Origin of the sequence: Sphingobium sp. LB126, assembly GCF_002795205.1 — a bacterium.
Lineage (GTDB): Bacteria > Pseudomonadota > Alphaproteobacteria > Sphingomonadales > Sphingomonadaceae > Sphingobium > Sphingobium chungbukense.
The window spans coordinates 56,739-170,308 of record NZ_NETV01000004.1; the positions used below are offsets into that span (position 1 = coordinate 56,739).

The following is a 113,570-nucleotide window of genomic DNA, read 5'->3' on the forward strand; positions in this document are numbered from 1 at the left end:
TCTTGGCGACGCTCTTCCTCATCACCGTAAGGCGATGCTCGCGCGCTGGCGCTATCTCACCCGATCGCGCACCTTGAGCGACGTGATCCATAGCCTCCTGCGCGGTTCCTTTGCGGACGAGGCCATCGTCCATCCCGACGTGGCGCAATATCTTCCCGCCTTCGCGCACGTCGAACCCGACCGTGTCGGCACTGCCCTCTATTTCGTCATCGGCCGTATGCCGCTCGATGATCTGGCTGCGATCGAGGTCACGGAGGAACTGGTCGATACGCTGCGACTGCTCGCCGGACGCCAGGACAGTTTCCGGCCCGCCGCGCAGATGATCCTGCGTCTGGCAGCCGTCGCAGACACCGAGGGAACGCAACCCATCGTCAGCCTTTTGCGCCAGCTCTTCCAGGTCGCGCTCGCTGGAACACAAGCCGATGATCGGCGGCGGCGCGAAGCGTTGGAGCAGGCACTCGAGGAAGACGATCCGCGCATCCGCCGCGCCGGCGTCGAAGCGCTCGGCGCCATGATCCAGACCTATCTTTCCCGTTCGGAAGATTTCGAGCAGGTCGGCGCCGAACCCTATCAGCCCGAATGGGCACCGCCAGACAACGGCACGATCCATGCCTATTTCAACTGGGCTCTCGACCGCCTGCGCGAGGTCTGGACCAAGGATTCCGCGCTTCGTCCCGCGATCGAGGAACACGTCGCAGGCGACCTGCGCAATCTCATCATGCCCGAGCTGCTCCCCACGATCGAGGCGTTCATCGGCGACGTCGTCGCGGTCTCCGGTCACTATCTCGCCGCGACCAAGAGCATCGGCGATTGGCTCTATTTCGACAGCCCTGAGACGCCGACGAACTTCTCTGGCGCCGTCCGAGGTCTTTATGATGTTACCCTGCCCAAAGACCCCGTCGATCAGGCGCTGCTCTACAGCCGTTTCTGGGTATCGGATATCCACGACCCGGATCGGCGATATGCCCAGGACCATGACAATCCCGACTTCGAATATGGCGCGCGGCGCGCCGCTGCGCTCGCAGCCGGCATCGCCGCAGACCCCGACCAGCGCGCGCGAGCCATTCGGGTCATGTCGAGCCAGGAGCTTAATTCTCCGCATCCCTTCGCACACGCCCTGGCGCAACATCTGCCGGACCCGCTCGATGCCATTGAACAGGCTGTCACCGCGCTCGATTCCAGCGGAAATCGGGCGGGCGCCAACTTCGTCGGTGCCCTCCTGTCAGCACTCGATCGCCGCCTCGCCGACAAGCCGGACGAGGTTGCCAAGCTCGAGGCGATCGCCAAGCAGTCGACGGTACTCACCGCCAACCGAATGTATATTCCGACGTTTCTGCGCGTCACCGACCAGCGTCTCGACAAGCTGACCGACGATGTCCGTCAGCAGCGGGTCACGCCGCCGCAGACCGTCGTCATCTCCTACGGCAAGGGCCTCGCCGAGGTGTCGCCTGACGCGCTCGGACGTTTCATCCACGCCCTGGTTGATCGCGGTGAAGACGGCGGCGCCTGGGCCGCCCTCGAAATCCTCTCCATGGTCACCCACGGCGACAAGGCGCTGGCACCTGAGATGATCGCACTGGTGAAGGTCGCGCTTCTCTCGCCATCGATCGCCGACGGCGCCGAAGGCAACGCATCGAATGCCGATTACAACTATGATCGCATGCTCCGGCTGCTCGATGCCGCCGGCGCGATCGATCGGACGTTTGCGTACGCGTTCGCAGTTCAGATCGAGCAGGCCTGCCGAACCGCCGGCGGGCGCAACGGTCGTAGCTCAGACGCGCTGCGCAGCGCGCTTCCGATCGTGATCCAGCGCGCCCCGACCGAGGTCTGGCCCGTGATCGCGGGCTTTTACGAGATCGCCACCCGCGTCGAGCGGGAGCGTCTGAACGCCATCATCTCGGCGACCAAGCTCTTTGCCTATGACGTCTCGCGCACCGGTCCGGGCGCGCTCTTCGGAACGCCGCTCAACCTCATGCTCGATTGGGTGAAGGTCGACCCGGATGCCCGGATCGCCTTCCTCCTCAGCTTCTTCCCCATCCTCGAACAGAAGGGCGGGACATTCGCCTGGCACCCGGCCTTGCAACAGCTCGCCAAGCTCTATGGCGGCCGCAAGCGTTTCCGCGATGCGCTTCGCCAGCGCATCTATCCCAGTTCCTGGGGCGGATCGCTTAACGCGCATCTTACTAGCTTCAAGGCGCCGCTGGCGGCGTGGGCGAATGACCGAGTTCTCGGCGATTGGGCGAGCGGGATGCTCGACACCGTAGAACGGTCTCTGGCGGACAATTTCTACGGGCGCTGACGCGCCCATACCCCGGAAACGGATCGAGGAGAGGAGGAGCGAGGGAGCGGTTCCAACGAGGGAGGACGTCCATGTCCATCACGTTCCGCATCGCTACCGCTTCCGACGATCAACCCGGTCCTGTCGCTACCATCAATGCGCGCCAGCTCGCTGCCTTCCGCGCCTATCTGCGGGAGGAGGGCGAACGTCTCGGTCTTGCCCTGCTCGATCCCGACAGCGACGAGGACCGCGTGCTCGCGCTCAACTTCGAAGCACGCGTGTGTCCGCTTGCGCTCGCCTCGGTCGCGCGCGTTTTCGACCACGATGCCGCGGTCATCGCGGTGCTTGACGAAGCCCAGTTCCGGGCTCGGCGGATCGCGGTCTGGTGGTACGAAAGTGATCGCGCGATCCGTATGCGCCCATCGCTCACATCCGATCATGGCGATGAGCTCGATCTCGCCGAGAGCGATGCCAATGCGCTGCTCGAAGGCCTCGGGCTCAACCCCGACCTCGTTGGCGAAATCCCGATCGATACGATCCGGGATCGGCTTGCCAATCCGGCGATACGGCACCGCGCGGAAGCCGATGGAATTTCCACCATGCTCGAGCGGCTCGAGCGTCTTCTCGCGATCGCTGATGCCGACGACAGTTTGCGCCTCGAATGGGCATAGCCTCCGCCCGATCGACGGCATGAAGAAGGGCGCGTCACATGCTGGCGCGCCCTTTTCTTGGGCCCATGGCTAAAGCTCATTAGCGTCCCGCGCGCGGCATCCTTGAAATCCGAAAGCTCGCGTCCAATCTCTCCTGGGAGGGTGTGGCCACGCCCTCACTTGGATAGCGAAACAGACCAGCAAAACCAAAAAATCAGAACCAAGACAGCCAAACAGCAAACCGAAAAACAGCCAGCAAAAGCTCAGATCCAAACAGCGAACCCGAAAAAGCCAGCAAACAGCGAACCAGGACAATAGGGGTCGGCCCCTCAAAACACCGGACAAGCGCGTTGCAACGTATTCCCCTTCAATCTGGGGGCGCGTCCCCATCGCTGAAAGTCAGAGCGATGGAATGGCACAATTTCGCAGAGATCCTGTTTGGACTCGCGGCTGTGATCACCGCCCTAAAGCAGGGCGGCAAGAAGAAGTGAAAGAGGGCGGTAGGCGAGAGCCTGCCGCCCTTTCGCGTTTAGCTCCGGGCTCGATCGGCGATCAGGCGGCCGGGGTACTTTCCCGGCCATTCTTCGGCTTCAACAGCGCGTCGATCGCGCAACTGAGATGACTTGACGCCTCGTCCTCGCCGACCGTGGATAAATACTCCAGCGCCTGCCGCATGAGCGCCAGGCCGAGCGCCCGCTGCACGGTCGGCGCATTGGCATTGAGTTCCATAGCATCACCCCGGGCGCGAAGCCTTCAAGGGAGATGTCGGCACGCCCCGACCACATCAACTCCCGCGCACTGGGCGCGGGAGCCGGGGCTGGTAACACGTCGAGACATGCGCCTACGCTTTTAGTGCCGAAGCACCTGGACATATGCGCAGGCACCCCGGCGTGAAAGCTCACCCCGAGTTGCCGTTCTCGACGGGATTACCAGTCCCGGCGCTGCCCGTTCTGCAGCGCACCAGGGGCCTAACACAGGCGCACGATTGAACCAACCCGACGGATAACAACCGCCCGAAAGACGCACCTGCTATGCGCGGGCTGATGGACCTGTCCAGCGGGTCGACCGCCGCCGCGCGGGATCATGCTTTGTTGATCCTTGGGGCGACGTTGGCGCACCCTTCAGAGGATAAAATCTCTCACAGAATTCCGAGGATGTCGTTGAGGGAACCGCCGCGTCAAGGATGAGCGGTGCCCCCAATTTTGCCGTGACCTCCGCTCCGCTTCGCTGCGCTCCAGCCACGACAAAATCGGCACCCCCACTCCCCGCTTCGCGGCGCCGGCTGTGCCGGCGTCCCTGACCCGGCGGTTCCCTCAACGACGGCCATTTCCCTGTCATTCAAGACGACAGGAGCACCACCATGCAGATCATATCGACCGCCGCCCACGCTGACGCCGCTGCCTATCTCGCCGCTCTCGCCTTTGCCGAGCGCCGCGCCCTACACAGCTTCTTCGACCAGCATGTCATCGAGGAGGAACCCGGCCGCTACGTCGCCATCGACGAGGGCGACTATCACGCGCTGCCGACACGGCTCATCGACCGGGTGGTCTACACGGTCCCGGGCCGCATGTCGGATGAGTTCTAAGGGTCAGGGGAGGGGCTACAGCCTCCCCCTTTTTTTGCTGGGAGAGATACGGCCATGGGGGGCATCGAACCCCCCATGGCCGTGCCGCGGCGTTGCCGCGGCAGGTTAGGTCAGGCCGTCAATCGCTTCTCGACTGCCTCGATTCCGAGGGTCTTGAACCGATCCATGAGCGCCGAGAGACGCTTGGCTTCGAGCTTCAACAAGCCCGATCTTTCGATCGTAGCAATTGCCTGTTGCCGCTCTCTCTCTTCGAGCAACTTGCGTCGGCTCTCCAGCTTCCGCGCGTCCTCTTCGAGCGCCAACCGCTCCTGTTCCAACGTCTTTGCCATAGGTGCCTCTTGTGAAGGCTAATCGGGCTATGAACGGACCGACTATAGCGGCAGCTTGAGACGGCCGGAAGAAGAAGAATTGAGACACTGGGCGCATCGGGCCTTGGCCCGATGACGGCTCTATTCGCTAGGCGGCCGACGCCCCTTGCGGGACGCCGCCGACCAAGCTCACGGAGCCAAGGCAAAGCCTTGTCTCCGCCCGTTCGGGTCACGATCCTCGCCTGCCAATGGGGCCTGACGGCCGCCATTGGTCCCGCGCCTCGGAACTGCGTCCGAGCGCGGTGAGGATCCGTCTGCCTCGCTTTCGCGATGCGACCGGCCGCGCCGCGACGACATGAGCGTCGCTTCCGCCTCACGGCGGACCCTGCCTGGCCGGACCTGGCTATAGGCCCCTTCCGACCATCATCAGACAGGCCCGGGACCTGGGATCGGTCTCTTAGGATTAGCACACCCTACGCACCTGAAGGTGCAGGGTTTCCGTTGTTACACAACGGGTTAGCGCGGAAGGAAGGGAGAGTATGTTGTAGTACGGCAATGGCGGCGCATGAAATCGGCGGAAATCGGCTATTTCGGCGTAGTATGCGAGACTACGAGGGGAGGGGGCATGACGATCAACTTGCCCGTGACCGGCCCGAGCGCTATAAATAGAGCCGTTCTTCAGTCCCCACCAGCCTCCCTGCTAGGAGGTTGGTCTTGGCTACCAGTTACAGGCACTACAATATTCGCCTCGAGCGCTCCCAGTGGGACCGCCTCAGCGCGATTGCCGCCGAGCAGAAACTGAGCGTCGCCGACATCATCCGGTCGGCCCTCAACGTCTTCCTTTCATCCTCCGATGTCCTGACCGCCAGCCAGCGCCGGCTCGCCCGGATCAGCGAGTTCCAGCAGCTCGCCCTGGACGTCATCATCCGCGAGCAATATCCCGAACTGCGCGACCGTCTCGTCGCCGAAACCGACAAGCGCCTGGTGCAATATCATGGCGCGTGAGGACATCCGCTCGAACGGGAAAAACATCCCGCTGACCCATCATAGCGCGCGCGGCCGCGTGCAGCGAAACTCGGGCAATTTCACGCGCGGCTCCCAGCTTCTCACCCACGAGATGCTGATGTGGTTCTCAGGGGCCAAGCTGCCGATCTTGGCGTGGTTCTTCGCCTTCCTCCTGGCGTGGTTCATCATCCTCTCGATCCGCCTCGATGAGCACGGATTCCAGCTCGTCTGCATGAAGGTCTATGCGGGCCTCTGGAACTGGGTCGACCTCAATCCGAACAAGCGCGTCAACGTCACGCTGCCGAGCGGCGAGATCTACAAAACCATCATGCCGGCGGTGCCCTATATCCCCGCCGTCCAAAAGGCCTGGGCCACCACGGTCCACGCGTTGATCGGCTCGCTCCTTGTCTCGATCTTCGTCGTGACGCCCCTCGCGATCTGGTTCGTCGACATCTCCCGCAGGCGCGGCAAGACGATCCTTCAGGAACGCCACGAGCGGGGCGCCATGCTGGTCGACTACGCCGTCCTCGTCTCCGAAATCGCCCAGCACAATGCCGCCAAATTCGCCGAAGATGCGCGCCAGTTCTTCCCCCGGCTGAGCCAGGCTGCCGTGCTCCGTCTGCCTTTTTCCGAGCGAAAGGCAGGCGGGATCCATCATCCCTATTCCCTCGCCGGCGTCCCCTATCCGCACCGCCTCGAGCAGTCCCACACGATGCTCATCGGCACGACCGGCGCGGGGAAGACGACGGAACTCAGAAGCCTCGTCACCCAGATGCGCCAGCGCCAGGACAATGCGGTCATCTTCGACCTCACCGGCGCCTATGTCGAAGCCTTCTACGATCCGGCCCGTGATACAATCCTCAACCCCATGGACCAGCGCTGCCCGGCCTGGTCGATCTTCAACGACTGCTCGACCTACAGCCATTTCACATCCGCCGCCGCGGCGCTGATCCCGTCCGATGGTGGCTCTTCCGAACCCTTCTGGGCCCTTGCTGCGCGCACGCTCTTCATCGAGATGTGCGTCCGCTTGGCTGAGCGCGGCCAGACCAGCAATCTCGCTCTTTCCGAAAACCTGATGACGGCCGACCTGAAGCGCGTTCACCGGTTCCTTGCCAACACCATCGCCGACCCGTTGACCGCCCCGGAAGCCGCCCGCATGGCGGAATCGATCCGCGCCGTGTTCAACACCAACGCGCAGGTTCTTCGCTTCCTCCCCGACGAGGGCGAGCAGTTCTCGATCCGCCAGTGGATGACCGTCGACCGGGCGCCCGGATCGATCCTCTTCGTCACCTCCGACTACGACGATCTGGAGATGAACAAGCCGCTGCTGACCTTGTGGATGAACCTCGCCATCACCAGCCTCATGACGCTGCCGCGCACGCGCTCGCTGCGCACCTGGTTCATGTTCGACGAGGTCGGCGCGCTCCACCGGCTGCCCGCGATCGAGAAGGGCCTTCAGACCGCACGCAATTTCGGCGGCGCGATGATCCTGGGGCTCCACAGTTTCCAGAAGCTGGTCGAGGTTTACGGCGAAGAAGGCGCCCGCAATCTCGCTTCGCTCGCACGCACCAAGCTCATCCTTGCGACCAGCGAATTGAAGACCGCCGAGGAGTGCTCGCAATATATCGGCAACCGCGAAGTGCGGCAGATGGATGAGGCCTACAGCTACGGCTACAACAACAACCGCGACGCCTCGACGCTAACTCCGCGCAAGCAGGTGGAGCCTCTCGTCATTGCCGACGACATCACGAACCTGCCCTCGATGCACGGCTTCGTGAAATTCCCGGACGGCTTTCCGGCTGCGCGGATCCTGCTCGAGTGGAAGGACTATCCCGAGGTCGCGCGCGGCTTCATGCCGCGCCCCTCGATGCAGCCCGTTCGCTCCAGGCGCGGCGAGGAAGCATTTAGCGAAGAAGGTGACGAGGCGGGCGGCCGCGACGGTGCCGCGCAGATCATCGACGAGGTGGCCGAGGCGAGCAATGTCGCCAAGGAAATGGCGGCGCGGATCCTCCAGACACCATCCGAGGAAGAGAGCGCCGACCCGGCTCGTGCCACCCAGCGCAATGACGACAAGAACGAGCAATCGACCCCTGCAACCCGGGCGGGCGACAAGGCGCTCGGGAAGGATGGCGAGCAGGCTGCGACGACGCGGGGCGAGGGTGATCGTCGCGATGCCCGCGGCGCCGTCTCACCGGCGCCCCAAGTCGAAGATCAGACCCTCATCGAGCTGCGCCAGGGGTTTGCGGCCGGGCGCGACGGCGACGATCTCGACATGGGGATCTGACCCATGCACTCGATCGCCTCAGTCCGCTCCGCAGCCGGTGCCGCGAACTATTTCGCGAAGGACGATTTCAAGGATAATTACTATACGGCCGACGGCTCGGCCGAGGTCAGCGCCTGGAGCGGGGAAGGGGCGGCCAGTCTCGGGCTCACCGGCGAGGTCGCACGCGACGATTTCGAGAAAACGCTGAGCGGCTTTCTGCCCAGCGGGGAGGGCGTCGCCCAGGTCGAGAACCGCCGCAATGGCATCGATCTCACCTTCTCGGTGCCCAAGTCGGTGTCGGTCATGGCCTATGTTGCCGACGACAAGCGCGTGCTCGCCGCGAACATGAGCGCGGTCCAGAAGACCATGGCCTGGGTCGAGAAGAATCTCGCGGAGGGTCGTAAAGACGTGGAGGGCCGCAAGGTGCCCGTGCGTACCGGCAATCTCGTCTATGCGCTCTTCCAGCACGATACGAGCCGGGCCCTCGATCCGCAGGCCCACGTCCATGCCGTCGTCGCCAATTTGACGCGCATGCCCGACGGCAAATGGCAGGCGCTCCATGCCGACAAGATCTGGAGCAACAACACGACGATCGGTGCCATCTACCACGCGTTCCTGCGCGCGGGGCTCGAGCAGCTTGGCTACCAGGTCGAAATGAAGGGCAAGCACGGCACCTTTGAAATCGCGGGCGTGCCCCAGGCGGTGATCGAGGCCTTCAGTCAGCGGCGTGAGGCCATCCTTGAAAAGGCCGCCGAGCTCGGCATCGTCTCCGCCAAGGGGCGCGACGGCGTCACCACCACGACCCGTGATCCCAAGCTCAATGTCGACGACCGGGGAAGCCTGATCCAGGGCTGGATCGACAAGGCGGTGGCGCTCGGGTTCGACGGCAAGACCATACGCGCTTCAGCCGAGGCGAAGGCGGGCCAGGGCGCTGCGGACAGCCGGCTCGAGCGCGGCTTCCGCGCGGTCACCGACGCGATCGCCGGCGCGCGCGTGCTGATCGGGGGCTTCCTTCATTCGCCCGATCCGTTGGTAGACAGCGGCCTTGCCCGCGCGACGAAATCCCCGGCGGTTGCGCGATCGCAGCTCGCGGTCGCGTCTGCCGTGCGGATCCTCGCCGAGCGAGAGGCGGCGTTTGATGTCAACAAGCTCGCAAAGACCGCGCTGGATCTTGGACTGAAGGGCGTCACGATCGACACGGTCGAGCACCGCATCGGACAGCTTTTCGACAGCCGCCAGCTCATCCCCGGCGCGCCCCGCCTCGAGGACAAGGGCGTCCAGATGGTGACGACGCAGGACGCGTTGCGCATCGAAGTATCGATCCTGAAGGCGGTTGAGGCCGGAGCGGGCAGGGCGGCTCCGGTCCTGCCCGCACAGGAGGCGCCCACGCGCCTGCAGGAGATCACGGAACGACCACTCAATCCCGGCCAACTTGCTGCAGCCACGTTGATCCTTGCCTCCGAGGATCGGACCGTCACCGTCCAGGGCGTCGCCGGCGCTGGCAAGTCGACCATGCTGCAGGCGGTCGCCCGTATCGCCGAAGCCGAAGGCCGCGATATTCTCGGGCTCGCCTTCCAGAACAAGATGGTCGCGGACCTCGCCAAGGGAGCCGGGATCAAGAGCCAGACCATTGCCTCGTTCGTGCTTGCCAATGAGCGCTATGTGAGCGAGCGCGATACGCCAAGGTTCGAGGACGCGCGGGCGCGGTTCGCTGGCGCCATGCTGGTGGTCGACGAGACGTCGATGGTCTCGAGCACCGACATGCTGAAGCTTCACGGCATCGTCGAGGCGCTCGGCATCGACAAGCTCGTGCTTGTCGGCGATCGCCAGCAACTCTCCTCGATCGATGCCGGCAAGTCGTTCGCCATGATCCAGGCGGCCGGCGGCACGATGGCCCGGATGGATGAGAATATCCGCCAACGCACCGATACGCTGCGCACCGTCGCCGCGCTCGCCAATGTCGGCAAGGCGGGTGAAGCGATGAAAGTGCTCGGCGACAAGGTTCATGAAAGCGCGAACCCACCTGACGCGGCCGCGGAGATGTGGCTGGCGCTCTCGGCCGAGGACCGCGCCGCGACCCAGGTATTCGCCTCGGGCCGGGAATCCCGCGCGATCATCAACCAGCGCATTCAGGATGGTCTCGCGGCGGAAGGCAGCGTGCGCGGCGAGGGGGTCCATCTCATCGTCTATGATCGCGTGAATCTGACCCGCGAGGAACTGCGTTATGCGTCGAGTTACCGTCCGGGCTTGACCCTCGACGTCGGGCGCGGCGGCGCTCAAGACGTTGGTCTCGCGCAGGGCCGCTATGACGTGACCAGGGTGCTGCCGTCGGGCAAGGTCGAGCTCAGCGACGGACGGCGCAAGCTGCGCTTCGATCCGCAGCGTCTGTCGCCCACCGAAAAGCGCGATCGGCTCGAACTTACCGAAAAGAAAGACCTCCACATCCGCGAGGGCGATCGCATCCGCTGGACCGCGAACGACAAGCCGCGCGACCTGCACAATGCCGCGCTCGCCCGCATTGTCTCAGCCGATGCGAGCGGGGTCACCTTCGAAACGGCGGGCAATCAGACCATCACGCTGGCCCGCGGCGATTCGATGCTGTCGCGTCTCGACCTCGCCTACGCGCTCAATATGCACATGGCGCAGGGCATCACCACCGACAAGGCGATCACGGTTATGGACAGCCGCGAGCGCAATCTGTCGAACCAGCGCCTGTTCAATGTCGGCGTGACCCGCGTGCGAGACGAGTTGGTCATGCTCGTGGACGACAAGGAGAAGCTGGGGCGTCAGCTCGATCACAATGCCGGAAACAAGACTTCCGCGCTGGAGACGGTCGGCCGCCTCGATATCGACGGGAAGAGGGGCGGCGCCGTACCGCCCAAGTTCGATCCCGGCCCGATCGTCGGGATCAACCTTGCCGACCAGCCCGATATCCTGGCGGATCTTCCCCCGATCCCGGACGGGCCGCTCGGGCCGCCCGTCCAGTCCAAGGGCGACGACCTCAAGGCGCCCCCCGACCTCAAGCCTGAAAAGACCGATCTGCTGCCCCCGCTGCCCGAGCGCAGCCTGGGTCTCGACCTGTGACGATGAACCGCCGGCGCGGTGCCGGCATATGCAAGTAGAGCAACGATGGCGTGGGAATTTGACGAAGGTGGCAAGTTCGGCAGCGAAAAGGCCGCCGAGGACTATGCGCGGCGCAATGGCCTCAGCAACGCGGACTTCCGCACCCGGCGCAACGGCGACCAGGTCGAACTGGAGATCCGCCGCTCCGCGCTGGACGGGCGCCAGCTTCGCGATGGCAATGAAGGCCGCAAAGACGGCTGGTTCTGACCGAGATCAAGGACGGCAATAGCCGTGCTCGGGGAAATATCCAGCCGCGACCTGAACGATCGCGTCGCGGCGGCTCTGCCGCTGCGCTACCCTTCGATTAGGGACATTGAATGCATCGGCTTCTATCTGGCGCACTCCCTTATGTCTGATGCCGACGAGCGCCATCAGACATAGTATTTGAAGGGCTGCTTCTCCTGTCCTTTCGCAGATCCCATCGTCAAAACGTCACCTACCATTCGCGCAAATCGCACCGTCACCGGCAGGCCGTCATTAAAGTTGCAACTGTTGTAGTTGATTTTGGTGAGGCCCATGATGTCCGCAAGGACCGTGCGAATGTCGGGCTTCGCATTTTTGCTCCTCATCACCGTGACATGAAGCGGATTGGGCGTCTCAGGTCCGATGTAGGTGTCGAGCTGCGGCACGTAGCCGGTCGTCCAAAGGTAGGCGGTCTGCTGGTCAAGCAGCAGCGCGGTGCCGCGGAGGACGGGATAGTCGCCGTCGCGGAACAGCTTGGTCTCGCCGCCCGTCGTCCGGATACGCACGCCTACGACGTTGGTGCCCTTTGGTGCCGCCGCGCAGAAGGCATCCCACTCCTCGTCGTTGAAATAGGTCTGGCCATGAATGAATAGCTCCTTCGGAGGCTCACCATGCATCTCGATGTAGGTTTCGAGGACCATGTTCAGGAGGCGCTTCGCAGCGTCTTTCTTGAGATGATATTCGTAGTCGCCGGTCTTCCACGGACCGTTCGCGCCGCGGAAGACGACGCCGTCGCCTTCATTCAAGAACATCTGAGCAGCGCAGCAAGCGTGACCCTCAGGATCTTGGGGCAGGCTTTTATAGACCATACCGATGTAGCAGACACCGGGTCGAACCGTCGCCAAGCGCCAAGGCGGTTTCGGCTGGGTCTTGTAATAGAGACCGGTCGCGAGGTTCCACGCCACCGTGGCGGCGTCCTGCGTCTTGCGCACCGGATACCCGGCTTTGTTCAAGTACGCGTCAGGCGCCAGGGTTGTCTCGCGGACGAGCTGGGTGGGCGCGATCGTCAGGAACTCGGCCTTGATACGCCGATGGAAGTCTGGGACGTCGCTGAAGATATCCTCATTGCTCTGGTCGATAACGCCGGCGGCGGCGAGTAGTGGGAGGCTCTCCTTCACCTTCTGTCGGCGTTTGAAGTCGCCCACCTCCATCGCAACGCCCGCGCGCTTCGAACCAGGCCGGCAGCGCTCGTAGACGATCTCGGGCAGGACAAGGACCCACACGTCGACCGCCTGTTCCTCGTTCCGGAGATGCTTGCGCACCCGATCGATGTAGAGTTTGGCCACCTTGTCGACGGCCTCATGCAGGTTGAGGATGCTGGTCGCCTTGTCGATGTCAGCCAGCGGGATCGAGAGAGTGCTCACCTCGTCCGGTTCGAATGTGATGCCAAACGTCTCTTCTAGACCGGGGAAGTTGGCGAGATGCAGTCGGTCCTGTTTTTCGCCTTTGCCGGGCGGCGGGACCGCAACCACCTGCTGCAACTTGCGCGCCCAGCCACGGAAATGGCTGATGCCGTCTGTCGTGCCAACAACACCGACGCGAATTTCGCGCGTTTTCTTGGCGCGGGCATGCGGCCCATAGAGAAAGAGCCCGTCCTTCGGGTGCGGACTTGGCTGGCCATAAGCAAACTCAAGCTCGGGTTCGTGGAGGTGCTCGACAATCAGCGATGTCTCGGCGAACTTCATGCTGCCACCTCTTCTTCGTCGGCTTCGGGGCGGCCAAGCGTGCTGATATCCGTTTCCTCCTCATCGGCGTCCAGGGCGTCGGGAAGGTCGGTGCTAACAGGCGACGAAAACAAGATGGGGGCAGCTTCCAACACCGCGTCCGCCGTCGCGGAAAGGCGTAGCCTGATGTAAGCGGATTCGCCCGAGATAAGCTCCAGAAATGCCAGCATCCGGCCATACCATTGCTTGTTCCTCCAGCCCTTGCAGATCGTCCGCCTGAGCCGATGCAACTTCTTGGCATCCTCGATCTCGAGGCCCGCCGGCGTGCCATTGTCACCTGCAAAGAGCACCCGCGACTTGAGCTTAAAGTGCCAAAACGGCCAAAAAGCGGGGAGGGCAGTCACGCCAAACTGCCAGATATGGCCCTTCGCGACGTTGCGCAGCATCGACGACCTGCGCGCACCTTGTTTGCCCCATGGAATGCGCTGGCCCGTGGCGGCGAGATCCGGCGAAGCATGAAATCCGACACCTCCCGAATATTGATATTCCAGGAGTCCGCGCTCTTTGCAGAACTCGTACCAAGCCCTCTTCAGCATCACGTTGATGATGTTCTGGGCCGGCTGCTTCTCAAGCCGCAGCTTGTCGTCGCCGTTCTCGACGAACGTCTTGAGGGGTATGCTGCGTTTGAGCTTGAAGCGCCCGACCGATGCAAAGCCGTCGTCGATTTCGTCTTGGTCCGCGAATGACAGGAGGCCGCGGCCCTGCACCGCGATGGGGTAAGCGTGGGTTGCGGCAGCGCGCTTCAGGCGATCGGCATCGATCACGCCAGTCGCCTCGTAAAAATGGATTGCATCCGGCGCTTCAACGACGCGAAGCCAGTTTGACGTCAACCGTTCGGGCTCATTTTTGAGCGGAATCGCACCCCGCCGCCGGAACAGCTCCCAGTTCGGGTCAATCACGGCCCCTTCCGTGCGGCGAGGAGCTTTCTGGCGCTTGAGAGCCTCAGAAAGCGTGCTCAGACCCTCTCCCCATCCGCGAACGAAATCGACTGCGATCGCGTCGCCCAGACCCTTCATCTTGCGGCCCTGCTCAAGCTTTAGCTGGATGATGAAGCGCGTGTCGCCGATCGCCTTCGCAACATCGAGCGCGATGTCCAGGTCGTCCTGTATCGCTTGGTCGTCGGCCGTGGCATTGCGGCAGACGAGCAAGACCTTGGCGGCGCGGTGCTCAATGGCGCGGTTGATTTCGCGCCGCCAGCGATCACCTGGCTGCAATGTCAGGATGTCGGCAAACACCTGGTAGCCCTCCGCTTCGAGTTTCGGCGCGAGCCACAATGCGAACTCGTCATCGGCTGGGGAAGACTTGAGGAGGAATAGCGTGTCTCGAGCCGGAGGCTCTGCTGAAGAGTCAGCGTCGCCCGGCACGGGCAGCAGGTTGGCGAGCGCCGGCGGGATCGGTGCTGGCTTCGGGAGGGCGTCGGCGACCGCCGCGGTGACTGAGGTGGTGCCGGAAATTCGGACAGGGTGCTAAGCTCATCCCGACCTGAAGGAATGGACGGGAATGAAGACGACGAGAAAGCGCTACAGAGCCGAGTTCAAGGCGAAGGTGGCGATGGAAGCGATCCGTGGCGATCTGACGCTGGCGGAACTGGCAGCGAAGCATGGCATCCACCACACGATGATCGGGGCATGGAAGCGCCACGCGATGGATGGGATGGCCAGCCTATTCGATAATGGCGATCAGAGCTCGAAGGCTGCTAGTGAGGCGGAAATCGAGAAGTTGCACGCCAAGATCGGGCAATTGCTGGTGGAACGCGATTTTTTGGCGAAAGCCTCCGGTCGATGAGCGTGGCCTGGAGGCGATCGAAGATCGAGCCGGCACACCAGCACCTGTCGATCGCGATGCAGTGCCGGCTGCTGTCGATCAGCCGGTCGTCCTACTACTACACGCCGGTGCCGGAAACCGACGAGACGCTGGCGCTGATGACGGTGATCGACGAGACGTTCATGGAATGTCCGTGGTACGGCAGCCGTCAGATGGCGCGGCATTTGCGGCGTCTGGGTCATGCGATCGGCCGCCGCCGGGTCCGGCGGCTGATGGCGGTGATGGGGCTGACGGCAATTTACCAGCGTCCTCGCACAAGCGATCCGCATCCCGAGCATCGGATTTATCCCTATCTGCTGCGCAATCTGGAAATCACGCGCCCCAACCAGGTCTGGTGCGCGGACGTGACCTATCTGCCCATGCGCCGGGGTTTCCTCTATCTGGTCGCCATCATGGACTGGGCGAGCCGCAAGGTGCTGGCCTGGCGGCTATCGAACACCATGGACGCGGGCTTTTGCGTCGAGGCCCTGGAGGATGCGCTGGCCCGTTTCGGCAAACCCGAGATCTTTAATACCGATCAGGGCAGCCAGTTCACCAGCAATGCCTTCACCGGTGTGCTGCGCGCAGCCGAGATCAAGATCAGTATGGACGGCCGGGGGCGCTGGATGGACAATGTCTTCATCGAGCGGCTCTGGCGGTCTGTGAAGTATGAATGCGTCTATCTGCACGCCTTCGAGACCGGATCTGAACTGCGTGCCGGCCTTGGCCGATGGTTCGCCTATTATGACAGCCATCGTCCTCATTCACGCCTTGCAGGGAAAACCCCTGCCGAGGCATATGGGCAAATCGGCGCTTCAAATCCTGGGGGGCATGCCCCCCAGGATTTGATCACTCAAATGGCGGCATGAACGACAACCGGGATGAGCTTAATTTAGCCGCCAACCTGTCCAAGAAGGCGAGGCCACCTCAGACGATCGTTTTGAGGACGGCCGTGTTCTGACCCCAAAGCTTCTGGTGCGCCGTCTCGATATCGGGATATTTTCGCAGCAGGGCGTTCAGGTCGCTCGGGCCAAATATGTCGCCGGTGCTTTGGAGCGCGGGCCCGATTGTCGCCACCAGGGTTGCCTTGTTCTTCGGAGTGAGCGGCGCCGACGTGGCGAGGACGTAGCGCGCGGGCTGAAGCGCATCGATACTGGTGCGCTCGCTCTTCATCTTCGAGTTCAGCTTCGAAGCGCCGGACCCGATGTAATGCTTTGCCTGCAGAATGATGTTGCCGTCGGCCGCCGCATGGCGGCCATCCATGCCGTCATCTGGCCCTTCGGGAAACGCCTCAAACCGGACGCCCAACTCCCGCCCGATCAGGTCACGCGCGAGATCCTCGAAATCGGAGTGGGAGAGTGACGAGAAATCATAATCCATTCGAGCTGTTTGTGGGATCAATTGGTACGGGGTCAAGGAACTCGAAGATAAGATCACCCACGGTGTGCCATCCGTGACACTTTACCCAGAAACGCTTGGTAAAGTGTCATTGATGACAATCACTTGGCTGAAGGAGGGGGCTTTCCTGAAACTGCTGCCCGAACGATGAAGGCATGTTAGCTAGGGGGCCTGGGCCAATAACGAGAATCGTCACCTGAATGCCGCACCACATCTTCTACTCCTGGCAGAGCGACACCGATAATCGAATTGGCCGCGGCTTTATCCAGCACGCGTTGGATCGTGCCATCCGCGCTGTGAACGCGGACGCGGACGTCGATCCTGCCGATCGCAATGTGCAGGCCGACCGCGATACGGTCGGGGTATCGGGCATGCCGCCTCTGGCCGAAACGATTTTCGGCAAGATCGACCGCGCTGTCGCCTTTCTCTCCGACCTCACGCATGTCGCGACGCGGGCAAAAGGGCAGCTTTCGCCCAATCCCAATGTCCTGCTCGAGCATGGTTGGGCGCTGAAGTCGCGCGGGTGGGCCAGGATGATCGGCGTGATGAACACGGCCATGGGTCACCCGGACGAGCATCCCCTCCCGTTCGACCTGACCCATTTCAAGCGGCCGATCCTGTTCTACTGCCCGCCGGATGCGACGGACGAGGATCGCCAAGCGGCCCGGCTCGGGCTGCAGAAGGATCTGGAGACCGCGCTTCGCCTGATCCTCGATGACGAGGTCCTGCGCGCGGCGCAGCCGCCGGAACAGCCACATCCTCACGATGTCGAATTGCTCCAGCGGTTCCGGACCCAGATCCCGGAGCGGCTACGCCAGTTCCTGCGCGAGCATAACTTCGGCGAACCCTATCCGCGAAAGGCGCTCGATCCGCTCGGCGATATCGCTGCCACATGGGCCGGGGCTGAGTTCGATTTCGAGGATCAAGTCCTGCAGGAGGCGGGCACGGCGCTGCGTGCGGCCAATAGCTCGCTGATGGAGCTGGTCTACGAACGCACCCATGTCATGGACCGCAATCCGAATATGGCGTGGCCGAGAACCGACTATAACGTGAAGCACGGCACCCAGCAGGGCACGCACGATGCCATCAGGGAATTGAATGCGCGATCTACGACCCTGATCGAAGCGATCGACGCTTTCGAGAAGGCCGGCCGCTCGCGGGTCCGTATCGCGGCGCCGGCGCCGGCAGCGCCGCAGGTCGATCCCCGGTGGGAAGCCGCGAGGCAGGCAGCAGGGGAGCTTGCCGCCGACCGCATGCGGGGCGGGCTCCCTGAGATCGTCGCCGTTCCCAGCATGATCCTCCGCCTCGTTCCTCTTGCCGCGATGGATCGGCCTTCCCTTGACCCGAAGGTCGTGCTGGCCGCCGCATCGCGTTTTCCGCCTGACACGCAGGTCAGGGTCCAGTCGGATTCCGACGAGCGTCAGTGGTGGAGTTTCGGGCTGCCGCTGATCCGCACGGACAACAATCCCGAAACCAGATGGCGGACCCGCTTCGTGCGCCCTGGTGTCATCGAATATGAAGCGACCATTGGTGGTCGTGTCGATGATGCGGACGAGCAAATCCTCGTTGATGGCCGAGCGCTTGAAGGATCGATCGTGGCGCATGTTGAACGGCTAGCCGGCGTCCTCGCGGCGATCGGCCTAGCCGGACCAGGTCTGGTTTCCATCGCCTTGCGCGGCGTTGAGGATGTTGAGCTCACGCGGTCCCGTGGGGGCGGCAGGACGATACGAAAGCCGGAGCTGTTCCTACCCGAGTTGCAGGCGGAGGATCTTTCCGCCGCCATGCAGCCTCAGCTGCGCGACCAGTTCAATATCCTGTGGCAGGCGTCCGGATGGGCCGATGGCTCGCCGTCGTTCGGCTGACGAGCGACACCATGATCCTCAAGCCTCCTCCGCCTGAAACGGGAGACATCGGACTCGCGGGTTTTCGCGCGGCGGCCAAGCTTTACGAGGACACGCTGCGCAACAGGACCTACCGCGAGCTCTACCGAAAGGATCTCGCGAAGTGGCAGAAACTCTATGGGACGCTTGCGGGAAAGCGCGCGCCGGGCTCGGCCGCGGCGACGCACTTTGCGCGGCTGTCGGCGCTCTGTGGTGAGCTGCTCTCGGAATATGGCCCGGAGGCTCCACCGAAGAAGCGACCGTCCAAGGCAGTCGCCCCGGTTTCGCTGACCTACCCCGATTTCCCTGAGGAGATCACCCACCGGATCCACTTCCTGGAAGGACCGGGTATCCGCCGGCAACGCGCCGTTGAGCTGGCTACCTATGCGCCGGCCGTGTCGCGACAAACCTCTCCGCGCGGGCGCGCGCTCATCTCGATCGGGGTGCGCAAGGATCAGGTCCGGTTGTTCGAGCGCATTGTGGAATCGATCGGTGATCTCGCCACGGGCGACTATTCCGTCGCCGGCTTCGATATCGGCTATGTCATGCGGCCCGACGGAATTCCGCAGGGCCAATCCTGGACGTCCAATCCGCTCGATCCGACGTTGCCGATTGCGCGCATTTGGAACGAGAATGAAAAGGCGAGGGGTTACGGCTTTCAGGCCCGACTGCTTGGCCCCCAATGGCGGGGCGTCGACGGCAAGGGTCTTCCCGAAGACTTGCCCGACCTGACCGCAGGACCATGGGATCCAGATCCGCACTGGCAGCGTGTGCTCGAGCTTACGGAGGCTGATCGCCTCGACGAAGCGCTGGCCCTGGTGGAAGCCATTCCCGGCCGTGACCGCGAGCCGTTGTTCGACGAGGTCATCTATCTGCGGTTTCTCACCAAGACGCCGCTGCAGGCCCAGGATATCCGCGTCCTGGCCCGCAAACATGCCGAGAACTCGCTTATCGCCGGGCGACTGCTCGAGGAATTCGATGCTTTCCTCGACCATCTCGACGCCCAGTTCGCCTTGGAACCGCCGGTCCTTGAGGAGATGACCCGGTTGCGACCGGATTTTGGATCGTCGATGATCCCGCCGCTGCCACAGGCTGCCGATTGGGCGACATACCGGCGCCACATGGCGCAATTCTCCAACCCGAGCGGTCAGCGCGGCCGAATCTTCTCGAGGAATATCGGCGTCGCCGACACCGGCGCTTCGGAGTTTTTCGCGAACTCCATGGTGGCGGCCGAGGAAGCGTTTCGCCGGGAGCGTTCCATCCCTGAGATAGGGCGTGGCTGGGTGTCCGAGGTCGCGCTTTTCGATCTGGTTCGCTCGATTTGGCCCTCAGCGGTCCACCAATGGCGGCCGGCGTTCCTCGGTATGCAGTCCATCGACATCCATGTGCCGGAACTGGGCCTCGCAATCGAATATCAGGGACAGCAGCATTATGAACCGATCGCGCTCTTCGGCGGACAAGAAGGCTTCGAGCTTACCTGCGCGCGGGACGCGAAGAAGCGGTTGCTGCTCGCGCGTCACGGCACGCGTTTGCTCGAATGGCGCTTCGACGTGCCTGTAACCAGGGCCGCCTTGGTCAGTCAGCTCGCCGCAATGGCGATCGTCCTTCCAGATTAGAGCGCGAGCGCCTTTTGCCGCGGACCGCTCGTGATCTCTTCGACAACGAAGGTCCGCGCCGGGGGCGTTTCCAGCAGCTCGATTTCGGGGATCGTGTAATCGAGCCACTGCATCCGCTGTCGGCGCAGGATGATCGCGCCATGGCGATCCTGATACCGGCTGACCTCTGGATTGGCGGCGACCGTGATGACCCGGAACGACAACGGCCACTCGGCCAGCGCCGGCTCCCAGACCGCCGCCAGGTAGAAGAAGTTGCCGTCGTCGAGCTTCACTCGATACTGCTTGTCGCCCACGGTCATGTGAAATTCGGACGCCGGCACGAGGCAGCGCTGGTTGGGAAAGGTCTTCCCCTCCGATCGCGCGAACCGATACGACGTGCCGTCGCTAAAGCGGGGATTGGAGCCCCACCGCGCCTCGACCATTTCCACTTCTTGCATATCGTCCGGATTTCGCCGGATGATGGGCAAGAGCTTCTCGAGGGGAGCCTCGGAGTCGAAGGCTGTTGGCGTCGCCATACAAAGAACATATACGGAACGAACTTGAGTCGCAAGGGCGAGCGGAACGGATGATCGATGTGCAATGACTATCGTTTGGAGGTCGACATAGCCTCGATTGTCGAGGATTTCGACGACCTCAAGATCAAGATCAAAATGCCCGAGGGTACGCCGAATGTCGCGGCCCGCGAGGATATCAAGATCAGCGATATCGCGCCGATCGTCCGCAGCGGCGAGGGCAGGGGTGTGGGCGAACTCGTCAATCGACGATGGAGCTGGCCGGGGCACAACGGCAAGCCGGTCTACAATTATCAGTCGGAAGGGCGCGAGTTCTCCTCGCATCGCTGCCTGATCCTTGCCGACGGATTCTACGAGTTTACGCAGCCCGAGGATCCCAAACAGAAGCGCAAGACAAAGTGGCTCTTCACGATGCGAGACCATGATTGGTTCTGCATCGCGGGAATCTGGCGGTCGACGGCGGAGGGCGAGGCCTTCACATTGCTGACCACCGAGCCGGGCGAGGACATCAAGCCCTATCACCGGCGGCAGATAATCCCGCTTCCGCGCGATTCCTGGGCCGACTGGCTCGATCCGTCCGTACCGGCGAACGAGGTGCTGCGCGTCCTTCCGAAGGGTAGCCTCATCCCCACCCAGGTCTATCCGCCGCCGAGCCAGCAACAGGCGCTCTTGTGAGCCAGCGCCGGGAAGCTGCCGGAGATCCGGCTTGAGCGATCCAGATCGTCACCATTTCCTGCCGCAGTTCTATCTGTCCCGATGGGCGAACGGTCAGGGGCAGCTCTCGACCTATTCGCGCCAGCGCGGGAAACTCTTTGTGCGCGAATACGCGCCCAAGTCGATCGGGGCAGAGAAGGGCCTCTACGCCCTGAACGGTGTGGCGCCGGAGCATCGAAACGCGATCGAGCGTGAGTTCATGGGGCCGGAGGTGGATGACCCGGCTTCGCGGGCGCTGCGTATTCTGCTGAGCGAAACCCGGCCGGTCCTGCCGATGGATCTGCGCATGGCGTGGGTTCGTTTCCTAATGTCCTTGCTTGTCCGCCTGCCAAACCTTCTCAGGAAACTAAAGGCCGATGCGTCAGAGATGCTGGCGCAGGAAATCATCAAGCGGCCCGAGGAATATGAAGCGCTGCGGCGGGCTATCGATCCGCCAACCCTCATGGAGTTTTTGCGCGAGCGTGGCATTGATGGCCTGGTCGAGGATTTCGGCACCACCCTCATCCCCGGCCTGGTCGAGCTTCCGCAGATGAAAGCCGACATTGCGCGGATGGACTGGCGCGTCTTTCATTTTCGCGACGGGCCCTACGGACTCGTTACCAGCGACTTCCCGATCTGCATGCTGCCCGGGCTCGCGTCACCGGACTGCCTGATCTCGCTGCCGTTGTCGCCGACGGCGATCTTCCTTGCCAGCTACAGCAGTGATCTCCTGAATCAGCTTGATGCCCTTCAGCCGCCAGCGCTGATCGACAGCGCGAACCGCATATCGATCCAGAGCGCGCAGCAATATGTCTATGCCGACAACAGGCAGTATTATGATCTCGTAGATCGCTTCCTCGAGCCCGTTTCTCGCGGGCCCGAATAGCCTTTCTGACTTTCCGATGCCGCGGCTGCTCGTCGAGCCTTGAACCCTCTCCCATTGTGATAGAAGAAGCCGATGAACCTCGAAGAAGACGCCAACATCTTTTTCCGGATTTCGGCCGATTTCCCGCGAGAGGATGTCGAGGCGATTGCGTCGAGGCTCGCCGGTTCTAACAGCCTCATCCCAGGGTTCATTGCGCCAGCGGCGGGCTTGGTGTCGATCGAAGCTCTTCTCTATGCGGAGCTCATTGACCGGTCGAGCACCGTCGTGCTGGTCGATCGCAATGTAGCGTCGCGGATGGCGAAGATTGCGAAGGAAGGGGTGCGCAGGCCGCTCGATGGTCCCACCCAGGTTGCCGTCGACCTCATGGCCTTGTCTCAATCCATGAATTTGGACCTGGAGCCGGTGATTGCTTTTCGTGAATTGGCGCACGCGCACGGAAACGAAGCCGCGCTTGAGGAACTGCAGTGGTTTCGTTCCGCCGATGTTGGGCAGGCGCATGCTTGGATCGATGTGGCTCTCGGCAGGGCTGACGCCCTTCCGTCGACCGGCCCGGCTGACCGCGAAGAGTATGACCTCGCGCAGCCATTCCATCGTTGGCGCTGCAATTACGTGGTGCTGCTCAAGGCTGCTGAACTCGAACTCTCACCGATGAGTCCGCGCGAGCGTGCCGAGAGGCTCTATCAGTGGATGGCCAGCGATTTCATCATCGCCGGACCCGCAGCGCTCTATAGCTCGATGTTCTTCTCGCCGTTCGCCGCCAAGGCGGGGCTGTTCAAGCAGCTCCGGTCGCCGGATCGGCAGCGAGCGCTAACCGGAATCCGCAATGCCGCCTGGGATGTCACGTATCTGAGTGATCTGTCACGGAGAGCGATGACGGAGCCTTACGAGACCAAACGGTTCCTGCTGGCAACAGCCGACAGAGCGCTCGCTGAGATCGCGCCGCTCCTCTTTATCGACGCCGAGGACATGGCAGGCTTCGAGACAGCGCTCGCTGCGAGAGTGGAGCCATGGTGGCGAGGTGATGCCGCAGCGGTTGCACGCTTCGCGACCGACGCCATGGCAGAGGCAGAAAGCCGGCCGCCTCCGGAAGGTCCCGAGGGTGTAGACGACTATGTTGGCTATCTCATGGGGCTCGGCGAGCAGAAGATTCTCGGCGGCTAGCGGAAGTCGCGCGGCTTGACCTTGATCCCCTCGGTCTGCCGTCCCGGAACGATGCCCGAGCCTAGCCGCAGATCAGGAATGAAGATGTCGCGCGGCTGCCGGCCGAGCGGCGATTCCGGGTCGCGTGGATCAGGGCGCATCGGGCTTTTGACCACGTCGGCACGGCTTAGCCGGTAGATATCGGCGACATCTGCCCGGTTGCCGACGCTCGCGAGCAGCGGCGACAGGTCTTCGAGCCGCTGCGCGATCACATGGATCACCTCGCCCTCGCGCTGGACCTGACCCCGCACACCCATCATCGACGAACCCAGCACGATGCGTCGATGTTTCTCAAAGACATTCGTCCAGACGACGAGGTTGGCGACATTCGTTTCGTCTTCGAGGGTGATGAACATGACCCCTTTCGCCGAGCCCGGCTTCTGTCTGACCAGCACGATCCCGGCGAGATTGATCCAACGGCCGTCCTTCACGGATTGAAGTTCCTCGCATGTGATTATCTTGCGGCTGCGCAGCTCGTCGCGCAGGAAGGCGAGGGGATGGGCACGTAGCGACAGACCGGACGCGCGATAGTCCTCGACGACTTCAGCGCCGGCGCCCATCGGCGCAAGAATGACCGTCGGTTCGATCGCTTCCTCTCGCAGCTTGCCCTCTCGCTCGTCGGCCGCGGCGAACAGCGGCAGCGCCGCGTTGCCGAGTCCCTTCACGCTCCATAGTCCCTGGCGCCGGGTGCTCCCCAGCGATCCAAATCCGTCGGCCTCGCCGATACGGTCGAGAGCGCCCCGGCCTACGCCCGATCGGCGCTGGATTTCTTCGACGCTCTCAAAGGCTTGATCGGCGCGCGCGGTGACGATGGCTGCGGCGTCCTTATTGGCAAGATCAGTCACCATGCGCAGACCCAGACGCACGGCGAGGTAGCGGCCGCCCGTGGGCTCCAGCGTGCAATCCCAGCGGCTGTGGTTCACGTCGATCGGGCGAACCTCAACCCCGTGCTGCCGCGCGTCGCGCACGATCTGAGCGGGCGCATAGAAGCCCATGGGCTGGGCGTTCAGGAGGGCCGCGCAGAATATGTCGGGGTGATGGCACTTCACCCAACTGCTGGCATAGGCGATCAGCGCGAAGCTCGCTGCGTGGCTTTCAGGGAACCCATAGGAGCCGAATCCCTCAATCTGCTTGAAAGTACGCTCCGCGAAATCCTGATCGTAGCCGCGTGAAACCATGCCATCGATCAGCTTGTCCCGAAAATGGGAGACGCCGCCGGTGAGCTTGAAGGTAGCCATTGCCCGGCGGAGGAGGTCGGCTTCGCTCGCGGTGAAGCCGGCGCACTCGATCGCCACGCGCATCGCCTGCTCCTGGAACAGCGGTACGCCCAAGGTCTTCTCGAGCACCCGTCGGAGCTCTTCGGTGGGGTAGGTAACCTCCTCCTCGCCGTTTCGACGCCGGCGGTAAGGGTGGACCATATCGCCCTGAATCGGTCCCGGGCGGACGATCGCCACCTGAATTACCAAATCATAGAAGGTACGCGGCGCCATCAGCGGAATGGAAGCCATCTGCGCGCGACTCTCAATCTGGAAAACGCCCAAAGTGTCTGCTTTGCGGATCATCGCGTAGGTCGCCGGATCCTCTGCCGGTATCGTGGCGAGATCGAGTTTCACCCCTTTGTCGGCCTCTAGGAATTCAAACGCTCTCCGCATGCACGATAACATGCCGAGGGCTAGGACATCGACCTTCATGAACCCCAATAGGTCGATATCGTCCTTGTCCCACTCGATGACTTGTCGGTCCTCCATTGCCGCTGGCTCGATCGGAACGAGCTCGTCGAGCCGATCGCGGGTGAGCACGAACCCGCCTGGGTGCTGCGATAGATGCCGCGGCGTATTGATGAGCTGCCGCGCCAGCTCCAGCGTCAGCGCGAGCCGCCGATCGCTGAGGTCCATGTTGAGCTCTTCGGCATGCTTTTCCTCGACGCCCTCGCGACTCCAGCTCCAGACCGCACCGGAGAGGCCGGCCGTCATGTCCTCGCTGAGACCCAGCGCCTTGCCGACGTCGCGGACCGCGCCGCGTGCACGATAGCGGGTCACGACCGCCGTCAACGCAGACCGCGTCCGGCCATAGGTCTCATAAATCCACTGGATCACTTCCTCGCGGCGCTCATGCTCGAAATCGACATCGATATCGGGCGGCTCGCGCCGCTCGGCCGAAACGAAGCGCTCGAACAGAAGCTCAGATCGGACAGGATCGATCGACGTGATGCCGAGTACGTAGCAAACCGCGCTGTTCGCCGCTGACCCTCGCCCCTGACAAATGATCTCACGCCGCCGCGCCTCGGCGACGATCGAATGGACCGTCAGAAAATACGGTGCGTATTCCAGATCGGCGATTAGCTTCAATTCGTGCTCGAGCTGGGTACGGACCTTGCCCTCGATTCCTTCAGGATAGCGCTCGGGCGCCTTTTCCCAGGTGAGCCGCTCCAGCTCTTCCTGCGGCGTTCGACCAGGAACGCTGATCTCGTCCGGATATTGGTAGCGCAGCTCTTCAAGACTGAACGTGCAGCGTTTTGCTACCTCCAGTGTGCGCGAGACCGGGGTGGCGTCGTTGAGATAACGGCGGAAGAGCCGGTCCATTTCCTCGCCGGTCTTCAGGTGGCGGTCTGCAAATCGTTCGCGCCGATCGCCAAGCTCGTCGATCGTGCATCGCTCTCGGACGCAGGTCACGACATCCTGCAGCATCCGCCGATCTGGCGAATGGTAGAGAACATCATTGGTGGCGACGGTCGGCACGCGGGCGGCGGCCGCCATGTTCGCGAGATCGCGCAGTCGGATCGCGTCCTTCGGCCGGCGGCGAATGGATAGCGCTAGATATAGGCGATCACGGAAGATCCTCCTGGCGCGCGAGAGCGCCCCTTCGGCCACCGTATCCGCGCGGTCCGGAACAAGGATCGCAATGAGACCCTCATGCCACTGCTCGAGGTCGGGCCAGTCAAGGTGGCAGGCACCCTTTCCAGCGCGCTCTTTGCCGATGCTCAGCAAGCGGCACATATGCCCATAGGCGGCGCGATCAGTCGGGTAGACGAGAAAGGCCGTGCCATCCACGAGATCCAGGCGGCAACCGATGATCGAACGTACGCCTGTCGTCTTCTCGGCGTCCCAAGCCCGCACGACGCCCGCCACGGAACTGCGATCGACGATACCGAGCGCGGGCAGTCCCAGCAGAGCCGCGGCAGCAAACAGCTCTTCGGGCGATGACGCGCCGCGCAGGAAGCTGAAATGCGTCGTGACCTGCAGCTCGACATAGCGGGCATCGCTTGTCATGCGAATGCGCCATGGATGAACCAGCGCATGTTGCCGGTGGCATGGCTGGTCCCGTCGCCTAAGCGAAACAGCCAGTAGCGGCCACCCGTTTGGGTCTCGACCTGATAATAGTCGCGGACAGTGAGGGCCTTTTCAGCTTCAATCCCGCTCTCACGCCACCATTCGCCATGGAGGCGTTCCGGGCCGTCCCCCTGGGTCACACGGTATCGTTTGCGCCGCCAGATGAACATGCGCGGAGCATCGTCCGGCAGAAGCGCAATCACTTCGATCGGCTCGGGCCGATGCAGCAACCGAGCGGGGCGGGGCAGGGCATCATCCCATCCCGCATCGGTGATTTTGCTCAGGGCCGGCAGCATGGTCGTGGAGCGCTCTGGCATCGCGCTCGCTTGTGGACTGACCCGGTGAAGGCTGCGTTGGCCGAACCGATTGGCTAGAGCATCGACCAGAGCCGCGAGGTCTGGACCCTGACGCCCGAGGCTATCGAGCCCTTCGCCCTGTGTTGAACCCAGAGCTTCGACGAGCGGGGTGACCAACGTCATGGCTTCGATGCCTTCGCCCGGCTCGATCGTCTCGATTTTGGCGCAGAGCAGCTTGGCGAGATGACGCGCATCACGAGACGCGGCGGCTGTTCCGACCCGGACCGCCTGATTGTGTCCGTCGACCCTATGGAAATAGCAATCGAGCCGGCGTGCGCCCTTGCCGATGTGGCTGAGCTGGTCGACGACATCGGACACGAGGTCGCCAATTACCAAGGCGAAGGCTTCCGGTGTCGCGATAGGCTCCATGAAACCCCGCCGAGCCTTTGGAAGGTGTTCGGGGAAGATCGGATCAATCGGCTCATGGAGCGTCCCCAACGCCTGGTCGAGACGTCGATGCAGCTCACGACCAAACCGCTTGGCAAGCGGTGGCCGCGGCGCGTCGATGAGCTGCTCAATGCGCTCGAACCCCAATTTTCGCAGGGCTTCGACATCACCTCCGGGAAGTCGGAGCGCCGATATCGGCAGAATCGCGATCGCCTTGCGGTGATCTCCGGGCTCGATTGTGACGGGCCGACCCGCAGGGACATGCCGTGCAACGGCGTGAGCACAGCCCGCAGTGTCGGCAACCGCGATTTGCACCGAGAGCCCGGACGCCGCGATGCGACGATGAAGATCCTTTAGGAGCGCCTTCTCCGTCCCGAACAGCGACGCGCAACCCGTGATGTCGAGCCAGAGCCCGTCCGGTGCATCGGGGGACACAAACGGTGAGTAGCGCCGACCTGCCCAGAGCGCGAGACGGCGCAGGCCCTCAAGATCCGCATCGGGCTCCGCGTCGACCACCCGGAGTTCTGGCGCCAGCGAGCGCGCTTTTGTGACTGTCATTCCTGGTTTGATGCCGAGAGCGCGAGCGCCAGCATCGATCGCTGCGATGACGCGGCGACCGTGGTCCGGGATGGCCGTCACCAGCGGCGCATCGCAGGCGATTGTATCGTGCCGCTCAGGCGACGAATTTGCGTTCTTCCTGCGCAGCCGGTCGGTCGACCAGTGCGGCAGGAAGAGCGATACGACCCGTTGCATCGCAGCCCTCCACAATCCAGCTGTGCGGATTTCCGCCGCGCACGCGTTCCAGCTCAACCCGCCAGCGTGGTCGCCCCAGGCTCGGAATGCCGAGATCTTCACTTGGGTGAGCCGTTACTCGCCAACGCGTTGCGGCCGCCGTTCCCTCGACGGCCTGTTCAACCCTGGAAGCGCGCCGGAAGACGAAGGCGGCAACGCCCGAACTTTCTGCTGCAAGCTGCAGGCGCTTGGAGGCAGTAGTCGAATATTTCTCCACCTCCCCGACCACCCCGGCAAGGCCTGGTTGGCGCAAACATTCCTCCATCGCGAGGAGCACGTTGGTATCGCTGCCAGCCTCGACGTGAATTACGCGGTTCGGATGCAGCCCCGCCAGGTGAAGGGCAGGGGCGAAGAGATCGCGCCAGCGGAGGCACCAGAAAACCGGACCCTCTACACGCGCGAGAATTCCGGCAAGGAATACGGTAGCGCTCGCCTCATCAGCCAGATCGGTACTGCCCGCGATCTCGTGAAGCGTGCCGGTGGCTATGCCACCGCCTGGCAGGCGACAATCAATGCTCTCGATCCCGAACGGAATGGCGTCGTGTCGCCCATCAGTGCCCTCGATCTGCGCGATGCGCGCACGTAGATCATCAAGGACGGCTGACTCGCGCATAGCATCACAGAGACTCGGAAGGTGATTAATTCGTTCCCTCTTTGTTCTGACGAGGGCGCACCAGAGTCAAGCGTGATGGAGATCGCCTCTCGCGCCGTCGCCGCAACGACCGGCGAAAAAGGGGCACATTTCCGACGCGAAAAAATTCGTGGTGGTCTCTTGGATAGCGGCCGACGTTGGAATCCGGCAGATTGCTCTGATGAACGATCTTAATGGCAAGTCTATCGCGGAGATGCTCGCGCTCCATGCCGCAATCAACGAGGAACTACGATCGCGCAATGTCTTGCGGTCTGCCAACAATCCGACGGGAGACCTGGCCGAATATCTCTTTTGCACAGCTTTCGGTTGGGAGCAGGAGGCCAATTCGAAGAAGGGCTTCGACGCGGCGGACTCGGACGGCGTCCGCTATCAGATCAAGGGCCGCCGGCTGCACAGGCGCAACAAGTCGCGTCAGATGTCGGCGATCCGGTCGACGGACGGTTTCGATATATTGGCCGGCGTTCTCTTTAACGACGACTTCTGCGTCATTCGCGCGGCGCTGATCCCTGCAAGCGTGGTGTTCGAGCGAACAAGCTTCGTCGATTATACGAAGAGCCATAAATTCTACCTTCGTGATGATGTGTGGGATGCACCAGGCGTGAGCGACGTTACCGAGCGCCTCCGGGCCGTCGAGCAGGCCTAGATACCAAGTGCGGCTGAGCTGCGGTGGCCGCCGCGCGAGCGGCCAAGCGGGCAAGAAGTGTTACAGCAGAAAAAACTGACGAAAGACGCACGAACGGGATTCACATTGCCGCAAGCGATGCTAAGATTCATCTTATGTTCCACCAAGCCGACCTTTTCGATGCCGTTGAAGTCGGCCAGGGAGCGCCTGCCAAGAGCCTGAATTTGCCGGCGCTGATCGAACGGATCGCGGATTTCTCGCCGCGACCGCGCTACGCGTTCATGGTCCTCAACCTCATTGCCAAAGCCGCCGGGGGAAACAGCGGTTCAGCGGGCCCATATGTCGATACCGAGGACGAGGTTCGCGTGCCGCTCCGCGATTGGCTGTGCGATTCACTGGTTCCGATGGCAAAGCGCGATGCGCGCCGCCTGATCATCGTCGAAGAGGTCAAAGCGTCGCTCGCTGCGCAGGACGCCTTGCCAGAGGACCCAGGGGAGGCAGCAAAGGCGATCGACAATGAGGTTCGTGAGCGGGTCCGGCGCTCTGGTCGGTGCAATGTCAGTCGCGCCGTCTCCGATCTCGTCCGCGCCGGTCTGGTCCGGCGACACTATCAGGGCTACCGTGTAGACCACCATAATCGTGGCGCTCAACGTGAGGCGGTGTACACGATCACTGAGGCAGCCGCGCGGGCCCTTTGGTCGCAAAGGGCCTGATACCCCATCCGATGAAGCTCGTTTCACAGATTTGCCGTTTTCAACGATTCGTTGAAATGCGCGTTTCAGTGAAATTATTTGCTATTTCAGCCGAATCGTGGTTTCAGCGGTTCGGTGAAAGACCCAATTGGCATCGAACGACGGGCGGCAGAAGCGCTTGAGGCCTTTCTAGGCTCAATCCCTCAATTCGCCGTCGGCCCAATGACGCTGAGTGGCAAGCCAGGCGAGGCTGATCGAGGCGTAGACATCGTCGCTGAAACCGAATTCGCCGGCCGACCACTCAGACTCGTGGTCGAGGTCAAAAGCAACGGGCAACCCCGGATTGCGCACCAAGTAGCCTACCAGCTCAAACGTTATCTGAATCAGACTGGCCAAGAGGGCGTGCCTATGTTCATCGCGCCCTATTTATCCGAACAGGCGCAGGCGGCATGTCGCGAGGAAGACATCGCCTACCTTGATTTCCAGGGCAACGCGCGCCTCGTTGTCGATACCATCTTCATCGAGCGCAAGGTTGAAGGGAAACCCGATCCCGAACGACGTTCTCTGCGCACCCTATTCAAGCCAAAGTCGACCCGGATCCTGCGCGTATTGCTGAACGAGCCGCATCGGCCTTGGCGCGTGACCGAGCTTGCTGAAGAAGCCAAGGTCAGCCTCGGGCTGGTCAGCACGATCGGCACCGCCCTGCGTGAACGGGAATGGGCCGACCAGAGCGAACAGGGGCTGCGGCTCGTCGATCCTTCCGGTTTGCTGGACGAATGGGCCCGCAACTATGAGCAGCCCAGAGGGGAGGAGGTCCGCCTCTATACCCACCTTCATGGCAAAGCCCTAGCGGAGCGGCTGCGTGATCTAGCAACCGAGCAGGGAAGGGTGGCGCTGGCCTCGTTCAGCGCGGCCGATTGGTACGCGCCCTTCGTTCGCCAGAGCACCAGCTATTTCTACGCGGACGAGAAGGGCCTTGGCGCCTTGCAAACAATCCTAAATCTGACTGCACCCGCAAAGGGTGCGAACATTGTCGTGCGCGTCCCCGATGAGGATGGCGTGCTCGACGACGCGCGGGCCGTCGCACCGGGGATCATCGCGACTAGCCCGGTTCAGACCTATCTCGATCTCATGGCGGGCGGCGAGCGCGGCGTCGAAGGGGCAGAACATCTGAAGGACAAGCTTTTGCGGTGGCCTTCATGAACGACGAACCGCAATCGGCCACAGACTATGACGATCGCACCAGCGCCGCGGTGAAGTCGGTGCTCGTTGAGATTGGCCAGACACTGGGCAGCTTTCGCGGGAAGTTCGCGGTTATCGGCGGCGCCGTGCCTTGGCTGCTGCTCGAGGACAGCGAGATGCGCCACGTCGGCACACTCGACATAGACCTCAGTCTCGACGCACAGGCTCTGGCCGCCGGCGAAGAATATGTCGCTCTTGTCGATGCCCTCCACGGGCAGGGTTACGCCCCCCGCGACACGCTTAGATATTTCCAGATGGTCCGGACGGTGCAGCCGAAGGATGACGCACCTCCGATCGATGTGATCGTTGATTTCCTGCGCCCCTATGACGCCGTCCTGGAGAAGAACCGGCCGCCGCTCACCACTGAATTCGCAACCCAGCGTGCATCCGGCGCGGAGCTTGCCATTCATTTCCATGAGCTCGTCGCGATCGAAGGCGATATGCCCAAGGGCGGGACCAACAAGGTGATGATCGCCGTCGCCTCGATTCCGGCGCTTCTCGCCATGAAGGGCTTCGCGCTCGATGGGCGCTACAAGCAGAAAGACGCCTACGACGTCTATTATTCGATCCGGAATTATCCCGGAGGAATCGAAGCACTCGCGGGCGATTGCCGCCCGCTGTTGGAGCATCGAAGTGGCCGGGATGGCTTCGCGCATGTGGTTGCGAAATTCGACGATCCGGACGGCTATGGTCCTACATGCGTGCGCAACTTCGTAGAGGGCTCGGATATCCTGGACGGCCGAACGCCGGACGAATGGCAGCAGGACGCCTTTGGTCAGGTCGACGCCTGGGCTCGCGCGATGGGACTTAGATGACACACGGATCCGCGGGGCCACAATGAAGCTCATTCACACCGCCGACTGGCAGCTCGGAAAACCATACGGGCGGTTTGAGCCGGAAGTGCGCGCCGCACTTTCCGAGGCGCGCTTCGATGCCATCGATGCGATCGGGAGGGAAGCAGCTCGTCACGGTGCGGCTCATGTTCTGGTCGCGGGTGATGTCTTCGACACCGAGGGACCTGAAGACCGCACGATCGTTCAAGCGATATCCCGCATGGAGCGCCATGCGTGCCGGTGGTGGCTCCTCCCCGGCAATCACGACTTTGCCCGCAATGGCGGTCTCTGGGACCGTGTTCGCCATCGCGCGGGGGGCGGTATCACCGTCTTATCGGAAGCGCAGGCCCACGAAATCGAGCCCGGAATCTGGCTCCTTCCAGCGCCCCTGACGCATCGCCACAACCTTGATGATCCCACCGAGCTTTTCGACACCATGGCGACACCGGGAGGCCGCATCCGCATTGGCCTCGCGCACGGATCGATCCACGACTTCGGCACTCAGGGCGAGACCAAGAACCAGATCGCGCCCGACCGGGCTCGTCGCTCCACGCTCGATTATCTCGCGCTTGGAGATTGGCACGGGACGCTCAATATCGAGGCGCGCACCTGGTATGCGGGCACCCCCGAAACCGATCGCTTCCAACGCGATGAACCTGGTCAGATACTATTGGTCGACATCGGCGAAGGTCGCGATCCGGTGGTGACGCCAATCCGCACGGGGCGCTTCCAGTGGATCAAGCGAAGCTGGACAGTGAACGATCAGGCCGGCTTCGATGCCGAGTGCGACCAATTGTTGGGATCGATCGATCCGCCTTCGACGCTCCTTGAACTATCGCTGGCCGGAATCACGAGCCTTACGGACCGGGTCGGGATGCTGGGCAGACTCGAAAACGATGTCGGGCACCGTGTCCGCTATCTCGACGTTCGCGCAGTCGATCTTGTCGGCCGCCCCAGTGCAGACGATCTTGCTAGCCTCTCGGTTGAGGGCATGCTCGGCGTCGCCGCGGCGAAACTTTCTGCGGCAATTGAAACAGGCGGCCCCGATGGGTTGATTGCAAAGCGCGCCTTGGAGCGTCTCTTCGTCGAGTACAGCCGGGAGGACAGGGCATGAGCCTGTACCTGCGCCGTATCGCCATCGACGGCTTCCGCAAGTTTCGGGAGCCGATGGCGATTGAAGGGCTCACCGACGGTCTCAACGTTGTCATCGAACCCAATGAGACCGGCAAGTCGACAGTGCTCGAGGCGCTTCGCGCGGCATTTTTCGTTCGCCACGGTACGAAGAACCAGCTCGCCCAATCGTTCGCGCCTTATGGGGAAGCCGTCGGTCCGGAAATTCAGGTTTCGTTCGATGCCGATGGCGCACCATGGACGGTGACCAAGCGCTTTCTGCGCGGCGCATCGATCGAGGTCACCGGTCCACAGGGTAGAGCACAGGGCGAGGAAGCGGAAGCCCGCCTACACGCGCTGCTGGGATCGGTGCGCGACACCAGTCAGAAGGGCGACGCCGGCACATACGGCGCGCTTGGACTTCTTTGGGTTGCACAAGCTGAGGCACTCGCGGTCACCGGGCCAGGCCAGATAGTGCGTGACACGGTCCGCTCGACGCTTGAAGCCGAGGTCGGTTCGATCATGGGCGGCCCCGCCTACACGCGCGTCCGAACCCGGATCGACGAGCAATATGGGCGCTACTGGTCCCCAACCGGGCAGAAGCGCGGGCGGCAGAACGAAGCACGAGAGCGCGTTGACCAGGCTGAAGCGGCCGCCCGCGACGCCGCCGAACGTCTGGCTGGACTTGAGAGGACGTTCTCCGAACTCGAAAATGCGCGCTTCAGACTGAAGGTCGTTCACCGCGAGATCGCGGACGACACAGACGTGCAAACGCGGAAGGATCTCACTGCTTCTCTCGAGACGGCGCGCGCAGCTGCGCAAATCCTCGCGACCCGGCGGGCCGAGCATGAGGCCATCAGCGCGAAGACGCGAAACCTTGAAGATCTCCTCGATCGGCATCGCAAGGCGACCGACGAACGCACTAGCGCTGAACTCGCGCTGGGTGTTGCGCGCTCACGCCGCGCCGAAGTCCGCGAAGGCTTGGCCACAGCGCAGCAACGGCTCGTTGAAGCGCGCAGCGCCTTGGAAGCCGCGCGCACCGCTCGCCAGGAAGCTCGAGGTGCCCTCAGCACGGGCGAGGAGCTTTTACGCGCGTCGCGGCGCCGCAGCGCGGTGTCCGCGGCACGCGCGCGTCACGCCGAGCTGATCGACCTCGAGCGGCTTCAGGAAGAGGCCACAGTCCTCACCGCGTCGCTGATACCGGCCAAGGCGATGGATGCGATCGAGGCAAACGAGCGACTCGTAGCTGAGGCGCGCGCGGCGCTCGCCGCAGGTGCGACGCGGATTGCCCTTGTCGGGAACGCTGAGGGCATATCGATCGATGGCGAACCGATGGCGCTCGGCGAGCGAACCCTGTCGGGTGAGACCCGTCTCCGGTTCGGCAATGCCGAGCTGATTATCACGCCGCCGGCCGGGGCGGCGAGCGCTGAGGGAGCGCTCTCCTCGGCGCTGGAGCGACAAAAGTCTGCATTGGGCGAGTTCGGGCTCACGAGCTTGGCGGAGGGGCGCGCTCGCAATGATACCGCGCGAGACGCAGTAGGCGAGTTGCGCACGATCGCGGCGCGCATCTCCGCCGTGACGCCGGCCGATGCCCTTATCGGGCTCGCTGCCGGCCCCGATGCGCTCAAGCTCTTCATCGCTGAAATGAACGACGAGAGTAAGACCGTCGAAGCCGACATCCCCGATATCACACTCCTCACTGCCCGGCTCGAAGCGGCCGACACCGCTCTCGCGAGGGCGGAAGGTGCACAGGAAAGCGCTGTTGAGGCGCTCCGCCGAGCAGAACAAGAGGACGCGCCGCTGGCCAGCGCGGAAGCGGGCGCGGCCAGCACGCTCGCCAACGCTAACAGTCAGATCGAGACGATCGAAGGCCGCCCGGAATTCCCAACCCTGGCGGCAGACGTCGTTCGGGCCCGCGAACAGATGGCTGAAGCAGCCGTGAAGCTTGAGGAGGCCACCCGGGACGCGACTGCGCACGATCCTGCGGCGATCACGCGAAGGATCGAGACAATCGATGCGCGGGTAAAGGCGGCGGGGGAGGCTCGTGCCAAACTCGAGATGGACGTCGCGCGGCTGGAGGGGACTGTCGAGAGCGAGGGCGGGAAGGGGCTCGCCGATCGGGAGGCAGGGGCTCGCGAGGAGGCTGAGGCGGCACGTGCGGCACTACAGCGGATCACCGAGGAAGCCGACACGCTGAAGTTGTTGCGCGATACGCTCGATGAAGCGCGGGATGAGACGTCGGCAAAGTTTGTAGGGCCCGTCGCCAAGCGCGCGAAACGCCATATCGAGCGGCTCTTGCCCGGCTGCGACCTGAGCTTTTCTGAGGACCTCACGCTGGAGGCGATTGTGCGAGGCGGTATCAGCGAAGGGTGCGGCGATCTTTCCCGCGGCACACAGGAGCAGCTGGCGGTCCTGACACGGATCGCCTTTGCCGACATGCTCCTGGAGCAGGGCCGTCCGGTGTCACTGATCTTGGATGACCCGCTTGTCTATGCCGATGACGCGCGGCTCGACCTTATGGTCGAGATCTTGAGCGAGGCGGCAGAGCGGATGCAGGTTATCCTGCTGACTTGTCGGGACAGGGCTTTCAGGCACGTCGCCGCGAACCGTGTGTCTATAGACCGATGACGTGCTGGCTGAAGCCTGCGCACTGCCGGGGATGGCGCGTGACAGCAACAGTTCGGGCAGGCGCTATAAAGACGAGATGTTGGGGGGATTAGAAAATGGGCGTGAAAAAGCATTTTCCTCGCGGATCCGAGTGGCGGCAGTGGGATCTGCATATCCACACTCCTGCTTCTTTTCATTGGAAGGGAGAGCGCTTCTCAGCGAGTGGATGCACAAGCCGGGACAACGAGTTGATCGACGAGATGATAACGGCGATCAATGATACCGCTCCGGCGGTCTACGCCATCCAGGATTATTGGGGTTTCGATGGGTGGTTCGCGCTGAAACGGCGGCTAAGCGAAGGGACGGGTCCCGGACTAGAAAAGACCGTTTTCCCCGGCATCGAGCTACGGCTTGCTGCGCCGATCCAAGGGCGCTTGAACGCGCACGTTCTATTTTCGGATGAAATTCCCGATCAGCATCTCAAAGACTTCCTTTCGGCCCTGAAGCTCGAGATCACCGGCCAGCCGCTCTCTCCTCACGCTCTCATCGCCTACGCCCGGGCGGCCAACGCAGACAAATTGAAGACCCACAGCTTTGAAAAAGCCGAGGTCATGGCGAGCGACGAGACGGCGCTCCGCGCTGGCTACGTGATAGCGGAGCTCAATGTCGACAGCTACAAAGCTGCGGTTCGGGCGGTCCCAGACGGCATGGCTCTAGGTTTCATGCCGTTCGAAACGAACGATGGGCTCGCATCCGTCAAGCATCAGGAACATTACGCTTACGCAATCGGCCTATTTGACAGCTCGCCAATCTTCGAGACCAGAAAGGAAGGCCTCTGGAATGCCTTCGTCGGTCGCAAGTGCCCAGAGAACGAGAGTTTTTTCGATGCCTTCCAGGAATCGATCGGAGGAATCCCTCGGCTGCCAGTTTCAGGCAGCGATGCGCACCAATTACGTGGGACCGCTGGTGACAACAATGCGCGCGGATATGGCGACTTCCCCTCTCAGCGGATCACATGGATCAAGGCCGACCCCACGTGGCGGGGCCTGCAGCAAGCCATCAAAGAGCCGTTCAAGCGATGCCACATAGGCCTTACGCCACCCAAGTTGCAGCGGATCTCTGCGAACAAGACCTTTTACATCGACACTGTGTCCCTCTCGAAGGTCGATGGCAGTTCGTTGGCAGAGACCTGGTTCGACGGTTGCGCAATTCCCTTCAACGCGGATCTCGTGGCGATCATCGGTAACAAAGGCAGCGGAAAGAGTGCCCTAGCGGATGTGCTGGCACTCGTTGGAAACTCGCAAGAACATGCTCATTTTTCGTTTTTAAAAGCGGATCGATTTCGAGGCAAAGCCGGCGAGCCGGCGCGGCAATTTTATGGCAAGTTAGATTGGCTGGCCGGAGAGCCGAGCCAAGCGAATCTAGCTGCCAACCCGGCCCCTGATCGAGTGGAGATGGTCCGTTATGTGCCGCAGGGGCGTTTCGAGGCTCTGTGCAACGAGCATGTGACCGGCAAATCAGAGAACTTCGAACGTGAGCTTCGGTCCGTTATCTTCTCTCACATACCAGCTGAAGACCGTCTGGGCGCACTTGACTTCGACCAGCTCATCGAGGCGCAGGAGAGCACCCTTCGCGCGCGGCTAGATGAAGCCAGAAAGAATCTGGTTACCCTGAACCGTCTCATCGCCGGAACAGAGGACCAACTCCATCCTTCGATTAGAAAGAATATCGAAGAACAAATCCATTTGAAATCCGTTCAACTGGCGGAGCTGGAGCTAAGCAAACCACCTGCGATCGCCGCTCCTGCAGAGACTCTTACGCCTGATCAGGAAACCGCCGCCGCTACGCTGGCAGAGATTTCCACGGCGATCGCTGCGTTGGCCGACGAAGAAAAGGCTATTGGCGAAGCGTTGACGAGACTCTCCGCGCAGCGGAAAGCGGCGCGCGATGTTCTCGAGCGGTTCGCGCTCATTCGGGAGCAGATCGCGGCGGCGGGTACCGAAATCGCCGGGCAGTTGGAACTGCTTGGGTTGCGGCTGCCCGATATCCTGACTTTTGAGATTAACGAAGGAAAGGTGCGCGAGGTAGATTCCGGCGCGGAGCGAGAAATGGGGGCCCTAGCCGCCCGGATTGAGGCGATCAAAAAAGAAAGAGCGGACTATTCCGGCCGCGCCGAACAAGCCACCGAAGCGCTCAACGGACCACAGCGAGCTTACCAAGACCATCTTAACGCCATGAAGACGTGGCAGATGTCCGTAGGCGAAATCGAAGGCGCGCCTGATGTGCCGGACAGCAAGCTGGGGCTGGAAGCACGACTGTCCCAACTGGACCAGCTTCCACGCATACTAGATGAGCGACGCGCGCAACGCACTGTGCTTGCAGCCCAGATTTTCCATATTCTGGCGCTACAACGAGATCAACGCCAGAAACTTTTTGAGCCTCTTCAGAAAGTCATTTCAGAGAACAGCCTGATACGGGACGAATATCGCCTCCAGTTTCGATCCCATCTCGCGGCTTATCACGATCTGGTTTCAGAACGGCTGTTTTCCCTTGTTAAGCAGAGTATTGGAGAGCTGCGCGGCGAAGATGAAAGCCGGGCCGCCATAAGGGCGCGTGTTGAAGCGCAGGATCTTGATACCGAGGCAGGCGCTTTGGCGCTCGCCGACGATCTTCATAAACTGCTGCATGATGCGGCACGTCAGCGGGCGTCAGACCAAGCCGACCTCAACGGGCTAATGCGGAAGGACAGGGCGCCGACGGAAGTGTATGATTTGATATACAGCTTTGAGTATCTTGAGCCCAAATACACTCTATTGTTCCAGGACACGCCAATCGAACAACTCTCGCCGGGGCAGCGCGGGGCACTGCTTCTGATCTTCTACCTTTTGGTCGACAAGAAGCGAAATCCCATCATCCTCGACCAGCCCGAGGAAAATCTCGACAATGAAACGATCGTTAGTCTGCTCGTGCCAGTCCTCAACGCGGCAAAAGAAAACAGGCAGATCATCATGGTGACGCACAACCCAAACTTGGCCGTCGTGTGCGATGCGGAACAGATAATCTTCGCGGAGTTCGACCGGAAAGCTATGTGCAGCATCACATATCTCGCGGGCTCGATCGAAGACCCCGCGCTTAACCAAGCTGTCGTCAATGTTCTCGAGGGCACGAAGCCCGCATTCGATAATCGAGGGAATAAGTACCAATAGCGGCCAGAAGTGATCGGCGCACCGCTCAGTCATGGCCATCGCAAGAAGCGCTATGTCCGATAAACGCGATTCTCGGACATAGGAATTGGCTTCGGGAGAGGGCGCCGCTAGGCTTCACGTGATGGCCCGCGACCTGCTTCCGATCTCGACCAACCTGCCGGCCGACCTGCTCGCCGAGATCGAAGGCGCGCGCGATACGCTTGCCACGGCCAAGGCCGGTTCGACCCAGAAAGCCTATGCCTCGGATTGGGAGCGGTTCTGCGACTTCTGCGACGCGCGCAATGTCGAAGCGCTGCCCGCGCACCCCGACATCGTTGCCCTGTTCGCGCATGTCGAGGCCGACGCCGGCATTGCTCCGGTCACGATCGGCCGACGGATCGCAGCGATCAACCATCATCACAAGGAGGCAGGTCTCGCGTCGCCCAGCGCGCGGGACGCCGCCGGCGTCATCGCCCAGATGATGGCAGGCGTGCGCCGCAAATATTCCCGGAAGAAGGACCAGAAGACGCCGGCGGCGGCGGACGTGCTCACCGCCATGCTCGCGACGATCCAGGGCACAGGCCTGCGGGCAAGGCGCGACCGGGCGATTCTCGCGGTCGGCATGGCAGGCGCGTTCCGCCGCTCCGAGATCGCGGCGATGCAACTCCCCGATCTCGCCTTCGAGACGTCCGGCGTGCGGATCACCATCCCCCGCTCGAAAGGCGATCAGGAGGCTGAAGGCCAGGAGATCGCGATCCCCGAGGGCCGCCGCATCCGGCCCGTGGCTCTTCTCACCGACTGGCTTCAGGCTGCCGATCTGCAGGGTCTAGATCCCTCGACCGGCAAGCCGCGGACTGGCCCCGTGTTCCGTCGGCTGACACGGGGTGACGCGCTCACAGTGGACCCGATCACTGACAAGACCGTGGCCCGTCTTGTCAAAGTCTGCGCGTCGACGGCCGGGCTAGATCCGACCCTTTTCTCCGGACATTCGCTGCGCGCGGGGTTCCTGACCGAGGCGGCCGCCAAGCGTGCGAACCTGTTCAAGATGAAGGACCATTCGCGGCACAAGTCGCTCGACACAGTCGCGGGCTATGTCCGCGATGCGGCGATCTTCGACGATCATGCCGGCGAGGAGTTCTTATGACGCCGAGCGGCGTGGCGCCAGAATGGCAGGCCTACGCCATGCCGGACTATGATGCGGCAATGACGCGGGCATGCGCCGAGCTTCAGCAGCGTATCCTCGCCGACCCCACCTATCGGATGTCCATTCTGACCGACCCGCGTGACCTGCATCGAGCCTTGTTTGCCGAGTTCACGCCGTCCGGTTACACCGAATATGCTGGCACCTATCGGGGCACGGTCGGCACCTCGCTCGAGGGACGGCGCATGGGCGCCCCGCAAATTTTCGATCTCAAGAAGAGCTTCGCATTCGAGGAACCTCAGAAGGTCACTGCCGCGCTCGATTTCATGCTTTCCGAGGTTCGGCGCGAACTGGTCCCGGCACGAGCTGCCACGCCTTATGTTCAGCTCCTGACCTTGACCCACCTCTTCTGCTGGTTTGGGAAGATCCACCCCTTTCTCGACGGCAATGGCCACGTCCAGCGGGCCCTGTTCGCCGCGGCGGCGGCCGAGCTGGAAGTTCCGCTCGCCTCGCGATTCGCTATCCATCCGCGCCCGTTCGACCGGCTTCTGGCTTGGCCGCTGGAGAGGTTCACGATCGCCAAGCCTGATCAGCGCGAGCATTTTCTCGCGATGGTCGCCGAATATCTGAGCTCTTGGTTGGCCGGACCATTTGACCGGCCTGCGAGCGGCATCGCGCCGTAAGCGGCCCGGGCAGCTTCGAAGTTTTAGAGTTCGATCAGCGTATAGCCGCGATCGCCGAGCACAGTCCGGGTCCAGTCCTTGGCGATGGCGACACCCTCCGTGTCCAAGGAGATTGCCGCGTCGGCCCGATCGAACAGCGCGATGCAAAGCTCATCGTTGTCGAACCGCGATCGGTACTGGATACCATCGAGGCTGGTGGTGCTGTAGATTTCCGCTGAGATCCGCTGCGGCAGTTAGCGTCCGCGCTCGTGGTGTAATTTCTGGTGTAGATTGAGATGATCGCATGGGGTGGGGCATGCCCCACCCCATGCGATTTCGATCTCGGTGGCCACCGGGCTCATCGGTAAGGTGGAGTTACCACACTTCACACGCCCACCGAGGAGTTGATCCCGATGACCGACGACAGACTACCGCTTGCCGAGCTGATGGCGAAGACTGGAGATGGAGATTTCCTGCGCACGATCGCCGAGAGCGTATTACAGATCATCATGGAGGCCGACGTCGATGGCCTGGTCGGCGCTAGCCGACACGAGCGCTCCGGCGACCGGACGACCTGGCGGAACGGCTACCGCGACCGCAGCCTCGATACCCGGCTCGGCACGCTCAACCTGAGGATTCCCAAGCTACGGACCGGCGCCTACTTCCCTGGCTTCCTGGAACCCAGGAAGACCGTCGAGAAGGCGCTGGTCGCGGTGATCCAGGAGGCGTGGATCGCCGGCGTCAGCACCCGGCGTGTCGACGAGCTGGTGCAGGCCATGGGCATGACCGGCATCTCCAAATCCTCGGTGTCCAAGCTGTGCAAGGATATCGACGAACGTGTCCATGCCTTCCTTAAGCGGCCGCTCACCGGCGACTGGCCCTACCTCTGGCTCGATGCTACCTACCTCAAGGTGCGCGAGGGCGGGCGGATCGTCAGTGTCGCCGCGATAATAGCCGTTGCCGTCAACACCGAGGGCAAGCGCGAAATCGTTGGCCTTCACATTGGACCCTCCGAAGCCGAGCCATTCTGGTCGAGCTTCCTCAAGGACCTCGCACGCCGCGGACTGACCGGCGTGAAGCTGGTCATCTCCGATGCCCACGAGGGCCTCAAGGCAGCGATCACTCGCGTGCTCAGCGCCACCTGGCAGCGGTGCCGCGTCCACTTCATGCGCAATGCCCTGGCCTACGTGCCCAAGGGCCAGAACACCGTCGTCGCCGCTGCCATCCGCCAGGTCTTCCTCCAGCCCGACCATGCCGCCGCGACACAGGTCTGGCGCCAGGTCGCCGACCAGTTGCGTACCCGCTGGCCAAAGCTCGGCGCCTGCATGGACGATGCCGAGCACGACGTGCTGGCCTACATGACCTTCCCCGAGCAGCACCGCGTCAAATTACATTCCACCAATCCACTGGAACGCCTGAACAAGGAAGTGAAGCGCCGCGCCGATGTCGTCGGCATCTTCCCGAACGAGGATAGCATCATCCGCCTCGTCGGCGCCGTCCTGCTGGAGCAGAATGACGAATACCAGCTCCAGCACCGCTACATGCAGATCGAGGGCATGGCCGCCCTTGCTACACCAATGATCGAGGAGGCACAGCCGCTACAGATTACACCCAAGGCCGCCTGAAAATGCAGCCCGCTGGCCACACCCAATTCTACACCACATTGACGGACGCGACCCTGCGGCACCGCATACGCGCCAGGATTATCCACCGGATCGAAGTCGGCCGAGACTCCGGCGGTGGTCGTTCTAAACCAGCCGAGACCCGGTCCGTGGACCTTCGCCAGCCGGATCGGTCGCGTTGCGGAGAAGCTTGCAGCGCGTCTCCTGGCGACCTGATCCCAAAGGACATCCCGGTCCGTCGGCCTCCTCAGCAAGGTCTCCGCAAAGGGGCCGACGAGCGTCTTGCCCAAATAGAGCACACCGAATTTGCGGTCCGGATCGTCCCAACGCCAGGTCGCGTCCTTGCGGCCATACCATTTGGCCGCGACCGTCGCGGCGTGCACGCGATGAAGCACTCGCCCCGTCGCGATCGTCGCCACGGGTATCCCGCCTTTCGCTCCCATATTGCGTCAATCTTCGAGCGTACGGGCGAAACGCACTAGGCGCTCAACTTCCGCATCGCTGCCCTTCAGCAATGCGATCGGGCTCGTTCCGTCGAGCCCCTCATCGCCGCTGACGAGGAACTGCAGGACGGCCCAGCCCGTTGTATTCGGCGTGGCACCGAGAACCTTTGCAATCCCGGGGAGAATCGCATTGCCGTCGAACTGAAATGCCGGGAAGAGTTGTGTCCCGTTATCCTCGACCATCAGCAGTCGGCGATCCTTGACTGCCTTGTAGACGGCCTGGATCGTCTTGTGCCCCAACAGCGTGCGCACCTTCTCCGCCGTCAGCGCGCCGCCTGCGGCGTCGATCATCCGCCGTTTGAAGGCGATGGCGTTCGTAATTCTTTCCGCGGCTTCCGGATTATCCGTTTCGACCGCCGGGATGCCAAGCGCGAGATGGAAGACAAGGCTCGGCACGTCGACGCTGCTTATCGCCGCCGCCTTTGCCGCCGCCGGCATCATCTTGATGATGCGGTCGGTGCTCGCCACAATGCGGTCGTGGAGGATGCGATCCGCATCAACGAAACCGATATTTGCTGGGCGAACCATTCGATCATTCCTGTTGAGTCAGTTTCATATACTCCAAAACCAACACGATTTCAACTCGTGGATGAATTCGAATCTCTCAGCCCGGACCCACGAAGCAATCGGGCGCTCTCCCGCGATGCGCATTACCGCGTGCTATTTCTCGAGAGCTGCTTCCAGCGCGATGAGACCCGCTGCGTGTCGTTCCGGCTGCGCCTTTCGAAATTTGCGGATGTTTACCAACTTGAATTGAGGAGCGGGCAGCTCTCGAAGCGCTGGCAATGGGAAGGCGTCCCATTCCGGGTCTCCGGCCTCAAAACTCTCTAAGAACCTCCGATCATCAGCGCCGAGGGACCTATGGATCGCCGCCACGAGGCGACCGAACGTATGAACATGATCCTCATAGGCGAACGGCTCGAAGGGCATGCCTTCGAATTGGGCCTTGAACGCTCCGCTCTGGTCCTTTCGGCTCGGGCTGATCAGTTCAGCGATCGGGCGCCCGTGGCTTACAAGCGCCGCGACGAAACCGTGACGAACCTCATCGACGACGCCCTCTACGTCCAGCAGACGCTTCACGTCGAACAGATCGCGCGGATGTTGCCGGTCCAGCGCGGCACAAATCTTGCCGCCAAAGAGCTCGCCGTGCGAGAGACAGCGCGCTTCGACGAAAGCCTCAAATCTCTCCTGCACACGGTCGGAGCAGGGAAGATCGCGGAGAGGAAGGAGATGGCCGCGCAGGGTGGGATTCACTTCGACCTTGATCTGGGTCTTGCCGCGCTGACAGTTGAGCTTGACCTCCATACCTTCTTGGCCCTGGCGTGTCTGGGTCACGCGGGTTGGCGGGAGGCGGCGTTCGATTTCTACCTTGATCCGGGCAAGCGCCTCGCCGATCGCCTGCAGAGAGGCCGCCCGGTCTTGGAGGGGAAGGTAGGTTAGATCGATATCGACCGAGAGCCGCGGGAGGTCCCACTCGAACAGGTTGATCGCCGTGCCGCCTTTCAATGCGAAGGCCGGCTCCGCCATGACCAAAGGCAGGACGTCCAACAGCAGGCGAACCTGGTCACGATATTGGTCAGTTGCCACTCGACACAAGCTCCCTGGGGAGGAGCAGTCTGTATTTCGGGACGTACCGCCCCATTTTCGCAAGGCTGCGATCGCCGGAGCCCAGATCTATCTGGTCCACCTTCACGTGCCGCATGACCGGTAGGTCCGCCCGTTCCGCAAGGTAGAGGAACAGCCGCCGGACCTTCACCGATGTGCAGGCCTCGAGCAGGGACTGCATGAGCTTGGGGCGAAGCGACGTCATGCCCTCCACGATCTGGCAGGCCTCGACGAGATCGAATTCCTTTGGCGCGAGATGCAGCAGCTCCAGTATCGCCCGCTCGGGCGTAGCGGCTGTCAATGGATAGCCTTCCGGGGTTCGGTGCTCGGTGAGCCCGATATCGTTCGGCAGGAGCTTGGTTTGCATATGACGGACCTCCCCCCCCCAATGCTTCTGAAACCATGCCGGCAGAACCACGTGCAGCGGCGAGAAGAGGTAGGCCCTGCTCTCTCCGAAGCGCACATAGTGGTTATTTCCCGTCATCTCGATCGCCGTGAGCGCGCCCACGTGGACCGGCAGTTTCAGCTGGGACTGAACGCTGTAAAGCGCTCCCTGCCAGGTCACGGTTTCCATCGGGCGCTTGAATGCGCCACGACCCAACGAGACGAGCCACTGCGAGGATCTATAGTTCTGCAGGTCCTGTGCTGTCAGACCGAGCGCCTTGAGATGCGGGCTGGTCGCCACCGTGTGTGGCTCCCATGCATCGAGCAACGACCTCAATTTATCAGTTCGACCTACCTTCATGGCATATCTATGGCATAAATTCCAAGGTTGATCAATGCCTCGGAATTTCCCCTCCTAATATGCCAAAGATATAGCTATCGCCTATAATTCAATGCGTGAGGTGAACCATCATGAAGTATCTCCTTCGCGGTCCGCCTGAGAGGTTGGCGCAATGTTCGAAATCCGGGTGGCAAAAGGTTTGGATTCACAGCGAGTTTTGGGGCAAATCATCGATTTCTGCAAACTTTGTTGATTGCCGTTGAGAAGTGACCCGGGATTTCCACCGAGAAGTGACCCGCCTGATGGTTATGTTTCGGATGTCATATGTGGGTCAAGGTGCGGGTTTCTCCTTTCTGGGTCTGGCTTGCTGGGCTGAGCTGTTCTTGAACCGGAAGCTGTCGTTGCCGGTCTCCAGGATGTGGCAGTGATGGGTGAGCCGATCGAGGAGCGCTGTGGTCATCTTCGCGTCGCCGAACACGGTGGCCCACTCGCTGAAGCTCAGGTTGGTGGTGATGATGACGCTGGTGCGCTCGTATAATTTGCTCAGCAGGTGGAAGAGCAGCGCGCCGCCGGAGGCACTGAACGGCAGATAACCCAGTTCGTCCAACACGACGAGGTCCGAGTGGACGAGCCGGTTGGCGATCTGCCCGGCGCGCCCCTGGGCCTTTTCCTGTTCCAGGGCATTGACCAGTTCGACCGTAGAGAAGAAGCGGACCCGCTTTCGATGATGCTCGATCGCCTGAACGCCCAGCGCCGTTGCGAGATGGGTCTTCCCGGTGCCCGGACCTCCAACGAGCACCACATTGTCGGCAACATCGATGAAGTCGCAGCGGTGCAACTGGCGCACCAGCGCTTCGTTGACCTCGCTGCTGGCAAAGTCGAAGCCGGCGAGATCGCGATAGGCGGGGAACCGCGCAACCTTGAGCTGATAGGCAACGGATCGCACCTCGCGTTCGGCCGTCTCGGCTTTCAGCAACTGGGAGAGGATCGGCACGGCCGCCTCGAAGGCGGGCGATCCCTGAGCCATGAGATCGGTCACGGCCTGAGCCATGCCGGGCATTTTCAGGCCGCGCAGCATCACGACGAGGGCACCGGTGGCGGGATCATGACGCATGACGGTTCTCCCGGCGCAGGGCATCGTAGCGCTCGACATTGGCCATTGGCTCGCTGACCAGCCTCAGCGCCTGTGGCGCCGTTACCGGCGGCATCGAGAGCGGTTTTCCATCGAGCAGCCTGTGCAACAGGTTGAGGATATGGGTCTTGGTGGGCACGCCCGCGTCCAGCGCCAGGGCGACAGCGGTCAGCACCGCCTCTTCGTCATGGTGCAAAACCAGGGCGAGGATCTCGACCATTTCCCTGTCGCCGCCGGGATTGCGCAGCAGATGCCGTTGCAGCCGCTGGAAGGCCTCGGGCAGTTCGAGGAACGGCGCGCCGTTGCGCAGGGCGCCGGGTTTGCGCTGAACCACCGCCAGATAGTGACGCCAGTCATAGACGGTGTGCCCCGGCCCATCATGGGATCGGTCGATAATGCGCTGATGCTCGCATATGACTTGCCCTTCGGCGACGACCAGGAAGCGATCGGGATAGACCCGCAGGCTGACGGGCCGATTGGCGAACGACGCCGGCACGCTGTAACGGTTGCGTTCCAGGTGGATCAGGCAGGTTGGCGAGACCCGTTTCCCATGTTCGACAAAGCCATCGAACGGTCTGCCCATCGGCATCAGGCTTTCCACTTCATCGGCCCAGGCATCGGCGACCGAACCCGGTTCGATCCCGTGCGGGATATCCTGCCACAGCTCCTTGCAGCGCTCCTCCAGCCATAGGTTGAGAGCATCCAGGCTTTCCGCCTGCGGCGTGGGTTGCCATAGCCGATGCCGGGCATCCTGGACGTTCTTCTCGATCTGGCCCTTTTCCCAGCCTGCTGCCGGATTACAGAACTCGGCCTCGAACAGATAATGACTGACCATGGTGAGGAAGCGGGTGTTGACGTTCCGCTCCTTGCCGCGCCCGACCTTATCGACGGCGGTGCGCATATTGTCATAGATGCCCCGGCGCGGAACACCACCCAGCACGCGGAACGCATGATTATGGGCATCGAACAGCATCTCGTGGGTCTGGAGCAAATAGGCCCGCACGAGAAAGGCGCGGCTGTAGCTGAGCTTGAAGTGGGCGACCTGCAGCTTGGTGCGCACGCCGCCGATGATCGCCCAATCCTCGCTCCAATCGAACTGGAATGCTTCCCCCGGTGCGAAGGACAGCGGCACGAATGTCCCGCGCCCGCTCATCTGTTGCTCACGACGATAATCATCGCGCCAGTCCCGGGCAAAGGCCGCCACCCGATTGTAGGAGCCATCATAGCCCAGGCTGACCAGATCAGCATGCAACTGCTTCATCGTCCGCTTATGCTTGCGGGTCCGACCCATCTCCCGTCTCAGCCAGGCTGACAGCCGCTCCGCGAACGGGTCCAGTTTGCTTGGGCGATCGGGCACCTTGAACCGCGGCTCGACCGTGTCCGAACGTAGATATTTACGGATCGTATTACGTGACAGCCCGGTACGCCGCGCAATCTCGCGGATCGAAAGATGATCGCGGAAATGCCAGCGCCGGATAACGCTCAATAACGCCATGTCCAACACTCCATGACCCCTCGCTCGTCAAAGCCAGGGGTGAGTTCAACATGGGTCACTTCTCAGTGGAAATTTGGGCCCTTCCCGGGTCACTTCTCAACGGCAATCAACACTCGCATGGAAGATCTGTGCCGCCAGCATGCCCAATCCGCAAAGACTGAGCATCCAGGCGATCTCTTCGCGGCTCAGCGAAACGGCGCTCCGCGTCACCAGGAGATTGACATGCATCGCCGCCAGCCCGCCGCCCGCGACGATCGTCACGAAAAGCAGGATCAACGTCGCGCCGAGCGTCGGCGCGGGCAGGTCTCCGCCATCGTTGCAGGGTGCACACCAGCGCGGCAGACGCACGGCGCAAAGCGCCGCCCCGACGGCACCGATGCCGAGAGCGAGGATCATGAGGGGAGCGCGGGGCAGGATCGCGGCCGAGACCTCCGCCACCAGCGGACCGGCGAGATCGCCCAGAAACACGAAGGCGGTCAGCCAGGTGAAGCGCCGCGCCTGGTCCGCGCGCCCGCTTGCGGCAAAGCTCGCGCAGAGCAATCCCAGCGGTATGATGGCGGCGGCCGCCATCCCCGCCACCAGGCGCAATGCATAAAGCTCAGGCAGCCCGATGAGGCCGATCGGCGCGGTCACCAGCGCGAGGATGACCAGCGCTGCGCGCAACATCGCCCGATAGTCGACCCGGTCCGCGATCCAGCCCCAGAGCGGCGCCGCCAGCAAGGCAGCGAGGGGGTGGACCGCGGTCAGGCTCGCGACATGAAAATCATGAGCGCTTGACGATAGCGCGCCACGAGCCGGGTCGACCAGTGTCGGAAGGAAGGCGAGAATGGCCGTCTGTCCCGCCGACGCCGCAGCCGCCGCGAGCAGCAAGGCGAAAAAAGAGGCCGGCCAGCGACCGTTGGCTTGCGATCCAGCCTTGTCACGCGGCGCGTTCGCGGTCGATCCCTCAAGTCGCCATCCGCGGATCACCACCAGGCGCGCAAGCCGATCACCAACCTGTGTTCGGAAGGCCCTTCCCCGCGCAGGCGACGGAAATCGGCCGTGCCGTCAAATGCGCGCTCCCAGACAAAGCCGATATAGGGCGCGAACTTGCGCGACACTTCGTAGCGCAACCGCCCGCTCAGCTCGACATTGCTGAAACCGCTGCCGAGCTGCCGATCGCTCGACCGCTTCGAATAGATATTGGTCTCTACCTGCGGCGTAAGGATCAACCGATTGGTGAACAGGACCTCATAGGAGGCCTTGGCGCGCGCCGCGAGACGCCCATCGGTTCCTACATAGCCGGTGAGCTGGACGTCGAACCAATAAGGCGCCAGTCCCTCGATGCCTGCGGCCAGCCAGGTGGTCGCACCCTTGCCGAGATCCTGCCTGACCCCGAGCAGCGTGCCCCAGAACGGGTTCTTGCTGTGCCACCACAGCGCCTCGACGCTGCTCTCCGGATCGAGACGTTGGTCGCGGGAGTTCTTGAGCCCCTGGCTGCGCATCCAGAGCTTGTCATTGTCCTGACCCTTGGTGACGAGCACGGTCCAGCCCACGCCCTGACCCTCGTTGCCGCTGGTGAACTCGAGCTCATCGACAAGTATCTTGGGGATCGAGAGCTTGTCGGCCATCTCATAGCCCGGCAGCGTCGAGTTGCGGTAGCCGTCGGCATAATCGTCCGAGTTGCGCGCGTCCGGCGGGGCCTTGCCGCCCTGCATCGAGCCCATGTCCATCGTGGCGCCGTTACCGGACGCCTTCGTTTCGGTCATATCCATGCCCGGCATGTCCATGCCCGCATGGTCCTGAGAGCCTTGCGCGGAGTGGGTGGGATGAGCGGGAGTGGCCGTTTGGGCAGGGGTGGTGGCGGGCGACGGGGGCGAGGCATCCTGCGCGAGGGCGGGAGCCGTGATCGCCGGCGCCAGGAAGAGGGCAGCGCCAAGAGCAATGCCGCGCGAGGGGAAAATCCGGATCATGCGACCACCACCTCCCGGAACATGCCGGCCGCCATGTGATAGAGCAGATGGCAGTGAAAGGCCCATCGGCCCAAGGCGTCGGCGGTAACGCGGAAGCTCACCCGCTGGGCGGGCTGGACCACGACCGTATGCTTGCGGACCTGGAAGGCACCGTCCGGACCTTCGACATCGCTCCACATGCCGTGCAGATGCATCGGATGCGCCATCATCGTGTCGTTGACGAAGGTGACGCGCAGCCGCTCGTTCGGCCTGAAATGGAGCGGCCGGGAATCGTTGAGCTTGATGCCGTCGAGCGACCAGATGAACCGTTCCATATTGCCCGTCAGATGCAGCTCGATATCGCGCTCGGGCTCGCGCGGGTCGGGATCGCCGCCCGGCGTGCGCAGATCGGCCAGCGTCAGCACGCGCCAGCCGCGCCCGCGCAGCCCGGCGCCGGGATCGTCGAGATTGGTGCGCGGATAGTCGACGCGCATGTCGGTATTGGCGCCATATTCGGTGCGGGCGTGCCGTGCCCTGGCCGGCATCTCGGTCATGCCGTGCCCGGTATGCGCGTCGCCTCCCATTGCGCCCATCGACGCCATCGCGCCCATCATGTCGACTGGCTCGAGCCAGGTCCGGGCATCGAGCGGCGGCACGGCTGCGACCATGCCCGGGGCCGGTGCGATCGTGCCGCGGGCATAGCCGCTCCTATCGATCGCCTGCGCGAAGATGGTGCGGGCGCCGCCCTCGGGCATGGTGAACTCGACGTCATAGGTCTCGCCCGGGCCGATCCGGAATTCCTCGACCGTGACCGGCTCGACCGGCTGCCCGTCGGTCGATACGACCGTCAGCTCGACCCCGGGGATCCGCACGTCGAAGAACGTCGCCGTCCCCGCGCCGACGAAGCGCAGGCGCACGCGCTCGCCGGGCGCGGCGATACCGGTCCAGTTGCCGGCGGGCGGCGCGCCGTTCATCAGATAGGTGTAGGTCGCGGCAGAGACATCGCTGTAGTCGGTCGGGTTCATCCTCGAGCTGTTCCACATCCGCCGCCGCTCGAGCGCCTTGCCAAGGCCCATGGTGCCGACATCCTTGAGGAAATCGCCAGCGGTCGGCTGCGCAAAATTATAGTAGCTGCTCTGCTTCTTGAGATTGAGGAAGATTTGCAGCGGCGGCTCGTCCGACCAGTCGCTGAGCACGACGCAATAGTCGCGATCGGGCGCCCGCGCCGTCGGCGCCTGTTTCGGCTCCACGACGATCGCTCCATAGAGTCCCGTCTGCTCGGCGAGCGTGTGAGCGTGATACCAGTAGGTTCCGCTCTGGCGGACCTCGAAGCGATAGGTGAAGGTCTCGCCCGGCGCGATGCCGGCAAAGCTGATGCCGGGCACGCCGTCCATCTCCGCCGGCACGATGATGCCGTGCCAATGGATGCTCGACATCTCCTTGAGGCCGTTGCGCACCCGCAGCGTGACCGTGTCGCCTTCGCGCAGGCGCAAGACCGGCGCGGGCACGCTGCCGTTCACGGCGGTCGCGATACGGCGCTTGCCGGTGAAGTTGACCGGTAGCTCGGCGATCTCGAGGTCGAACTCGGTCCCGCTCAGCTCAGCGGGCGAGACTGGGCCGGATCGCGCGAGAAGCGCCGGGGCGAAACCGGCGACCGCGCCGCCGATCGCCAGCCCTTGGACGAAACGGCGCCGCGCAATCGGGCGGGCGTTCAGGTCGAACATGGATCGTGCATCTTTCTGGAACAGGGTTTGCCGGCGGCGCCAGGCGCGCCGGATTGTGCCATCTCGCCGACCGTCAGGGTGCGCTGGCGAAGGGGCATGATCTTCACCCGCGAATTGGGGCAAGACCGTAGCGGCCCCGGCTTCACGGTGCGCGAGCAGAACCTTGTTCCAGTGAGCATTGTCGTGTTTGCATGGGCGATCTCCAAGAGCCTGCGCCGCGGTCACCGACTTGCGACCCGGGTGGCGCTGGCCCTTCCATGCGATGTCATCACGTCGAGCAGTATACGTATGTTACGAAGCGGGCGCTTGGCTGACGCCCCGCCGCGCAGCTGGTCGGTCGGCTCTGCGCCCTCGCTGTCCTGATTCTCCTTTCGAACCCCATGCCCATTGAGGGACCAGCTCGATGAGCGTGGATGCCTGGTCAACCGCCTGGTATTTGGTCGGCCCTAGTCAGTCCCAGGCCGTCGAGGTTCAGGGCGACAAAATCCCAGTCGATCGCATTGCGCAGGATCTTGTCCGCATAGTCGGGTCGCGCATTGCGATAGTCGACATAATAAGCGTGCTCCCAGACATCGAAGATGAAGAGGGGCGCCGCGCCATACGCGACAGGGGTGTCGGCATCGTGATAGGAGGTTACCTCGAGCTTGCCGTCCTTGAGGTTGAGCGCAGCCCATCCGCTGCCGAAATGACCGACGGCCTCAGCCTTGAGCGTGTCGATCAGCCCGTCCACCGATCCGAAGGCCTGGGTGATGAGATCGAGCAGCGGGCCGGTCGGCTGCTTCTTTTGCGGGCTGAGACCGCGCCAGTAGAAACTGTGGTTCCAGATCTGGCCGACCTGATTGAACAGCCCCCTGGGCCATTGACAGCAGTGAGCTCGATCAATTCCACGAGCGACTTGCCCTGCAGCGCGGGATCGGCGGCGACCAGTTCGTTCGCCTTGACGACATAGGCGTTGTGATGCTTGCCGTGATGATAGTCGAACGTCTCAGGTGAGATCAGGTCACCAAATGCATCCTTAGGATATGGCAGGGGCGGAAGGGTGAAGCTCATTTCTGGTCTCCTTGGTGTCTTAAAGATGGCGCTCGAAAAGCGGGTCAGTGCTGCAGCGCCTCCGTGGCATCCCTGAACGGAAGGGAGTCCTGCACTGTCGCGGCAGATGCATCCCCAGACCGGGCCGGCTCTTGCACAGGGCCCTGTGCGCTTTGGATGCCCTGCCATCCCCCGCCCAGCTTCTCGGCATCATTCGAACGCATATGGGCGAAGGCGCCCTCGAGACGATTATCGACGTGCGCGAGGCTGAGACCCGCACGCGCTACCAGAGCGAACTTGCAGGCAAGCAGGACCTTGCCGACAGGGTGGCCGCCCTCGCCGCGCTACGCACCGAGGAAGGCTATATGGCCGAGTGGCGCGAGGAACCCGATGGATCTTTCGTCCTCATTGAAAATCATTGCCCGATCTGCGCCGCAGCCGCGGCCTGCGTCGGTTTCTGCCGCGCCGAGCTCGAGGTTTTTCGCTCGGCTCTTGGGCCCGGCGTTTCCATTGCAAGGGCTGAGCATATCATCAGCGGCGGGCGTCGATGCACCTACATCATCAGGGCCAATCCACAATGACGCACGCTCTTCGCACCCATCGGGTTCGCCGGAAGCGATCGCCGCGGCCATGCACGCGCGCAAGTTCAGCCAAACAGCCGCGCCATGGCCAGGCAGTCTGAGCCGGAACGACTGCCGGCAGAGCAGCTGACGGTCGGCGATATCGCGCGGCGGAGCGGCGTCGCGGTTTCGACCCTTCATTTCTATGAGGCAAAAGGCCTGATCGAAAGCACGCGCACGAGTGGAAACCAGCGGCGATACGACCGCACGGTCTTGCGTCGGATTGCGATCATCCGCCTGGGCCAGCGGGCCGGGCTATCGCTCGCCTTCATCAAGCAGCATCTGGGCAAGCTGCCCCACGGACCGGTCGATCAAAGCGCCTGGCGAGACCTTCGTGAAGCGTGGCGCGCCGACCTCGATCAGCGCATTGTCAGCCTGGTTCAACTGCGTGATCAGCTTGACCATTGCATCGGCTGTGGATGCCTTTCGCTGGCCGAGTGCCAGATACGCAATCCCCAAGATATTTTAGCTGGCGAAGGCTGCGGGCCGTGCCTCCTGGAGGCGGACAGATAACAAGCGGTCCCACGCATCACGAGCGATGGGGCCCGCCCATCCATCGGCCCAGCCGACGTTCGACGACCGGGTAAGACCCCGGTCGTGCCGTCGCCGGGCCGGATGAAGGCAAACACCCCTCGCCCTGCCCATAGGCAATCTGACCCTATGCGCGGCAGCGCCAGGAGCCGGTAAGATCCGCGGCTGTGCGGTTCCCACAGCCGCGAGGGCGCGCCAGGCTGGTTCAGCCTTGCATGAAGAGGCGCCCCCTGGATCTTACCGCTCCATATCGATGACGATCCTGCCCTCGATATCGCCATGGTGCATGCGCGCGAAGACGTCGTTGATGTTCTCGAGCTTGTCCGCATGGACCGTGGCCTTGACCTTGCCCTCGCCGGCGAACGCCAGTGCCTCGAGCAGATCGAGCCGCGTGCCGACGATCGAGCCGCGCACGGTAATGCCGTTCAGCACGGTGTCGAAGATCGACAGCGGGAAGTCGCCCGGCGGCAGGCCGTTGAGCGCGACCGTGCCGCCGCGCCGGACCATGCCGAGCGCCTGCTGGAACGCCTTGGGCGAAACGGCGGTGACGAGCGCCCCGTGCGCGCCGCCAATGGCTTTCTTGAGCGCTGCCGAAGGGTCCTCATTGCGCGCGTTGACCGTCAGTGTGGCGCCAAGGCGTGTAGCGAGGTCGAGCTTGCTATCGTCGATGTCGACCGCGGCCACATTGAGACCCATGGCACGGGCATATTGCACCGCCATGTGGCCGAGCCCACCGATCCCTGAGACGACCACCCACTCGCCGGGTCGGGCCTCGGTGGCCTTCAATCCCTTGTAGACGGTGACGCCCGCGCAGAGGATCGGCGCAATGTCGAGGAAGTCGACATTGTCGGGAAGGTGACCAACATAGTCGGGATCAGCGAGCACATATTCGGCAAAGCTGCCATTGACCGAATAGCCGGTGTTCTGCTGTTCGTGGCAGAGCGTCTCCCAGCCACCCAGGCAATGCACGCAGTGCCCGCAGGCGGTGTAGAGCCAGGGCACACCGACCCGGTCGCCTTCCTTCACATGGGTGACGCCCGCACCGACGGCGGCGACATGCCCGACGCCTTCATGGCCCGGAATGAAGGGCGGGTTGGGCTTGACCGGCCAGTCTCCTTCTGCCGCGTGCAGGTCGGTGTGGCACACGCCGGTTGCCGCAATCTTGACCAGGATCTGTCCGGGGCCGACCGTCGGGATCGGCGCCTCCTCGATGACCAGGGGCCTGCCGAATTCGCGGACGACCGCCGCCTTCATGGTTTTCGCCATGTCCGTTTCTCCTTTTGAGCGAGGGGTCAGAACAGGCCGAGCGCGTGCTCGTCGTAGGAGACGAGCAGGTTCTTGGTCTGCTGATAATGGTCGAGCATCATCCGGTGGTTTTCACGCCCGAAGCCCGACGCCTTGTATCCGCCGAAGGCGGCATGGGCGGGGTACTGATGATAGCAGTTGGTCCAGACCCGCCCGGCCTCGATCGCGCGGCCGAGCCGGTAGGCGGTGTTGCCGCTCCGGGTCCAGACGCCCGCGCCAAGACCGTAGGCGGTGTCGTTGGCAAGTGCGATCGCCTCCTCGACCGTCTTGAAGGTGGTGACCGACAGGACGGGACCGAAGATCTCCTCCTGGAAGATGCGCATGTGGTTCTGACCCACGAACACGGTCGGCTGCACGAAATACCCCTGGTCGAGGGCACCCCCCGGCAGCGCCCTGGCGCCACCGACCAGACACTGCGCGCCCTCGGCCTTGCCGATATCGATATAGCCCAGGATCTTGTGGAGCTGGTCCTCCGACGCCTGCGCGCCGACCTGGACCGAGGGGTCGAGCGGATCGCCCTGGCGGATCGCGGCGACGCGTGCCACGGCGCGCTCGATGAAGCGGTCGAAGATCGACTCATGGATCAGCGCGCGCGACGGGCAGGTGCAGACCTCGCCCTTGTTGAACGCGAACAAAGTGAAGCCTTCGAGCGCCTTGTCGAAGAAGGCATCGTCCTCGTCGAGCACGTCCGCCATGAAGATGTTGGGCGACTTGCCGCCAAGCTCCATCGTCTGGGGGATCAGATGGTCGGCAGCCGCGTGCATGATCTGCTTGCCGGTGACGGTCTCGCCGGTGAACGAGACCTTGGCGATGCGCGGATTGGCGGCGATCGCCTGGCCGACGGTCCGTCCCGGGCCGGTGACGACATTGAGCACGCCGGGCGGCAGGATGTCGGCGGTGAGCTCGGCGAACATCAGCAAGGTGAGCGGCGTCTGGGATGCGGGCTTGATGACGGTGCAGTTGCCCGCCGCCAGCGCCGGGGCGATCTTCCACGCCGCCATCAGCAGCGGGAAGTTCCACGGGATGATCTGGCCGACGACGCCGAGCGGCTCGCGGAAATGATAGGCGATGGTGTCCGCATCGATCGTCGAGATGCCGCCTTCCTCCGCCCGGATGCAGCCGGCGAAGTAGCGGAAATGGTCGATCGCGAGCGGAACGTCGGCAGCACGCGTCTCGCGGATCGGCTTGCCGTTGTCGATCGTCTCGGCAAGCGCCAGCAGCTCCAGATTATCCTCGAGCCGGTCGGCGACGCGATTGAGAATCCTGGCGCGCTCGGCGGGCGCGATCCTTGCCCATTGATCCTTGGCGGCGTGCGCCGCATCGAGCGCGCGCTCGACATCTTCCGGCGTCGACAGCGCAAACTCGGCGATCTGGGCGCCATTGATCGGGCTCGTGTCCGCGAAATACTCGCCGCTCGCTGGAGCGCTCCATCGACCACCGATGAAATTATCATAGCGGTGTCGGAAGGACGCCGCAGCATTGATGGTCCCGATCGCCTTCTCGAACATCGCCTGTCTCCATCTTTACCGATGCCTGATGAAGTAGACCTTCTGATGAGACGGCCTATAAGTAAGTTCCGCAGACAAAAATCAGGCAGATTTTTTACGAAGCGCCAGGCTGGACACGCAAAAGAAACCGATGATTTTCTCATCAGCTTATAGATTATCTAGTCGCCTAAGCAGGCCATGGCTCTCGCCATTCAATCGCGGCGCAGAGGTCACTGAAGTCGATCCGGCCATGCTTGGTCGGACCTCTTAATCGTAAGCGCGGACCCGCAGCTCGGTGCCAACTCCTGGAGCTTTACGCATCGCGGGCTCCTCTCTCTCGCGGTGGACGCCTGCTTCTCGTTATGAAATCCTAGAAACTTGGAACACCTCTTGAAGAACAGGCCCGCCGCGGGGGCAGCGGCGGGCCCTCAGCCACAGGGGTCTGTTCTCGGGGCTGGAAACCTCACATGTCGCTCATCGGCTTGTCGGCCATAGGCGTGGCCGGCTTCTTCTTGGCGGCCGGCTTTGCCTTTTTCATCGGCATCTTGCAGCAGCCGCTCTTGGGCTTGCCAGCCATGCCCGAACCGCTCCCCTGCGACGAGCCACCAGACATTCCGGCCATGCCCGCAGCGCCCTGCTGGCCTTGCGGCTTCTGCATGCCGGCTTGGTGATCCTGCATCATCTGGTCGTGCATCTGCTGCCCTCCATGATCCATCCCCTGCTGATGGGCATGGGCAGTGGATGGCTTCGGCTGCGCAGGGGCGTGCTGGGGCGCGGCGGGTGCCGATTGCGCCAGACCCGCGCCAGCGAAGTTCAGGGTCGCCAGGCAGCCGATCGCGCCGACTAAAAGTTTCGTCTTTCGCATTGTGGTTCTCCGCATGATGTGTCCTTGCCCGATCGCCGTTTGCGACCGCGACCATACCGACCCCTCATGCGGGCTTGGCCCTTTGGTCTGAATACGTAAGTTACGAATCCGCACTGGATCAGGACTGGCAGGCCCGTGATCTTGCGGGCGAAACCATGGTCCAAGGGTCCAGCGGATTCACGACTGCATCGCATTAAAGCTCGCGCAGACCTTTATTCTGAAACGCAATTGGCCCGCCGGGGAAACGGCGGACCAACGTTGCGGCCCGGTCAAACGATACCAACGCCTTGTATGGCGAGGCTTTGATCAACCGACCTCTGATGGGCTTTTGGTTCAGCACCCCCCGCTCGGCCGATGCGACATGTCAGAAGCCCCCTCTCGGCTCCCCGATTCCCGCATGGCCATCCGGTGGCCTCGCATCATCTCACCGTGCATCTGGTCCTTGCCGTGCCGCATGCCCTCCACATGGGCCGTGCCGGACTGAGCCGGCGCAGGCTTGGCCTTGAGCGTCTCCTCGAGATCCGGCATGTCCGACGGCATGCCATCGGCGAGAACAGGCCCGGCGCCGAGGGCAAGGAGGCCGAGGGCTGCGAGCGAAGTGATAACTACCGTTTTCTTGCGCACTATCGATTCCTTCAAGTCTGGTTTCCGTTCGACCGGCTTCAGATCCGGTCGTTTCTCGCTCCTCCGGGAGCTTGCCCTTGAGATGGTATCGGTCCTGACCCGGCAGTATACGTAATATGCGAAGCGGGTGGTCAGCCGGTCATGTCCGCCATCATTCGGCAGCTCGCCGCGCATTTCTTGCAGGTGGCCGAGCAACGCGCGATCCGCTGGTCCTCGCTATGACGCCCGCATTCCTCGGCGCAGCGCTCGCAAGCATCGGCGCAGGCGCGGCACAGGATGGTATGGAGGGGGGATTCGCGCAGCATCGAGTTGGCGGTCGCCTGGCACAGTTCCGCACAGTCGTTCAGCATGGCGATCAGCGACGCCGTGGCTGACGCGCCGCCTTGCTTGGTCAGCCAGGCGGCGGTCTCCAGGCACATGCGGTGAGAAGCCACGCAATCGTCGATGCAGTCCGTCATCGACATCGCCATCCCGTCCATTCGATGCTGCTGCCCCGCCGCCGGCACAGCCAGCGTTCCAGCGGCGGCGAGGCCGGCGCCGGCCATCAGCAATTCGCGTCTCTCGATCATCATGCACCTCCCATCTGCTATCCCTTGAGCGCTGTGCCGCATCCGGCGGCCTCAGCCGTCGCAGGCGACCCATCCGACGCCGCACGCGCCTTCTCCCGCGCCATCCGCGTTTCCTCCCAGGGCCAGTGGCCGTTGATCTCGACCCCGAGCGAGATGCTCAGGAAGGTCCGCACCAGCACAAGCCCGGCCAGAACGATGAGATCGTCGAGCGTCGGGTTGATCACCAGCGACTTGACGATGTCGCCGGCGACCAGAAATTCCAGGCCGAGCAGGATGCTGCGGCCGAGCGCCGAGCGGAACGCGCTATAGGCCTCGGTCCGGTCGCCCGCCCTCGCCCGCCGCGCAAACAGAAAGGTTGCGAGTCCCGCGCCGACCAGGATGGTCAGCGTGCCCGCCAGTTCCAGGCCGATCACGGCGAGCCGGAAGAAGGCGCTCAGCCAGTCGGCCTCAATGGTGATCATACCAGCCTCGCTTGCGGATATTGTTGAAGCTGTCGGTGGCGTGACAGGCATAGCATTGGTCGACGCGCGCCTTCGATCCGGCTGCGCGCTGCGAGACCATGCTGAAATGCTCCATGAAGTGACTGGGCGGCGCCTTGTGGCACTCGGCGCACTGCGTCGAATTGACCGATGGATGGCGGTAATTGGCGATCTTCCAGCTGTCGGTCTTGTGGCAGCTCGCGCAGTCGGTGCCGAAAAGGCCCTGGTGCGGATCGCGGAACGCATGGCAGCTTGCGCAATTGAGCGCGGTCTCGGGGGTCAGGCTTCGAGTGTTTGTCGACATGCCCGCCAAAGGCTGCCGCCACTTTGCCATGTCGAGCAACGCGGCGTGATCCATGCGGATGATGCCGCGCTCTCCCTCATGTTCGACGTGGCAGGAGGTGCACTGCGTCGCTTTCGCGTGGAACTGAGTCGACTGCTTCGTCCCGAAATCCGTGCCTGCATGGCAGGTGAGACAGGTTCGGGTTTCGACGCCCTTGCCCGGCGTGTGGCAGGCCGTGCATTGGCCGGCGAAGGACTGGTGCGCGCTCGAGAGCGGGCCGGGCGAGACGAGCTGCGCCACCAGGCCGGCATCCCTCGGCGCGTCCGATCGCATCCGGATCGCGACCGCGGCGACCATCACCAGCAGGGCTGCGATGAAGACGGCGTAGGAAAGACGCTGCCAGCTCATAGCCAGCGCAGCCCGTAATAGATCGCCGCGCCGACGTGGAGCGCGAGCAGCGCGAAGATGAGACAGCCGAGCAGGATGTGCAGGAACCGCCACCGCGCGAACAGGGTGTTGGTCGCCTCTTCGGCGCGGATCGCGAATTCGGTATCGGCCAGCGCCGCAGCGATCCCCGCCTTGTCCTGGGGGTGCTGGCCCGCGGGCGCATCCCCGGCGACGAACAGATAGCGCCTCCAGCCCGACAGCGGCGCGGCTGCGGTATCGGCCTGCGCCGGCGCCGCCGGCTCCTCAAGGAAGGCGGCGCGAAGCGAGGCCAGTTCCGACCTGCGTCCGCGCAGCGCCCGACCAAGCTGGGCAAGCAGGTAGCGGCCGATGAAGCCGGTGATGACCGTCATCAGCAGGAGGACGGTCAGAAGCAGTCCGACCGGGCTTTCGAGCTTGTGCGCAGCGTGGACCAGACCCAGGATCGGCGCCAGCACGCCGGCATAGATGTGGATGGCGAGCAGGGTCGGCTTGCTGACGACCCGGGAGAGCGCCTTGTCGACCCAGGCGATGTGCTTGGCCGCGACATAGGGAAGCGTCAGCAGCATCAGCACGAGCGCTGCGATCCCGATGATCCCGCCAGCGAGGCTGCCCGGAAAGCGCGGTGACACATGCACCAGATAGCCGAACGGGAACAGCAGCAGGAACGCGACCAGGAGACCGACGGCGATGTCGCTGCGTTCGCGCATCAGGCTTCGACCACGAGCGGCGTGCCCGTCCCCTTCGCCTGGCACGCGAGCACATAGCCTTGCGCCTTGTCGGCGGGCGCGAGGCCGGACTCGACCTCCATCGTCACCTCGCCCTGCAGCAGCTTGACGACACAGGCGCCGCATGTGCCCGCACGGCAGGCATAGGGGATCTCGACGCCCGCGCCCTCGGCCGCCTCCAGCACGGTCTCGTCCGCGGGCAAGGCAGCCGACACCCCCGACACGGAGAAGGTCACCGTGCTCGGCGCCACCTCAGTGCTCGGGGCCGGCTTATCCGCTGGCGCGGGCGCGGGCTTGACCTCGAGATCCTCGGGGTCGGCAGGCAGCGAGGCCGGACCGAACGCCTCGGTGTGCAGCTGCGCTTCGGGGACGCCGAGCTCCGCCAGCACGCCGCGCATCGCCGCCATCATCGCCGGCGGGCCGCACATATGGATCCGCCGGCTCGCGATCTCCGGCACCGCGGCCAGGATCATCTCGCGGGTGATCGGCCCTTCGGGGCCCATCCAGACGGTGCCGGGCGCGCGCTGCATCGCGGCGACGACATGGAGGTTGGGAAAACGGCGTTCGAGCCGCTCGAGCTCGTCGCGGAACACGAATTCTTCGGTGGACCGTGCGCCGTAGAAGAAGAAGATATCGCCCTTCCACGCGGTGTCGGTGAGATAGCGCAGCACCGACATCATCGGTGTGATGCCTACCCCGCCCGCGATCAGCACGATGCTCTCGGCATCCGTTCCCGTGAAGGTGAAGGCGCCGAACGGTCCGCTGACCTTCAGCAGATCATCTGCGACGATCTTGTCGTGCAGGTGCCGCGAGACCACGCCCTGCTCCTCGCGCTTGACCGTCAGCTCGACATAGGCCCGCTGGGTCGGGGAGGAGGCGATCGTGTACGAGCGACGCGCGGTCTTGCCCGGCTCGGGCACCACCTCGACCTGCAGGAACTGTCCCGGCAGGAAGTCGAACGGCAGCCGATCGGCAGCCGGGTCCGCGAGCCGGAAGGTCAGCACGGTCGGCGTTTCTCGCACGATCTGTACCACACGCAGCTGCCCCGCCCAGCTTTTGGGCTTGCGCAGCGAAGCCCCCGCGGGCGCGGCCGCATTGCTCGGCGCGAGCCCAGCGCTATCGGCAACGGGTGCAGGCGCGGGCGCGGGCGCAACCCTGGTAGCGGGAGGGGCAGCCTTCGGCTCCGGCTTTTCCAATGCCTTGCCGGTGGCGACACCGCCGGCGATCGCCGCGATACGCCGCAGGCGGAAGATCTGCAGCGCGATCAGCGTGGCGCTCACCAGCCCCAGGAACAGCATGAGAAGGAGGTGCGAAGGCGAGATGCCGAACCAGTGATCGGCATGGCCGGGCGCGGCCTGGTCGATGTCGAGCTGATCGCGCAGCCAGGCAAGCCCGACCTCCCGGGGCGGCTGCAAGCCTCCGATCGCGCCCTGCGCGGCGGTGCCGGACCGGAACAGGTCGGTTCCCTCGCGCAGGCGGCGCGCCGCATCGAGCCGGGCCGAGACCGTGGTCGCACGCGCGCCGTCGGCCGAGGCGGCGTTGATCATCGCCAAGCCCATGCTTACCCGTTCCCCGGCCTGCGCAGCGACCCGCTGCCGGGCCGCTTCGTCGAGCGCGGGAAAGGCGAGCAACTGCGAAAAAAATGCGGTGCGGCGGGAATCGTGCCCATGTTCATTCTCGCCTTCGCCGTTGATCATGCGCTCCATCATGGAGTTCATCATCGAGGCCATATCGGAGGTGCCGACCTCGGGCTTTGCGGACATTGCGCCATCGGCCATCCCCGCACCGCCCGAAGTATCCCCATGATGTGCCGAATGGTCTTCGCCCTCCTGAGCGTGCACGCTCGCAGAGGGAAGGCTGAAAGCGAGCAACAACCCCAGACCCGAAAGGCGAAGGCTGGTCCAAACGCACATGTCGACCCCCTTCGCGCCCTTACATGTCCTTCATCGGCATCGCCGAATCCGCAGGCGCAGGCTCGGTCTTCGGAGCGCTGCTGTTCATGCCTCCCTGGCGCATCGCATCATGGTCCATGGCCTGCTGGTGATGCCGCTCCATCTCCTGTTCATTGGCCATGGCGTCCGAATGATCCATGCCGGCGGGATTTACGCTATCAGCGCCAGCCGCGGGTGCGGCGCTGTTGGCCGCAGCCGGCACCGTCTGATCGGTCTTGCGCTCACAGCCCGAAAGCGCCGCCATCGAGAGCAGGCTAACGCTGATTAACGACAGTATGGCTTTTCGATTTCCGACCATTGCTTCTTCCTTTCGTACTGGAGGAATCTCCGGGTGGCCGTGAGCCACCCGGAGCAGAAATCATTGGGCTTGGCGAAGAATCTTGCGGCACTGATCGTGCGACAGGTTCATGGGATTACGACCCTGCTGTTTCATCTCGCCATGGTCATGACGTGTCTGGAGACCCATATCGCCCTCCATGGCCCTACAGCTTTCGACCTGTGCGGAGGTAGGCGGCGTCGTCGCACAGGCGCCCAGAAGCAATGCTGGAACAATCCCAGCCACTATATGTATTCGTGTCATGATAAATCCCCTTTTAATAATGGTGTTTGTTCTTCCTGCGAGGTTTGCTCTTATATCTTTCGGTGATCAGTTCTCCGCCTTTCCGTGAGGAACGTGAGAATAGGGCAATCGGAAACAGGAACTTCGCCCGGGCACTCATCGGCAAGCAATCGAAGCATGTCGCGAATATCGGACAGGCGCTTGAGCCGGACTTCGGCGTCCGTAATCTTGGCGAGCGTGATATCGAGCACGGCCTGCGCATGCGCGGTGTCCGATGCCCTGAGCGCCAGCAGCTGCCGGGCCTGATCGAGGGTGAAGCCAAGCTCCTGCGCCGAGCGGATGAAGTTGACGCGCTCGAGGTCGGTCGCGTCGTAGAGCCTGTAGCCCGCTGCCGTGCGCGCGGGCTCGCGCAGCAGGCCCATTCGCTCATAATAGCGGATCGTATCCCGCCCCACGCCTGCGGCCGCGGCCAGTTCGCCGATCTTGAAATTGCCCATGTCATCCGCTCGATCATGCCGGTTGGACCATGGTCCAGGGTCAAGCGGTTTCGCTTTGACCCCGAACGGTCTCCTCGTCGCCGGCGGCCCGCTGCCCCGACGCGTCGCATCAGGGCAGCCCGTGCCGCCGGGCCACCGGCTTGTCAGTTCTTGCGAAGCTCGACGATGTCGTGCTTGGCAGGCGTGCCGTCGGCGACGGACACGTGCGCGAAGTGATCGTCAAAGATATGGTCGATCGTTACATGGCCGACGAGCTGGCGGTGATAGGTCGGCGCCACGCCCTTGGACGGACCCGGATGGGTCACGACGCGATAGACCTCGAGCTTCTGGCCGACCTCGGCGCCGTCGGCCTTGCCAATGCACACGACGGTGCCGTTGTTGCCCGTGTCGACGATCGAACCGCGCATGAAGAAGCTGTGCCCGATGCTCTGGGCCATAGTGGGGACGGCAGCAAGCATCGAAATGCCGGCAAGCGCGACCATGAGAGTTTTCCTGACCATATTCACCTCCTTGGATGCCACCGCCCGGACCTACCGAGGGGAAGAGCGTCTCTTCAGGCTTGGGACTACGGTCCCGGGTCCAGCCTCGATATACGTAGAGGCCGCAGCCGAACTTCTTCCTGGAGCGAGGTCTTTATTTAGGCGATGCTGGTGGAATCGGCGGCAAGCGCCTGGTAATCCGGCAGGCACGAGACTTTTGTTGGCTGCGACCACAAATCCCGCTAGATATCGAGGCCCGTGAAACGTCTGCTCGCCCTTCTGCTCGTCATCGGAGCGCTGTCCGGTCTCTTCGGAGCCCAGATGGCGGCCGCGCACAGCGTGCCGCAGGCGGCAGACGCGCCGCTGGCCAAGGGCATGGATGCGGACTGCATGGCGATGATGGCCAAGCAGCGGCCTGCGCCCCGCGAGAAGCCTTGCAAGGGCCTGACGCTCGATTGCATCGCCGCGATGGGATGCGTGATCCCGCTGGTCGCGACCGACCTCGCGGGCAGCGTTGAAACCCCGCGCCTGTCCGACGCCCCGTCCTTCTGGACGACCCATAGCATCTTGACGGGCAAGTCTTTCGCGCCCGACCCGGATCCCCCCACCAGCCTTGCCTGATTGAAGCCTGATGCCCGGCGCCTGCGCGTATGTGCGCAGCCCTGGCCGTTTCAATTTTTCGACAAGGATATTCCCGATGAACCGGTTCATTCCGGCTGCCGCAAAGGCAGCCGACAGGTTGCGGCGTCGCGCTCCGCACGATCGACGACACCGTCATCGCGCCGACGTGCAGGTTGGCGCATGCCTCCTACACCATGGCCTCTACAGCTCCGGGCGCGTCGGCGACCGGCAAGGCTCGCGAGCCGCATAGCGGGGACTCAGCGGGCCTGCTTCGACGGTGCCCCGTCCCGAGCTCGCCGAACCTTGCCTTCAAGGAGGACATGTCGATGGCCATCACGCCAAGGCGCGCTGTGCGACGCCTGTTGCTGTCGCTCGGTGCGACGCTCGCAACCGCCTGGGCGGTGCCGGTGTCAGCCGACCCGCTCACCTACGAGCAGGCGCTGGTGCGCGCGGCCGCCAATGCGCCGAGCCTCAAGGCGCGGGCTGCCGCGACCGCCGGCGCGCGCTCCTCGGCGATCGCGGCCGATCGCCTGCCCGATCCGACGCTCGACCTGGGCCTGCAGAACTTCCCGGTGAGCGGCCCCAATGCCGGCAGCTTCACGCGCGACGATTTCACCATGGCGACGATCGGGTTCAGCCAGACCTTCCCCAATCTCGCCAAGCGCCATGCACGCGCCGCGCGCGCCGCGGCCGATATCGGTGTCGCCGAGGCGGGGGAGCTGGTCGAAGGCCGCAACGTGCGGCTCGAGACCGCCCTCGCCTGGGTCGATCTCTATTATGGCGAACGCCGGCTCCGGCAGCTCGACCTGCTTGATGCCAGTCTCGACGACCTGCAGAAGACCGTGACCGCACGCCTGGCGTCGGGCAGCGCGCGCCCGAGCCAGGCGCTCGAGCCCGACCAGCTCCGCGCCGCCATCGCCGATCGCCGCGCCGAGATGGCTGCGGTGGTGGCGCAGGCCCGGGCCCGGCTCGCGCGCTATACCGGCGACCCCGACCCGCAGGTAACGGGCGACCCGCCGATGCTCGATGTCAATCCGGTTCGGCTGCGGGCCGGCATCGATGCACTTCCCGCCCTGCGCGCGCAGGATGCACGGATCGCGGTTGCCGAGGCGGACGTGCGGCTCGCGCGCGCCGACAAGCGCCCCGACTGGAAGGTCGGCGTCACCTATGGCCGGCGCGATCCGATGTACGGCGACATGGCCTCGGTCGGCGTGTCGATCGACCTGCCGCTGTTCGCCGGCAAGCGCCAGAATCCCAGGATCGCTGCAAGCGAGAGCCTCGTGCAAGGGGGTCGGTTCGACCGCGAGGCGATCCGCCGCGAGCTGGTGGCGCAGCTCGACGCCGACCTTGCCGATCATGCCATGCATCTCTCCCGGTTGCGCAATGCCCGCGAGACGCTGGTGCCCCTCGCCAGGCACCGCGCCGAGCTCGATCGCGACAGCTATGGCGCTGGCAAGCTCGACCTTGGCGCCGCGCTGCTCACGACGCTCGGGCTCGCGGAGGCCGAGGTCGAGGCGCTCAACCGCGAAGCCGACGTCGCGCGCGACGCGGTCCGCATCACGATCACCTATGGGGAGGAGCGGCCATGACGCTCGATAAATCCGCGCTGCGCTGGGGCGCATCGATCCTGGCTGTCGCGCTGCTGGCCGGCGGCACAGGCTATTGGGCAGGCCATCGCCAGGCGCCGCCATCCGAGGCAGCCACGCCCGCCGGGGCAGGCAACGTCCTTTACTGGTACGATCCGATGTTTCCCAACCAGAAGTTCGACAAGCCCGGCAAGTCGCCCTTCATGGATATGCAGCTGGTGCCGCGATACGCGGACGGAGGAAGCGCCGGCGCGGCCCCAACGGTCGCGGTCGATCCCGCCGCGCGGCAGAGCCTGGGATTGCGGATCGTCGCGGCGAAGATGGGCAGCCTTGCCTCGGCCCTCGAGGTCACCGGCACGATCGACTTCAACCAGCGTGACGTCGCCATCATCCAGGCGCGTTCGGGCGGGTTCGTGAGCCGTGTCTATGCGCGCGCGCCCGGGGACGTGGTCCGCGCGGGCGCGCCGATCGCGGACCTGCTGCTGCCCGAATGGGGCGGCGCGCAGACCGAATATCTGAGCGTCAGGCGGCTCGGCAAGCCCGATCTCACCGCGGCCGCGCGCCAGCGACTGCGGCTGATGGGCATGTCCGACGGCCTCATCGCCAGCGTCGAGCGGAGCGGACGCCCGAACGGCGTGGCGACGATCACGACGCCGATCTCCGGCACGATCCAGACGCTCGACGCCCGTGCCGGCGTGACGCTCGCCATGGGCCAGACGCTCGCCCAGGTAAGCGGGCTCGGCACCGTCTGGCTCAACGCCGCGGTACCCGAAGCGCGCGCGGGCGATGTCCGGGTCGGCCAGAATGCCAGCGCCACGCTGGCGAGCTTCCCCGGCGAGAGCTTCGCCGGCCGGGTGATCGCGATCCTGCCGACCACGCAGGCCGACAGCCGCACGCTCACCGTGCGGATCGAGCTGCCCAACCGGAACGGGCGGTTGCGGCCGGGCATGTTCGCCACCGTCGCGCTTGGCGGCGATGCCAAGCCGGCGCTGCTGGTGCCGAGCGAGGCGGTGATCCGCACGGGCAAGCGCACGCTCGTCATGCTGGCCGCAGGCGACGGGCGCTATCATCCCGCCGAGGTCCGCATCGGCCGCGAGGCGGGCGGCGAGACCGAGATCCTTGCCGGCCTGTCGCCCGGCGAGAAAGTCGTCGCCTCGGGGCAGTTCCTGATCGATTCCGAGGCGAGCCTGTCGGGAATCGAGGCGCGGCCGATCGGCGGCGGTGCGGCATCGGCGACCATCGCCGCGCCGGCGTCGAAAGCCACGCTGTACGAGACGACGGGCCAGATCGAGCGGATCACGGCCAATTCGGTGACGCTCAGCCACGAACCGGTCCCCGCGCTCGACTGGCCCGCGATGACGATGACCTTCGCGCTCGCCGATCCGGGCATCGCGCGCGGCTTCAAGGCGGGTGACCGGGTTCGGTTCGGGTTCGACCGGCCCCCGACGGGACCGACGCTGCGGCATATGGCGAAGGTGGCGGGCCGATGATCGCCCATCTCATCCGCTGGTCGGTCAAGAACCGTTTCTTCGTTCTGATCGGGATGCTGGCGCTGGTCGGCGCGGGCCTATGGGCGGTGCGCTCGACCCCGATCGATGCCCTCCCCGATCTGTCGGACGTGCAGGTCGTGATCCGCACCAGCTATCCCGGCCAGGCGCCGCAGATCGTCGAGAACCAGGTCACCTATCCGCTCACCACCACCATGCTGTCGGTGCCAGGCGCCAAGACCGTGCGCGGCTACAGCTTCTTCGGCGACAGCTTCGTCTATGTGATCTTCGAGGATGGCACCGATCTCTATTGGGCGCGCAGCCGCGTGCTCGAATATCTGAACCAGGTGCAGGGGCGCCTGCCGGCGAGCGCGCGCAGCGCGCTCGGGCCCGACGCGACCGGGGTTGGCTGGGTCTATGAATATGCACTGGTCGACAAGACCGGCCGGCATGACCTGTCGCAGCTGCGCGGGCTGCAGGACTGGTTCCTGCGCTATGAGCTCAAGACCGTGACCGGTGTCGCCGAGGTCGCCAGCATCGGCGGCATGGTCAAGCAGTATCAGATACTGCTCGATCCGGTGAAGCTGGCCGCATACGGGGTGACCCATGCCCAGGCGGTCGAGGCGATCCGGCAGGCCAATCAGGAAGCGGGCGGCTCGGTGCTCGAGCTGGCCGAAGCCGAATATATGGTGCGCGCCTCAGGCTATCTGAAGACGCTCGACGATTTCCGCGCGATCCCGCTGAAGACGGCGGCCGGCGGCGTGCCGGTTCGCCTCGGCGACGTCGCCACGATCCAGATCGGCCCCGAGATGCGGCGGGGCATCGCCGAGCTGAACGGCGAAGGCGAGGTCGCAGGCGGGGTCGTGATCCTGCGCTCGGGCAAGAATGCGAGGCTGACGATCGCGGCGGTCAAGGAGAAGCTCGCAGACCTCAAGAAGAGCCTGCCGCCGGGCGTCGAGGTGGTGACGGTCTATGACCGCTCGCAGCTGATCGACCGCGCTGTCGAGAACCTGACGCACAAGCTGGTCGAGGAGTTCGTCGTCGTGGCCCTGGTCTGTGCGCTCTTCCTCTGGCATGTCCGCTCGGCGCTGGTCGCGATCCTCACCCTTCCCCTGGGCGTGCTCGCCGCCTTCGTCGTGATGCGCTACCAGGGCGTCAACGCCAACATCATGTCGCTCGGCGGAATCGCCATCGCGATCGGTGCGATGGTCGATGCGGCCGTGGTCATGATCGAGAATGCCCACAAGAAGATCGAGCGCTGGGAGCAGGATCATCCGGGCACGCATCTCGACCGCGAGACGCGCTGGATCGTCGTCACCGAGGCGGCGGCCGAGGTCGGGCCGGCGCTGTTCTTCAGCCTGCTGATCATCACGCTGTCGTTCATCCCCGTGTTCACGCTGGAGGCGCAGGAAGGCCGGCTGTTCGCGCCGCTCGCCTTCACCAAGACCTATGCGATGGCGGCGGCCGCGATCCTGTCGGTGACCCTGGTGCCGATCCTGATGGGCTGGCTGATCCGGGGGCGGATCCCGGCCGAGCAGGCCAATCCGGTCAATCGCTGGCTGACCGACATCTACCGGCCCGCGATCGACTGGACGATGCAGCGGCCCAAGACCGTGCTGCTGATCGCGGCTTTGGTGTTCGCGACCACCGCCTGGCCGCTCAGCCGGCTCGGCGGCGAATTCATGCCCAACCTCGACGAGGGCGACCTGCTCTACATGCCCTCGGCCCTGCCCGGTCTCTCGGCCGCCAAGGCGAGCGAGCTGCTCCAGCAGACCGACCGGCTGATCAGGACGGTGCCCGAAGTCGAAAGCGTGTTCGGCAAGGCGGGGCGCGCCGAGACCGCGACCGACCCCGCCCCGCTCGAGATGTTCGAGACGACCATCCAGTTCAAGCCCCGCGACCAGTGGCGACCCGGCATGACGCCCGAACGCCTTGTCGACGAGCTCGATCGCCGGGTGAAGCTTCCGGGTCTCGCCAATATCTGGGTGCCGCCGATCCGCAACCGCATCGACATGCTCGCGACCGGCATCAAGAGCCCGATCGGGGTCAAGGTGTCGGGCAGTGATCTCGCCGAGCTCGACCGCATCGCCCATGATGTCGAGACGGCGGCCAGGAGCGTGCCGGGCGTCAGCTCGGCGCTCGCCGAGCGGCTGACCGGCGGACGCTATGTCGATGTCGACGTGGACCGCGCCGCCGCCGCGCGCTTCGGGCTCAACATCGCCGACGTCCAGGCCATCGTCTCCGGCGCGATCGGCGGCGAGACGATCGGCGAGACGGTGGAGGGCCTCGCCCGCTATCCGATCAGCGTGCGCTATCCGCGCGAATTGCGCGACAGCCTCGAAGGACTGCGGGCGCTACCGATCCTGACGCCCGCGGGCCAGCAGATCACGCTCGGCACCGTGGCAAACGTCACAATCGCCGAGGGCCCGCCGATGCTCAAGACCGAGAATGCCCGGCCCTCGACCTGGGTCTATGTCGATGTGCGCGGGCGCGATCTCGCCTCGGTGGTTGGCGACCTGCAGCGCGCGGTCGCGAAACAGGTCAGGCTCTCGCCGGGCGTCAGCATCGCTTACTCTGGCCAGTTCGAATATCTCGAGCGCGCGGTCGACCGCTTGAAGCTGGTCGTGCCCGCGACGCTGCTGATCATCTTCGTGCTGCTGTACCTCATCTTCGGCCGCTTCGACGAGGCGGCATTGATCATGGGCACGCTGCCGTTCGCGCTGACCGGCGGCATCTGGACGCTCTATCTGCTCGGGTTCAACCAGTCAGTCGCGACCGGGGTCGGGTTCATCGCGCTAGCCGGCGTCTCCGCCGAGTTCGGGGTGGTGATGCTGATCTATCTCAAGAATGCGCTGGCCGAGCGCACGGCTAATCCGGACGCCGCCGAGGTGAAGGCCGCGGTGCGCGAAGGCGCGCTGCTGCGCGTCCGGCCCAAGGCGATGACGGTCGCGGTGATCCTCGCCGGCCTGCTGCCGATCCTGCTGGGATCGGGCGCGGGCTCGGAGGTGATGAGCCGGATCGCGGCGCCGATGATCGGCGGCATGCTGAGCGCGCCGCTGCTGTCGATGTTCGTCCTGCCCGCCGCCTATCTGCTGCTGCGCCGGCCGAAGACCGACCCCATCCATCAACCCGCTTCATCATGAAGGAGACGATTATGAGACATGCACGACTGACCCTCGCCCTCGGCCTTGCCGTCCTGACCGCCGCGTGCGGCAAGAAGGGCGAGACCCCGGTTACAACCGAAACCAACCAGGCGGCGCCTGCCGCGACCATGAGCGGCGACATGGGCAACATGTCGATGGCGCCCGACGCGAACGCCGCAATCAAGGCCAAGGGCCATGGCACCGTCACCGCGATCGACAAGACGGCGGGCACGATCACGCTCAACCACGGCCCGATCCCCGAAGCCAAGTGGCCGGCGATGACGATGGCGTTCAAGGCGGCGCCCGCGATCACCGATGCGGTCAAGGTCGGCGACAAGGTCGATTTCGACCTCTCGCTCAAGGGCAGCGATGGCGAGGTCACCGCGATCACAAAGCAATGATCCGCTAAGTTCGACCAAAAGAAGCTGGTTGCGTCGCCGCTCCGGGGCGGCGACGCCCCTGCCGGCCGTCTGCCTGGCCGTGCGCCCGGTCTACGGATGCGATCGGCAACGCCCAACGCCAGCCGCGTTTCCCTGCGCGATCACAGGCAGTTTGAGCAAGCTTCGCGGATCGCACATTGAACGTGCAAGCCGCCCTTGCCCGCGATAGCCTGAGCGGCAAGGAGCCAGTTCAGGATGACCGAGCCAGTATGACCTTGTTACCCACGACACATCATGATCTCTTGAGCGAGCTTGTCCGTCGTTGGCGAGACGATCCGGGCGCCACCTATCGCTCCTGGTTTCTTTGGGACGAACGCCTGAAAAACTTCCGCTCCATCCGTCGGGGGCTGCAGCAGGTGGTCGTGGAAATCGAAAGTGGGCGGTTCGGCGTCGCCTATCGCGGCTCGTCACTGGAAACGGTTGTCCACTCGATCGCCGAACAGCGGCAGATCTTCAAGGGCGCCGACCATGCCTGGCTGTGGAAGCCCAAGCTGCGCATTCCCGACATTTACGAAAGCCCGGACAATCAGCGGGCGTTCGGTCGCCTGCTCGACAATTGCTCGTGCTGCGACACCGCCGAGGAGATCATCAGCCACATCCGCAGCATAGATGCGCTCAAGATCAAGGGGCTGGGTCCGGCGGCGGCCAACCTGCTCTATTTCCTTCACCCGACGCTGGTGCCGCCCTTCAATACCGCGATCGTCAAGGGCTACAACGCCGTCACCGGCGCCAAGGTGAAGCTTGGCTCATGGGATCATTTTCTCGCCATGCGCGCCGGTATCCTCGATCTCAACGACCGTTACCGCGAGCTGCTCTCGAACGATCTCGGCGCGATCGGCGGACTGCTGTTCGACATCGGCTCGGGCCGCTATCCGGCGCCGCCGCTGGATGACGATGCCTCCTTACGCTGTGACTGGCTTGGCCGGTTGGAACAGGCGCGAGCCGAGGCCGCTCGGCTCGACAAGACCATGGCAGCGCAAGGCGAAACCGACCGTACGCATACGGAAATCCAGGCCTGGCTGCGCGACCTCGGCCATGCGCTCGGTTACGATGTCTGGATCGCCGCCAATGACCGGGGCCGGCTTCATGCGGACGCGCCGCTCGGGGCGGGATGCCTGGAGCATCTCCCGGAAGCCATCGCCACTTCACCTGGCGCGGATTCGATCCGTCTGATCGACGTTCTGTGGTTGGAAAAGGGTGGCAACGGCGTCGCCGCGGCCTTCGAGGTTGAACATTCGACCTCGATCTACTCAGGGATCGTCCGCATGCTCGATCTGGCGCTGTCGGGAAGCGATCTGCACGCTGCCGCCGGGCTGTTCCTGGTCGCACCAAATTCGCGCGAGCAGGATGTTCGCGCGCAACTCCGTCGTCCGGCGTTCAGCCGCATCGCGGATCTCGACTTCGCCTATCTCCCGTATGGCGAGCTGGAAAAGAACAAGGAGGCCATCGCCCGGTTCGGGTCCGGTCTGAAGGCGATCAAGGCAATCTCCAGCCCCTTGCCCTGACGCAGACCACCGTACGGCGGCGACCAAAAGCCAATGGCCATTCCCTTGTGCTTCCGGCAAATAACTGCGGGTGAGAGCGAAGGCCCTACGGTTGGCGCTAACAGTGTCCAACAGGCGTCGGCTTTCACCTGATTGTCGGCCATCAAGCCGAGATAAAACATCGCATTATCTACAGGTAGAGGCCGAGAAACGACGCGCCGGGGACCGGATTGAAGGAAATCGGCTCGGCAGCAACAAAACCGAGAGCCTCATATAGCTTGCGCGCGGGAACGGACTTCGCCTGCACGTCGAGCCTCATTTCGCTATATCCCACCGCGCGAGCTTCTTCGATCAGACGTTCAGCGAGAGCGCGACCAAGATGCTGTCCCTGAGCATGGGGGCGAACATAAAGTCGTTTCATTTCGCATATTTCAGGAGTGACTTGCCGCATTGCGACGCAGCCCTCTAATTCTCCATCCCGATCCGCGAGCAACACGCATCCTTTCGGTAAAGCATATTTACCCGGCAGAGTCGCAAACTCGGCATCGTTGTTTTGATAATTAAGATTTACCGGAGAATTGGCGATAAATTCACGCCAGATGCCTAGCACCGCCGCTTTATCGGCAGGGAAAACTGCGTGTCGGATGACCGTCATAGCATGAAGGTCTTGCCGAAGATCATGGCTGCGATGAGGCACGTTTTTGAGAGCATTGTGGTGATGCAAAACCAACGTCGAAAATCACATGAATCGCGCCGCCCCAGGCCGGGGGCGGTCCTCTGCTACTGGATCAGCGGCGATGCCGCCTGACGGAAACACTCTCAGCGAGGTTGTCGCGCACTTCTGCGATCCGACAGTGGCTTTTGGACATCGTGAGGGATCGGGGACCGCGCAAAGCCGTGCGCGGCGGGATCACAATGGAATTGCGCCGCCCCTCTGACGGGACCATGTGATTATCGTCCGTTAAGCGCTCTTTTGGCCGACAGGGGCGGAAAACAGTCAATCGTTGCCTAGCGCACGTAAAATGTACTTTTGTGTAGTCACCCCCCTCGAGCCGCTCGCGCAGCGTGGCGATCGTCATACCGGCGTCCCCTCGGCCTTGGCGGCACTGCGCCGGTTCCATAGGAAGCCGGCAACCAGCAGCACGGCCATGACGAGCTGCGCCACGATTGTCTCCCGCGTCGGGTAGATCCCCAACAGCTCACTTCGGGGGAGCCCCGGCCACGGCGTGACGGGGAGATAGCCGGCTTCTTGCAGCGCGGCGCTCCCCTTGCCGATCAGGACCACGGCCAGCACTGCGATCAGCGCCGAGCTGTAGGCGAAGAACTTGCCGATCGGCAGCGTGCGGCTGTAGCGCATCATCACGAAGGCGATGACACCGAGTAGCGCAACCGCCGTGAGCGCGCCCGCTATGACCGCGCCGCCATTCCCCTGTCCCCAAATGGCGGCATAGAACAGGATCGTCTCGAAAACCTCGCGATAGACGACGACGAAGGAAAGCAGGAACAGGAACCATGCCGATCGGCGGCTGAGCGCCTTGCTCAGCTTGTCGCGGATATAGCGTTGCCACGCATCGGCATTGCTCTTGCCGTGCATCCAGATTCCGACCCACAGCAGCACGATCGCGGCGAACACCCCGCCGAATCCTTCGGAAAGTTCTCTGCTCGCACCGCTGATTTCGATGATCCACGTTGCCGCCGCCCAAGTGACGGCCCCGGCGACGAGGGCAGCGACCCAACCACCATGCACATAGGGCAGCATGTCGCGTCGTTCGGCTTTGCTCAGGAAGGCGATCATGGCGACTACGATCAACAGGGCTTCCAGCCCTTCGCGCGCCAGGATCGTGAACGCGGCCACGAAGCTTGACGTGGCCGACGCCTCGCTTGGCGCGAGCGCCGTTTCGGCATCGGCAAACAGGCCGTCGAGCGTGGCGACGCGATCCTTGACCGTCGCGACCGGCTCCCCCTTGGCGATCCCGGCGCGCAGATCGGCCATCGCGCCCTCAATGCGGACCATCAGCGCATTGTCGCGCGCCGACAGCACGGCCTCGACCGGCTCGAATCCGTCGAGATAGGCCGAAAGCGCCAGATCGGTCGCGGCCTTGCGCTCACCCCGGCCATAGGCGGCCAGGGCGTCGTCAAGCCGGGTGCGGGCCAGCGCCAGCGTGCCCGCCGCTTCCGCCGCGATCGTCGCTTCGGGATGGTGGCGCAGATAGGCCATGAGCTGGCGGGCCTTGTCGTCGCCCACTTGCGCGCCCAGCGCGGCCGGCGTCGTGCCGACCAGCTTTTCCAGATCGAGGCGCTTGCGAAGATCGGCATCGCCATCCCACAGCGCCTTTCCGGCGTTCGCCTCGCTCTCCGGATAGGCGAACGAACCGGCATAGAAGGCCAGCGCCCAGCGGTCTTGCGCGGGCAGTTCGGCGAAGCTCACCATGCTCGTGCCGTCGAGTCCCTGTTCGATCACCTGATAGAGCGCGAATATACTGCGCTCGCGCGCCCGTGCTTCATCGGCGAAAGCGATGGGCGCGGGATCGAGGCCACGCGCTTGCAGGCCGTCGCCGTGGCCGGTTCCACCGTGGCAGCTCGCGCAGTGTTGCGCGTAAAGCGCCTTCCCGCGCGCTACGTCGGGCGCGCTCGCTGGCGCGAGCGGAAGCGGATAGGCTTTGATGAGATCGGCCGCGAGACCGCGCGCAGCAGTCGCAATGGCGGGCGGCGGCGCTTTTGCGGCGATGATCCGTTGCAGGTTGCTGGCCTGACGTTCGAGGCCAGCAACCTGCAACGACGCCGGCAGCTCCCCGATCAGCTTGGCGGCCGTCGCGGAGAACTCTTGCATTTCGGCATATTCGCCAGCGTTGGCGATTTTCCCGTCCGCGACCGCTTCGGGATAATCGACCGCGATATAGTCGAGAAGCCGCCACGCTGTTTGTGCGGGTGCGGTTTGAGCCACCGCAGGCGTGGCAAGCGACATGAAGCTAAGGGCGGCGATGGCCAGCAACCCGAGCGTTAGCGGGCAATGTGTATCGCGATTGCGGCGCATTAGCGAGGATAAGCTGCAAAGCAGTCTGTTGAGCCACGAAACGACGCCGCTTGCTGGCCCGTGCGTGGCGATCCGATGATTATCCATCCGAACGCCTCGTTTGCGCCGTCCGCTGGGAACGGCTATATTTCAAATGAACTTGAACTGTTGGGCGACAGATGGACGAAAATCAAGCACTCGCTGCCTTCGCCGGCATTTCCAACCAAACCCGCCTCCGGATCGTCCGGTTCCTTGTGGTGGCGGGTGCGGACGGACGGTCTGCCGGAGCGATCGGCGAGGCGCTGGGCGACACGTCCCCATCGCGCCTGTCGTTTCATCTCAATCAGCTTCAGCAATCCGGCTTGATCGAAAGCCGGCGCGAGGGCCGGTCGATTATCTACAGTGCCATTTTAACCGCGTTGTCCGATCTTGTGGCGTTCCTCATGCACGATTGCTGCGAAGGGATTGCCCTGTCTGCGACCAGGCCATTGCATTGTTCGCCAAATGCACCGGGCGGCCTACGCCTGTGGCGGCGCTGGCCGAGCAAAGATAGATGATCCGAGCGTTTCCTTTTTCTCGATCACTTGCAGTAGAGCGATAGTAGTAAAGGCAAACAGGTGGTGCCGCCATGTCGGCGCCTATGGGTAGCCCGCTTCCTTTTGGTGGCGGACGGCCAGGATCGCCACCGTCTCGCCATCGAGGCGATAGAGGGCGACATAGCCGCTGTTGCCGAAGTCGATCAGCTTTTCCCGATAGTCGGGGTCCATGTCTTCCATCGGACGGCCGATACGCGGTGATGCCGCCAGAATCCTGACCCCGGCCCGGATCGTCGCAACCGCGCGGGTCGCGGCCTCCGCATCCTTGGGCAAGAGCCAGCGATAGAGCCGCTGAACATCGGCCAGCGCATTCGGTGTCCAGATCAGACGTGGCACTTAGGCGGCTCCGCATCCTCGCCCGCTTCGAGCTTCGCCAACCAGGCATCGGCCTCCTCAAGCGTCAGATGCAAACCCGTCTGCTGATATTCGTCCCATGCCCGTAAGGCGTCCTGCCGGAACGCCTCGCGCTTTTCCTCGCGTTCGACATACTGTGCGATGGCTTCGCGCATGATCCAATGCGAGCTGCGCCGCCGAACTTCGGCAAGGTGCTGGACGCGCCCCTTGAGGGCATCATCGAGCTTGATTGATGTTGCCGCTGCCATAACGCGACCTCCGTAGCAAAAGGTATTACCTTGCGCTAAGGTAGCCTTTCTGGCCAGCGCCGTCCATCCCAGCGCATACGGCCGCGCCGAAATTGTGACGCCCCCATAAAGTAATAACGCGGATTTTTAAGGCTTCAGCCGGTGTCATGACCGTTACAGGCCGGTGCACTTATGATCGCGAGGCGGGCGCGTGCGGATCACCGCACAATCCTTTTACGCGCCCGCCCCGCAAATCCCTCAGGCAAAATGGGGCTTTATTGCGTCACCGCGAAGCCGGCTTTCTCGATGGCCTGCTTGAGATGCTGTACATCGGCCGTCGAGCTTACCGAAACGGTCTTGCTCGCCAAATCGACGTTGACGACGGCATTGGCATCGACGCGTTGAAGTGCGTTTGTCACACCGCGCGCGCAGCCCCCGCAGGTCATTCCCTGGACTTTGAAATCGATCATCTTCGTTCTCCCATGAGGTGGATGAAGCAGATGTAGGGCTTGACACTATGTCAGGGTCAAGGGTGAATTTAGCTGTTGACCTTGACACGATGTGAGGGACCATAAGGCCGTCGACTCAGGAGTGGAGACGACCATGGATGCCTCGGCGCAGCTGCCAATGCAGACACAGGCGAGAAGCGACGCAAGGCTGTCGCTGGCCATCGATGGCATGACCTGCGCGACGTGTGTCGGGCGAGTGGAGCGCGCCATCGCCGGGGTGCCGGGCGTTGCCAGCGTCTCGGTCAATCTCGCGACGGAGCGCGCGAATGTCGAGTTCGTCGATGGACGATCCGATGTCGCTGCCGTAGCCGATGCGGTTCTTGCGGCGGGCTACACCCCGGTGACGCAAATGACCGAGCTGACGATCATCGGCATGACCTGCGCCTCGTGCGTCGGCCGGCTCGAGAAGGCGCTGCTGAAAGTGCCCGGCGTCCGCTCCGCGAGTGTCAACCTGGCGGCCGAGACGGCGCGGATCGAAATGGTGGGTGACGTCCCCGCTTATGTCCTGGTCGAGGCTGTCGAAAGCGCTGGCTACACCGCATCGGCGCGCACCGGATCGGCGGAGGCGGAACGAGGCGCCGAGGACGCCCGCCGCGACGCAGCCGCAACAAGAGAGCTCCGCCATGTGCTGATCGCCGCGGCGCTGTCGCTGCCGCTGGTCGTTCCGATGCTGCTGGCCCCGTCCGTTATCGAGGTGGCAGTGCCGGGCTGGATCCAGCTGCTGCTCGCGACGCCCGTGCAGTTCTGGCTGGGCGCGCGCTTCTATCGCGCGGGTTGGAAGGCCGCGCGCGCCCGAACCGGCAACATGGACCTGCTGGTCGCGATCGGCACATCGGCCGCCTATGGGCTCAGCCTCTACCAGCTGCTGTTCGCACCGATGCACGGCATGGACGCGCACTATTACTTCGAGGCTTCGGCCGTCGTCATCACCCTTATCCTGCTCGGCAAGTGGCTCGAAGGCCGCGCCAAGCGCCAGACCGGAGAGGCGATCCGCGCGCTGATGGCGCTGCGACCCGACCAGGCGCGCGTCGTCGGCGCCGACGGCAGCGAACGAGAGGTTGCCCTGGCGGAGGTGCGCTCGGGTGACCGCGTCCGCGTCCGGCCCGGGGAGCGCATCCCTGTCGATGGACGACTGATCGAGGGAGCGACCCATGTCGATGAGTCCATGCTCACCGGAGAAAGCCTTCCGGTCGCCAAGGTCGCTGGGGACCCAGTGACCGGCGGATCGATCAACGCCGACGGCCTCATTCTGGTAGAGACGACGGCGGTGGGGGCTGAGACCACCCTCGCCCGCATCGTGCGCCTGGTCGAAAGCGCGCAAGGTGCCAAGGCACCGATCCAGCGTTTGGTCGACAAAGTCAGCGCCGTGTTCGTCCCAATCGTCCTCGTCATAGCCGCGCTTACCCTCGCCGGATGGCTGATCGCCGGTGCGGGAGTGGAAGTCGCGATCCTGAATGCGGTCGCGGTGCTCGTCATCGCCTGCCCGTGCGCGCTCGGGTTGGCCACGCCGACCGCGATTATGGCCGGCACCGGCGTTGCCGCGCGGGCCGGTGTCCTCATCAAGGATGCCGAGGCGCTGGAGACCGCGCACCGCATCAACGTCGTCGCGTTCGACAAGACCGGCACGCTGACCGAAGGCAAGCCGTCGCTGCTGGCTGGACTGCCCGCTGACGGGGTCGAACGGACCGAACTGATCGAGCTCGCCGCGGCGCTTCAGGCCGGAAGCGAGCATCCGCTCGCGCGGGCCGTCTTGGCGTGGGCCAGCTCGGAAGATATCAAACCCGCCCGCGCCGACGGCATGCGCGGCCTGCCAGGTCGCGGCGTCGCTGCAGCCGTCAACGGCCGCGACCTGATCCTCGGCAGCACGCGCTTGATGGAAGACGAAGGGATCGCGATGACGCCGCTGGCTACTGAGGCCGCCAGGCTGGAAGCCGAGGGACGGACGGTCTCCTGGGTCGCGGAGCGCGCGCCCGAACGCCGCCTCCTCGGCCTTCTGGCGTTCGGCGACGAGGTGAAGGCTTCCGCCGCGGCTGCCGTGGCGGCGCTGCATGGCCGCGGCATACGCAGCGTGATGCTTACCGGAGACAATGCGGGAAGCGCCCGCGCAGCGGCCGGCAAGCTCGGCATCGACGACTTCGTCGCCAATGTCCTGCCGGAAGGAAAGTCGGATGCAGTGGCGGCGTTGCGGGCCGAGGACCGCACGGTCGCCATGGTCGGCGACGGCGTCAACGACGCTCCTGCCCTGGCTGCAGCGGACGTCGGCATCGCCATGTCGACCGGCACTGATGTCGCCATGCACGCAGCGGGCATCACGCTGATGCGGGGCGATCCACGCCTTGTGGCGGACGCGATCGACATCTCGAAGCGGACCTATGCCAAGATCCGTCAGGGGCTGTTCTGGGCGTTCATCTACAATCTGGTCGGCATTCCGTTGGCAGCGCTCGGATATCTGAGCCCGGTGATCGCGGGCGCGGCGATGGCGCTGTCGAGCGTCAGTGTCGTCGCCAATGCTCTGACGCTTCGCCGTTGGCGTCCAACGGCGGCTTGAGGAGGCGACAAGTGAACATAGGACAGGCCGCGAGCTCTTCGGGGGTCAGCCAGCGGATGATCCGCCATTATGAGGCGATCGGCCTCATCCCCAAGGCCGCGCGGCGTGATTCCGGCTACCGCGATTATGACGAACGCGAGGTGCACATGCTACGCTTCATCGGGCGCGCCCGCGATCTCGGCTTCCCAATTTCCGAGATCGGCCAGCTCGTCGCGCTGTGGCAGGACGGCGACCGGGCGAGTGGTGAGGTCAAGGCCCTCGCGCTTGCACGAGCCGCGGAGATGGAGCGCAAGGAGCAAGAGCTCCGCGCGATGCGCAAGTCGCTAGAAGATCTGGCGCGTCGCTGCGCGGGCGGAGATCGGCCGGATTGCCCGATCCTGGACGATCTTGGGATCGGAGTGGAACATGTGAGTCTCCGTTGTGCGAAAGAAAAGGGTTGACCTTGGACGATGGTCCGAGCCGCAAGGACGATGAAGTCCCGACCCCGGCGAGGGAAAGCGCCAAGAACCGCGTATATACAAGGGGAGGGGGGCGCATATGGAAGGAAAGACAATGCATCAGATCGAACCCGATATGAAGGCGTGCATGGACGCCTGCCACGAATGCCACATCACCTGCCTTCACATGGCGATGAATCACTGCCTGGAGGCAGGCGGCCGGCACGCAGAGCCCCAGCACATGAAGCTGATGCTGGACTGTGCTCAGATTTGCAGCGTCGCGATCGACTTCATGGCGCGCAAGTCCGAGCACCACCGGCATATCTGCCGCGAGTGCGCCGAGATTTGCCGGGCGTGCGCGTCGAGCTGCGAAGGGCTGGACGGCATGGAGGATTGCGTCGCCGCGTGTCGCAAGTGCGCCGACGCTTGCGACAAGATGGCCGCGTAATGGCCCAAGGGCGGCGCTTTTCCCGCCGCCCTCCCGTTACATTGCGAATCAAGGCGCGTGAGGCGGTGCGATGCCCGGTCAGGGTTGCGGCAACGCTTTACAGAGGCGCGTTGTCTGCCCTGCCGCTAGTAGGCTAGCGGCCCGCCTGCCCGCGGCTTGGCGCGGCGGTTCCAGGCAAACCCGATCACGATCGCGGCAAGCATCAGGAGTTGTGCCAGCACCGACTGCAATGTCGGGAACAGGCCCAACATCGAGATACGTGGCACGCTGGCGAGCGGCATTATGTCGATGATCCCCGCCTCTTGGAGGGCAGCGACTCCCTTACCGGCCAGCACGACCGTCAGAGCGGCCATCAGCCACGAGCTGTAGCGGAAGAACTGCGTAATCGGCAGCGTCCGGCTGTAGCGGAGCATTGCCCAGGCGATGACGGCGAGAAGGCTGATCGCTGCGCCGGCCCCGGCCAGCAGCATCGCGGTGTTACCCTGTGTCGAAAGCGCGGCGTAGAAAAGGATCGTCTCGAATACCTCCCGATAAACCACCAGGAATGCGAGCCCGAACAGGAACCATCCCGACCCGCCCGATAGCGCCCGTGACATTTTCTCACGGATATAGCGTTGCCATTGATCGGCTTGCGCCTTGCCGTGCATCCAGATTCCGACCGAGAGCAGAACCACGGCCGCGAACAGCGAGCCGAACCCTTCCGTCAACTCCCGGCTCGCGCCGCTTATACCGATCGCATAGGTGGCGACCGCCCAGGTAATCCCGCCGGCTACTAGCGCCCCGATCCAACCGCTATGGACATAGCGCAAGGCTTCTGGCCGTTCCGCCTTGCGGAGGAACGCGATCATGGCGACCACGATCAAAAGAGCTTCTAGCCCCTCGCGCAGCAGGATCGTGAAGGCCCCCAAGAAGGTGGACGCCTGCGTCGCGGCGTCGGGCGCGAGCGCCGCCTCGGCATCATCGAACAAGCCGCCCAGCACTGCCACTCGTTCGGCCACATCATCGGCCGACGTGCTGCTCTCCACAGCGGCGCGATATTCTCCCATCGCGCCTTCGATCCGGGACATGATTGCCGGGTCGCGCGCCGAGAGCGTCGGTTCGATCGGCTCAAACCCGTCGAGATAGGCGGACAGCGCCAGTTCCTTTGCGCCGCGCCGGTCGCCGCGCTGGAACGCGGCGAGGCTTTGCGCAAGCTTGGCGCGCGCCACGGCGAGCGGGCTTGGGGCTTGTTGCATCACCTGATCGGGGTGGCGGCGCAGATAGGCGAGCACTGCGTCGGCTTCCGCCTGCCCGATGCTGCCCGCAAGCGCGGCGGGGGTGAGCGCGACCAGGGTTTTCAGATCGGGAATTTGTGCCCGCAAGCTCGCGTCCGACTTCCACAGGCGTTCGCCTTCGACCGCTTGCGCATCGGTCGAGGCAAAGCTACCGGCGCGGAACGCCAGCGCCCAGCGTTGATCGTTCGGCAGATCGGCGAAGCTCTGCATCGCGGTCCCGTCGATGCCTTGGCTTATCACCTGATAGAGCGCGAACACGCTGCGCTGGCGCGCCCGTTCGGCGTCGGTGAACGCGATCGGCGGCGGGTCGAGTCTGGCAGCGTCAGGCCCATGTCCGTCGCCGGTGAGGCCGTGGCAGGACGAGCAGCTTTGGACGTATAGCCTTGTTCCCATGGCGGGGTCGGGTGCCTTGGCGGGAGCGAGCGGCACCGGATAGGCCTTGAGCAGATCGGCGGCGAGGCCATGCGCGAGTGTCGCGACCTCTCGGGACGATCCCTTGCGGCCGATCACGGCTTCGAGCTGCGAAGCGCTTTGGATTAGAGATTGCCGCTCAGGCGTCGCGGGAAGTGCGCGGAGGCGCGTCGACACCCCAGCGGCGAACTCCGTCATCTCCGCGTATTCGGACGCGCTTATGACCGCGCCGTTGGCGACCGCACCGCCATAATCGACCGCCATATAGTCGAGCAGACGCCAAGCAGTTTGAACATCGCGGGTATCAGCCATCGCCGCAGCGGGGATCAACAGCAGCATAAGCGACGCGACCAGCGCGACCAGAGGTGACGGCATATGGGTGATCGATTCCAAGCTTCACTCGTCGCGGACTATGCGAACAACTCTCATTAGCAGTATTGGGCAGCGTGCGCGACCACCAATGGCAGGATGATGAACATCGCCGCCGGAGAGCTGGCGGGCGATCGTCTCCGGCGACAAGATCGTGACCGCGAACCCGGAGACGATCGGGGGGGTAGAAAAGCGGCAGCGAAGGCGCGTGACGGTGTGCGATGCACGATCAAGGTTTTCGATGAGGCTAAGCAGTGATTGAAGATACTTTCAGATCACGTACTTGTCCCAGCTTGCATAATGCTCGGCGCTGCGCTTTCCCCTTGGAAAGCTGAGGCCGACGAGCGCAATGCCGGCTACGACCGAGGCCACGGCCCCAAGGTGACCAACGCCGTCGAGGAGGAAAGGCGCGGCCACAAGCCAGGCTCCGAACGCGACGTTGATCAGCCGCAGCGCGCGGGCAACTTCTGCGGTGGCGATGATCGCGACCGTGATGACCAGCGCACCCACAACGTGATCGCTGTTCGCCATACCGCCTTCCGTGCCGAACAGTATTCGGGTCAGCATCAGCAGGACGCCGATGACGATGCTCGCAGTCAGCGTCCATGGCAGGGTCAGTCCCTTCTTTGCGTCCGCCCAGAAGGTGCTTGGCGAGGCCATCGCGTCCGACGCGTCCACCGCTCCCGCCTCTATCGCGTCACCCTGGAAGAAGGTGCGGATCAGCGGTTTGCCTTGCCGGCGCGCCCAGAGAAGGAACTGACCCATCGCAATCACCTCGTCGAGCGCGAAGGGGATCATGATCAGCATGGCGAGCGCGGCGATCAGCGCCAGCGTGCTCCATGTGCCGATGACGATGGGCTGACTGATGATGAAATAGATGCTGATGACGCCGAGCGGGATGACAAGGATGCCGAAGAAGGTCACCATCCACGGCATCGTCCGCCAGCGGTCGCGGGTGCCCATGACCGCCATCAGAATTTCGAGCACGTAGCTGATCGTGCCGAGACCTCCATCCGGGATCGGCCATGCTTTCGACATGTCCGAGGTGATGATCTCCTCCGTGCCGTTGCGTGGATCGGTCAGCGATCCAGCGAAGAACGGCTCCCAGGCTGTATCGATGTGCCCGAGCTGGTAGGCCGTTAGGATGCGGGACGTGAGAAGGCCGATCAGGCCCATGGCGACGATCGGGAGCCGCTGCGCGTCCGTGGACGGCGAATAGGTCCAGCCAGGCGGGATGTTCTTGGGGTCCATCATGCCGGCCATGCTCATGCCCGGCATCATTGGTACCAGCACCGACAGGGCGATCACCGCCGAGCCGATGAGCAGGTTGTTGTTGTACTGAGCGGCGCTCGGGCTCCAAAAAATCAGGGGGGCGAAGAACAGCCAGATGCCGACGAACGCCACCGCCCATTGCGCCCAGGTTTTCGTCCTGGGCGACAGCGACAGCGCGCCAAACAGCGCGATCGCCAGACCGCTGACGAAGTCGCTGATCGATAGAGCGTTGGCCCGCCATTCGACTGAAGGCAGGCCGCGATCGACCGTGACGAAGCGTGCCGCCGCGCCGACGCTCTCCGTGGTCACCGAGTCGTAGATGAGCGGACTCGAGGCGAGCCACAGACCTAGACCGATGTTGGCGTAAAGCGCCCAGCGCGCGCGGCGCTCGTCCCGGTCCATCATGGCCATATGGTCGCCATGCCCGGCGTGGCCGGCCTTCGCCGCGGCGCCGGGTTCATGCCCCATCTTGCTATGGTCCATCTTGCTATGGTCCATGCCGCCGTGACCCATACCGGCCATTCCGGCGACTGCTCCAGCTTGGTGGTGGCCCGACTCCGCAGGTTTGGAAACTGGATTGTCGTTCCAGGCGACCAGGTTCTCGTTGAGCTTGTTGTTCCGATACCAGGCCCGCGGATGGCGCTTCAATGCGGCAACGATCGTCGGCAGCGTGTCGCGAAGATTGTGCTTCGGCTCCCACCCGAGCAGCGATCGTGCACGCGAGATGTCCAGAATGTAGTGATCGTTGCTGCTGTCGATCATCCACGGCTGGATGAAGTCTTCGCTGCCAAGCGCCTCGTTTTGCAGGATGATCCCGGCCTTTGCGAGCGGCTGCGGGATGCGGATCGTCCTCCAGCCCTCGCCGTGGAGCGTCTCGCCGACGATGTCCTGGATTTCGGCATAGCCGGGCGCGTCGGGCTCGCCGATGAGCAGCGGCAGCTCAGCCGGAAGATCGCGCCGCCGGTCGACGAGACGGAGCACGGCATCGGCCAAGTCGTCGCGGTGCACCGATGACTGCGCCGCGCACAGCATCCCCGGATAGAAATGCGAGACCAGACGGTGCTCGTAGATCTGTGATATCTGCTGCGCGAGAAACGCCGAGCGACCGTCGTCGTCGTAAACTCCGGCGGCGCGCAGGTAGACGACGGGGATCTTCCCGTGGTGCTCGTGCAGCAGTGCTTCGGTATCGACTTTGGACTGCGGATACGCCCAGGACGCGCCGATCGGCGAGTCCTCGTTGATGCGCTCGTCGGGTGTGGGGGTCGGCTTATGAACGAGCATCGTGCTGGCGAAGACGAATTGTCTGACTTCGAACGATTGCAGCCCGTCAATCAGCCGGCGGGTGCCCTGCACGGTGACCTTGTCGTAGAGCGGATTGGGGTCACCCGTGATATCATAATAGGCGGCGAGGTGGATCACCGAGGCGATGCGGTTGCCGTACCGTGCGCGCACCTCGTCAAGCGCAACTCGGACCGCTTCGTCTGACCCGAGGTCTATGTCGATCGCCGCCGCGGGCGGCGGTGGGTCGGGAGGGCCGGCGCGATCAAGGCCGACGACCGTGTAGCGCTCGCCGAGCTGGGCAATCAGCGCTGCGGCGATAAAACCGCTCGCACCCGTGATGAGGACGACTTCGCCACCCTGGCCGCTGCCGGCTTCACTGCGTTTGCCATCGGTCATGACTTTGCCACCCTTGTTCATTCATCTCTGAAAACACTGACAGGCCCACCCGGACCAACCCTCTCGCACGCCCAGCTTTGCAGCGCGACGCGGCCTTCCCGCAAGCGCCTGTGGGCGACTTAGGGCGTCGGACACGTAAGCTCAGTCCAAGCGGGGGGTGTCTTGGGAGGCGAGGGTTAAGCCGCGTAAGTGGGTAAAAGAAGGTGGAAGGCCTGAGCGGCGCTTGCGTGGACGGTTGGTCCATAGCGCTTACATGCCCGACGCGGGTGGCGCGAGGGTGCCTAGCCATGCCACGAGCGCCAGGATGCCGATCACGCAGGCTGTCTCGACCGCAAGGCTGACCCGCAGCGCCGTAAGCGCCCCGCCATGGTCGTTCATGGCAATCGAGCGCTCGAAGGCCGGCGTGAGGCGGAACCGATTGAGCGAAGCGAGCCCCAGCATCGCTGCGAACAAAACCAGCTTGGCGAGCAGCAGCAGGCCGTAGAGCGTCGTCCCCAAGGCCGCGAAATTGGCTGGGCCGACGAGCAGCCAGCTGTTGATCAAGCCGGTGACCACCAGGGTAACAACCACGAGCGTGCCGACGGCGCCGAACCCATGCAGGGCGCGATGGGTCAGCCGAAGGTGCGCGGCATCGATCTCCTCGGTGCGACGCGTCAACAGGAGAAGCAATCCGAACAGCGCGCCGACCCATATACCGCCTCCCAAGAGGTGGAGGATGTCCGCACCGAGGTGAAGCCATCCGGTGCTTCCCTCGTCCATGGCGCCGTGCCCGTTCCACGCGAGTGTCGCCAATGCCGCGGCGGCGGCAATCATGGCGATAGCCAGCCACGATGCTCTGCCTCGCGCCAGCAGGGCTGCACCGACGGCGATGACCAGCGCCACCATACGCACCTTCCAGGCGGTGCCAACCGGTGGCCCCCCGAGCAGCGCGGCCACCGCTGCCTGGTCGATCGGCCAGAATGCAGAACCGGCCATCGCCGAGGCCATAAGGATCAGGCCAACGGCTGAGAGCAGCAACCCGAGCGCTGCGCTTGCCGAAAGCCAAGGCCGCAGAGCGATGGCATCATCGCGCTCGCCAAGACGAAGACCATAGAGGCTGAAGGCCGACAGGCCGAACAGCGCCGCCAGGACCAGGTATAACGCCAAGCGGATGGCGACGGTCGGCCAGTCGAGCATTCGCTCACTTCACCGTGAAGTTGTAGCTGCCGGTGATTTTGTGTGTATCGCTAGAGACGACCTGCCAGCCGACGCTGTAGCGCCCACGCGGGAGGCGCTGCTTCGGGGTGATGGTGAGCGTCCGGCCATCGGCGCCGACTGCGGCGCTGCTGGGCATTTTCATGGCCGCCATGCCCGGCATCGCTGCCATGGTAAGGTCGGCCTTGGAGAAAGCCGGCACGAGTTTCTCGCTGAACTGAAGGCTGATCTTCTCGGGGGTCGCGACGGCCGCGTTGGCGGCGGGGCTGGCGGACACCAGCTTCGGATGCGCGTTCGCCACGCCGCCTGCGAAGAACAGGGCGGCGGCGGCAGTCGTGATGAACAAGCGGCGCATTTAGGATAATCTCCATTTCAATTGGGCTCACCTGTTATTACGCAGCCGGGCGGGTCACCCCTCACGATCTTTTTTTCCGTGCCGACGCTCGAACTCTCGATGAGGGGTCGGCGGCGTCGGCGCGTATTCAGAAGGAGCATGGAGCGCTTTTTCACTGCGTCTCCCCTTAAACGAGCTGTGGCCGCGGGCCTGACAGGCGAATGCGCGGGGTAATGATGAGGTTGCGGTTGACCGATCAGGGCTGGACTGGAGATCCTGAGGAGGTCATCGACTGTCTGATAGTGGGCGGCGGTCCAGCGGGCCTCATGACCGCGATCTATCTGTCGCGGTTTCTCAGGAGCTGCGTCGTCTACGATGCGGCGGCAGGGCGCGCCGCGTCCATCCCGCGCTCGCACAACCTGCCAGGATTTCCCGGCGGCATTTCCGGCGTCGCGTTTCTTGCCCGCCTGCAGGCTCAGCTGCGCGAATATGGCGGGACGATCCAGAGAGGTGAGATCGACGCAATCGTCGCGTCAGGCGACCACTTCTCGGCAAGCTGCGAACTGAACGTCCTGTATGCGCGGACCGTTGTCCTTGCGACGGGCGTCGTCAATCGGCGTCCCGAGATGCCTGATGCGATGCATGACATCGGCGTGGCGCGTGGGCTTCTCCGCTATTGTCCGATCTGCGATGGTTATGAGGCCCGGCGGATGAACGTGGCGGTGCTCGGCGGCAGTGGTCACGGCGCTGAAGAAGCCGAATTCCTGAGGGCTTATGGAGCCAAGGTCACGCTTCTGGCGGAACACTCGCTCGATCTTGGGCCGACCGAACTTGCCAAGCTGGACCAGCAGGGCATTGATGTCGCCCCCTCGCCTGTCGAGCAGTTGCGTCTTGGCGACTGTGTCGAGGTGAGGCTGGCCAATGGCCTGGAGCTACAATTCGACACGCTTTACCCCGCGCTCGGCTCGTCGCCTCGGACGCGGCTTGCCTCTTTGCTCGGAGCACAGCTCAGCGAATCGGGGTGCGTGCTGACCAATGCCCATCAACAAACCTCGGTTAAGGGTCTCTACGCAGTCGGCGACGCCGTGGAAGGGCTCGATCAGATCAGCGTCGCAGCCGGACAAGCGGCGATCGCTGCGACCGCAATTCATAACATGTTGCGCGACCGCGACAGTGGATTGTCGTCCGCCATCGCCGGGCTGTATCCCGCTCGGAGCGTACCGCCGACGTAGTGGGAGCCACTGGCGGTGCACCGAGCGAAAGCCGCCAACAAAGCGCTGATCGCCGGCTCGCTTGTCATCTTCTTCGGCTGCTTCGCGCTTATTCGTATCCACACGACGATCGGCGACACGGCCTTCCTCCGTTCGATGATCCCGCACCACGATCCCGAGGCTTGCGCGGGAGTGCATCGAGACAGTGTGCTATTACCAGCGTCGGGGGTTGCTCGACACGCCCTAGCGGGGCCGGGCTCGCCGGCGGCATCCGACGCTATGCTTGAAAAGGCCTACGGCACGAAGGTCGGCGCTGCCGCATTTTGTCGCATTCTCCTTCGCAGCGCGCCAACACGCGACCGGCTACTAAGCGTCGGGGCCCCTCAGAACGCCAAGTGGTTTATTCCGCCGTGCATGAAGGTTCCGCCGAGGAACCCCTGGATTGAGATCGCGAGTGTCATCAGGCCAAGCACCGCCCAGTACAACGACCGCGACCGCTCGGGACCCTTGCGGTGGCGCGCTGCCATCCAAGCCAGCGCGACGCCGAAGACCGCGATCGATGTCCCGAGCCAGCGATGCGTCATCAGGATAGGGTTGCGGTCGGTCAGGTAGAACCCGCCTGCGAACCAGCCCAGGAACGCCGCCACGATCGCTCCCAGCGCGCCGACGACCAGCATTATGTGTGCGACATGCTGATAATCCCGGTTGCGGCGCCACAACCCGAACAGCTCCACCCCGAACGCACCGATGAACAGGGCGATGGGAAAATGAATGACCATGGTATGCACCCGCCCCAGCCAGCTCACAAGCCGTTCGCCGAAAGTCTTGTTCTTGTTGGCGGTCTCCTCGTGCATGCCGCCCATGTCCATGTCGTCGCCGGCGATGTCGCGGCCGCCCATGTTCATGTCCACGGTCGACATAGAGCCCATGCCCATGTGGCCGTCGCCAGCGTCCGCCCCATCTGCTTTCTGCGTCTCGGCTGCGCTGCTAGCGGCCGGCCCGGGACCGGCCCCGAGCGCATCGTGATCTTCGTGCGCCGATGCCGACGTGCTTACCGAGATTGCAACCGCAAGGAGTAGAGCGAAAGCCCCGCCTCGTTTACCGCCCATCACCCAACCCCTTGAACCGTGTTGTTTCAATCCAGTTTACGCACGCCGCGCCTTCTTCCCTCACCTGCCCAGCTTCCTTTGTGAAACTTTCCGTCTGCTCTTCAAGACGGACTGGACGCCACAGCTACGCTGGCTGCGGCGACCGCGTCATGCCACTCCGCCAAAAAACATCGGCCGATCAGCTGCCGTGGCGGGCGAACAAGCGGCGTCCGCCGGTGCCGAAGGCGACCACGTCATAGGCCTGCGCCTTGACGCCCGGCACTTCCATTCCAGGCGAGCCGAGCGGCATACCGCCGACCGCGAGGCCCCGCACGCCCTTGGGCCGGGTCGCGAGAGCCCGCTTCATGTCGGCGATCGGCACGTGGCCCTCGAAAGCCATGCCATCGGCGATCGCGGTGTGGCAGGACGAGAGGTCCGCGGGAACGCCCGCGCGCTTCTGCAGCGCCGGGCGGTTAGAATCATCGACGACGCGCACCTGACGGCCGAGCTGCTGCTGCACCTGCGCCGCCCACTTGGCGCAACAGCCGCAGCCGGGGTCGCGGTGCATAACGATCGGGGTAGCCGCGCTGGCGGCAACCGGAACCAACAAGGCTGCGGCAGTAAGCGCAAATCGCAACGCTGACTTCATGGAAAAATCTCCTTGGTCGTTCCTCCCGTCTCCTCGCTGGGGGCGGGAGGAACGAGGCTTATTACTGAGGACGCTTGCCCATCGATCGAAGCATCGCCTGGAGCTCACCGATGCTGTTGTTCTGCTCGGCAATCGATTTCTGAGCCATTTGCCGGGTCTTCGCATCTGGCGCCTGGCGGAGAACGATCTGCGACATGGCGATCGCACCGCGGTGATGCTCGATCATCTTGCGGACCCACGTCTCGCTCGCATTAGCGCCCTTGGCCTTCATCATCTTTTCATGCATCGCCATTTCGGCGGGCATGAAAGGCGTGTTCATGCCAGGCATGTTGTCGTGGTTCATGCCTTGCATTTTCGAGTGGTCCATGCCCTGCATCTGCTGCTGAGCCAAAGCGGGGCTCGCCGACATCGCGGCCAGAGCCAGAAGTGTTACTGCCTTGAACATCGTTTTCTCCTTCTTGACCTCAGCCAACCCGACAAGACTAAGGCCTGTGGACATTTAGGGGATTCCTTTTTCCGCGCGGATCGGATTCAAGACTGGCGAAGGGAGCGCCATCTTGGATCGACACGGATTAAGCGACGAGCAGTGGGAGCGGGTTCGCCCCGTGCTTCCCGGTAAAGTTGGGGACCGAGGCCGTTCGGCTGCAGACAATCGTAGATTTCTCGAAGCGGTCTTGTGGATTGCTGGGACCGGAGCGCCATGGAGAGATTTGCCGGAGAGCTTTGGCAACTGGAACTCCAGTTTCCGTCGTTTTCGTCGGTGGGCGGTGAAAGGGGTCTTCGACCTTCTGTTTGAGCAGTTATCGGGCGACCGTGACTTCGAATACGCCATGATCGACGGCACGATCGTCCGGGTCCACCAGCAGGGCGCCGGCGCAAGGGGGGGACTCATCGTCAGGCGATCGGACGGTCGCGCGGCGGTCTGACCACGAAGATCGTGGCGCTGGTAGATGCGCTGGGAAACCTGGCCCGTTTCGTTCTGCTTCCGGGCCAAAGTCACGACCTCGTCGGGGTGAGACCGCTGATCCAGGACGTCGAATTCGATATGTTCCTCGGCGACAAGGCGTTCGACGCTGATTGGTTGCGTACCGAACTGAACGAAAGGGGCGCTGTAGTGGTGATCCCTCCCAAATCGAACCGGAAGCAGAAGATCGACTGCGACTTCCATGCCTATCGCTGGAGGCATCTCGTCGAGAACTTCTTCTGCAGCCTCAAAACATTCCGGCGCATCGCTACCCGATACGAGAAAACTGATCAGAGCTACCGCGCCATGATCAACCTTGCGGCCCTGAAGATCGCTATGCGCTAAATGTCCACACGCCTTAGTCGGCCTCAAAACCATGTGCGAATGCCCAGAACGAGGCTGGTGGATATCGCATCCTCGCCATCCTCGCGTGCAAAACGAGCAGAACGGCCCACTCTGCGCTCGTACGAAACACCTATATAGGGGGCGAACTCTCGCTTCACCTCGTAGCGCAGCCGCAAGCCAAGCTCGATATCCGACAAGCCCGAACCGATCCGGTCTGCCGGAACGTCCTGCGCCGCAAACTCAGCTTCGACACGAGGCTGGAGAATCAGCCGCTGGGTGATGCGCTGATCGTAATAGCCTTCAACGCGGCCCAGCACGTCTCCCTTGCTAGACAAGAACAGTGCGCCCTCGACATCGAAGAAACCCGGAGCCAGGCTCTCAAAACCGACTGTCGCGTAAACACGCGAGGGATTAGGCTTGAAGTCGTACCGGATCCCTGCCTGAAAATCGGTATAGGGTCCGATTGCCCGTGCGTAGAGCGCCTGCAGCTCCGCCCTTTCCAAGCTTCTCCCAAAGTTCCCTTCGCCCTCGGTTTTAAGAACCAGACGATTAACGTCGCCACCGTACCAGGCGCTGCCATCCCAACGATAAGCATCGCGACCATCCCGGATCTGGACTTCAGCCAGGTTGAATATGACCTGCGAGAAATTCTGCCCGCCGTGCATCGACCGCAGATGCTGCTGCGAATGCGCCATGGCAGCGGCAGAGTAGACCTGGTCCGCGGCACGATCCGTCGGAATGGGGGGCGGCGGAGCGGTGCCGGCCTGCAGGTTGGTGCCGATCATCGCCGCGCCCGTGCCTGAGGGCATGCTTCCCATGTCGTGTCCCGGCATGCCTTGCATCGCGCCCGAACTCTGGCCCATTCCCGGCATCGATCCATGGTCCATGCCTTGCCTGGTGCTTGGCTGGCCGGAGGCGGCACCGCCGGAGGCACTTGGCATGGCCGACATGTCGTGCGCGGTATTGGGGTTGGGGTTGGCTCCAGGCGTATTCATGCCCGGCATGGTCGTCATGTCATGACCGGCGTGAGGATCGGCAACGATCGTTGCAGGGGCCGGAGGCTTGGCGGGCTGATTCGCAGCGGGCTTGGCCCCCGATCCCGTTTTCGCGGGCGGTGTCGATCTAGCGGCGGGCTTTGGGGACGCTTTGCGCGCGACGGGCTTGGTCGCTGCGGGCTTCTTGGCGGCCGGCTTTTTAGCGGCCGGCTTTTTCACCGCTGGCGTATTTGACGGCGGCATCTTCATGCCCGGCATATTGGAATGGTCCATCTGCGCGGCCACCGGACTTGCGAGGCCAAGTGCCGCGCCGCCAGCGATCAAGAGGAACTTAGGCTGCATCGCGGTTCTCCTCGCCCATCGGGCGAACCGTCACGACACGCATCATCCCCGCGGTCATGTGATAAAGATTGTGGCAGTGGAACGCCCAGTCGCCGGGCGCATCGGCCGTTACGTCGAATGTCATCTTACCGCCGGGCGCCACATTCACCGTGTGCTTGCGAGGCGCGAAGTCGCCATGTCCGGTCACCAGCTCGAAGAAGTGGCCGTGCAAATGAATTGGGTGCGGCATCATCGTGTCATTGACCAGGGTGACGCGCGCGCGCTCGTCCTTGCGGAACGGGATGGGGTCGGCAGGGTCGCTCATCTTCTGGCCGTCAAAGCCCCACATGTAGCGCTCCATATTGCCCGTCAGGTGGATCTCCAACTGACGCGACGGGGCGCGAACGTCCGGGTTGCGGTCGAGCGCGACAAGATCGCGATAAGTGAGCACGCGATGATCCGCGTCCTCCAGCCCCTGCGGCGGCTCGCCCGTGCGGTCCTTCGGCATCGGCGAGATGGTCTGCACTCCCGGCCCCATCTTGACGCCGGGCGCGTTCTTGGGGTTGCGCATGTTCATGTCCATGCTGCCGCCTGACCCGTGATCCATCCCGGCCATGCCGCCGCTGCTCATCTGACCATGGTCCATGCCCGCCATCCCGGCAGCGCCCGCCGCCATTTGGCTATGGTCCATCCCTGGCATAGCGCCGCTCATCTGGTCGCCCCCCATCCCAGCCATGCCGGCCATCGCAGCGCCTACCGCCTTCGTTCCGTGATCGGTGGGCTCTTTCCACCCGGTGAGCTTCCACAGGTTGCGCGAGGCATTCTGCATCAACGTGGGATCCGGCCCGCGCTTTGCGACCGGGTTCTCGTCCGCCATACCGGACATCCCCTCCATCCCGCTCATGTCCATGCCCATGTCGGTCATGGTCAGCAACGTGCGCGGGCGGAGCGGCGGGACCGGGGCGATCATGCCCTCGCGCGGGGCCAGTGTCGCGCGCCCCATGCCGGATCGGTCGATCGCCTCGGAAACGAAGCTGTAGGCGCGGTCCTCGGGCGTCACGATCACGTCGAAGGTTTCCGCGACGCCGATCTGGAATTCGTCCACGGTTACCGGCCGGACGTTCTGGCCGTCGGCCTGCACCACCGTCATCGGCAAGTCAGGGATGCGCACGTTGAAGTTGGTTTGCGCCGCAGCATTGACGATGCGCAGCCGAACCCGCTCGCCCGGTCGGAAGAGGCCCGTCCAGTTGTCGTAAGGGCCAAAGCCATTGACGAGGAAGGTGTAGGTCGACCCCGTAACATCCGCAATATCGGCCGGGTCCATGCGCATCTTGCCCCATTCCATCCGATCCTTGAGGCGCATCTCGCGGCCGGCGAGCAGCCCGCTCAGCGTCGGGCGCTGATAGTTGAAATAGGCGCCGCCCATCTGCTTGAGCTTGCGGAAAATTTCCTCGCCCGTCATTTCGCTATGGTCGGAGAGGACGATCACATGCTCGCGGTCGAACGCGATCGGGTCGGCACCGGCCGGATCAATCACGATGGGTCCGTAGAGCCCTGCCTGCTCCTGTTCGCCCGAATGGCTGTGATACCAGTAGGTGCCCGACTGCAAGATCGGGAATTCGTATACGAAGGTCGAACGCGCCTTGATGCCAGGGAAGCTGATGCCGGGCACGCCGTCCATTTGGAACGGCAGAATGAGCCCGTGCCAGTGAATCGAGCTATCCTCGTCGAGATTGTTGGTCACTGCGAGACGGACGTTCTGGCCCTCCTGGAGGCGGACGAGCGGTGCGGGCACGGTGCCGTTGACGCCGATTGCCGGCGTCGTGATCCCGTCCATGACGAGCTTCATCCTGTCGATCGTCAGCGCGATGTTTGTGCCCGACACGGTCGGCAGGGGCCTGGCGATGCCGCGCGACACAGGTTGCGCCCAAGCCGGCAGGTAGGCCGACATGGCCAGCGTGCCGCCAAGCATGGCGGTTCCGCGCATTACGTCGCGCCGGTTTAGATTGCGGCTCATGCCTTTCCTTCGCTCCAGTTCAATGCTTGCGGCCGGCGGGGGGGGGGGGGGCCGCCGACCTTATCTTTCATTACGCGCAAATAGGCCCATCCCCTCACGCGAAGTCGAGAATTTTCGATAATCTTTCACGCGCACGCCGGAGCCGCGTCTCCACGGCCTTTCCGCTGATCCCCAGCGCGGCGGCGGTTTCCGCCTGGGACAAGCCCTCCACGGTCCGCAGCAAAAGCGTCTCCTTGAGCGTGGCCGGCAGCTCGGACACCGCGCGCGAAAGCCGCGCAAGCTCTGCGCGATCGAAGGTGATGGCGTCGGCACCCGGCGCCTCGTCCCGCTCACTCTCCATGGTGTCGGGCGGCAGCGAAGAGGCGAACGATAGTATCTGGCGTATGCGCCGCCGCCTGTGCCAGTCGCGGCTCTTGTTGATCGCCACGCGGGTCAGCCACGCAGCGAGCGGCCGATCTCCGTCATACTTTCGCAAGTTCTGAAAGGCGGCCACGAAGCATTCCTGAGTGAGGTCAAGCGCCTCTTCGGCGTCGCCGATATGCGAGCGGATCAGGCGGTAGACCGGTCTTTGGTGCCGCCGCATGATCTCAGCGAACGCAGCCTGACGTCCGGCGAGCGTCAAGGCGGCGAGTTCGCCGTCCGTGCAGGCCGCGAGATCAAGGCTCACCGCGCGTCTGCGGTCAGCGCCTTCACCACCGCGCGGTCAAACGTCCTCGCCTGGTCGGGCCGCAGGATCTGCCGCATCGCGAACATATGGTTCAACGTCTCCTTCTGGAGCTCACCCATCGCGCCGTGCGAACGATCGACGGCGGCCGCGACCTGCGGCCCGTTACCATGTTCGGCCTCGATGGCGGCGGCGAGCCGGGCGTTGTCGGCTCTGAGTTCCAGCTCCAAGGCACGCCTTCGAACGGTGAAGTGAGACTCCAGCATCTGGAGCTTGGTCTGTTGAGCTTCGTCCAGCTCGAGCCCGTCGTGGAGCAAGCTGTGAAGCTCAACGCCCGGGCTTGGCGGGGAGGGGAATAACTCACGTCCAGCCCACACGCCTGCGACCGCCGCCACGAACGCGACGATGGCGATCAGCATCGTCCTCCGGGCGCCGCTCGTCACTGGAACGCGAGTAAGGTCGAAGGCGCTAGCGGCATGGCAGGCCCGAAGGGTGTTAGCGTCGGCACCTGCGCAGTCGTCGCTGCGGACGACAATCCGCCGCCCACCACTCCCAAGGCGACTGCGCCTAGCGCTGCCAGCATGCCGGATCGCAGCGTAACTCCGCCGCCCGCGCGCCGCTCCGCCGCGATCAACCGCATGACATCGCCTTCCAGTTCAGCAAGCCGTGGATGAAGCGGTTGCTCGGCAAGGCGGCGCAACGCGCTGTCTAAATTCATGTCCATGTTCATTCCTCCGCCGTCCTCACATCCATTACGCACGGCCGGTGAACACCCCTCGAGTCCGAAGCGAGCGAATGTCACACACCCCCCGGACGCGGCTGCGCACTCTTCCATTGCGTCCAATCGCTCGCAGCTCGCTAGACAGGCCGGGCACACGCGTCCCGCTGTTCGAATTCCCTGTTTTATGGGAGGTCAAAATCGGTCGGATGACACGCAGACCGGCAATCGATGCGGTTCCGCGGCCTCGCCGTCGCAGAACCCCCGTTCAGAACGATGAGGGCGGCCCAATCGGGCGGCCACGCCTTGATATCAACCCACCCCCAAGGCCGGCCTGAGGCCAGTGAACGGGCTGGGGCGACGGCGCGATGTTTGCTATTTCCGATGACGTTAGCGTTCAAATTGCGCGGGCACGGATGAGCGCGTCACCGAGTCGAGCCTGGTAGCTCGTTGAGGGGACGGCACTTACCCTGCGAAAAGCGCCCGAGCAATCCTTGACGCCCCACATTTCAAATGCCCTGACCGCCGTCTTTTCCTCCAGCTGGAGCTAGAGTTCGGCCTGACGGTGAGGGTCGCGTCGTTCGTCTTTCCCGGCGTTCTGGCGGCATTCGCCGTCGTGCTCAGCCTGGGTTTGTCCCGAAGACTCTGGAAAGCCCGTCCGGTGCCCGCCACCGGATCAGGTACATAAGCCGGACCGCGGAGCCGACTTTAAGCCCGCAGGACAGCGAGAGGGAAACGGCTTAGGATATGGGGGAAAGGGGCAAAAGGGTGCCGCGGACGGCTCCGCGCGCCTGGTAAGCTTCGACTTCCGAGCTGAGACGAGTTCCCGGCGTAAGGTGCTTCCGTCCCGTCTTCACGCGAGCTGCCGAGACTATTCAAACCCGGTTCAGCACGTTCGGCGCACACATCTCTCCAGCCCGATCGGCCACTCGCGGTACGACGAGCGTAGTTGTGGAGAAGGAACATGTTCAAGCTCGCGATCGCCGGATTGGCACTCATCGTAGCCGCACCGGCCCTCGCCGAACCGCCGGCCCATGCCGGCCAATCCAACGGCCATGGGTATCAGAACCAGAGCTACTACAGCCAAGGCTATGGCTATGTTGAACCGCAGGGTCACGGCCGAAGTTACGGCTCTTACCAAGGCCAAGGGCATAGCAGTTACGGTAACGGTTATTCCAATTACGGCAACTGATCTGCCCCCCGCTGAGTGGCCCAGAGACTATGATAGTTTGGACCACGAAAGGGACGATGAATGCCGAGCAAGAAGCACAAGCCGGAAGAAATTATCGGCAAGCTGCGTGAAGTTGAGATTGTTCTGGCGCAGGGAGCCTCGACAGCAGAGGCGTGCCGCCGGATCGCAGTCAGCGAGCAGACATACTATCGCTGGCGCAAGGAATATGGTGGCCTGAAGACCGACCAGGCGAGGCGGATGAAGGATCTGGAGAAAGAGAACCAGCGGCTACGCCGGGCGATTTCGGATCTGACGTTGGACAAGCTGATCTTGCAGGAAGCTGCCAAGGGAAACTTCTGAGCCCCGCGCGGCGGCGGCGCTGCATCGATCAGTTGGGACGAGATTTGCCGATCCGGGTGTCCGAGCGACGGATATGCCGGGTGCTGGGGCAGCATCGATCGACACAGCGCAAGGTGCCGCGTGGGGCAGATGACGAACAGGCGCTCACGGAGGACATCGTCGCGCTGGCGAAGCAATATGGCCGCTATGGCTACCGCCGAGTGACGGCGTTGCTATGCCATGCGGGGTGGACGGTGAACCACAAACGGGTCGAGCGGATATGGCGACGCGAAGGACTGAAGGTCCCGCTGCGTCAGCCCAAACGGGGACGCCTGTGGCTCAACGACGGATCATGTATCCGCTTGCGGCCTGAGTATCCCGGGCATGTGTGGGCCTACGACTTCGTCGAAGGGCGCACGCACGATGGCCGCAAGTTCCGGATTCTGACGATCATCGACGAGGCCAGCAGGGAATGCCTGGCACTCATCGTTGCCCGGCAGCTCAAACACGAGGATGTGCTGGCGGCGCTGGCTGACCTGTTCATCTCGCGTGGGCCACCAGCGCATATACGATCCGATAATGGTAGCGAGTTTATCGCGACCGCCGTCCAGAAATGGTTGGGGCAGATCGGCGTGAAGACGCTCTATATCACCCCGGGATCACCATGGGAGAATGGCTATAACGAAAGCTTCAATGGGTCGCTTCGCGACGAACTGCTCAACGGCGAGATCTTCTACAGCCTCGCTGAGGCCAAGGTGCTGATCGAGGCATGGCGGCGGCATTACAACACCGTTCGCCCTCACAGCAGCCTGGGCTACCGACCGCCGGCACCGGAAACGGCGACACCGCCATATCCGGCCTCCGGTTCCGCTTCGCTCCACCTCCGTCCGGATATGGCGGCGATGGGCTTAATCCACTAACAAACCAATCGGGCCACTCGGTGGGGGCAGATCAATCCCTGCTCTGGTCACGTCGATCGATGTCGTGCCACCGAGATTGATCGAGAGCTCCGGCAGCTTCGCGCGCAACGTGGCCTGCAACGCGGTCCTCTTCTTTCGGTCAGGATCCCACGCTTCCTTTTCCTTCAGCGGCGCTGCCTGCCCCAGGCCCGAAAAGGTGATCTGGCTGCCCCGGTCCTCGATCCGTTCGCCCCAGATACGTTCGTCGGCGAGACCGGCATCGGTCAGCGCCTGATCGAAGGCCGTGCGGATCTTCGCCTTCTCCGCGTCGTCGAACAGTTCGGCATAGACCGCGCGCCAAGCGCCATTGATGAACCGATAGAGTTTCGTGCCTGTGGTCGGCATCAACCAGAGACGGTCGAGCGCGACGCCGGCAGGAAGGCGCGAGGCGATCTGCTTTTCGAACTGCGGCCAGTCCCCGCCCGAGATCACCGCCACATCCGTGATGGCGAGCAATCGGGCGAGGATTGCGGCCATATCCTCCGATAACGGCCGCTTGCTCTCGGCAAGCGTGCCGTCGAGGTCGAAGGCGATCAGCCACTTCATGCCGCCTTCCCTGCCGGATCGCGGTAGGCGAGCAGCCTGAGCGCATTGATGACGACGAGCAGCGTCGATCCCTCATGAACCGCCACCGCTGGCCCAATGCCGAGGCCGAGGATGGTAGCAGGCACCAGGAAGGCGACGACACCCAGGCTGACGAAGACGTTCTGCCGGATGATTCCACGGGTATGGCGGCTAAGACCGACTGCGAATGGCAGGTGCGCCAGATCGTCGGCCATCAGCGCCACGTCGGCTGTCTCCAGCGCAACGTCCGACCCCGCCGCGCCCATCGCGATGCCGACCGTGGCGCTTGCCATCGCCGGCGCATCGTTCACGCCGTCGCCCACCATCGCGACCTTGTCTTCGCCGGCGAGCTTCTTGATCGCGGCAACCTTGTCTTCGGGCATGAGGTCGCCCCACGCTTCGTCGATCCCGACTTCGTCGGCGATCGCTTCGGCGACTTTCTGGTGATCGCCGGAGATCATTATCATCCGCGACACGCCCATCTCGTGCAGCCGACGCAACGCGGTCTTGGCAGCTTCGCGAGGCGTGTCCATCAGGCCGATCGCGCCCAGGTCGCGGTCCCCCTTGCGGACCACCATTGTCGTGCGGCCGTTCTCGCGCAGCTTCGCGATTGCGTCCTGCGCGCCCTGCCCCAGCGCCGGAATGCCCTCACTTCCGAACATCTCGGCCTTGCCGATCCACACCGTCTCGCCATCCACGCTCGCGGTGACGCCCCGACCGGTCAGGCTCTTGAGGTCGCCGGCAGTCGGCACGGCACGATCGTTCAGACGTTCGCGGCCGTCCTTGACGATCGCTTGGGCCAGGGGATGGTCGCTCAACGCTTCGACGGCGACAGCCAGCGCCAGCAACTCGCCTTCATCGGCGCCATCGACGGGCACGACATCAGTGATGCGCGGACGACCTTCGGTCAGCGTGCCCGTCTTGTCGAAAGCGATCGCTTTGAGCGACCCGAGGTTTTCGAGCGGTGCACCGCCCTTCACGAGCACGCCGCCCCGCGCTGCACGGGCAACGCCCGACAGGACCGCGCTCGGCGTTGCGATCGCGAGCGCGCACGGGCTTGCCGCCACCAGCACCGCCATCGCGCGATAGAAGCTGTCGCGGAACGGCTCGTCGACGACCACCCATGCGAACAGCAGGAGCACTGACAGGACCAGGACGGCGGGCACGAAGATCCGTTCGAACCGGTCGGTGAAGCGCTGCGTCGGCGACTTCTGCGTCTCCGCTTCGCTCACCATCTTCACGACCTTGGCAAGCGCGCTTTCATTGGAACGGCGTGTCACCTCGATCTCGATCGCGCCGCCGCCGTTGATCGTACCAGCAAAAACCCGGCTTTCCGCGTCGACTGCATCGGGCTTGGCGCGTGCCGCTGCGGCATCTGCGACCGGCACCTTGTCGACCGGGATGCTTTCACCCGTGACCGGGGCCTGGTTGATCGCGCTGGTGCCCTTGATGACGAAGCCGTCGGCAGGCAGGCGCTCGTTCGGGCGGACGATGGCAATGTCCCCGACGACCATCTGCTCGACCGGGATTTCGCTGGTCTGCCCGCCGCGTCGCACGGTCGCGGTTTCGGGCGCGAGCTTCGCCAGCGCCTCGATCGCCTTCTTGGCGCGGCCCATTGCATAATGCTCAAGCGCATGGCCGAGGCTGAACAGGAACAGCAGCAGCGCACCTTCGGCCCATGCGCCCAGCGCAGCGGCGCCGGCCGCAGCAACCAACATCAGCGTGTCGATCTCGAACTTCTTCATCCGGAGGTTGTCGATCGCCTCGCGCAGCGTGAAGAATCCGCCGAAGAAATAGGCTGCGATATAGCAGGCGGTCGGCAGCCATTCGGGCGCGCCAGCGACCAGCCTCTCGATCGCGTAGCCGATCCCCAGCAGCGCGCCACAGGCGAGCGCGAAGATCAGCTCGGTATTGGGGCCGAGAAATTCGGCGTGGCTATGGTCGTGGCCATCGCCGGGGCCGTGCTTCTCTTCGCCCGCGCCGTGGCCCCCGGGGCCGTGGTCGTGGCCGGCATGTTCATCGGCAGCGACCCGCTTGCCCACCCTCACCTTCAGCTTGCGAAGCGCAGCGCGCACCTCCTCTTCGGTGGTTTCGCGGCGATCATATTCGACCCGGACAGACCCGCTGGTGCTGGCGCTTGCCTGGACCACGCCGGGCAAGGCGCACAGCGCATCGCTGACCGTGCGCGCCCGACGTTCGTGGTTGATCCCCGTCACCTGCCAGATCGCATGGCCGTAGCGCTCGGTGATTTCGGCACCTGCGGCGCGCACCATTTCGCGCAACCGTGGCAGCGGCAGCTTGGCGGCATCGAAATGGATGCACAGCGCCGCTGGCGTGTTGCCGTCGAGACAGATCACATGCGCCCGCTCGACACCTTCGCGCTTTGACAGGGTTGATACGAGACGGTCCAGGCAGGCATCGGCCGCGTCAGGAAGGTCCGGCAACAACACTGGAATGTCGAGTTCGAGCTTGTCGTTCATGACGACCTCCTTTCGCTTTTCTTGGTTTCGGCGCGCGCGTCGCGCAGGATTTCGACACCGCCCTTGATGGCGATGATGGCGGTGGCGAAGCCGACCAGCAGGTCCGGCCAATTGGTACCCAACCACAGCACCAGCACGCCGGCGATCAGGATGCCGCCGTTGGAAATGAAGTCGTTGAAGCTGAAGGTGGTTGCGGCCCGGAGATTGACGTCCGGATCCTTGAGGCGCTGGAGCAGCCGCAGGCAGAGGTAATTCACGACGCCGGCGATCGCGGACATGACCATCATGGTAGGTCCGATGGGCTCGCTGCCCTGCACGTAGCGCCGTCCGACATCGATCAAGATGCCGCCCGCGAAGATCAGCAGCATGACGCCCGAAGCGACCGCGGCGCGTGTCTTCCATGTCTGGCCCCGGGTGAGCGCCACAAGGCTCAGCGCATACACAGCCGTATCGGACAGGTTGTCGACGCCGTTGGCGATCAGCGCGCTCGAGTCCGCGAAGAAGCCGGAAACGAAGAAGCCCGCAGCGATCGCCGCGTTCAGCAGCAGGACGATCCACAGTGTGCGGCGCTCCTGCCCGCCATTGTTGTCGTTGCCCGGGATCATCCCATCATCTCCTCAAGTGTCAGCAGGGCCAGGAAGCCGACGAAAAACATCGAGCTGATGAGCGGGGTGTCGGGTTTCTCGTGCGCCTCGACCAGCAACTCCTCCGTGACGAGGTAGAGCAGCGCCATCAGCCCGAAGCTGAGGAAGCCGGCGATCATCACCGGCGACAGCGCGGCGACCGGCACGGCAGCGAGCGCGCCGATCGGCAGCAGCAGGGCCAATGCCGAGACGATCACGATGATGCGCAAGCGCGAGCGATAGGTTTCCGCCAGCTCGTCGGTCAGCGTCAGTCCCAGAAATAACACTTCCAGAGTGAGCGCGATCGTCAGCAGGAGACCTGCCTTCTCGCCCGCCACGAAAGCGAGGCCGAGCACCAGGCCGTCGACCAGAATGTCGATGCCGATCGCGGCGAGTAGCGCCATCGGCCCCTTGAAGCGGGCCTCAAGAGCCTTGAGCCCCAGCATGGTCGCGACGCCCGCCGCCCCGCCGATCAACGTCGCGCTGGGCGATGCCTCATGCTTGACCTGCGGCAGGATTTCGGTCGCTGCCGCCGCGAACACGACGCCGGCAGCGAGATGCTGTAGGCCCGCCACGAGGCCAGGTTTCAACTTGGTGCGGCTCGCGACAATCGCGCCGAGCACGACCGCCAGCACAGGCGCAAGCGTATAGAGCAGTGCCTGCATTTCCTAGGACTCCTCCGGGGTTCGGTGGCAGACGCGGATCTTCCCGCGTCGCGTGAACGCGATCGATCCGCCCGCCACGACAGCCCGCGAATGGTCGCCGCGAAACTCGTCACCGGTTCGCTGCGCGCGCAGGATCTCGGTCCTGCCCTTCGGCAGCCAGGTGACGGCCATTTTCAAGCCGTCATCGATGAAGTCGACATCGGCGCGTGTGCCGTCGTCGCAGTACATGATGCGCTGCGCGATTAGTTTCGACGTCAGATGCTTTTCATGCGCCGGCTCGGTAGGCTGGGTCGGCGCTGGATTACACGCCCCTATAACCGCCCCGGAGACGAGAACGACGCCGAGGCGCGCGATCGCCAGACCGGCCCGATTCAGGCCGCACAAGGTTGTCACATTTGAAATCGACGTGTCAGACATCGGTCTCTTCCGACGAAGCGCCCTGTGGCGTTCGAAGGCAGGGCAGTTCATCGCGTGCCTTCCTGCTCGCAGATCCGGGTACGGCCATCGCCTTCCACGATGGTGAGCTGCGACCCCTTGAAGGTCGCGGTGGCTGTTTCGCCGACATATTGCAGGCCCTGCGCTGGCGCGGTCAGCATCATCGGCGGTCCCCCGTTGGAGCGCCGCAAATCGATCTGCAGGCCGTTGTCCTTGTAATCGACGAACAGCGGTTCCCCGTCGGAACAGCGATATCTATGCCGCCCCATTTCCCCGGTCGCCACGGCGCTGTCGGACGAATGGATCTGCTGCTCCGTTGGCGGGGCTGGCGGCTTTCTTTCCGAGCACGCCGCGAGCCCGACAACGAGGATGACGGCGGGCAGCACCCGCTTACAGTGCATCATCATCGCGCCTTCCTCCTGTAGCGGAAGGGGACGCGCTGACGATTGATAGCCCGGGCAGGCTGACCTACCCGCCAGCGGAGATAGGTTGCGAGGCGATCGTCAGATTCGACCATCAGGGATCGCAGGCGGCGCAACATCATCGCCGCGAACGGCAGGGAGAGCGCCCCGCGCAGCGTGCAGCTATGCGTTAGCCTGGTGCCGCCATCGTCCCCCGCCAGCTCGTACCGCTCTTCGAGCGTGAACAGATAGGGGATGCCGCAGGACCAAGCGAAGGCGTGCGGTTTATCGAATCGATCAATCCGTGCTGGCGTCCGAATTGGCCGGGTGATGCCCTGGATCGCAAAGGTGCATTCTGTGTCGCCGAGCCGGGACGGATCATCGAGAAATACGAGCGGACTCCACGCCCGGCGATGATCCGGATCGGTGAGTGCCGACCAGATGCGCAGTGGCCCGCCGTGAAGCATCGAGCTGGTTATGGTGCGAGGCATATCCCCATCTCCCAGAGATGGGCGGGGCGATCGCGGATCGCCCCGCCCATCCATCAGGCCAAGTTGTTCACGAAGGTCTGACCGTGGTCGTCCCCTTCATGCTCCTCATTGTAGTGCTCGGGTTTCTCGATCACTTTCTGCCCGAACCGGGCATAGAGTGTCGGCAGCACGAACAGCGTAAGAAGCGTCGCCGAGATCAGACCGCCGATGACGACCGTCGCCAAAGGCTTTTGAACCTCTGCGCCGGCGCCTTCGCCCAGCGCCATCGGCACGAAGCCGAGGCTGGCGACTAGCGCGGTCATGATGACGGGTCGCAGACGCTGCATCGCGCCAACATGCGCGGCTTCCTCGCGGCTCATCCCTGATCGGATCAGATCTTGGATCGAGCTGACCATGACGAGGCCGTTGAGGACCGCGATGCCCGAGAGGGCGATGAAGCCCACTGCCGCCGAGATCGAGAAGTCCATGCCCCGCAGGAACAGCAACAGGACGCCGCCCACCAGCGCGAAAGGCACGCCGGTGAACACGATCGCGGCGTCGCGGACCGATCCCAACGCCCCGTAGAGGAGCAGCAGGATCAAGATGAAGCAAGCCGGAATGACCAGCTTCAGCCGTTCGCTTGCCGATTGGAGGTTCTCGAACTGGCCGCCCCATTCGAGATAGGTGCCGGCAGGCAGCCGGAGTTGGCTGCCGATCGCCGCCTGCGCATCCGCCACGACGGATCCGACGTCGCGGCCACGCACGTTGGCTTGCACCACCACGCGCCGCTTGCCGTTCTCGCGGCTGATCTGGTTCGGACCATCGACCACCTTGATCTCGGCGACGCTGGACAGCGGTACATAGCCGCCGCCTGCCACCGGCACCTGCACCTGTTGGAGCAGGCCGATGTCGGCACGCTGCGCCTCCGACAGGCGGATCACCACGGGGAAGCGACGGTCGCCCTCGAAGATCTGGCCCGATGTTCGCCCGCCGATCGTCGCAGTCACGGTGTCCTGCACATCCTGAGCCGTAACGCCCAACCGCGCCATCGCGTCGCGGTTGACGCGAATGTCGAGCATGGGAAGACCGGTCGTCTGCTCCACCTTCACGTCCGCTGCGCCTTGCGTTCTGCGCAGCACCGCCGCGATTTGCTCGGCCGTCCGGTTCATCTGGTTGAAGTCGTCCCCGAACACCTTCACCGCGATGTCGCCGCGCACGCCGGCGATCAGCTCGTTGAAGCGCATCTGGATGGGCTGGGTGATCTCGTAGGCATTTCCCGGAATCTTCGCGAGATTACCCTCGATCCGGCTGACCAGCTCCTCCTTGGGAAGCTCAGGATCCGGCCAATCCTTGCGCGGCTTCAGGATGACGAACATGTCGGTCGCGTTCGGCGGCATCGGGTCGGCCGCCAGCTCGGCGGTGCCCGTCTTGGAATAGACGAATTGCACCTCCGGCTGCTTCGACATCATCCGCTCGATCGGCACCTGCATCGCCTGGCTCTGCTGGACCGACGTTGCCGGAATGCGGAGCGACTGGATCAGCAAATCGCCTTCGTCGAGCTGCGGCAGGAACACCGAGCCGAGCGTAGTGAAAGCAAGCGCCGCCACCACAAGGCTTCCCACACCCGCACCGATCGTCAGCGTCGGGCGCTTCATGGCCCGGTCGAGACCGGGTTCGTAGCGCTTCTTCAGCCACGTGATGATGCGGCCGTCCTTCTCCTCGACCTTCTTCGACAGCCAGATCGCAATCATCGCCGGCACGAAGGTGAGAGAAAGGATGAAGGCGAAGGCGAGCGCGATGATGACGGTCAGCGCCATCGGTCCGAACGTTTTACCCTCCACGCCGGTCAGCGTGAGCAGCGGTACGTAGACGAGGATGATGATTGCCTGCCCGTACACAGAGGGACGGATCATCTCACGCGCAGCGGCTGCCACGGTCGCGAGCCGTTCCTTGACGCTGAGCAATCGGCCTTCATGATGCTGTTGCTCGGCAAGCCGGCGCAGCGCGTTTTCGACAATGATGACGGCGCCGTCGACGATCAGACCGAAGTCCAAAGCCCCAAGGCTCATCAGATTGGCCGAGACCCCAGCGCGCAGCATACCAAAGCCTGTCAGCATCATGGTGATCGGGATGACCAACGCCGCGATCAGGGCCGCACGGAAGTTGCCGAGCAGCAGGAAGAGCACGACGATGACCAGCACCGCGCCTTCGGACAGGTTTTTCGCGACCGTCTTGATCGTCGAATTGACCAGCTCGGTGCGGTTCAGCACCGGCTGAATTACGACGTCAGGAGGCAGCGAAGCGTTGATCGTCTTCAGTTTCTCAGCGACCGCGGTCGACACGATGCGGCTGTTCTCGCCGATCCGCATGATCGCCGTGCCGACGACGACTTCGGTACCGTTCTCCGATGCCGAACCCATGCGGATCGCCTGACCCGTCTTCACAGTCGCAACTTGTTCGACCGTGATCGGCACGCCGTTACGTGTCGCGATCACGGTCCTGGCCAACTCGCTGGCATTGCGAACGAGCGCATCCGAGCGAACAGCCAGACCTTCGCCATTGCGATTGACGAAGCCACCGCCGACGCTGGTGTTATTGCGCTCCAGCGCATTTCCCAGGTCCGTCAGCGTGATGCCGAGCGAGGCCAGCTTCTGCACGTCGGGCACGACGAGGAACTGCTTGGCGTAACCGCCAATCGAGTCGACACCGGCGAGGCCCGGTGTGGTCTTCAGAAGCGGCGTCACGATCCAGTCCTGCGCGGTGCGCAGGTAGGTCGCCTTGTCCTCTTCGGTCGTCAGTCGCTCGCCCTCTGGCGTGATGTAGCTGCCATCGGGCTGTTGGCCCGGTTCACCGGGCTTGTGCTTGTCGTCCTCGCGATGATCGAGACGAACGGTGTACATGTACACCTCGCCCAGGCCTGTCGCGATCGGACCCATTTCAGGGTTCACGCCGTCGGGCAGATTCTCTTGCACGCCCCGCAGACGCTCGCCCACCTGCTGGCGGGCGAAATAGATGTCCGTCGCGTCCGAAAAGACCGCCGTGATCTGCGCGAAGCCGTTGCGGCTCAACGAGCGCGTATATTCCAGGCCGGGGGTGCCGGCGAGCGCGGTTTCGATTGGAAACGACACCTGCTTCTCGACCAGCTCGGGCGAGAGGGCAGGCGCGCGGACGTTGATCTGGACCTGATTGTTGGTGATGTCCGGCACCGCGTCGATCGGTAGCCGGTAGAGGGAAAAGGCGCCGATGGCGGCGACGATGACGGTGAGGAGCAGGACTAGCCAGCGCTTCTCGACCGCCCAGGTTACGATACGGGCGATCATGGCTTAATCCTCGTGGCTCGCTTCGCCCTTGCCGATCTCGGCCTTGAGCGTGAAACTTCCGGTGGTGGCGATCTGTTCGTTGCCGGTCAGGCCCGACCGGACGATCACCGTGTCGCCCGACGCATCGCCGAGCTGGACCGGGGTCGCCTTGAAGCCGGTGGGCGTGCGCACGAACACGACCGACTTGCCCTCGAAACTCTGGACCGCCGTCGTCGGCACGCGGACCGCCCCGCTCCCGCCGCTGCCCGTGAGCTGCACGGCTGCCGTCACAGGCTCGCCGACCCGCCATTCGCCACCGCGATTGTCGAGGGTGGCGAGCGCAGGCACGAGCCGCGTCTGCGGATCAAGCGCCGGCGACACGAAGGTCACGCGGGCGGTCGCCTGACGGCCTGCCGCCTTCACCAGCACCGTATTGCCGGGACGCACCCGGCCCGCATCCTCGGGCTTGAGATTAAGCGCGATCGACACCTGGCTCAGGTTGGCGATGCGATAGAGTTCGGCATCCGCCGCGACCGTTTGTCCCAGCGTCACGGGGCGCGCAATGATCTGGCCCGAGATCGGCGCGGCAATGCCGAGCCGGTTGAGCCCGCCGCCGCCGACACCCGCCGCCGAAACCATGCTCTGCGCCTGCGTCAGGGCGATCCGCGCCTCCGTCGCCGCTGTGCGGGCGGCGATCAGATCCTGTTCAGGGGAGACTCTCTGCGCGAACAGCCGCTGTTCGCGCGCGAGGTTCGAATTAGCGAGCTGAAGCCGCGCCCGCGCCGCCTCGACCTCGCCCTTGATCTGCGCCGCCTCGCGGCTTTCGATGACCGCAATGGTCTGGCCGCGTCCGACCGATTGGCCGAGGTTACGGGTGAGCGCGACCACGCGTCCCGCAATTGCGGCCGAGACGACCTGCGTTCCCTGTGGGTCGCCCTCGATGATCGCGGGCAGCTCGATCGTCCCGGCCCCGCCGATGATCGGCCGTCCGACCTGGACGCCCGCTGTGGCGATCTGGTCGGCACCCAATGTGACGACGCCTTCACCGGCATGACCGCCTTCAGCACCGCCCTTTTCCGTGCCCGCTGCCGTCTCATTGGCAGCTGCGCCTTCGGCAGTTGCCTCGTTTCCGCCATCCTTGCCGCCGCAGGCAGCCAAGAGCAGGGCGAGCGACGCCGCGCCCGCGAGATAAAAGCTCTTCATCACTGATTCCCCCCATTGGGCGCACGAGCGGTCAGTCGCTCCACTTGCGCGCGGGCATTCTGGTAATTGGCAAGCGCGTCGATCGCGGCGACCCGCGTTTCGGCGAGCGTGCGTTCAGCATCGAGCAATTCGAGCTGGCCGAACTTGCCCTCGCGATAGCCGATCCGCGCGATGCGGGCGGCCTCCTGTGCAGCCGCCAGCGCCGGCCCCGACGCCGCACGAGCCGTCGTTGCGGCATTGGCCGCCTGCGCCTGCGCGTCCGTGATCGCCTGTTCGATGTCGAGCGCGGTCACGCGGCGCTGCGCATCCGCCTGGGTCCGCTGCGCGGTCGCCTGCGCAATCGCGGCGCGACCATTGTTGAACACCGGGATCGGGATCGACACGCTGAACACCGCCGCCATGTCGTTGGTCGCTTCCAGGCGGCGGATCGACGGCCCGACGTTCAGGTCAGGCACGCGATTGGCGCGCGCGAGCCGCACGCCGGCTTCGGCAATGGAGAAATCCGCGTTGGCTGCCGCCAGCGCGAGTGTGCCGGTCGTGTTGACCGGTGCCAACGGCCCATAGACGTTCACATCGGGAAGGCGATCGAGCAGCGTGTCATCGAGCAGGCCGTCGATCGGCCGTCCGATCCGACGCGCCAGATTGGCGCGGGCCGCCTCGGCCAAGCGAAGCTGCCGCTCCACATTGGCGTCGGCATTGATACGCGCGACATCCGCGCGCTGTTGCTCGAGTGGCGATGCCCGCCCTGCCTGCACGCGAACGCTCGCGGCCCGCAGCGCATCGCTGGCGATCCGGGCCTGATCGCGGGCTGTCATTACCCGGCGATCGGCCGCGACCGCTTCGACATAGAGCTGCGTTACCTGAAGCCGGACATCCGCCGCGATGATCGCGGCCTGGATCTCGGCCCGGGACAATTGCGCATTGGCGACCGCGACGCGGGCGCCGCGCTTGCCGCCTAGCTCGATCGGGATCGCAAAGCCGACCGTGGTTTCCGCGCTGCGGACCCCCCGATACGGCCCGGAGCCGATGACATTCTCGACTTGGCCTTGAACCACCGGATTGGGCCGCAAGCCGGCGACTGTGCGACCTGCACGGGCCGCGTCGATTCCAGCTGTCGCCGCTTCCGCAGCAGGGGCCGAACCGCCCGCTGCACTGACCGCTTGGTCAAGCGTGTAGACCGGCGCATCCTGCGCAACAGGCGCGGACGGTCCGACCTGCGCCTGCGCCATCGTGGCGCAAGACGCTGCGGCCAGCATGGCCGCGAGGATACGATTCATGAAAATAGGACTCCTGACGATGATCGACAGGGGCGCGCCAACGCACGCCCAAATCGGACGTCAGGCTTGGGGGGCCTCAAATGGACCATGCCGGTGCGGCCGTCGAGCGACGCAGAGGCGGAGATTGTCGGCTTGGGCACTGTGAGGACGGGGGTATATTCCATCGTCGTGCGCGCAGGCGCGCCGACGTCGTGTCCGTGACAATAATTGTGATGATGCGGGACATTCTTGTCCGAGTCCGATGGCACCTGATCGATGTCACCGGCGGTATGGACCGTGAACTCAACGCCCGCGATGCTTCCCCCCGCCAGATCGGCGGCATGGGCCATGCCGGAGAAGCTGGTCAGGACCAGCATCAGGCATGTCAGGAAAGGCAAAAAGGCTCGCACTAGCTTGCCTCTATCACGGAAGGGTTTTCATGTCATTGCACTAATTCGAACCAAGGGTCACTGAGCCGGAACCCGAGCGGGATCGGTCGCGCCCGTTCCAGGCGAACCCGACCGCAATGGCGACCGCCATCAGGAGTTGCGCCAGCACCGATTGCCAAGTGGGAAACACGCCGAGCATCGACAGCCGTGGCACGTCCGCGAGCGGTGCGATGTTGATAAGGCCGGATTCCTGGAGCGCGGCGACGCCTTTACCCGCCAGCACGACGGTCAGGACCGCCATGAGCCAGGAGCTATAGCGGAAGAACTGCGCGATCGGCAGCTTGCGACTGTAGCGAAGCATGGCCCAAGCGATCAGGCTGAGCAGTCCAATCGCCGACCCGGCCCCCGCGAGAAGCATCCCGTTGTCACCTTGCGCCGAAAGCGCGGCATAGAACAGGATCGTCTCGAAGACCTCGCGATAAACTACGACGAACGCCAGCCCGAACAGGAACCAGCCCGACCCGCCCGAGAGCGCCCGCGACATCTTCTCGCGAATATAGCGCTGCCACTGATCGGCCTGCGCCTTGCCGTGCATCCAAATCCCGACCGAGAGCAGCACGACCGCGGCGAACAGCGAGCCAAACCCTTCCGTCAGCTCCCGGCTCGCACCGCTGATCCCGATCGCATAGGTGGCGACCGCCCAGGTGATCCCGCCCGCGATGATCGCGCTGACCCAGCCGCCATGCACGTACCGCAGCGCCTCGCCGCGCTCGGCTTTACGCAGGAACGCGATCATGGCGACAACGATGAGCAGGGCTTCGAGCCCTTCACGCAGCAGGATCGTGAACGCGCCCAGGAACGTGGACGCTTCGGTGGCGGCATCAGGCGCGAGCGCCGCTTCCGCATCGTCGAAAAGGCCGCCCAGTACTGCGACCTTCTCCGCGAGATCATCGGGCGACGCGCCCCGGTCGATCGAGGCGCGGAACTCCCCCATCGCGCCCTCGATTCGACCCATCAGCGTCGCGTCGCGCGCGGTGAGTGTTGGCTCGATCGGCTCGAACCCATCGAGATAGGCCGACAGCGCCAGCTCTTTCGCCATGCGCGCATCGCCGCGCCGCGCAGCCGCCACGCTTTCGGCGAGTTTGGCGCGGGCGACCGCGAGCGAGCCGGGAGCCTGTTGTATCACCTGTTCGGGATGACGACGCAGGAACGCGAGCACTGGGTCAGCCTTGGCGTCGCCGATCGCCGCGCCGAGCGCGGCCGGGGTGAGCGCGACCAGGGTTTTCAGGTCCGGAATGCGCCGGCGAAGGGTCGGGTCGGATTTCCAAAGCCGCTCGCCTTCGCGCGCCTGCGCATCCGTGAAGGCGAAGCTCCCGGCTCGGAATGCTAACGCCCAGCGCTGATCGTTGGGCAGATCGGCGAAGCTCTGCATCGCGGTCCCGTCGATGCCTTGCGTCACCACCTGATAGAGCGCGAACACGCTGCGCTGGCGCGCGCGCTCGGCATCGGTGAAAGCAATCGGGGGCGTAGCGAGCTTGGCGGCGTCAGGGCCACGGCCGTTGCCCGTCATCCCGTGGCAGGACGCGCAGGATTGTCGGAACAGTGCATCGCTGGAGACGAGGTTCGGAGCCTTATCGGGCGCGAGCGGCACCGGGTAGGCGCGCAACAGATCGGCCGCGAGCCCGTGCGCCAATGTTGCCACCTGTTCAGTCGGTCCCTTTTCCGCGATCACCGCCTGGAGGTTGGCAGCCCGCTGGATGAGGGCTTGACGCTCCGGCTTCGCCGGCAGGCCCTGAAGCCGTGTCGAGACCGACGCGGCGAACTCCGTCATCTCGGCATATTCCGACGTGCTCTTGATCCGACCGTTGGCGACCGCGCCGCCATAATCGACGGCCATATAGTCGAGCAGCCGCCATGCGGTTTGCACGTCGCCGGGTTCGGCGATTGCCGCAGCAGGGATCAGCAGCGCCGCGAGCGCGGAGAGCAGCCGCAACGAGAGCATTGCCCGGATCAACGCGAGCAGACGCACTACCGCTCTCCCAATTCGCGCCGAGCGCCAGTGACGATTTCATAAGCGGAGTGGAGGAACAGGAGGGCGATGAGGCCGGCGACGGCGAGGTCCGGCCAGGCGCTTCCTGTCCACGCCACCAGACCGGCCGCGGCGATCACCGCCACGTTGGCGAGCGCGTCGTTGCGGCTGAACAGCCAGATCGCGCGAACATTGGCGTCCCCTTCCCGGAAACGCGCAAGCACCAAGGCGGACACGACATTGATCGCGAGCGCGACAACGCCGATTGTGCCCATCAGTTCGGCATCGGGCGCGGTTGCGTTCAGGGCGCGCCAAATCGCGAAACCGATTACGCCCACGCCAAGCGCACCGAGAAACAACCCCTGCGTCAGCGCGACCTTTGCCCTCGCCCGTGCGGACCAGGCAAGCGCGAGAAGACCGATAAGGCTGATCGACCCGTCCCCGAGAAAATCGAGGGAATCCGCTTTCAGCGCTTGGCTATCGGCGATGAACCCGCCGAACAGCTCGGCGACTCCGAAGCCGAGGTTGAGCACCACGACGGTCAGCAGCGCACGGCGATAGGCCGGATCGGTTTGCGCGCGCGCGGGCTCCCCGTGGCACCCGCAGCTTTCGGTAGAAGCATTCATGCGGCCTTCCTTACCACCTCCAGTCGCTGTAGAAGCAAGCGAAATGTGCGACACGTTCGCATAAGCAAGGATGGCATGATGAAGCCGGTGATGATTGGGCAGCTCGCCAGCGAGACCTCGACGAAGGTGACGACGATCCGCTTTTATGAGTCGATCGGGTTGCTCCGATCCGCCCCTCGCACGGCGTCGGGTCGCAGAACCTACGATGCCAGTGACATTGAGCGTTTGCACTTCATCCGCAACGGTCGCCGGCTTGGCTTCTCCGTCGACGAGATCCGTTCGTTGATGGGGCTGGCGCAGAACCCGGACCAGGATTGTGGTG

At 63.8% G+C, this 113,570-nt stretch carries 101 protein-coding genes and 5 pseudogenes (2 of these 106 cut by a window edge); 43 read left to right on the plus strand and 63 right to left on the minus strand.

The annotated features are described in order from the left end of the window. Together CAF53_RS24510 and CAF53_RS24515 are read left to right on the plus strand one after the other, a co-directional pair. Positions 1-2,299 carry the 3' portion of an AIR synthase related protein gene (locus tag CAF53_RS24510; RefSeq protein WP_100239897.1) on the plus strand. Its footprint begins 1,520 nt before the window's first position, so 2,299 of the gene's 3,819 nt are visible here — the last part of the coding sequence; the start codon falls outside the window, past its left edge; the stop codon is at positions 2,297-2,299. A 71-nt stretch (positions 2,300-2,370) separates the two neighbouring features. Continuing rightward, a complete protein-coding gene (locus CAF53_RS24515) occupies positions 2,371-2,949 on the plus strand; it encodes a hypothetical protein (protein WP_100239898.1) in 579 nt (192 codons plus the stop codon). A 531-nt stretch (positions 2,950-3,480) separates the two neighbouring features. Here the strand turns inward: CAF53_RS24515 and CAF53_RS27300 are convergent. Beyond that, a complete protein-coding gene (locus tag CAF53_RS27300) occupies positions 3,481-3,657 on the minus strand; it encodes a hypothetical protein (protein ID WP_157801368.1) in 177 nt (58 codons plus the stop codon). 631 nt (positions 3,658-4,288) lie between these two features. On the opposite strand from CAF53_RS27300, the gene CAF53_RS24520 reads away from it, so the two are divergent. Next, positions 4,289-4,513, plus strand: coding sequence for a hypothetical protein (locus CAF53_RS24520; protein ID WP_100239899.1), 225 nt, complete (start codon positions 4,289-4,291; stop codon positions 4,511-4,513). 110 nt (positions 4,514-4,623) lie between these two features. Here CAF53_RS24520 and CAF53_RS24525 read toward each other — a convergent pair whose 3' ends face one another. Then, positions 4,624-4,842 (minus strand): hypothetical protein, encoded by a 219-nt coding sequence (locus CAF53_RS24525; RefSeq protein WP_100239900.1) that lies wholly within the window; start codon positions 4,840-4,842, stop codon positions 4,624-4,626. 693 nt (positions 4,843-5,535) lie between these two features. On the opposite strand from CAF53_RS24525, the gene CAF53_RS24530 reads away from it, so the two are divergent. The 4 genes from CAF53_RS24530 to CAF53_RS24545 are packed head-to-tail and all read left to right on the plus strand — an operon-like array spanning position 5,536 to position 11,419. Then, the gene (locus CAF53_RS24530; protein ID WP_062769721.1) at positions 5,536-5,826 is read left to right on the plus strand and encodes a hypothetical protein; all 291 of its coding nucleotides are present in this window, start codon (positions 5,536-5,538) and stop codon (positions 5,824-5,826) included. Beyond that, entirely contained in the window at positions 5,816-8,110 is a 2,295-nt protein-coding gene (locus tag CAF53_RS24535; RefSeq protein ID WP_100239901.1) for a type IV secretion system DNA-binding domain-containing protein, read from the plus strand. Before CAF53_RS24530 ends, CAF53_RS24535 begins: the two co-directional genes overlap by 11 nt. A gap of 3 nt (positions 8,111-8,113) precedes the next feature. Next, positions 8,114-11,173 carry a MobF family relaxase gene (mobF, locus tag CAF53_RS24540; protein ID WP_100239902.1) on the plus strand — a complete coding sequence of 1,020 codons (3,060 nt, stop codon included), beginning with the start codon at positions 8,114-8,116 and terminating at the stop codon, positions 11,171-11,173. Between the two features lie 45 nt (positions 11,174-11,218). Then, a complete protein-coding gene (locus CAF53_RS24545) occupies positions 11,219-11,419 on the plus strand; it encodes a hypothetical protein (RefSeq protein WP_100239903.1) in 201 nt (66 codons plus the stop codon). Positions 11,420-11,583: 164 nt separating this feature from the next. Here the strand turns inward: CAF53_RS24545 and CAF53_RS24550 are convergent, their stop codons facing one another. Continuing rightward, a complete protein-coding gene (locus CAF53_RS24550; protein WP_100239904.1) occupies positions 11,584-13,140 on the minus strand; it encodes a hypothetical protein in 1,557 nt (518 codons plus the stop codon). Continuing rightward, positions 13,137-14,543 (minus strand): toll/interleukin-1 receptor domain-containing protein, encoded by a 1,407-nt coding sequence (locus CAF53_RS24555; RefSeq protein ID WP_277949225.1) that lies wholly within the window; start codon positions 14,541-14,543, stop codon positions 13,137-13,139. Before CAF53_RS24555 ends, CAF53_RS24550 begins: the two co-directional genes overlap by 4 nt. Positions 14,544-14,679: 136 nt before the next feature. Here CAF53_RS24555 and CAF53_RS24560 point away from each other — a divergent pair. Beyond that, positions 14,680-15,851 (plus strand): IS3 family transposase gene (locus CAF53_RS24560; RefSeq protein WP_100239906.1). Its coding sequence is split into 2 segments (ribosomal slippage): positions 14,680-14,944 and positions 14,944-15,851, totalling 1,173 coding nucleotides; the frame shifts between segments, so codons are not numbered across the junction. A gap of 58 nt (positions 15,852-15,909) precedes the next feature. Here CAF53_RS24560 and CAF53_RS24565 read toward each other — a convergent pair. Next, complete coding sequence (locus CAF53_RS24565) at positions 15,910-16,362, minus strand: restriction endonuclease (RefSeq protein ID WP_157801369.1); 453 nt, start codon at positions 16,360-16,362, stop codon at positions 15,910-15,912. A gap of 218 nt (positions 16,363-16,580) precedes the next feature. Between CAF53_RS24565 and CAF53_RS24570 the strand changes: the two genes are divergently transcribed. Then, on the plus strand, positions 16,581-18,242 hold the full coding sequence (locus CAF53_RS24570; protein WP_100239907.1) for a hypothetical protein: 1,662 nt from the start codon (positions 16,581-16,583) through the stop codon (positions 18,240-18,242). After that, a complete protein-coding gene (locus tag CAF53_RS24575) occupies positions 18,212-19,876 on the plus strand; it encodes a hypothetical protein (RefSeq protein ID WP_100239908.1) in 1,665 nt (554 codons plus the stop codon). The genes CAF53_RS24570 and CAF53_RS24575 overlap by 31 nt, the downstream gene beginning before the upstream one ends. On the opposite strand, the gene CAF53_RS24580 is transcribed toward CAF53_RS24575, so the two are convergent. Further along, the gene (locus CAF53_RS24580; protein WP_100239909.1) at positions 19,873-20,391 is read right to left on the minus strand and encodes an SOS response-associated peptidase family protein; all 519 of its coding nucleotides are present in this window, start codon (positions 20,389-20,391) and stop codon (positions 19,873-19,875) included. The two genes, CAF53_RS24575 and CAF53_RS24580, sit on opposite strands and share 4 nt — an antisense overlap. Before the next feature lie 57 nt (positions 20,392-20,448). On the opposite strand from CAF53_RS24580, the gene CAF53_RS24585 reads away from it, so the two are divergent. The 3 genes from CAF53_RS24585 to CAF53_RS24595 all read left to right on the plus strand — a co-directional run bounded on the left by CAF53_RS24585 (position 20,449) and on the right by CAF53_RS24595 (position 23,128). Continuing rightward, a complete protein-coding gene (locus CAF53_RS24585) occupies positions 20,449-21,063 on the plus strand; it encodes an SOS response-associated peptidase (RefSeq protein WP_100239910.1) in 615 nt (204 codons plus the stop codon). Positions 21,064-21,094: 31 nt separating this feature from the next. Then, the gene (locus CAF53_RS24590; RefSeq protein WP_100239911.1) at positions 21,095-21,967 is read left to right on the plus strand and encodes a DUF4238 domain-containing protein; all 873 of its coding nucleotides are present in this window, start codon (positions 21,095-21,097) and stop codon (positions 21,965-21,967) included. A 72-nt stretch (positions 21,968-22,039) separates the two neighbouring features. Beyond that, positions 22,040-23,128: a hypothetical protein gene (locus CAF53_RS24595; protein WP_100239912.1), complete on the plus strand. Its 1,089-nt coding sequence runs from the start codon at positions 22,040-22,042 to the stop codon at positions 23,126-23,128. On the opposite strand, the gene CAF53_RS24600 is transcribed toward CAF53_RS24595, so the two are convergent. Genes CAF53_RS24600 through CAF53_RS24610 form a run of 3 tightly spaced genes read right to left on the minus strand, consistent with a single transcriptional unit; the run spans position 23,125 to position 28,644 of the window. Continuing rightward, positions 23,125-26,436, minus strand: coding sequence for an error-prone DNA polymerase (locus CAF53_RS24600; RefSeq protein WP_010124808.1), 3,312 nt, complete (start codon positions 26,434-26,436; stop codon positions 23,125-23,127). The two genes, CAF53_RS24595 and CAF53_RS24600, sit on opposite strands and share 4 nt — an antisense overlap. After that, positions 26,433-27,992 (minus strand): DUF6504 family protein, encoded by a 1,560-nt coding sequence (locus CAF53_RS24605; RefSeq protein WP_029624425.1) that lies wholly within the window; start codon positions 27,990-27,992, stop codon positions 26,433-26,435. The genes CAF53_RS24600 and CAF53_RS24605 overlap by 4 nt, the downstream gene beginning before the upstream one ends. Beyond that, positions 27,913-28,644, minus strand: a complete 732-nt coding sequence (locus tag CAF53_RS24610; protein WP_010124803.1) for a hypothetical protein — start codon at positions 28,642-28,644, stop codon at positions 27,913-27,915. Before CAF53_RS24610 ends, CAF53_RS24605 begins: the two co-directional genes overlap by 80 nt. Positions 28,645-28,843: 199 nt before the next feature. Between CAF53_RS24610 and CAF53_RS24615 the strand changes: the two genes are divergently transcribed. Beyond that, complete coding sequence (locus tag CAF53_RS24615) at positions 28,844-29,326, plus strand: hypothetical protein (RefSeq protein WP_010124801.1); 483 nt, start codon at positions 28,844-28,846, stop codon at positions 29,324-29,326. A 134-nt stretch (positions 29,327-29,460) separates the two neighbouring features. Then, positions 29,461-30,018: a hypothetical protein gene (locus CAF53_RS24620; RefSeq protein WP_010124799.1), complete on the plus strand. Its 558-nt coding sequence runs from the start codon at positions 29,461-29,463 to the stop codon at positions 30,016-30,018. A gap of 174 nt (positions 30,019-30,192) precedes the next feature. Here CAF53_RS24620 and CAF53_RS28480 read toward each other — a convergent pair whose 3' ends face one another. Continuing rightward, entirely contained in the window at positions 30,193-30,393 is a 201-nt protein-coding gene (locus tag CAF53_RS28480; RefSeq protein ID WP_010124797.1) for a hypothetical protein, read from the minus strand. 12 nt (positions 30,394-30,405) lie between these two features. Here CAF53_RS28480 and CAF53_RS24625 point away from each other — a divergent pair, with 12 nt between their 5' ends. The 7 genes from CAF53_RS24625 to CAF53_RS24655 all read left to right on the plus strand — a co-directional run bounded on the left by CAF53_RS24625 (position 30,406) and on the right by CAF53_RS24655 (position 40,798). Then, the gene (locus tag CAF53_RS24625; RefSeq protein ID WP_237364578.1) at positions 30,406-31,200 is read left to right on the plus strand and encodes a type IV toxin-antitoxin system AbiEi family antitoxin; all 795 of its coding nucleotides are present in this window, start codon (positions 30,406-30,408) and stop codon (positions 31,198-31,200) included. Continuing rightward, positions 31,197-32,054 (plus strand): nucleotidyl transferase AbiEii/AbiGii toxin family protein, encoded by an 858-nt coding sequence (locus CAF53_RS24630; RefSeq protein WP_010124793.1) that lies wholly within the window; start codon positions 31,197-31,199, stop codon positions 32,052-32,054. Before CAF53_RS24625 ends, CAF53_RS24630 begins: the two co-directional genes overlap by 4 nt. Before the next feature lie 22 nt (positions 32,055-32,076). After that, positions 32,077-33,186 carry a metallophosphoesterase gene (locus CAF53_RS24635; protein WP_100239914.1) on the plus strand — a complete coding sequence of 370 codons (1,110 nt, stop codon included), beginning with the start codon at positions 32,077-32,079 and terminating at the stop codon, positions 33,184-33,186. Beyond that, on the plus strand, positions 33,183-35,810 hold the full coding sequence (locus CAF53_RS24640) for an AAA family ATPase (protein WP_100239915.1): 2,628 nt from the start codon (positions 33,183-33,185) through the stop codon (positions 35,808-35,810). The genes CAF53_RS24635 and CAF53_RS24640 overlap by 4 nt, the downstream gene beginning before the upstream one ends. A gap of 95 nt (positions 35,811-35,905) precedes the next feature. Continuing rightward, complete coding sequence (locus CAF53_RS24645) at positions 35,906-38,995, plus strand: TrlF family AAA-like ATPase (protein ID WP_242443640.1); 3,090 nt, start codon at positions 35,906-35,908, stop codon at positions 38,993-38,995. A gap of 121 nt (positions 38,996-39,116) precedes the next feature. Further along, the gene (locus CAF53_RS24650; protein ID WP_100239917.1) at positions 39,117-40,118 is read left to right on the plus strand and encodes a site-specific integrase; all 1,002 of its coding nucleotides are present in this window, start codon (positions 39,117-39,119) and stop codon (positions 40,116-40,118) included. Beyond that, positions 40,115-40,798: a Fic family protein gene (locus CAF53_RS24655; RefSeq protein ID WP_237364580.1), complete on the plus strand. Its 684-nt coding sequence runs from the start codon at positions 40,115-40,117 to the stop codon at positions 40,796-40,798. The genes CAF53_RS24650 and CAF53_RS24655 overlap by 4 nt, the downstream gene beginning before the upstream one ends. A gap of 23 nt (positions 40,799-40,821) precedes the next feature. Here CAF53_RS24655 and CAF53_RS24660 read toward each other — a convergent pair whose 3' ends face one another. After that, positions 40,822-41,031, minus strand: coding sequence for an RES family NAD+ phosphorylase (locus CAF53_RS24660; protein WP_100239918.1), 210 nt, complete (start codon positions 41,029-41,031; stop codon positions 40,822-40,824). 159 nt (positions 41,032-41,190) lie between these two features. Here CAF53_RS24660 and CAF53_RS24665 point away from each other — a divergent pair, with 159 nt between their 5' ends. Next, positions 41,191-42,402, plus strand: coding sequence for an IS256 family transposase (locus tag CAF53_RS24665; protein ID WP_011950834.1), 1,212 nt, complete (start codon positions 41,191-41,193; stop codon positions 42,400-42,402). Here CAF53_RS24665 and CAF53_RS24670 read toward each other — a convergent pair. From CAF53_RS24670 to CAF53_RS24710, 9 genes and pseudogenes are all read right to left on the minus strand, one after another. After that, complete coding sequence (locus tag CAF53_RS24670; protein ID WP_242443641.1) at positions 42,315-42,818, minus strand: hypothetical protein; 504 nt, start codon at positions 42,816-42,818, stop codon at positions 42,315-42,317. The two genes, CAF53_RS24665 and CAF53_RS24670, sit on opposite strands and share 88 nt — an antisense overlap. 30 nt (positions 42,819-42,848) lie before the next feature. Beyond that, entirely contained in the window at positions 42,849-43,370 is a 522-nt protein-coding gene (locus tag CAF53_RS24675; RefSeq protein WP_242443642.1) for a hypothetical protein, read from the minus strand. Positions 43,371-43,562: 192 nt separating this feature from the next. Next, on the minus strand, positions 43,563-44,489 hold the full coding sequence (locus CAF53_RS24680) for a nucleotidyl transferase AbiEii/AbiGii toxin family protein (protein WP_100239920.1): 927 nt from the start codon (positions 44,487-44,489) through the stop codon (positions 43,563-43,565). After that, the gene (locus CAF53_RS24685; RefSeq protein WP_100239921.1) at positions 44,479-45,252 is read right to left on the minus strand and encodes a type IV toxin-antitoxin system AbiEi family antitoxin; all 774 of its coding nucleotides are present in this window, start codon (positions 45,250-45,252) and stop codon (positions 44,479-44,481) included. The genes CAF53_RS24680 and CAF53_RS24685 overlap by 11 nt, the downstream gene beginning before the upstream one ends. 310 nt (positions 45,253-45,562) lie before the next feature. Beyond that, positions 45,563-46,345 (minus strand): IS21-like element helper ATPase IstB, encoded by a 783-nt coding sequence (gene istB / locus CAF53_RS24690; protein WP_100239418.1) that lies wholly within the window; start codon positions 46,343-46,345, stop codon positions 45,563-45,565. Further along, on the minus strand, positions 46,335-47,858 hold the full coding sequence (istA, locus tag CAF53_RS24695) for an IS21 family transposase (RefSeq protein ID WP_100239417.1): 1,524 nt from the start codon (positions 47,856-47,858) through the stop codon (positions 46,335-46,337). Before istA ends, istB begins: the two co-directional genes overlap by 11 nt. A gap of 105 nt (positions 47,859-47,963) precedes the next feature. Beyond that, positions 47,964-48,830, minus strand: a pseudogene (locus CAF53_RS24700) (MFS transporter); the annotation flags it as partial. Next, entirely contained in the window at positions 48,824-49,810 is a 987-nt protein-coding gene (locus tag CAF53_RS24705) for a copper resistance protein B (protein ID WP_197707571.1), read from the minus strand. The pseudogene CAF53_RS24700 and the gene CAF53_RS24705, both read right to left, overlap by 7 nt. Further along, positions 49,807-51,513, minus strand: coding sequence for a copper resistance system multicopper oxidase (locus CAF53_RS24710; RefSeq protein WP_100239922.1), 1,707 nt, complete (start codon positions 51,511-51,513; stop codon positions 49,807-49,809). Before CAF53_RS24710 ends, CAF53_RS24705 begins: the two co-directional genes overlap by 4 nt. Positions 51,514-51,609: 96 nt before the next feature. On the opposite strand from CAF53_RS24710, the gene CAF53_RS27305 reads away from it, so the two are divergent. Next, positions 51,610-51,876 carry a hypothetical protein gene (locus CAF53_RS27305; protein WP_157801370.1) on the plus strand — a complete coding sequence of 89 codons (267 nt, stop codon included), beginning with the start codon at positions 51,610-51,612 and terminating at the stop codon, positions 51,874-51,876. A gap of 58 nt (positions 51,877-51,934) precedes the next feature. On the opposite strand, the pseudogene CAF53_RS24715 reads toward CAF53_RS27305, so the two are convergent. After that, positions 51,935-52,563 (minus strand): annotated as a pseudogene (locus CAF53_RS24715) (superoxide dismutase). Positions 52,564-52,766: 203 nt separating this feature from the next. Between CAF53_RS24715 and CAF53_RS24720 the strand changes: the two are divergent. Together CAF53_RS24720 and soxR are read left to right on the plus strand one after the other, a co-directional pair. Beyond that, positions 52,767-53,123, plus strand: coding sequence for a hypothetical protein (locus tag CAF53_RS24720; RefSeq protein WP_197707572.1), 357 nt, complete (start codon positions 52,767-52,769; stop codon positions 53,121-53,123). Positions 53,124-53,207: 84 nt separating this feature from the next. Then, the gene (gene soxR / locus CAF53_RS24725) at positions 53,208-53,675 is read left to right on the plus strand and encodes a redox-sensitive transcriptional activator SoxR (RefSeq protein ID WP_100239923.1); all 468 of its coding nucleotides are present in this window, start codon (positions 53,208-53,210) and stop codon (positions 53,673-53,675) included. 255 nt (positions 53,676-53,930) lie between these two features. Here the strand turns inward: soxR and adhP are convergent, their stop codons facing one another. From adhP to CAF53_RS28485, 3 genes are all read right to left on the minus strand, one after another. Continuing rightward, complete coding sequence (gene adhP, locus CAF53_RS24730) at positions 53,931-54,959, minus strand: alcohol dehydrogenase AdhP (protein ID WP_100239924.1); 1,029 nt, start codon at positions 54,957-54,959, stop codon at positions 53,931-53,933. Between the two features lie 26 nt (positions 54,960-54,985). Continuing rightward, positions 54,986-56,506, minus strand: a complete 1,521-nt coding sequence (locus tag CAF53_RS24735) for an aldehyde dehydrogenase family protein (protein WP_004212675.1) — start codon at positions 56,504-56,506, stop codon at positions 54,986-54,988. 442 nt (positions 56,507-56,948) lie between these two features. Beyond that, positions 56,949-57,179: a hypothetical protein gene (locus CAF53_RS28485; protein ID WP_242443645.1), complete on the minus strand. Its 231-nt coding sequence runs from the start codon at positions 57,177-57,179 to the stop codon at positions 56,949-56,951. 12 nt (positions 57,180-57,191) lie between these two features. On the opposite strand from CAF53_RS28485, the gene CAF53_RS28490 reads away from it, so the two are divergent. Then, on the plus strand, positions 57,192-57,332 hold the full coding sequence (locus CAF53_RS28490) for a hypothetical protein (RefSeq protein WP_242443646.1): 141 nt from the start codon (positions 57,192-57,194) through the stop codon (positions 57,330-57,332). Between the two features lie 351 nt (positions 57,333-57,683). Here CAF53_RS28490 and CAF53_RS24750 read toward each other — a convergent pair whose 3' ends face one another. From CAF53_RS24750 to CAF53_RS24795, 9 genes are all read right to left on the minus strand, one after another. Continuing rightward, on the minus strand, positions 57,684-57,974 hold the full coding sequence (locus CAF53_RS24750; RefSeq protein WP_100239947.1) for a hypothetical protein: 291 nt from the start codon (positions 57,972-57,974) through the stop codon (positions 57,684-57,686). A gap of 131 nt (positions 57,975-58,105) precedes the next feature. Beyond that, a complete protein-coding gene (locus CAF53_RS24755; protein ID WP_100239926.1) occupies positions 58,106-58,546 on the minus strand; it encodes a four-helix bundle copper-binding protein in 441 nt (146 codons plus the stop codon). Between the two features lie 14 nt (positions 58,547-58,560). Beyond that, positions 58,561-59,004: a DUF1622 domain-containing protein gene (locus tag CAF53_RS24760; protein ID WP_007406411.1), complete on the minus strand. Its 444-nt coding sequence runs from the start codon at positions 59,002-59,004 to the stop codon at positions 58,561-58,563. After that, a complete protein-coding gene (locus CAF53_RS24765) occupies positions 58,991-59,713 on the minus strand; it encodes a hypothetical protein (RefSeq protein WP_007406380.1) in 723 nt (240 codons plus the stop codon). Before CAF53_RS24765 ends, CAF53_RS24760 begins: the two co-directional genes overlap by 14 nt. Further along, a complete protein-coding gene (locus CAF53_RS24770) occupies positions 59,710-60,438 on the minus strand; it encodes a hypothetical protein (protein WP_100239927.1) in 729 nt (242 codons plus the stop codon). Before CAF53_RS24770 ends, CAF53_RS24765 begins: the two co-directional genes overlap by 4 nt. Continuing rightward, the gene (locus CAF53_RS24775) at positions 60,438-62,369 is read right to left on the minus strand and encodes a 2Fe-2S iron-sulfur cluster-binding protein (RefSeq protein WP_100239928.1); all 1,932 of its coding nucleotides are present in this window, start codon (positions 62,367-62,369) and stop codon (positions 60,438-60,440) included. The genes CAF53_RS24770 and CAF53_RS24775 overlap by 1 nt, the downstream gene beginning before the upstream one ends. 19 nt (positions 62,370-62,388) lie before the next feature. After that, a complete protein-coding gene (locus CAF53_RS24780; RefSeq protein ID WP_030541633.1) occupies positions 62,389-62,706 on the minus strand; it encodes a hypothetical protein in 318 nt (105 codons plus the stop codon). A 332-nt stretch (positions 62,707-63,038) separates the two neighbouring features. Continuing rightward, complete coding sequence (locus CAF53_RS24790) at positions 63,039-63,464, minus strand: heavy metal-responsive transcriptional regulator (RefSeq protein WP_030541634.1); 426 nt, start codon at positions 63,462-63,464, stop codon at positions 63,039-63,041. A gap of 143 nt (positions 63,465-63,607) precedes the next feature. Continuing rightward, on the minus strand, positions 63,608-63,964 hold the full coding sequence (locus CAF53_RS24795; RefSeq protein ID WP_197707574.1) for a hypothetical protein: 357 nt from the start codon (positions 63,962-63,964) through the stop codon (positions 63,608-63,610). Between the two features lie 237 nt (positions 63,965-64,201). Between CAF53_RS24795 and CAF53_RS24800 the strand changes: the two genes are divergently transcribed. From CAF53_RS24800 to CAF53_RS24825, 6 genes are all read left to right on the plus strand, one after another. Then, positions 64,202-64,564, plus strand: a complete 363-nt coding sequence (locus tag CAF53_RS24800) for a hypothetical protein (RefSeq protein ID WP_100239930.1) — start codon at positions 64,202-64,204, stop codon at positions 64,562-64,564. 326 nt (positions 64,565-64,890) lie between these two features. Further along, positions 64,891-66,153 (plus strand): TolC family protein, encoded by a 1,263-nt coding sequence (locus CAF53_RS24805; RefSeq protein WP_100239948.1) that lies wholly within the window; start codon positions 64,891-64,893, stop codon positions 66,151-66,153. Then, complete coding sequence (locus CAF53_RS24810) at positions 66,150-67,640, plus strand: efflux RND transporter periplasmic adaptor subunit (RefSeq protein WP_100239931.1); 1,491 nt, start codon at positions 66,150-66,152, stop codon at positions 67,638-67,640. Before CAF53_RS24805 ends, CAF53_RS24810 begins: the two co-directional genes overlap by 4 nt. Continuing rightward, the gene (locus CAF53_RS24815; protein ID WP_100239932.1) at positions 67,637-70,780 is read left to right on the plus strand and encodes an efflux RND transporter permease subunit; all 3,144 of its coding nucleotides are present in this window, start codon (positions 67,637-67,639) and stop codon (positions 70,778-70,780) included. Before CAF53_RS24810 ends, CAF53_RS24815 begins: the two co-directional genes overlap by 4 nt. An 11-nt stretch (positions 70,781-70,791) precedes the next feature. Beyond that, positions 70,792-71,181, plus strand: a complete 390-nt coding sequence (locus CAF53_RS24820) for a copper-binding protein (protein ID WP_021245555.1) — start codon at positions 70,792-70,794, stop codon at positions 71,179-71,181. 248 nt (positions 71,182-71,429) lie between these two features. Beyond that, entirely contained in the window at positions 71,430-72,725 is a 1,296-nt protein-coding gene (locus CAF53_RS24825) for a hypothetical protein (RefSeq protein WP_021245554.1), read from the plus strand. 169 nt (positions 72,726-72,894) lie between these two features. Here CAF53_RS24825 and CAF53_RS24830 read toward each other — a convergent pair whose 3' ends face one another. Further along, on the minus strand, positions 72,895-73,359 hold the full coding sequence (locus CAF53_RS24830) for a GNAT family N-acetyltransferase (RefSeq protein ID WP_100239933.1): 465 nt from the start codon (positions 73,357-73,359) through the stop codon (positions 72,895-72,897). A gap of 420 nt (positions 73,360-73,779) precedes the next feature. After that, positions 73,780-75,738, minus strand: a complete 1,959-nt coding sequence (locus CAF53_RS24835; RefSeq protein ID WP_241231350.1) for a cytochrome c/FTR1 family iron permease — start codon at positions 75,736-75,738, stop codon at positions 73,780-73,782. A gap of 158 nt (positions 75,739-75,896) precedes the next feature. Here CAF53_RS24835 and CAF53_RS24840 point away from each other — a divergent pair, with 158 nt between their 5' ends. Beyond that, positions 75,897-76,274 carry a metalloregulator ArsR/SmtB family transcription factor gene (locus CAF53_RS24840; protein WP_100239935.1) on the plus strand — a complete coding sequence of 126 codons (378 nt, stop codon included), beginning with the start codon at positions 75,897-75,899 and terminating at the stop codon, positions 76,272-76,274. Between the two features lie 81 nt (positions 76,275-76,355). Here the strand turns inward: CAF53_RS24840 and CAF53_RS24845 are convergent, their stop codons facing one another. The 3 genes from CAF53_RS24845 to CAF53_RS24855 all read right to left on the minus strand — a co-directional run bounded on the left by CAF53_RS24845 (position 76,356) and on the right by CAF53_RS24855 (position 77,364). Next, entirely contained in the window at positions 76,356-76,649 is a 294-nt protein-coding gene (locus CAF53_RS24845) for a type II toxin-antitoxin system RelE/ParE family toxin (protein WP_100239936.1), read from the minus strand. After that, positions 76,637-76,915: a CopG family ribbon-helix-helix protein gene (locus CAF53_RS24850; protein ID WP_100239937.1), complete on the minus strand. Its 279-nt coding sequence runs from the start codon at positions 76,913-76,915 to the stop codon at positions 76,637-76,639. Before CAF53_RS24850 ends, CAF53_RS24845 begins: the two co-directional genes overlap by 13 nt. A gap of 254 nt (positions 76,916-77,169) precedes the next feature. Beyond that, a complete protein-coding gene (locus CAF53_RS24855) occupies positions 77,170-77,364 on the minus strand; it encodes a heavy-metal-associated domain-containing protein (protein ID WP_086486003.1) in 195 nt (64 codons plus the stop codon). A 133-nt stretch (positions 77,365-77,497) separates the two neighbouring features. On the opposite strand from CAF53_RS24855, the gene CAF53_RS24860 reads away from it, so the two are divergent. The 3 genes from CAF53_RS24860 to CAF53_RS24870 all read left to right on the plus strand — a co-directional run bounded on the left by CAF53_RS24860 (position 77,498) and on the right by CAF53_RS24870 (position 80,836). Further along, positions 77,498-79,951, plus strand: a complete 2,454-nt coding sequence (locus tag CAF53_RS24860; RefSeq protein ID WP_277949226.1) for a heavy metal translocating P-type ATPase — start codon at positions 77,498-77,500, stop codon at positions 79,949-79,951. An 11-nt stretch (positions 79,952-79,962) separates the two neighbouring features. Beyond that, positions 79,963-80,391 carry a Cu(I)-responsive transcriptional regulator gene (cueR, locus tag CAF53_RS24865; RefSeq protein WP_086486002.1) on the plus strand — a complete coding sequence of 143 codons (429 nt, stop codon included), beginning with the start codon at positions 79,963-79,965 and terminating at the stop codon, positions 80,389-80,391. Positions 80,392-80,503: 112 nt separating this feature from the next. Continuing rightward, complete coding sequence (locus CAF53_RS24870) at positions 80,504-80,836, plus strand: four-helix bundle copper-binding protein (protein ID WP_007407020.1); 333 nt, start codon at positions 80,504-80,506, stop codon at positions 80,834-80,836. A 125-nt stretch (positions 80,837-80,961) separates the two neighbouring features. Here the strand turns inward: CAF53_RS24870 and CAF53_RS24875 are convergent, their stop codons facing one another. The 4 genes from CAF53_RS24875 to copC form a co-directional block, all read right to left on the minus strand. Further along, positions 80,962-82,896 (minus strand): cytochrome c/FTR1 family iron permease, encoded by a 1,935-nt coding sequence (locus tag CAF53_RS24875; protein ID WP_100239950.1) that lies wholly within the window; start codon positions 82,894-82,896, stop codon positions 80,962-80,964. 264 nt (positions 82,897-83,160) lie between these two features. After that, the gene (locus CAF53_RS24880; protein ID WP_242443649.1) at positions 83,161-85,860 is read right to left on the minus strand and encodes a vitamin K epoxide reductase family protein; all 2,700 of its coding nucleotides are present in this window, start codon (positions 85,858-85,860) and stop codon (positions 83,161-83,163) included. 228 nt (positions 85,861-86,088) lie between these two features. Continuing rightward, entirely contained in the window at positions 86,089-87,015 is a 927-nt protein-coding gene (gene copD, locus CAF53_RS24885; protein WP_100239938.1) for a copper homeostasis membrane protein CopD, read from the minus strand. Between the two features lie 4 nt (positions 87,016-87,019). Continuing rightward, positions 87,020-87,388 carry a copper homeostasis periplasmic binding protein CopC gene (copC, locus tag CAF53_RS24890; protein WP_004212955.1) on the minus strand — a complete coding sequence of 123 codons (369 nt, stop codon included), beginning with the start codon at positions 87,386-87,388 and terminating at the stop codon, positions 87,020-87,022. A 227-nt stretch (positions 87,389-87,615) separates the two neighbouring features. On the opposite strand from copC, the gene CAF53_RS24895 reads away from it, so the two are divergent. Continuing rightward, on the plus strand, positions 87,616-88,599 hold the full coding sequence (locus CAF53_RS24895; protein WP_004212954.1) for an NAD(P)/FAD-dependent oxidoreductase: 984 nt from the start codon (positions 87,616-87,618) through the stop codon (positions 88,597-88,599). A gap of 24 nt (positions 88,600-88,623) precedes the next feature. Next, positions 88,624-88,749 (plus strand): annotated as a pseudogene (locus CAF53_RS28495) (DUF305 domain-containing protein); the annotation flags it as partial. A 212-nt stretch (positions 88,750-88,961) separates the two neighbouring features. Here the strand turns inward: CAF53_RS28495 and CAF53_RS24905 are convergent. The 3 genes from CAF53_RS24905 to CAF53_RS24915 form a co-directional block, all read right to left on the minus strand. Further along, positions 88,962-89,498, minus strand: coding sequence for a DUF2231 domain-containing protein (locus CAF53_RS24905; protein WP_030541569.1), 537 nt, complete (start codon positions 89,496-89,498; stop codon positions 88,962-88,964). 367 nt (positions 89,499-89,865) lie between these two features. Beyond that, positions 89,866-90,315: a DUF411 domain-containing protein gene (locus CAF53_RS24910; RefSeq protein ID WP_004212951.1), complete on the minus strand. Its 450-nt coding sequence runs from the start codon at positions 90,313-90,315 to the stop codon at positions 89,866-89,868. A gap of 61 nt (positions 90,316-90,376) precedes the next feature. Then, positions 90,377-90,760, minus strand: coding sequence for a DUF305 domain-containing protein (locus CAF53_RS24915; protein ID WP_004212949.1), 384 nt, complete (start codon positions 90,758-90,760; stop codon positions 90,377-90,379). Positions 90,761-90,872: 112 nt separating this feature from the next. On the opposite strand from CAF53_RS24915, the gene CAF53_RS24920 reads away from it, so the two are divergent. Further along, positions 90,873-91,624, plus strand: a protein-coding gene (locus CAF53_RS24920; RefSeq protein ID WP_100236949.1) for an IS5 family transposase whose coding sequence is annotated in 2 segments (ribosomal slippage) — positions 90,873-91,194 and positions 91,194-91,624 — 753 coding nt in all. Because the reading frame shifts where the segments join, the coding sequence is not laid out codon by codon here. Between the two features lie 23 nt (positions 91,625-91,647). Here the strand turns inward: CAF53_RS24920 and CAF53_RS24925 are convergent. The 5 genes from CAF53_RS24925 to CAF53_RS24945 all read right to left on the minus strand — a co-directional run bounded on the left by CAF53_RS24925 (position 91,648) and on the right by CAF53_RS24945 (position 96,345). Next, positions 91,648-92,961 carry a copper resistance protein B gene (locus CAF53_RS24925; protein WP_007407010.1) on the minus strand — a complete coding sequence of 438 codons (1,314 nt, stop codon included), beginning with the start codon at positions 92,959-92,961 and terminating at the stop codon, positions 91,648-91,650. Beyond that, positions 92,951-94,957: a copper resistance system multicopper oxidase gene (locus CAF53_RS24930; protein ID WP_030541566.1), complete on the minus strand. Its 2,007-nt coding sequence runs from the start codon at positions 94,955-94,957 to the stop codon at positions 92,951-92,953. The genes CAF53_RS24925 and CAF53_RS24930 overlap by 11 nt, the downstream gene beginning before the upstream one ends. Before the next feature lie 94 nt (positions 94,958-95,051). After that, the gene (locus CAF53_RS24935; RefSeq protein ID WP_004212943.1) at positions 95,052-95,624 is read right to left on the minus strand and encodes an RNA polymerase sigma factor; all 573 of its coding nucleotides are present in this window, start codon (positions 95,622-95,624) and stop codon (positions 95,052-95,054) included. Further along, complete coding sequence (locus tag CAF53_RS24940) at positions 95,621-96,040, minus strand: periplasmic heavy metal sensor (RefSeq protein ID WP_030541565.1); 420 nt, start codon at positions 96,038-96,040, stop codon at positions 95,621-95,623. The genes CAF53_RS24935 and CAF53_RS24940 overlap by 4 nt, the downstream gene beginning before the upstream one ends. A gap of 20 nt (positions 96,041-96,060) precedes the next feature. Further along, positions 96,061-96,345: a hypothetical protein gene (locus CAF53_RS24945; RefSeq protein WP_030541564.1), complete on the minus strand. Its 285-nt coding sequence runs from the start codon at positions 96,343-96,345 to the stop codon at positions 96,061-96,063. Between the two features lie 958 nt (positions 96,346-97,303). On the opposite strand from CAF53_RS24945, the gene CAF53_RS24950 reads away from it, so the two are divergent. Continuing rightward, positions 97,304-97,531 (plus strand): hypothetical protein, encoded by a 228-nt coding sequence (locus tag CAF53_RS24950; RefSeq protein ID WP_100239939.1) that lies wholly within the window; start codon positions 97,304-97,306, stop codon positions 97,529-97,531. Positions 97,532-97,591: 60 nt separating this feature from the next. Beyond that, positions 97,592-98,769, plus strand: a protein-coding gene (locus CAF53_RS24955; RefSeq protein WP_100239940.1) for an IS3 family transposase whose coding sequence is annotated in 2 segments (ribosomal slippage) — positions 97,592-97,856 and positions 97,856-98,769 — 1,179 coding nt in all. Because the reading frame shifts where the segments join, the coding sequence is not laid out codon by codon here. A 30-nt stretch (positions 98,770-98,799) separates the two neighbouring features. Here the strand turns inward: CAF53_RS24955 and CAF53_RS24960 are convergent. The 13 genes and pseudogenes from CAF53_RS24960 to CAF53_RS25020 form a co-directional block, all read right to left on the minus strand. After that, a pseudogene (locus CAF53_RS24960) lies at positions 98,800-99,354 on the minus strand (HAD-IIB family hydrolase); the annotation flags it as partial. Next, positions 99,351-101,852 carry a heavy metal translocating P-type ATPase gene (locus CAF53_RS24965; protein ID WP_004212886.1) on the minus strand — a complete coding sequence of 834 codons (2,502 nt, stop codon included), beginning with the start codon at positions 101,850-101,852 and terminating at the stop codon, positions 99,351-99,353. The pseudogene CAF53_RS24960 and the gene CAF53_RS24965, both read right to left, overlap by 4 nt. Beyond that, the gene (locus CAF53_RS24970) at positions 101,849-102,457 is read right to left on the minus strand and encodes a cation transporter (RefSeq protein ID WP_004212885.1); all 609 of its coding nucleotides are present in this window, start codon (positions 102,455-102,457) and stop codon (positions 101,849-101,851) included. The genes CAF53_RS24965 and CAF53_RS24970 overlap by 4 nt, the downstream gene beginning before the upstream one ends. Continuing rightward, positions 102,454-103,140 carry a hypothetical protein gene (locus CAF53_RS24975; RefSeq protein WP_004212882.1) on the minus strand — a complete coding sequence of 229 codons (687 nt, stop codon included), beginning with the start codon at positions 103,138-103,140 and terminating at the stop codon, positions 102,454-102,456. The genes CAF53_RS24970 and CAF53_RS24975 overlap by 4 nt, the downstream gene beginning before the upstream one ends. A gap of 3 nt (positions 103,141-103,143) precedes the next feature. Beyond that, complete coding sequence (locus tag CAF53_RS24980; RefSeq protein ID WP_004212881.1) at positions 103,144-103,557, minus strand: hypothetical protein; 414 nt, start codon at positions 103,555-103,557, stop codon at positions 103,144-103,146. Positions 103,558-103,604: 47 nt separating this feature from the next. After that, a complete protein-coding gene (locus CAF53_RS24985; RefSeq protein ID WP_009824022.1) occupies positions 103,605-103,982 on the minus strand; it encodes a hypothetical protein in 378 nt (125 codons plus the stop codon). Then, the gene (locus CAF53_RS24990; protein ID WP_004212879.1) at positions 103,979-104,467 is read right to left on the minus strand and encodes an SRPBCC domain-containing protein; all 489 of its coding nucleotides are present in this window, start codon (positions 104,465-104,467) and stop codon (positions 103,979-103,981) included. The genes CAF53_RS24985 and CAF53_RS24990 overlap by 4 nt, the downstream gene beginning before the upstream one ends. A 53-nt stretch (positions 104,468-104,520) precedes the next feature. Next, the gene (locus tag CAF53_RS24995) at positions 104,521-107,766 is read right to left on the minus strand and encodes a CusA/CzcA family heavy metal efflux RND transporter (protein ID WP_004212878.1); all 3,246 of its coding nucleotides are present in this window, start codon (positions 107,764-107,766) and stop codon (positions 104,521-104,523) included. 3 nt (positions 107,767-107,769) lie between these two features. After that, positions 107,770-108,948 carry an efflux RND transporter periplasmic adaptor subunit gene (locus CAF53_RS25000; RefSeq protein WP_004212877.1) on the minus strand — a complete coding sequence of 393 codons (1,179 nt, stop codon included), beginning with the start codon at positions 108,946-108,948 and terminating at the stop codon, positions 107,770-107,772. Next, entirely contained in the window at positions 108,948-110,225 is a 1,278-nt protein-coding gene (locus CAF53_RS25005; RefSeq protein ID WP_013039111.1) for a TolC family protein, read from the minus strand. The genes CAF53_RS25000 and CAF53_RS25005 overlap by 1 nt, the downstream gene beginning before the upstream one ends. 65 nt (positions 110,226-110,290) lie before the next feature. Then, positions 110,291-110,581, minus strand: a pseudogene (locus CAF53_RS29260) (hypothetical protein); the annotation flags it as partial. Between the two features lie 73 nt (positions 110,582-110,654). Continuing rightward, entirely contained in the window at positions 110,655-112,622 is a 1,968-nt protein-coding gene (locus CAF53_RS25015) for a cytochrome c/FTR1 family iron permease (RefSeq protein ID WP_100239941.1), read from the minus strand. Then, positions 112,622-113,248 carry a cation transporter gene (locus tag CAF53_RS25020; RefSeq protein ID WP_004212870.1) on the minus strand — a complete coding sequence of 209 codons (627 nt, stop codon included), beginning with the start codon at positions 113,246-113,248 and terminating at the stop codon, positions 112,622-112,624. The genes CAF53_RS25015 and CAF53_RS25020 overlap by 1 nt, the downstream gene beginning before the upstream one ends. Positions 113,249-113,323: 75 nt before the next feature. On the opposite strand from CAF53_RS25020, the gene CAF53_RS25025 reads away from it, so the two are divergent. Beyond that, positions 113,324-113,570, plus strand: the 5' portion of a protein-coding gene (locus CAF53_RS25025) for a helix-turn-helix domain-containing protein (RefSeq protein ID WP_007406847.1). 173 nt of this gene lie beyond the right edge of the window; the window shows 247 of its 420 coding nt (coding positions 1-247); its start codon is at positions 113,324-113,326; its stop codon lies beyond the right edge, outside the window.

What these genes read in the sequence shown, in the direction of transcription:
- CAF53_RS24770 (WP_100239927.1), bottom strand. Translation starts at nt 60,438, where the DNA reads ATGCGCGAACGCAGCGACATCGCCGTCGGTCTCCTGGTCGCGTTCCTG.
- CAF53_RS24520 (WP_100239899.1), top strand. Translation starts at nt 4,289, where the DNA reads ATGCAGATCATATCGACCGCCGCCCACGCTGACGCCGCTGCCTATCTC.
- CAF53_RS24835 (WP_241231350.1), bottom strand. Translation starts at nt 75,738, where the DNA reads ATGCGCCGCAATCGCGATACACATTGCCCGCTAACGCTCGGGTTGCTG.
- CAF53_RS24545 (WP_100239903.1), top strand. Translation starts at nt 11,219, where the DNA reads ATGGCGTGGGAATTTGACGAAGGTGGCAAGTTCGGCAGCGAAAAGGCC.
- CAF53_RS24860 (WP_277949226.1), top strand. Translation starts at nt 77,498, where the DNA reads ATGGATGCCTCGGCGCAGCTGCCAATGCAGACACAGGCGAGAAGCGAC.
- CAF53_RS24840 (WP_100239935.1), top strand. Translation starts at nt 75,897, where the DNA reads ATGGACGAAAATCAAGCACTCGCTGCCTTCGCCGGCATTTCCAACCAA.
- CAF53_RS24970 (WP_004212885.1), bottom strand. Translation starts at nt 102,457, where the DNA reads ATGATCCCGGGCAACGACAACAATGGCGGGCAGGAGCGCCGCACACTG.
- mobF (WP_100239902.1), top strand. Translation starts at nt 8,114, where the DNA reads ATGCACTCGATCGCCTCAGTCCGCTCCGCAGCCGGTGCCGCGAACTAT.
- CAF53_RS24925 (WP_007407010.1), bottom strand. Translation starts at nt 92,961, where the DNA reads ATGCAGCCTAAGTTCCTCTTGATCGCTGGCGGCGCGGCACTTGGCCTC.
- CAF53_RS28485 (WP_242443645.1), bottom strand. Translation starts at nt 57,179, where the DNA reads ATGCACGACCAGATGATGCAGGATCACCAAGCCGGCATGCAGAAGCCG.
- CAF53_RS28490 (WP_242443646.1), top strand. Translation starts at nt 57,192, where the DNA reads ATGATCCATCCCCTGCTGATGGGCATGGGCAGTGGATGGCTTCGGCTG.
- CAF53_RS24965 (WP_004212886.1), bottom strand. Translation starts at nt 101,852, where the DNA reads ATGAACGACAAGCTCGAACTCGACATTCCAGTGTTGTTGCCGGACCTT.
- CAF53_RS24775 (WP_100239928.1), bottom strand. Translation starts at nt 62,369, where the DNA reads ATGTGCGTTTGGACCAGCCTTCGCCTTTCGGGTCTGGGGTTGTTGCTC.
- copC (WP_004212955.1), bottom strand. Translation starts at nt 87,388, where the DNA reads ATGCGCCGCTTGTTCATCACGACTGCCGCCGCCGCCCTGTTCTTCGCA.
- CAF53_RS24905 (WP_030541569.1), bottom strand. Translation starts at nt 89,498, where the DNA reads ATGTCGACCGTGGACATGAACATGGGCGGCCGCGACATCGCCGGCGAC.
- CAF53_RS24650 (WP_100239917.1), top strand. Translation starts at nt 39,117, where the DNA reads ATGGCCCGCGACCTGCTTCCGATCTCGACCAACCTGCCGGCCGACCTG.
- CAF53_RS24780 (WP_030541633.1), bottom strand. Translation starts at nt 62,706, where the DNA reads ATGGTCGGAAATCGAAAAGCCATACTGTCGTTAATCAGCGTTAGCCTG.
- CAF53_RS24620 (WP_010124799.1), top strand. Translation starts at nt 29,461, where the DNA reads ATGTTCCACCAAGCCGACCTTTTCGATGCCGTTGAAGTCGGCCAGGGA.
- CAF53_RS24990 (WP_004212879.1), bottom strand. Translation starts at nt 104,467, where the DNA reads ATGCCTCGCACCATAACCAGCTCGATGCTTCACGGCGGGCCACTGCGC.
- CAF53_RS24625 (WP_237364578.1), top strand. Translation starts at nt 30,406, where the DNA reads ATGTTCATCGCGCCCTATTTATCCGAACAGGCGCAGGCGGCATGTCGC.
- CAF53_RS27300 (WP_157801368.1), bottom strand. Translation starts at nt 3,657, where the DNA reads ATGGAACTCAATGCCAATGCGCCGACCGTGCAGCGGGCGCTCGGCCTG.
- CAF53_RS24605 (WP_029624425.1), bottom strand. Translation starts at nt 27,992, where the DNA reads ATGCAACGGGTCGTATCGCTCTTCCTGCCGCACTGGTCGACCGACCGG.
- CAF53_RS24915 (WP_004212949.1), bottom strand. Translation starts at nt 90,760, where the DNA reads ATGTTCAAGGCAGTAACACTTCTGGCTCTGGCCGCGATGTCGGCGAGC.
- CAF53_RS24515 (WP_100239898.1), top strand. Translation starts at nt 2,371, where the DNA reads ATGTCCATCACGTTCCGCATCGCTACCGCTTCCGACGATCAACCCGGT.
- CAF53_RS24910 (WP_004212951.1), bottom strand. Translation starts at nt 90,315, where the DNA reads ATGAAGTCAGCGTTGCGATTTGCGCTTACTGCCGCAGCCTTGTTGGTT.
- CAF53_RS24665 (WP_011950834.1), top strand. Translation starts at nt 41,191, where the DNA reads ATGACCGACGACAGACTACCGCTTGCCGAGCTGATGGCGAAGACTGGA.
- CAF53_RS24975 (WP_004212882.1), bottom strand. Translation starts at nt 103,140, where the DNA reads ATGCAGGCACTGCTCTATACGCTTGCGCCTGTGCTGGCGGTCGTGCTC.
- CAF53_RS24855 (WP_086486003.1), bottom strand. Translation starts at nt 77,364, where the DNA reads ATGATCGATTTCAAAGTCCAGGGAATGACCTGCGGGGGCTGCGCGCGC.
- CAF53_RS24880 (WP_242443649.1), bottom strand. Translation starts at nt 85,860, where the DNA reads ATGAACAAGGGTGGCAAAGTCATGACCGATGGCAAACGCAGTGAAGCC.
- istB (WP_100239418.1), bottom strand. Translation starts at nt 46,345, where the DNA reads ATGCGTCATGATCCCGCCACCGGTGCCCTCGTCGTGATGCTGCGCGGC.
- soxR (WP_100239923.1), top strand. Translation starts at nt 53,208, where the DNA reads ATGGCCAGGCAGTCTGAGCCGGAACGACTGCCGGCAGAGCAGCTGACG.
- CAF53_RS24810 (WP_100239931.1), top strand. Translation starts at nt 66,150, where the DNA reads ATGACGCTCGATAAATCCGCGCTGCGCTGGGGCGCATCGATCCTGGCT.
- CAF53_RS24580 (WP_100239909.1), bottom strand. Translation starts at nt 20,391, where the DNA reads ATGGCGACGCCAACAGCCTTCGACTCCGAGGCTCCCCTCGAGAAGCTC.
- CAF53_RS24820 (WP_021245555.1), top strand. Translation starts at nt 70,792, where the DNA reads ATGAGACATGCACGACTGACCCTCGCCCTCGGCCTTGCCGTCCTGACC.
- CAF53_RS24790 (WP_030541634.1), bottom strand. Translation starts at nt 63,464, where the DNA reads ATGGGCAATTTCAAGATCGGCGAACTGGCCGCGGCCGCAGGCGTGGGG.
- CAF53_RS24995 (WP_004212878.1), bottom strand. Translation starts at nt 107,766, where the DNA reads ATGATCGCCCGTATCGTAACCTGGGCGGTCGAGAAGCGCTGGCTAGTC.
- CAF53_RS24710 (WP_100239922.1), bottom strand. Translation starts at nt 51,513, where the DNA reads ATGTTCGACCTGAACGCCCGCCCGATTGCGCGGCGCCGTTTCGTCCAA.
- CAF53_RS24610 (WP_010124803.1), bottom strand. Translation starts at nt 28,644, where the DNA reads ATGCGCGAGTCAGCCGTCCTTGATGATCTACGTGCGCGCATCGCGCAG.
- CAF53_RS24755 (WP_100239926.1), bottom strand. Translation starts at nt 58,546, where the DNA reads ATGATGATCGAGAGACGCGAATTGCTGATGGCCGGCGCCGGCCTCGCC.
- CAF53_RS24930 (WP_030541566.1), bottom strand. Translation starts at nt 94,957, where the DNA reads ATGAGCCGCAATCTAAACCGGCGCGACGTAATGCGCGGAACCGCCATG.
- CAF53_RS24875 (WP_100239950.1), bottom strand. Translation starts at nt 82,896, where the DNA reads ATGCCGTCACCTCTGGTCGCGCTGGTCGCGTCGCTTATGCTGCTGTTG.
- CAF53_RS24640 (WP_100239915.1), top strand. Translation starts at nt 33,183, where the DNA reads ATGAGCCTGTACCTGCGCCGTATCGCCATCGACGGCTTCCGCAAGTTT.
- CAF53_RS24685 (WP_100239921.1), bottom strand. Translation starts at nt 45,252, where the DNA reads ATGAAGGTAGGTCGAACTGATAAATTGAGGTCGTTGCTCGATGCATGG.
- CAF53_RS24630 (WP_010124793.1), top strand. Translation starts at nt 31,197, where the DNA reads ATGAACGACGAACCGCAATCGGCCACAGACTATGACGATCGCACCAGC.
- CAF53_RS24550 (WP_100239904.1), bottom strand. Translation starts at nt 13,140, where the DNA reads ATGAAGTTCGCCGAGACATCGCTGATTGTCGAGCACCTCCACGAACCC.
- CAF53_RS24535 (WP_100239901.1), top strand. Translation starts at nt 5,816, where the DNA reads ATGGCGCGTGAGGACATCCGCTCGAACGGGAAAAACATCCCGCTGACC.
- CAF53_RS24950 (WP_100239939.1), top strand. Translation starts at nt 97,304, where the DNA reads ATGTTCAAGCTCGCGATCGCCGGATTGGCACTCATCGTAGCCGCACCG.
- CAF53_RS24980 (WP_004212881.1), bottom strand. Translation starts at nt 103,557, where the DNA reads ATGTCTGACACGTCGATTTCAAATGTGACAACCTTGTGCGGCCTGAAT.
- CAF53_RS25020 (WP_004212870.1), bottom strand. Translation starts at nt 113,248, where the DNA reads ATGAATGCTTCTACCGAAAGCTGCGGGTGCCACGGGGAGCCCGCGCGC.
- CAF53_RS25000 (WP_004212877.1), bottom strand. Translation starts at nt 108,948, where the DNA reads ATGAAGAGCTTTTATCTCGCGGGCGCGGCGTCGCTCGCCCTGCTCTTG.
- CAF53_RS24615 (WP_010124801.1), top strand. Translation starts at nt 28,844, where the DNA reads ATGAACGATCTTAATGGCAAGTCTATCGCGGAGATGCTCGCGCTCCAT.
- CAF53_RS24870 (WP_007407020.1), top strand. Translation starts at nt 80,504, where the DNA reads ATGCATCAGATCGAACCCGATATGAAGGCGTGCATGGACGCCTGCCAC.
- CAF53_RS24985 (WP_009824022.1), bottom strand. Translation starts at nt 103,982, where the DNA reads ATGATGATGCACTGTAAGCGGGTGCTGCCCGCCGTCATCCTCGTTGTC.
- CAF53_RS24595 (WP_100239912.1), top strand. Translation starts at nt 22,040, where the DNA reads ATGAACCTCGAAGAAGACGCCAACATCTTTTTCCGGATTTCGGCCGAT.
- CAF53_RS24805 (WP_100239948.1), top strand. Translation starts at nt 64,891, where the DNA reads ATGGCCATCACGCCAAGGCGCGCTGTGCGACGCCTGTTGCTGTCGCTC.
- CAF53_RS24600 (WP_010124808.1), bottom strand. Translation starts at nt 26,436, where the DNA reads ATGACAAGCGATGCCCGCTATGTCGAGCTGCAGGTCACGACGCATTTC.
- CAF53_RS24765 (WP_007406380.1), bottom strand. Translation starts at nt 59,713, where the DNA reads ATGAGCTGGCAGCGTCTTTCCTACGCCGTCTTCATCGCAGCCCTGCTG.
- CAF53_RS24940 (WP_030541565.1), bottom strand. Translation starts at nt 96,040, where the DNA reads ATGCTGATCGCCATCGTCGCGTTCGTGGCGGCGGTCGCAGGCGTGTGG.
- CAF53_RS24945 (WP_030541564.1), bottom strand. Translation starts at nt 96,345, where the DNA reads ATGGACATGAATTTAGACAGCGCGTTGCGCCGCCTTGCCGAGCAACCG.
- CAF53_RS24830 (WP_100239933.1), bottom strand. Translation starts at nt 73,359, where the DNA reads ATGACGGTCATCCGACACGCAGTTTTCCCTGCCGATAAAGCGGCGGTG.
- CAF53_RS27305 (WP_157801370.1), top strand. Translation starts at nt 51,610, where the DNA reads ATGATCTTCACCCGCGAATTGGGGCAAGACCGTAGCGGCCCCGGCTTC.
- CAF53_RS24795 (WP_197707574.1), bottom strand. Translation starts at nt 63,964, where the DNA reads ATGGTCAGGAAAACTCTCATGGTCGCGCTTGCCGGCATTTCGATGCTT.
- istA (WP_100239417.1), bottom strand. Translation starts at nt 47,858, where the DNA reads ATGGCGTTATTGAGCGTTATCCGGCGCTGGCATTTCCGCGATCATCTT.
- CAF53_RS24655 (WP_237364580.1), top strand. Translation starts at nt 40,115, where the DNA reads ATGACGCCGAGCGGCGTGGCGCCAGAATGGCAGGCCTACGCCATGCCG.
- adhP (WP_100239924.1), bottom strand. Translation starts at nt 54,959, where the DNA reads ATGGCGAAAACCATGAAGGCGGCGGTCGTCCGCGAATTCGGCAGGCCC.
- CAF53_RS24735 (WP_004212675.1), bottom strand. Translation starts at nt 56,506, where the DNA reads ATGTTCGAGAAGGCGATCGGGACCATCAATGCTGCGGCGTCCTTCCGA.
- CAF53_RS24705 (WP_197707571.1), bottom strand. Translation starts at nt 49,810, where the DNA reads ATGATCCGGATTTTCCCCTCGCGCGGCATTGCTCTTGGCGCTGCCCTC.
- CAF53_RS24635 (WP_100239914.1), top strand. Translation starts at nt 32,077, where the DNA reads ATGAAGCTCATTCACACCGCCGACTGGCAGCTCGGAAAACCATACGGG.
- copD (WP_100239938.1), bottom strand. Translation starts at nt 87,015, where the DNA reads ATGCTCGACTGGCCGACCGTCGCCATCCGCTTGGCGTTATACCTGGTC.
- CAF53_RS24825 (WP_021245554.1), top strand. Translation starts at nt 71,430, where the DNA reads ATGACCTTGTTACCCACGACACATCATGATCTCTTGAGCGAGCTTGTC.
- CAF53_RS24815 (WP_100239932.1), top strand. Translation starts at nt 67,637, where the DNA reads ATGATCGCCCATCTCATCCGCTGGTCGGTCAAGAACCGTTTCTTCGTT.
- CAF53_RS24570 (WP_100239907.1), top strand. Translation starts at nt 16,581, where the DNA reads ATGCCGCACCACATCTTCTACTCCTGGCAGAGCGACACCGATAATCGA.
- CAF53_RS24850 (WP_100239937.1), bottom strand. Translation starts at nt 76,915, where the DNA reads ATGGCAGCGGCAACATCAATCAAGCTCGATGATGCCCTCAAGGGGCGC.
- CAF53_RS24645 (WP_242443640.1), top strand. Translation starts at nt 35,906, where the DNA reads ATGGGCGTGAAAAAGCATTTTCCTCGCGGATCCGAGTGGCGGCAGTGG.
- CAF53_RS25005 (WP_013039111.1), bottom strand. Translation starts at nt 110,225, where the DNA reads ATGAATCGTATCCTCGCGGCCATGCTGGCCGCAGCGTCTTGCGCCACG.
- CAF53_RS24585 (WP_100239910.1), top strand. Translation starts at nt 20,449, where the DNA reads ATGTGCAATGACTATCGTTTGGAGGTCGACATAGCCTCGATTGTCGAG.
- CAF53_RS24760 (WP_007406411.1), bottom strand. Translation starts at nt 59,004, where the DNA reads ATGATCACCATTGAGGCCGACTGGCTGAGCGCCTTCTTCCGGCTCGCC.
- CAF53_RS24525 (WP_100239900.1), bottom strand. Translation starts at nt 4,842, where the DNA reads ATGGCAAAGACGTTGGAACAGGAGCGGTTGGCGCTCGAAGAGGACGCG.
- CAF53_RS24720 (WP_197707572.1), top strand. Translation starts at nt 52,767, where the DNA reads ATGGGCGAAGGCGCCCTCGAGACGATTATCGACGTGCGCGAGGCTGAG.
- CAF53_RS24575 (WP_100239908.1), top strand. Translation starts at nt 18,212, where the DNA reads ATGGGCCGATGGCTCGCCGTCGTTCGGCTGACGAGCGACACCATGATC.
- CAF53_RS24565 (WP_157801369.1), bottom strand. Translation starts at nt 16,362, where the DNA reads ATGGATTATGATTTCTCGTCACTCTCCCACTCCGATTTCGAGGATCTC.